Genomic DNA, 112,929 nt, shown 5'->3' with positions numbered 1-112,929 from the left:
CGAAAATGTCGATACGTCCTTGCCGAGCAGGAACACCACCTCGGGGTTGATCAGTTCGCCGGCGAGCATCGCGTTGGCGTTCTTGGCCATCCGCTGGCTCAGCATCGACAGCTGGTTGGCATAGTCGAGCTCGCGGATGTTGCCGCCGGTTTCGCCGAGCATCGACGTGAACTGCTGCGTCAGCTCGAGCAGCTTGGCGTCGTTGGTGTTGATGCCGTTGACGCTCTTGCCGATCGAGATCAGCGCGCTTTTCTGCTTGAGGATGGTGTCGACGCTCGGGTGGCTCGGGCTCGGCGCATAGCTCGCCGCCCAGGTCTTGCCGATGCGGTCGAGCACGTCGTCCGGGCCGGCGCCGAACAGACCGAAGAACGCCCCGCCGCGCTTGAGCACTTCCAGGTTGTCGCCGAACTTCTGGTACGAATCGCTCAGCACGACGAAGGCCTCGGCGTTGCCCTGTACCGCCTGCGTCGATGCCCGGGCAATCCGCTGCGACAGCATCTGCATCTCGGTTGCGGTCGAACGCCGTTCGGCGTTGTGGCTCGACGACTGGAATGACAGGAAGGCGACAATGGCGAACAGACCGACCGAGCCGATCAGCGCCAGCAGGAAGATCGCCATCTGCTGCCGGCTCGGCAGGTGGCCGACCAGCGGCACCGGCTTGAGCACGCGCGCCTCGTCGACGTCGGGCAGGCGGATTTTCTCGAGAATCCACGTCGTCTTCAGCGACTCGTATCCGGCCTGCGTTCCGGCCTTCTTGCCGAACAGGTCTTTCAGGCGATCCAGTTTCAGGGCCATGATGCGCGTCTCTTCCCGTATTTGATTTATTGCCCGGCCTGCAGGAAGCCGGGATCGCTGGCAAGGGCCGCAACGTCGAGTGTCAGCCAGCGCTGACCGGCGACGTCACGGTAAACCGTGGACGCGCGCGGGTGCGTCGCGTCGTCCACGCTCAGATCCGACAGGTGCTTGAGGCCGAGCATGCGCTCGACCAGCACCGCCGAATGCAGTATGTGCTTGGGGTGCAGCAGCATCAGCCGCGCCAGCGGCGACGGCGTCAGCGCCGGACCGCCGAAGAATGCCGACAGGTCGGACACGCTGACGAGGTTGCCGCGCAGATTGGCGACGCCCTTGAACCACGGCTGGCTCAGCGGCAGCGGCGACACCGGCGGCACCGGCATCACCTCGGCCACGTCGGAGAGATCGACCAGCCAGTTGTCCTGGCCGATGCGGATCCCGAGGCGTGTATTGACCTGGGCCGTGGCGGCGGCGCTCTTGAGCCGGGCCACCACCCCTTCCTGATATTCGCGCAGGCTGATCCGCTTGGCCATGGCCGGCTCCGCTTACAGCGCCGCGATCTTGCTGAGCAGTTCCTGCGGGTCGACCGGTTTGACCACGTACTCGGCCGCCCCCTGGCGCTTGCCCCAGACCTTGTCGGTTTCCTGGTTCTTCGACGTGCACATGATCACCGGAATGTGGCTGGTCTCGGTATCACGGGTAATCGTGCGCGTCGCCTGAAAGCCGTTCATGCCCGGCATCACCACGTCCATCAGGATCAGGTCGGGCATCAGTTCCTTGACCCGGGCCACTGCATCCTCGCCGGATTCGGCGGTGACAATGGTGAAACCGTTCTTGGTCAGCAGTTCGCCCAGGAAATGGCGTTCGGTCGGCGAATCATCGACGATCAGGATTTTCTTGATGGTCATGGCGGTAGTCTGTCGCTTGGAATGGGGTTCAATCAGCGCTGCTGCACGTGCTCGCCGACGGCGGCCAGCAGGCTGTCCTTGGTAAACGGCTTGGTGAGGTACTGGTCGGAGCCGACCATCCGGCCGCGCGCGCGGTCGAACAGGCCGTCCTTGCTCGAAAGCATGATCACCGGGGTGGCCTTGTAGCGCGGGTTCTTCTTGATCAGCGAGCAGGTCTGGTAGCCATCGAGCCGCGGCATCATCACGTCGACGAAGATCAGTTGCGGCTGGTGGTCGCTGATCTTGGCCAGCGCGTCGAAGCCGTCCTCGGCGAGAATGACCTCACACCCGGCCTGACCAAGGAAGATTTCGGCGCTGCGGCGGATGGTGTTGCTGTCGTCGATCACCATCACCTTGACCCCGGCGAGTCCAGACATGCTGCTCCTCCAGCGGGCCAGACGTACTCGGCGTCAGCCCCGTTCTTGTTCCGGCACGATAGCCGGAATTGTCGTTCGTCCGATCATACCGGCGGATTTTTGCCGGCGCCAAGCCCGCCGCCACAATCGCGCGAAGCCGATGTTTAAATAAGACAAATCTGATCGTGGCGCGCCGGAGGGAAGCAGAAAAAAAGAAACCCCGGCCCAAGGGGAGAATGACCGGGGTATACATACGCCCCGGCATGAAGCCGGGGCACCCGCTCAGGGAGGAAAAGCGGGAGGTGCAGGGGCGCACCTAGCTTTCAAGATAGAAAGGTGACCTTAAAGCGCAAGGCGATTCAGGCGCCGTCCGTCGATTCAATGCCGGCAGCATGGTCGTCATCGGCAGCAGCGGCCTGCTGCGCCGCAGCAAACCAGGCGCCGACGACCTGTTCGGTTCGCTCGACACCCTGTTTTTTCAGGCTGGAAAACAGCTGGACGGTCACGCGCGGGTCGCCGTTGAACTCGGCCTCGACCGTGCGCAAGGTCTTGATCTGCTCCTGCTTGCTCAGTTTGTCCGACTTGGTCAGCAGACAGTGCACCGGCTTGCCGGTCGGCAGGAACCAGTCGAGCATGCGCCGGTCGCGCTCGGTCAGTGGTCGGCGCGCATCCATGATCAGCACCAGGCCGATCAGGTTGTCGCGGTTGACGAGATAGTGGCCGAGCAGCTTTTCCCAGTGGGCACGCACGTTTGCCGGCACCTCTGCGTAACCGTAGCCGGGCAGGTCGACCAGACGCCGCTCGCTGCCGAAATCGAAATAATTGATATGCTGGGTCCGGCCCGGCGTCTTCGAAACGAAGGCCAGCCGGGTATGGTTGGCCAGCGTGTTGATCGCACTGGATTTGCCGGCGTTCGAGCGCCCGGCGAAGGCCACCTCGAGTCCTTCCTGCGGCAGCGCGGAAAGATCGTTGACGGTGGTGAGGAACTGCAAACCGCGAAACAGCGACATGGTATTTTGTTTGGTAAAAAGTCTTGTTATAGAATAGCAGGATTTGGTTGCAAACCGGCACCCAGAGCCGGGGCCGCTTGAGGGAGCAGAGCTATGCGCAGCGCGACTGTCGCAGCATTCGTTGCAATGTGGTTGGCCACGTCGGCGGCCTACGCCGACCAGCCCAAGGTCGATATCGCCGCGGGCAAGCAGAAAGCCGAGGCGGTCTGTGCCGCCTGTCACGGCGTCGACGGCAACGCCGTCGCCTCGACCTACCCGCGCCTGGCCGGCCAGCACGAGCAGTACCTGTACAAACAGCTGGTCGAGTTCAAGAACGGCACGCGCAACAACGCGGTGATGCTCGGCATGACCGCGACGCTGTCGGATGCCGACATGCGCAATGTCGCCGCCTATTTCGCCAGCCAGCAGCCGAAGGCGCTCGGCGCGTCGGACAAGACCCAGATCGAGGCCGGCAAGAAGATCTATCGCGGCGGCGTTGCCCAGACCGGCCTGCCGGCCTGTATGGCATGCCACGGCCCGGCCGGCACGGGCATCCCGGTGCAGTATCCGCGGGTCTCGAGCCAGCATGGCGCCTATATCGAGGCCCAGCTGAAGGCCTTCCGTTCGGGCGAGCGCAAGAACAACAGCGTGATGACCCAGGTCGCCAAGAAAATGAGCGACGACGAGATCAAGGCCGTCGCCCAGTACATGCAGGCACTGAACTGAGTGCGCAGCCGGTGAACCTTTGCCGGCATTCACTCACCAAGAGGGGCGGCCATCGCCCCTTTTTTTCTTTATGACTACGAAAAAACCTTCCCGTCACCATCCGGCTCCGTTCGGACGGGCGCTCTTCGAACTGTTCTCGTCGATGCGCTTTGCAATCAGCCTGCTGACCGTGCTGTCGATCGCCTCGGTGATCGGCACCGTGCTCAAGCAGAACGAGCCCTACGTCAATTACCGCTTCGAGTTCGGCGACTTCTGGTTCCGCATCTTCGAGCCGCTGGGCCTGTTCGACGTCTACCACGCCAGCTGGTTCCTGCTGCTGCTGGCCTTCCTGATGCTGTCGACCGCACTGTGCATCTGGCGCCATGTGCCGGGCATGCTGCGAGACATCCGCGGCTGGCGCGAGAAGGCCGGGCGCAATTCGCTGCGGCTGATGGCGCACCATGCCGAAACGGACGGCGAAGCCGACCGCGATGCGGTGCTGGCACACCTGACGCAGTCCGGCTTCCGCTTCAGGGCCCGCGAGCACGACGGCGTCTGGCAGGTCGCGGCCAAGCGCGGCGCGTGGCAGAAGCTCGGCTATCTGTTCGCGCACGCTGCAATCGTCGTGATCTGCGTCGGCGGCCTGCTCGACGGCAATCTGCCGCTCAAACTGATGGAGCTCGCCGGCTACAAGACACCGGAAACGCGCGACATGCCGCAGGGCCAGGTGCCGGCACAAAGCCGGTTGAGCGACGGCAACCTGTCGTTCCGCGGCAACGTGACCGTCCCCGAGCGCGCGGCGGCCGACGTGATCTTTCTCAACGCCGGCAACGGTTACTTCGTCCAGGAACTGCCGTTCGCGATCCGCCTCAAGGCCTTCCACGTCGACTATTACAGTACCGGCCAGCCCAAGCGCTTCGCGTCGGACATCGACATCCTTGATCGCCGGACCGGCAAGCTCCGGCAGAGCGGCACCATCGAGGTCAACAAGCCGATGACCGTCGACGGTGTCGCGATCTACCAGGCGAGTTTCGGCGACGGCGGCTCGCCGCTGAGCTTTGCCCGCTGGGACCTCGGCAACGGCAGCGCAACGCCACTCGAAGCGCGTTCGCAGGCCAGCAGCGCGCTGACGATCGCCGGCCGGCCGTACAAGCTCGAAACCGGCGACCTGCGCGTCTTCAACATCGAGAACATGGGCAAGCCCCCGGCCGACTCGACGCAGTCTGCGGTTTCGGTCAACCGTTTCGAGCAGGCGCTGTCGCAGGCGGCCAGCGTCAAGGGCGAGCACAATCTGCGCAACCTCGGCCCGTCGGTGCAGTTCAAGCTGCGCGACGCGACCGGCCAGGCCGTCGAGTACCTGAACTACCTGGCGCCGCAGCAATTCGACGACCACCTCTACCTCGTCACCGGCATGCGCCGCGAAGTCGCCCAGCCGTTCGCCTTCATCCGCATGCCGCTCGACTCCGAAGGCAAGGTCGACACGTTCATGCGCGTGCGCCGGACCCTGCTCGATCCGCAACAGCACCCGGCGATCGCCAAGGCCACCGCCGACGCGGCGTTCCGCGACGGCGCGTTCTCGGCCACCAGTCAGGCGCAGTTCGCCGAAGTGGCCCGCAGCGTGCTGGCGCAATTCGGCAACGGCGGCTTCCCGGCGCTCGAACGCTTCCTCGACGGCAAGGTGCCGGCCGATCAGCGCCAGACGGTCGCGCAGACCTATCTGAAGATACTCCAGGGTGCAGCGGTCGAGGCGTTCGCGCAGGCGCAGCGCCAGGCCGGACTCGCGCCGCTGCCGATGAACGAGGCCAACTACCGCTTCCTGATGGACAGCCTCGTCGCGACCAGCAACCTGTTCGACTACGGCCCGGCGGTCTACCTGCAGCCGACCGGCTTCACCCAGGTGCAGGCGAGCGGCTTCCAGCTGACGCGCTCGCCGGGCAAGACCGTCGTCTACATCGGCTCGATCCTGCTGGTGCTCGGCATTTTCTGCATGTTCTACATCCGCGAGGAACGGCTGTGGGTCCGGCTCGAGGCCGGCCGCACGCTGGTCGCGATGACCAGCAACCGCCGCAACGCCGACCTCGATCACGCCTTTGCCGCGCACCGCGCGGCACTGCTACCCAATTCCGCGCACAGCGCGGCGCCGCCCCAGCCCGCACAGCGCGGTGCGCAGCCGCACCAGCCGGAGCACGGAGAATCCGCATGACCACGTTACAAGCCAAACGCCCCATCGGCACCGTCGCCTTCGCCGCGCTGGTGCTGGTCGCCGCGATGATCAGCTTCGGCCGCTATCGCGGCGCGATGGACTACTACGAGCAGGGCATCCTGCTCGCCAGCGCGGCCGGACTGATCTGGTTCGGCCGCTTCTGGCCGGCGATGCGGCGCTTCCTGCCGCTGTGCGGCGCGATCGCGCTTGCGGCGATCGAGCTGTATGACCGCGACCTCGCCCGCGGCAGCAGCAACTTCTTCCTCAAGTACCTGCTTGCCAGCCAGTCACTGGTGATGTGGATGTGCGTGCTGTTCTTCCTCGCCACGCTGATGTACTGGGTCGGGCTGCTGCGCCGCAGCGAAAGCAGCCTGTCGATCGCCTCGGGGCTGACCTGGGCCGCCGCCGCCGCGTCGCTGAGCTCGAGCCTGGTGCGCTGGTACGAGGGCTACCTGATCGGCCCCGACGTCGGGCACATCCCGGTCTCGAACCTGTACGAAGTGTTCGTGCTGTTCTGCCTGATCACCGCGCTGATGTACCTGTACTACGAGGCGCGCTTCGCCGCGCGCAGCATGGGCGCCTTCGTGCTGCTGGTGATCAGCGCCGCGGTCGGCTTCATCCTCTGGTACTCGTTCGATCGCGGCGCGCATGAAATCCAGCCGCTGATCCCGGCGCTGCAGTCGTGGTGGATGAAGATCCACGTCCCGGCAAATTTCGTCGGCTACGGCGCGTTCGCCATTGCCGCCACGCTCGGCGTCGCGCAGTTGCTGGTCTCGCGCGGCATCCTGACCAGCAAGCTGCCGAGCTACGACACGCTGGGCGAAGTGTCCTACAAGGCCATCGCCGTCGGTTTCCTGTTCTTCACGATCGCGACCATCCTCGGCGCGATGTGGGCCGCCGACGCCTGGGGCGGCTACTGGAGCTGGGATCCGAAGGAAACCTGGGCGCTGATCGTCTGGCTCAACTACGCCGCCTGGCTGCACGTCCGGCTGGTCAAGGGCTGGCGTGGCAACGTGCTCGCCTGGTGGTCGGTGATCGGCCTCTTGGTGACCACCTTCGCCTTCCTCGGCGTCAACATGTTCCTCTCCGGCCTGCATTCGTACGGCGGCCTGTAAACCGCCCCGCCCGCCGAAAAAGCCCGCGCAATGCGCGGGCTTTGCGTTTGATACAACACTGGGCGAGCACGTTCACACGCATGTAGTCCGTAAGCCTATGCTACGAAAACGCACCGGCAGCGCCCGAACAGCCAGTGCGACTTTCACCGCGAAGCAGGCCGGGGGAGGACACATGGACACAACGATCTACCACAAGACCGCCAAAGCCCAGCAGGAATTGACGACGCGCAGCGACCTGCTCAGCTTCAAGGCCAGACAGCTCCTGATCATGATCGACGGCCGACGCGACGTGGCCGCGCTGCGCCAGTTCGCACCGGCGGCAACCGACGTCGACGCGACGCTGGCGCGCCTGCGCGAACTGGCACTGATCGCCGAACAGGCCGGCGCGCCGCTGACCGCCCCGCCCCGCACGGCCGGCGGCCTGCCCGAGCCGGCCAGGCTGGCCCGGATCAGAACGCTGGTCCAGGACAGCACCCGCACCTACCTTGGCGACGGCTGGCTCGGCCGCCTCGACGCCGCCTTCGACGCACTGACGGACGCCCCGGCATTCGAGCAGCTGCTCGACGACTGGCAAACGGCCTTGCGCCGCTCCGGCCACCGCGGCGTCGCCGACCGGGTTCAGCGCGAAATTCACGATGCACTGATCTGATTCTTTCAAAACAAGTCATTTTTCAGCGAGTGCGGCAGCGACTGCGGCCTCGCCCTGGCCTTGCCGCGCTGCGGGGCGGGTCCCGACGCTGTAATATATTCGTCAGATTGTTCGCATACAGCGAGGAAGGACCGGCATGCAAGGCGTGGTGTACCGCAAGACTCCGCAGGGTCTCGCCGAGATGGTCAACCGTTCGAGCGGCCTGGCGGCCAAATCCCGCCAGTTGCTGATCCAGATCGACGGCATCAAGACCACCGACCAGCTGATCACCACGCTCACCGGCCGCGAGCTGCTGCAGGCGCTGCTCGAACTCGAATGGGACGGCATGGTCGAGAAGATCGCCGGCCAGATCGGCCCCGTTCCGGCGCCCGCCGCTGCGGCAAGCCCCCCGCCCGAACCAGGCCCGGCGGCACTGGGCAGCAAGCAGCTCGCGCAGATCCGCCAGATCGTCTACATCAGCAACAACACCCACCTGCGCGGCGAACTCGACGACTGGATCGACCGCGTGCTCGGCCAGTGCACCGACCATGCCGGCCTGCAGCAATGCCTGCAGCACTGGCAGTCGCTGATGGACAGCCGCGGCCACGGCGCCGTCGCACAGAGCTACCGGCAGCAGATCAACGCGATTCTGCGCCGCTGAGCATTGCCGTTGCGAGCAGGGCCTCGACAGCGGCCCAGTCCGGCGGCGCGCCGGCGGCGACGATGAACTCGACGCGCGAATCGCGCCGGTAAGCCGACACCGCGGCGCCGCTCATGCCGTCGACCCAGTCGAACCGGTACCAGTCGCGCTCGGTGTTGAACACCCCCTTCGCCCGGGTCAAGCCCGGCAGCAGCAAGGGCGCGGCCTCGAACAGCTCGACCAGCAAGGCCGAATCGAACTGCGTCTCGGCCGGGAACAGCCAGCCGCAGCTCTCGGCGCCGAGGCTGGTCTGCAGATTGCGCGCCGGCCAGGGCTGTGCAGCCGCGCGTGCGGGCGCGGCGCGGCGCGGCGCCAGCGCGTGGGAGCCGGGCTGCGGTTTTTCGGGCCAGCGCCCGGTCTGCAGCGCCAGATCGAGCAGCGCGGCATCAAAAGCCCCCTGCCTGGCCGCGACGACGGCCTGTTTGGGCGGGTACAGCGCCTCGGCCAGGCGCATCGCCCGCGCCAGCTGATCGGCATCGGCCAGATCGACCTTGTTCAGCACCAGCACGTCGGCGAGTTCGATCTGGTCACGCCAGGTTTCGTGCGTGGTGTAGCGCGCATCGTCGAGATGGCGCGGATCGACCAGCGTGACGACCGCCTGGACCGCATAAGCCTTGGAGAGAAAGGGGTCGCGCAGCAGATCGACGATGCCGGCCGGATGCCCGAGCCCCGACGGCTCGATCAGCAGCCGGTCCGGCCGCCGGCCGCGCGCCAGCTTCGTCAGCGTCGTGCGCAGCATCGGGCTCGTGGTGCAGCAGATGCAGCCGCCGGGCACTTCGGCGACATTCAGCCCGTCGCCGCTCGCCGACAGCGTCGCGCCGTCGATGCCGACCTCGCCGAACTCGTTGACGATCACCGCCCAGTATTCGCCGGCGGGCTTGTCGGCCAGCAGCCGGGTCAGCGCGGTGGTCTTGCCGACCCCGAGGAAGCCGGTGATCAGGTTGACCGGTATCAGCGCATTCATAACCACTCCAGCAAAGGCTGCCACTGGCCGTAGTCACGCTCGAAACGCGGACGGGGCAGGTCGAACAGCGCCAGCCCGCGCGGTTGCAGCTGTACGTAGAGCTGGGTGTCACGAATCGTCGCCAGCAGCGGCAGGCCGGCGTCGTGGGTGAAGGCGGCGAAATCGCGCGCCGTCTGCGTGCGGGCATTGACGCGCATGCCGATCAGCGCGATCTCGACCTTGCCCTTGCGCACGCGCTTCTCCTCGCCCAGCCGGGCAAAGAAGTCGGCACTGGCCCAGCGGTCGAACGCCGCCGGCTGCATCGGCACGACGATGCGATCGGCGGCGTGCAGCGCCGCGTCGAAGGCCTTGCCGTGCAGGCCGGCCGGGCTGTCGAGCACCTGCACCGCATCGGCAGGCAGACGGTCGGCAATCTCGTCGCGGCCGCGGATCGGCGGAAAGCGTTCGGGCCGTTGCTGCAGCCAGCGCAACGACGACTGCTGCCGATCCAGATCGCCCAGCACCACCGGGCGACGTTGCCAGGCAAACCACGCCGCCAGCTGGGTGGCTACCGTGGTTTTGCCGCTACCGCCCTTGGGGTTGGCGACCAGAATCGTCTGCATGGATCAGTCCTTGGGCGCGGGCTTGTGCGCGCGGGTTTTGCTGTCGTCGGTATGCAGCTTCTGCATCGCCGCACCGGTATCGCCGGCAAGCAGCAAGGGCAGGATGTGGTGCGCCCGGATCAGCGCATCGTCGATCGCGGCCTGCTCTTCCTTGCGCGGCGGCTTGAGCACGAAATTGACGACCTCGTTGCGCTCGCCCGGATGGCCGATGCCGATCCGCAGCCGCCAGTAGTTCGGGGTCGACAAATGGGTGCCAATATCGCGCAGCCCATTGTGGCCGCCATGCCCGCCGCCCTGCTTGAGCTTGATTTCGCCCGCCGGCAGGTCGAGCTCGTCGTGGACCACGAGGATTTCGTTCGGCAGTATTTTGTAGAACTGCGCCAAGGCGACCACCGACAGGCCGCTCTTGTTCATGTACGTCTGCGGCTCCAGCAGCCAGACCTCGTGCCCGGTGAAACGGGCGCGCCCGGCCAGGCCGTGGAACTTGGCGTCGTGGCGCAGCGAAACGCCGGCATCGCGCGCCAGCTGGTCGACCCACCAGAAGCCGGCATTGTGGCGCGTTGCGGCATATTCGGCACCGGGGTTGCCCAGGCCGACGATCAGTTTGATTGGAGACATCGGGACTATTGCGGATGGCCCGCCCAAGGCAGGCAAGGCCACCATGATAACGCGAGTCGAAGCCCCTAGGCGCCCACGGCCTTGAGCTTGGCGCGGGCTTGCGCATTCGGCCACTGCCGGATCAGCCGCGGCGACCCGTCCGGCGCCAGATACAGCCGTGCCGCGTCGACCTTCGCCGACTGCAGTTCGACAACCCAGCCGCCAAACCATGCCCAGCGCGCCGAACCGGGCTTGAGCCGGTAGTCGCCGAGCCAGTTCTCGTTATTGGCGACCAACTGCCAGCGTACGCTGCCATCGGCATTGCGCAGCACCAGCCAGCTGTTGGCCTCGCCGTCGCGGCGCGCATACTGCTCGAGCTGCCATTCGGACCAGCCGGTGCTCACGACCGCATCCGGCGCCCGCTTCGGTGCCGTCGACTGGAAACGCGGCGACAGCAAGTCGGTAAAGTGCGGGTAGTAGTCGAGTCCGTCCTGGCGCGAATGGAACGGCGAAACGCCCCAGCGCGGCGCCACCCAGTAGACCAACAGCACGAGCGCAAGCACCAGCCACACCGCACGGACCTTGGCTCGATGCCGGGGTGGAATCACCGGCAGCCGGGCAAGCAATTCCAGCGGGCTCGGCACATGGCGACGATGGACATCCTGTCCTTCCGGCTGCTCATTCGAGTACATAAAAACCCCTACGTCCATCGTCGATGCTGCCAATGTAGTCGAATCGCCTGCGCGGCCCAAGGGCTTCCAATGCCGGATGCATGACTGCGCAACACAAGAAAAAACCCGCCGGGCTTGCGCCACGGCGGGTTTCGGACGGAGCGGGCTGGATCAGCCGGCCTTGGCGCCGTTCAGGCTGGCGACGGCAAGGTCTTCGCCGCGAGCCAGAGCCAGCAGCGTCACGCCTTCCGGCAGCACGATGTCGGCCAAGTGGGCGATGGTGTTGCCAACGGCCATCTTCGACAGGTCCACATTGAGGAATTCCGGGATCTTGTCGGCGAGGCAGCGAACCTTCACATCGTTCAGGATGTAACGGATCGAACCGCCTTGCAGCTTCACGCCTTCGCAGGTGTCGGCACCGATGAAGTGCAGCGGGACGCGCACTTCAACGGTGGTGCCGGCTTCAACGCGCTGGAAATCCACGTGCAGCACTTGCTGCTTGAACGGGTGGTAGTTCACCGAGCGCAGCAGCACCTGTTCGGTCTTGCCGTCCACCGCGAGCTTGATCAGCGCGGTGTGGAAGGCCTCTTCCTGCAGCGTGTAGTACATGCTGTTGTGATCGAGTTCGATCGCCAGCGGGGCAGCGCTGCCACCGTAGACGATGCCCGGCAGTTTGCCAGTCTTGCGCAGGCGGCGGCTCGCACCGGTACCCTGTGCAGCACGGGCTGCAGCTTGAATTTCGTAAGTCATGGTTTGCTCCATAGCATTAAAAGCAACAGCCTCCCGCGACCAGGAAGGCTGCCGATTCCGGGGAATCCTCCCCTGAATTAGTCAACGAACAGCGACGACACCGACTCTTCGTTGTTGATGCGGCGCATCGTTTCGGCCAGCAGGCCGGCGATCGACACGCAGCGGATGCGGCCCGACAGCTCGGCGGCGTCGGACAGCGGAATGGTGTCGGTGACGACGACTTCGTCGAGATCCGACTGCACGATGCGCTCGACCGCGGCACCCGAGAACACCGGGTGCGTCGCGTACGCCAGCACGCGCTTGGCGCCATGTGCCTTCAGCGCCGCAGCGGCCTTGCACAGGGTGTTGGCGGTGTCGATCATATCGTCGACGATCAGGCAGGTCCGGTCCTTCACATCACCGATGATGTGCATCACTTCGGCGACGTTGGCTTTCGGACGGCGTTTGTCGATGATCGCCATGTCGGTACCGAGCTGCTTGGCCATCGCGCGGGCGCGCAGCACGCCGCCGACGTCCGGCGACACGACCATCAGGTTCTCGTAGTTCTGCGCGCGGATGTCGGCGAACAGCACCGGTGTCGAATAGATGTTGTCGACCGGAATGTCGAAGAAGCCCTGAATCTGGTCGGCGTGGACATCGACGGTCAGCAAGCGGTCGACACCGGCGGCCTGCAGCATGTTGGCGACGACCTTGGCCGAAATCGGCACGCGCGCCGAACGCGGGCGGCGGTCCTGGCGGGCGTAGCCGAAGTAGGGAATGGCGGCGGTGATCCGGCCGGCCGAGGCGCGCTTGAGCGCGTCGACGATCAGGATCAGCTCCATGATGTTGTCGTTGGTCGGCACACAGGTCGACTGCAGGACGAAAACGTCGCGACCGCGGACGTTTTCCAGCAATTCGACGGTGACCTCACCATCGGAGAAACGGCCGACGGTTGCCCGGCCCAGCGAGATGTCGAGATGATTGACAACGCGATCGGCAAGCTTGGGGTTAGCGTTGCCGGTGAAGACCATGAGGCTGTCGTAAGCCATTTTCAAACCCTAGAAAAACGAAAAGCGTGTAACCCGGGTTACACGCTTCTCTTTTCGAATTTGGCAGGGGAAGAAGGATTCGAACCTTCGCATGTCGGAATCAAAATCCGATGCCTTAACCAACTTGGCGACTCCCCTAGCGGCACTTGCCGATCATCCGGCAAATTCTTTCAACGGATGCCGATCTGCTGCTTTCGCAACCCATCCGGTCATATCCCGAGGAAGCTGCGATATTACTTCATTCGCGCCGGCTTGTGAAGCGAAATGTGCAAACACACAGCTTCCGGAACCGGTCATCCTTGCCGGTGAAAACCGGCTCAGCCAGGCGACGTACTGCCCGACCAGAGGATGCTTCCTGACAGCCACCGCCTGCAAATCGTTGCGGGTAGTTGCTGTGTTGAGGTCGCGCATATTAAGCGTCTGCGTATCACGCGTCAAGCCGGGGTCGCAAAAAATTTCCGGCGTCGGCACATGGACCGGCGGCTGCAGGATGACGAAATGGCCTTCGGCGCCCGGTACTGCGGTCATTTTCTCGCCAATGCCCTCGACGAAGGCCGTTTCGCCGAACACGAAGAACGGCACGTCGGCGCCGAGCGACGCGCCGAGCCGCATCAGCCGTTCGCGGCCCAGATCGAGCGACCAGAGCCGGTTCAGCGCCAGCAACACCGTCGCAGCATCCGAGCTGCCGCCGCCGACACCGCCGCCCATCGGCAGGTGCTTGTCGATCGCGATGTCGACACCGAGACGGCAGCCGGTTTCGTGCTGCAGCAGCCGTGCGGCACGCACCGTCAGGTCGGCCTCGGCCGGCACGCCGGGCAAGGGGTCGACGCGGACGACCTCGCCGTCGTCGCGCACGCGCAACCGGATCGTGTCGGCCAGGTCGACCAGCTGGAACACCGACTGCAGCAGGTGGTAGCCGTCGCTGCGTCGGCCGATGACGTGCAGGAACAGGTTGAGCTTGGCCGGTGCCGGAAAGGCGCGCCAGCCGGCCGGGTCGGCCGGGAAGTCGTTCAGGGTTGCCATTCGGAGATCGCGATGCGCAGGTCAAGGTCGGGGCGGGTCAGATGGAGCCGGCGCGGCAGCGGCTGGCCGGCGCCGCGCGCGCGCCAGTCGGACAGCTCGATCCGCCAGCCGGCCTGTTCGATGGTCCGGACGCCGTCGGTGTTGCGGATGCTCGCCGGACTCGCCGGATCGGCCTCGCCCTTGAGCCAGTACGCCAGACCGTTGACCGGCACCGTCCACCCCAACCCGTCCTGCAGCAACTGGTCGGCGTCGGCGGCGCTCAGCGCCCGGCCGTCGGCGGCACGGTAGCGGGCGCCGTTCGGGCCCAGCGTCAGCTGCGCCAGCGTCTGCCCGAGTGGGTTGTTCAGGTCCAGCCTGCTTTCGGCGCCGTGCCAGGTCCAGACGAAATTGGCGTAGTCGTTGCCCTGCGGCCGCTTGATGCTGACGCGGCCGAGCGCGACGAGTTCGCCCGGCGCGGGCGGCGGCGTGGCGCAACCGGCAAGCAGCGCGCCGGCCGCGAGCAGCACGGCAATCCGGCGCATCACTTCGCGCCCAGCCGCTGGACCGTCTCGCGCAGGATTTCGCTCTTCGGATCAAGCCGCGCGGCGGTATCGAACAGCGCCTGCGCCGCGCTCTTGTCACCCTGTTGCCAGAGCACCTCGCCAAGATGCGTGCCGATTTCCGGATCGGGCATCCTCGCGTAGGCCTTCTCGAGCAGCGCGCGCGCCTCGGCAAGCTTGCCCTGGCGATAACGGAGCCAGCCCAGGCTGTCGAGGACGGTCGGGTTGTCGGGCTCCTTGGCGATCGCCGCGTCGAGCAGTTGCTGTGCCTCGGCGAGCCTTGCCGTATCCGCCGGCGTCGAGCGGTTGGCGAGCGAATAGCCGAGCGCATTCTGGCCGATTGCGCTGTCGGGCTCGAGCGCCAGATAACGGCGCAGTTCGGCCTCCGCCTCGGCGTAGTTGCCGAGCAGGTCGGCGAACAGCGACCGGTCGTAGATCAGGTCGGCGTTGCCCGGGAAGCGCTTGAGCCCGTCGCTCAGCACGTCGTAGCCCCGACGGTACTGGCCGGCCTCGCGCCAGATCGTCGCCTCCAGCTGGAGCTTTTCGACCTTCGCTTCGTCGGTCGGCGCCGGAATCGCCTTGAGCTGTGCCTGTGCGCCGTCGATATCGCCAAGCCGCGCCAGCACGCGCACCAGACGCTTGTCGGCCGACGGCTTGAATTCGCCGTCGACGCCGTCGTACCAGTCGCGCGCTTCGGCAAAACGGTAGCGTTCCTCGGCGATCTGGCCGAGGTAGTAACGCAGGTTGCCGGTCTGCTGCGGCGCGAGTTCGGTCGCCCGGCTCAGCCGCTTTTCGGCGGTGCCGAGATCGTGCAGTTGCAGCGCGACAAGGCCGCTGCCGGTCAGCGCCTCGAGGTTGTTCGGCTGCAGCGCGAGCATCTCGTCGTAGACCTTGAGCGCGCCGGCGAGCTGCCCGGCTTCGACGTATTCGCGCGCCAGCGCCGAGCGCAGCGCCATCGACTTGGGCAGCTTGCCCTCGGCCGATTTCAGGTAGTCGATGCGCGCCTGCGGCGTCGACGACTTGCCCATCAGCTGGGCGCGGTACAGGATCGCCGGCTCCCAGTCCGGCTTGATCCGGTTCGCCTCGCCAAGCTCCTTGAGCGCATCATCGATGCGGCCGACGTTGGCGAGCGCGACCGCGCGGGCGAAGCGCGCCTCGGCGAGCTGCGGGTACGGCGTGGTCAGTTCCTCGGTGAGCCTGAGCGCGGCCTCGCGGTCGGTGTTCTTGTCCCAGAGCATGTGCATCTGCAGGAAGAACGGCGCGATTTCCTGCGGCTGCGCCGCCAGCAACGCCTGGATGTGCGGCTTGGCCTCGTCGAGCCGGTTGGCGCGGATCAGCAGGCTGAGCATCACCTGCCGTGCTGCGATCGATTCGGGTACCGCGTCGATCCAGCGCTGCGCGTCGTCGCGCGCCATCGACAGCTGACCGCTGCCGATCGCGATTTCGGTCGCCCGGCGCGCGACGCGCGGATCGCGGGTCTTCTGCGCTAGGTCGTGCCAGGTCTGCGCAGCCAGTTGCGGCCGGTCGCGCTGCAATGCGATGTCGCCGACGAGAAAGCGCAGCAGCAGCTCGTCGGTCAGCGGCTGGCTCGGCAGCCTGTCGTCGGGAATGACGTCGTCGTCGAGACCGGCGTCGGCCGCCGGTTCGCTGGCGGTGGCACCGGGCGCCGGTGCGGAGCCCATCGACGCGCAGGCGGACAGGCCGAATGCCAGCAGGAGCGCCAGCAGCAAGCGCGTGGGACGGATGACGGGCGAATGGGTCATAACGACGGCTTGGCCTGTTTTGTGTTAGACAGCCTGATCTTAATGAATCGGCGTGACGGCGTCCAAACGCCGCCACGCTTTACCCAGTAAAGACCATGCCCGAACTTCCCGAAGTCGAAACGACACGACGCGGCGTCGCGCCCTACCTCGACGGCGCCGTCGTGCGCGAGCTGATCGTCCGCGACGCGCGGCTACGCTGGCCGGTCCCGCCCGAGATGCCCGCCCTGCTCGCCGGCCAGCCGGTCCGCGAGGTCCGGCGCCGGGCCAAGTACCTGCTGATCGGTTTCGATGCCGGCACGGTCATCATCCACCTCGGCATGAGCGGCAGCCTGCGGGTGCTGACCGAAGCCTTCCCGCCCGAAAAACACGACCACTTCGATCTGGTGCTCGAGTCGGGCGTGCGGCTGCGCTACCGCGACCCGCGCCGTTTCGGCGCGCTGCTGTGGGCCGACGGCGACGGCAGCGAGCACCCGCTGATCGCCGCGCTCGGCCCCGAGCCGCTGTCGGACGCATTCGATGCCGCCCACCTTGCCGCGGCGCTGGCGCGCACGCGTCGCGCGGTCAAGCTGGTGATCATGGACAACCACGTCGTCGTCGGTGTCGGCAACATCTACGCGTCCGAGTCGCTGTTTCGCGCCGGCGTCCATCCGGAGCGGCCAGCCGACGCGATCACGGCCGCCGAGACGGCAAAGCTGGCCGATGCGATCAGGGCGACGCTGGCCGACGCGATCACCGCCGGCGGCAGCACCCTGCGCGACTTCGTCGACTCCGAGGGCAAGCCCGGCTATTTCCAGCTCAATGCCTTCGTCTATGGCCGGAATGACACACCCTGCCGCGTTTGCGGCACGCTCATCCGGCAAATCCGTATCGGCCAGCGGACAACTTACTACTGCCCCCATTGCCAGCGTTGACAAGGGGACAGGCCCGGGTCATAACAGCGGCAATATTTACAATGCCGTGAGCGCCATGAGCACCGACTACCTGCATCGCGACGATATCGCCGTCAACGACCCGACCGACGCGGGCGACCGCCTCGTCGGCGATTTCCAGGCCTACAGTCAGTGGCGCGCGACGCTGACCCAGTCAGTCACCCGGCTGTCGCGCTGGCTCACCGAGCAGGATCTCGACGACGCGCAGACGCAGCTGCGCATCAACGCGCTGCAGACCAAGCTCAAGGACGACAAGCTCAACATCGCCTTCGTTGCCGAGTTCTCGCGCGGCAAGTCCGAGCTGATCAACGCGATCTTCTTCGCCCACTACGGCAAGCGCGTGCTGCCCTCGAGCGCCGGCCGGACGACGATGTGCCCGACCGAGCTGCTCTACGACGCCGGCGAGCTCCCGGCGATCAAGCTGCTGCCGATCGAGACCCGCGCGCAAAACGTCACCACCAGCGAATACCGCCGCTATCCGGAAGAATGGACGACGATCGCGCTCGATCTCGACAGTCCGGACCAGTTGCTGGCGGCATTCCGCCGCGTCGGCGAAACCCGCCGGGTGCCGCTTGCCGAGGCGCAACGCTACGGCCTCTACGACGCCAGCGATGCCGACCAGCAACTGATCGTCGGCAGCGACGGCACGATCGAGATCCCGTGCTGGCGCCACGCGGTCATCAACTTCCCGCATCCGCTGCTCGAACAGGGTCTGGTGATCCTCGACACGCCGGGGCTGAACGCGATCGGTACCGAACCGGAACTGACGCTGAACCTGCTGCCGAACGCGCATGCGATCCTGTTCATCCTCGCCGCCGAGACCGGCGTCACCAAGAGCGACATCGACGTCTGGCGCAACCACATCGGCAAGGGCAACGGCCGCGGCCGGCTGGTCGTGCTCAACAAGATCGACACCTTGTGGGACGAGCTGAAGTCACCGGCCGAGACCGATGCCGAACTCGCCCGCCAGGTCGACAGCACCGCGCAGCTGCTCGGCGTCTCGACGCGCCAGGTCTACCCGGTATCGGCGCAGAAGGCCCTGGTCGCCAAGGTGCAGGACAACGGCGCGCTGCTCGAACGCACGCGGCTGACCGCGCTGGAAACGGCGCTGTCCGAGGAGCTGCTGCCGGCCAAGCTCGACATCGTCCGCGACGCGACGGTGACCGAGGTCGAGGACATCGTGATGGCGACGCGCGGCATCCTGTCGGCGCGGCGTGACGGCGTGACCGAGCAGCTGTTCGAGCTGACCGGGCTGCGCGGCAAGAACCAGGACGTCGTCGCGCAGATGATGGACAAGGTCCAGGCCGACAAGAAGGAGTTCGAGCAGGGGCTGGTGCGCTTCCAGGCGCTGCGCTCGATCTTCTCGCAGCAGCAGAACCAGTTGCTGACGCTGCTCGGGATGGACGCGCTGAAGGCGCAGATCGCCGGCATCCGCGCCGAGATGGAACGCAGCCTGTTCTCGTTCGGCGAATCCGGCCTGCGTTCGATCATGGACCGCTTCTTCAAGGACGTGAACGACAACATCAGCAAGGCCGCCGAACAGGTCGCCGAGGTGCAGGCGATGATGGCGGCGATGTACAGGAAGTTCAGCGAGGAGCACGGCCTTGGCCAGGTCACGCCGCCGCCGTTCTCGACGCTGAAGTACCACAAGGAGCTGGCACGGCTGGAGAAGTCGTTCCGCGAACACTTCAACACCGTCGGCCGGCTGCTGACGACCAGCCAGGGCCGACTGACGCACAAGTTCTTCGAAACCGTCGCCAGCCGCGTCGTCTACGTGTTCGAGGTCGCCAACCGCGACGTCGAGCACTGGCTCAAGGCGGTGATGGCGCCGATGGAAACGCAGGTCAAGGAGCACCAGCTGCAGCTGCGCCGCCGGCTCGAGAGCATCAAGCGCATCCACAAGGCGACCGACACGCTCGAAGGCCGGATCGAGGAGCTCGAGGACATCGACCGCCAGCTCGCGCAGCAGCTCGCCGAACTGAACGAGCGCCAGCGTGCGGTGTTCGCCGTGCTCAACGCCGGCATGAGCCGCGAGGCCGCCTGAACCGGCGCCGGGCTTGATCCGCCACAAGAAGCCGCGCCGCCGCGCGGCTTTTTATTTGGGTCCGGCGGTCGGCAGCGCTAACATCACCGGCATTGCCCACGGAGGAAGCCCATGTCCGCACCCGATCAAATCCAGCTCGAAATCTGCGCCGGCTCGGTCTATTCGGCGCTGGCCGCGCAGGAAGGCGGCGCCGCGCGCGTCGAGTTCTGCGACAACCTGCTCGAAGGCGGCACCACGCCGTCGCACGGCGCGATCGCGGTCGCGCGCGACCGGCTGTGGATCACGCTCAACGTCATCATCCGCCCGCGCGGCGGCGACTTCCTCTACGACGAGATCGAATTCGAGGTGATGAAGCGCGACATCCTCGCGTGCAGGAAGATCGGCGTCGACGGCGTCGTGATCGGCCTGCTGACCGCCGACGGCGACGTCGATGTCGCCCGGACGCGCGAGCTGGTCGAGCTCGCCGCGCCGATGCAGGTGAGCTTCCACCGAGCCTTCGACGTCGCCCGCGACCCGCTCAAGGCGCTCGAGGACGTGATCGCCACCGGCTGCAACCGGCTGCTGACCAGCGGCCAGGCGCCAAGCGCGCTCGAAGGCGCGGCGATGCTCAAGCAGCTGAACGAGATCGCCGGCGACCGGCTGATCGTGATGCCCGGCGCCGGCGTACGCGGCCACAACATCGCCGAGCTGGTCCGGTCGACCGGCTGCCGCGAGTACCACAGCTCGGGCCGCGCGCCGCGCGACAGCGCGATGCGCTACCGCAACGCCGTGGTCAAGATGGGCGCACCGGGGCAGGACGAATACGCGATCGTCGACACCGACGCCGCACTGGTCCGCGAGCTGGTCGCCAACGCCCGCGGCGCACTTGCACCGTAAAAATCTGCCCGTGAGCTGTCACGAGCGCCCCTCAGCGGGGTGAGGCGCAGGAACCGGACCTGCATCCGGTAAACGAAGGCTCCGGTCACGGCAGTTCCTGGTGAGCAAGGCGAGCCCTGGAACGCCGCGATGCAGGGCTCGGTGCATGCGCCCCGGCCAGGAGCGCACGATCGTCGGCAGATTCTCACAGGCTGATGCGCTGGCCGGTCTTGCTGCTGGCGATGCCGGCCTCGATCACCCGCATCACCGCCACGGCGTCGGACGGCATCACCGGGTTCGGGCCGATGCCGAGCAGCGCATCGCGGATGCCGGCGTAGTAGGCGATGTATTCGCCGCGCGGCAGGTCGATATGCTGCTTGCGCGGCTCGCCGTCGGCCTCGGTATACAGCGTCATCTGCCGGGCATCGAAGGCCCAGGCCGGATGCCCCGGCCGCATGCCGGCCTTCAGCTGTTCGGCCTGGCTGTCGACGCCGTCGACGACCAGACTGCCGCCGCTGCCGTGCACCAGGAAACGGTGGCCGCCGCCGACGACCAGATTGCTCGCGCCGAGCACGACGCGCAGGTCGCGGTAGCCGAGCACGACGTGCACGTCGTCGTCGGACAGCGCGCCGTCGCGCCGCAGCGCCAGATCGGCCCAGACGGTCTGCGGCACGCCGAACAGCTGCAGCGCCTGATCGACGAGATGCGGGCCGAAGTCGTACCACAGCCCGGCACCGGGTTGCGCGGCCTCGCGCCAGCGCTGCCGGACTTCGGGACGGAAGCGGTCGACCCGGCTTTCGAACTGCCGGACCGCACCGATCCGCCCGGCGGCAATCGCCGCACGGATGGCAATGAAATCGGCGTGCCAGCGTGCATTGTGGAACACCGACAGCAGCCGGCCGCTCTGTGCGGCCAGTGCCGCCAGCGCCTCGGCCTCGGCGAACGTCAGCGTGAACGGCTTGTCGACGACGACATTGCGGCCCGCAAGCAGCGCCGCGCGGGCCAGCGCTGCGTGGCTGTCGTTCGGCGTCGCGATCACGACCAGATCGAGGTCGCGCCGGGCGATCAGCGCCTCGGCATCGGGCTCGACCTCGACATCGGGCCAGTCGGCGCCGACCGCCAGCGGCCGGCTCGAGCCGATCGCCGCGAGCTTCAATCCCGGCGTCGCGGCAATCAGCGGCGCATGGAAGGTCTTGCCGGCATTCCCGTAGCCGATCAGACCCACCTGTAGTTGTTTCTTCACCGTACTGCTCCCTTTCAACCGCCCCTTTCTACGCCGCCTTGCCGCCGCTGTCGCTCGGGCCTTACCCTAGCTGCAACGCCACGGAACGGTTCATGGACATCCAGCTTCATTCTCGTATCGCGTCGCTCGACGACGCACGCTGGAACACGCTGGCCGGCAGCCAGACGGTGCTGCAGCACGCCTTCCTCGACGCGCTCGAACAGAGCGGCTGCGTGAGCGCGCAGACCGGCTGGCAACCGTGCCATCTGGCGCTGGACGGCCTGACCGCGGCGGTGCCGCTCTACCTGAAGGCGCACTCGTACGGCGAGTACGTGTTCGACTGGTCGTGGGCACGCGCCTACGCGCAGCATGGCCTCGACTACTATCCGAAGCTCGTCGCCGCCGTACCGTTCACGCCGGTGCCGGGCACGAGGCTGCTGGCGGCGGACGACGCGCAGCGCTTGCAACTGGCGCACGGACTGCAGGCCGCGGCCGAATCGCTCGACGCCGGTTCGGCCCACGTGCTGTTCCACAGCGACGACGACGCGACGGCACTCGAGGCCGCCGGCTTCTTCCTGCGCCGGCAGATCCAGTTCCACTGGCAGCGGCAGCCGGACTGGCGCGATTTCGACGACTTCCTCGACGCGCTGCCGCGCGACAAGCGCAAGAAGATCCGCCAGGAGCGGCGCAAGGTCGCCGGCCTCGACATCGTCCGCAAGCGCGGCGCTGCGATCACCGCCGACGACTGGCGCTTCTTCGCCGCCTGCTACGCCAACACCTACGACGAACACCGCAGCAGCCCCTACCTGACCCTCGATTTCTTCATGCGGCTCTGGCACGCGCTGCCGGACGCCTGCCTGCTGGTGCTCGCCTGCCGCAACGGCCGGCCCATCGCCGCCGCGCTCGACCTTGTCGACGACGACCGGCTCTACGGCCGCTACTGGGGTGCGCAGTGGGACGACGCCGGCTTCGTCCCGGCGCTGCACTTCGAGCTGTGCTACTACCAGGGCATCGAGTTCGCGCTCGAATCCGGGCTCTCGGTCTTCGAAGGCGGCGCCCAGGGCGAACACAAGATCGCCCGCGGTTTCCGGCCGGTAATGACGCGATCGGCACACTGGTTGCGGCACCCTGGCTTCCACCAGGCGATCGCCCAAGCCGTCCGTCAGGAAGGCCGGCAGATCGACGGCATGATGCAGACACTGGCCGCTTCGCTTACACGACGCAATGCCGACGCCACGCCCGACTGAAACCCGCCAGATCGGCCGGATTTTTGCTGCCTAGCTTATCCATCAGTATTTTCCAGAAGTTCAGCCGCTTATCAGGATAAGGACATCCCTGCATGCCGGCCCGCTGGCTCACCGCTCATAACTGACCTACACAGAAAAACACAGGTCAGACTTGTGCGTTGAAATTCACCGGAGTTACGCCATGAAACTTCCTTTCCTTCTTCCAAAACGGCAACGCGGCGCCACGGCGATCGAATACGCGCTGCTGGCGGCACTGATCGCGCTGGTGCTGGCCGCCGGCGCAACGGCCTTGGGAACCGATCTCTCCGCGATGTTCACCTTCATCGGCACCAAACTGCCGGCAGCTTGAGGCACCGTCCCCATGCAGCGGCAGACAGGCAAGCGCATGGCCGGTGCTGCGGCGGTCGAATTCGCACTGACCTTGCCGCTGCTGCTGCTGCTCGCCTACGGGATGATCGCCTACGCGCTGCTTTTCCTGTTGCAGCAGCAGCTCTCGCTGGCCGCGGCCGAAGGCGCCCGGGTGGCGATGCGCTACTACCCGGACGAGCCCGCACGCGCAGCCGCCTCCAGAATGGCCGCCAGGCAGGCAGTGAGCCTCGTCAATTTGACCGACGACCAGATCGTCGTGGTCCGGCGCCAAGACAACAAATGCGTGCCATCTCGGCCGTCGATCAGTTGTTACGACGTCACAATCACCTACGGCTACGCGGCAAACCCGCTGCTGCCGGCGATCGCACTGCCTGGGCTGGCACTGTTGCCCTACCCGCCCAGCGTCGGCAGTCACGCATCCGCTCAAGTCGACCAATCAGCCCTTTGAAGAGGCCGCCATGTCGATCCGATTGAAACGCACGGCCTACGGCCTCGGTGCCGCCGGTATCGCCCTGCTCGCCTTCGCCCTTGGCGCACGCTGGGCCGCCGCCGTCCGGCCGGCGCCGGGTGCTGCACAGGCCCGGTACGCGGTCGTCAAGGCCACCGCCAACCTGGCGCCGGGACAACCGGTGGCCGCCGCGCAATTGCAGCCCGTCCAGCAGGCGGCTGCCGTTCCCGGCGCCATCGGCACCACCACCGCAGCGGTCGGGCGGTTGCCGGCACGACCGATTCCGGCCGGCAGCGTGCTGACCGAGGCCGACTTCAGCACTCCCGGTTTCTCCGAAATGCTGCACGCCGACGAACGCGCGGTGGCGCTGGCAATCGACGAGGTCAAGGCAGTCGGCAACCGGCTGCAGCCGGGAGACCGCGTCGACGTCTACCTGTCGCTGCGCCGCGATGACCAGGAGATCCTCCAGAGCGAAGCGGTCGCGCTGCTGCCGGACGTCCGCGTGCTCGCCTTCGGCAGCAGGAGCGTCGGCAGCAAGGAGGCACAACCGCTACCGGCCGGCGGCGACAATGCGGACAAGGCCCGCTCCGCCGTGCTCGCCGTTCCCGCCGGCCGCGTCGCCGATCTCGTGCTTGCCCAGCAGAGCGGCCAGCTCACGCTGGCGCTGCGCGCGCCCGGTGCGCAAGGCACTGCCGCAACCGGCCGCAGCGTTGCCGACCTCACCGGCAAGCCGGGCAGGCAGGTGATCGCGCACGCCGCTCCACCCGCCGCGCCGCAGGTCGCCACCGCGGCCGCTCGCACCACCTCGCCGCAGCCCGCGAGCGAACCCCGAGACTCAGCCGTGGAGGTGCTCCGTGGCAAAGGCAGCCAGTAAGCTCCTCCCGGCCTTGGCGCTTGCCGCTGCGCTGCTCTGTGCACCGGCCGGCGCCGAGACGCTCAGGGTCCAGGTCGGCGACATGCAGGTCGTCCCGGTCCGGAAGCTGGTCCGGGTCGCCGTGGCCGACCCGGCCATCGCCGACGTCCAGGTCCCCAAGCAGCGTGACGCGCTGCTGGTCGACGGGCGCAAACCGGGGTCGACGACCCTGCTGCTCTGGGTGCAGGGTCAGGCCGAACCCAAGCGGATCACCATCGAGGTCCGGCCGCGGCAGCATGCCGACACGGCCCCCGGCGTCGACTGGTCGAGCAGCGGCAGTCGGCAGATCCTCAACGGCGAGGTCGCCGACGTGGCCCGGCACGCACAGTACGTCGGAGGGCTCGGCAAGGACGTCGACGACCGCAGCGTGCTGTCGTCCGGCGGCGCCGTGCAGGTCGACATCCGCGTGGTCGAGTTCTCCCGCAGCACGATGGCCTCGGTCGGGCTGAACCTGAGCGTGTTCAAGCGCGACGGTTCGTTCTCGTTCGCGTCGCTGGTTCCCGGTGCAACCGACCTGTCCAACCCGATCGGCTCGGCGTTCAACCTGCTCGCCCGCCGGGTCACGTCGACCTGGGACATCGCCGGTGCGCTGAGCCTGCTCGAGTCGAACGGCTATGTGCAGGTGCTCGCCGAACCGAGCCTCGTGGCGCTGTCCGGGCAGACGGCCACCTTTCTGGCCGGCGGCGAGTTGCCGATCCCGGTCGCGCAGACGCTCGGCACCGTTTCGATCGAGTGGAAGAAGTTCGGCATCGGCCTGGCGATCTCGCCGACGATCATCAACAAGCAGCGCATTGCGCTCAAGGTGGCGCCGGAGGCGAGCGAGCTCGATTACAACCGCGCGATCCTGCTCAACGGCACCGCCGTGCCGTCGGTGGTCACCCGGCGCGCCGATACCACGGTCGAACTCGGCGATGGCGAGAGCTTCGTCATCGGCGGGCTCGTTTCGCGCAACCTGCGCAAGAACATCGACAAGGTGCCGGGCCTCGGCGACCTGCCGATTCTCGGCGCCTTCTTCAAGCGCATCGAAGACCAGCGCGAGGATCGCGAGCTGATGATCATCGTCACGCCGCACCTCGTCTCGCCGCTCGCGCGCAACGCCAGGACACCCGGCTTGCCCGGCGAAGGCAGCGGCATCAACGAATCGGCTTGGAAGCTCTGGCTGCTCGGCCTGGGCAAGGACAGCCAGATCACGGGGTTCTCGCAATGAACATCGCCGACAAATCCGTGCTGATGCAGGCGTCGAACGGCTCCCGCACCTTCCTGCTGCACTCCGCCGACGCGCTGCTGGCCGACCGGCTCGACCGGGCGCTGGCCTCGCTCGGCGTGGTGATCTCGCGCGCCGGCGACGTCGCCGACCTGATCCGCGAAGTCGGCCTGCTCGGTCCCGACGCGGTGCTGCTGGCCTTCGACACGCCCGATCAGCAGATCGCGCACCACGCCGCCAAGCAGCTGGCCGAGCTGTACCCGTCGCTGGCACTCATCGGCGTCGGCAACCCGACCGAATCGGCAATGCACGCGGCGCTCAAGGCCGGCGTTGCCGAGTTCATCGACATCGGCAACCTCGCCGAGGCCGCGACGATCGCCAGCGACACGCTGAACAACTACGACGGCCAGTCGCGCCAGACCGGCTGCCCGATGATCGCGCTGGTCGGAGCCCGCCAGGGCATGGGCACCAGCAGCATCAGCGCCGAACTGGCGCTGCGCATCAAGGCCCACCTCGGCGACCAGGAAGTGCTGCTGATGGATTGCGGCGCGCCGGTGCGCGACTGCAGCCTGTATCTCGGCGTCGAGCCCGATCTGGACATGCTCGGCGCGATCCAGAACATCGCGCGCTTCGACCAGGTGATGATGAAAACGGCGTTTGCCCGCCACGAGCGCAATCTGGCGATCCTGCCGCTGCCGGCACAGGCGCTGGACCGGGCCGACATTGCCACGACCGAAGCGCTGCGCCTGTTCCGCATCCTGCGCTCGTACTTCAAGGCGGTGGTCGTCGATCTCGGTTGCGCACCGGACCCGCAGCTCGCCCAGCACCTGATCCGCAACGCCAGCCTGGTGCTGCTGGTCTGCGAGCAGGGCATCAGCGGGCTCAAGACCAGCCTCGAATACCTCGGCCAGCTCGAATCCGGCGGCATCGGCACCGGCGGCTGGCGCGCGGTCATCAATCGCCACGTCGACGAACGCACGGTCAGCGCAGCCCACCTGGCGCACCGGCTCGGCCTGCCGATCGCCGCCACGCTGCCCTACGATGCGGTCGCGCTCAACGATGCCCAGAGCCTGGGCAAACCGTTGCCGGCGCAGAACCGCTGGGCGCGCGCGGTCGATGCGTTGGCGCTGAAGCTGCTCGACGAAATCGGCCTCAAGCCGGTCAACCCGCAGCCGGACAAGCTGGCCCATCGCCTGTCCCGGCTCTTCGTCCGCAGTGACGCATCATGAGCGGCGCGAGCGGCTTTGTCGGCAGCCCCGAGTTCGAGCGCATCCAGCGCGCGGCGCACGACTACCTGATCGACCGGATCACCGAACTCGGCGGCAACTTCAGCGAATGGCCGCGCGACCGGCTGGCCCGTGTCGTCCGGCACGAGGTCAGCGTGTTCGTCACCGCACGCCAGATCGCGATCAACGAACGCGAAATCGGCGCCATTGCCGACGCGCTGCTCAAGGAGCTGGTCGGCTACGGCCCGATCGAAGACCTGCTGAACGAGGAAGCCGTCGAGGACATCCTGATCAACGGGCCGCACCAGGTCATCGTCTCCCGCCGCGGCGTGCTGACGCACGAGCCCACGCGCTTTCGCGACAACGATCACCTGATCGGCTTTCTGCGCCGCCTGCTCGCCCCGCTCGGGCGCCGGCTCGACGAATCGAGCCCGATGGTCGACGCGCGGCTGCCCGACGGCGGCCGGCTCAACGCCATCATTCCGCCGCTGGCCGTCGACGGCGTCACCGTTTCGATCCGCAAGTTCCACAGCGGCTTCTATACCGGCGAGCGCATGCTGGCCATCGGCGCGCTGTCGCCGCAACTGCTCGATTTCCTCACCTTCGCCGTCCGCCAGCGCTGCAACCTGCTGGTGATCGGCGGCACCAGCAGCGGCAAGACGTCGATGCTCAATGTACTGTCGAACTACATTCCGGCCGGCGAGCGCGTGATCACGATCGAGGACACGGCCGAGCTCGACCTGCAGCATCCGCACGTCGTCAAGCTCGAGAGCCGCCCGGGCGGCTACGAGGGCGCGGGGCAGATCACCATCCGCGACCTTGTCCGCAACAGCCTGCGCATGCGTCCGGACCGCATCGTCGTCGGCGAGGTCCGCGGCGCCGAGGTGCTGGAAATGCTCCAGGCGATGAGCACCGGCCACGACGGCTCGATGGGAACGCTGCACGCCAGCTCGCCGCTCGATGCGCTGTACCGGCTGGAAATGCTGGCCGGTTTCGCCGGTTTTGCCGGCAGCGACCTGAGCCTGCGGCGCCAGGTGGCCAGCGCCGTCGACCTGATCGTCCAGGTCGGGCGGCTGAACGACGGCAGCCGGCGCGTGCTCGGCATCACCGAAGTGCTCGGCATGGACGACGACATGGTCGGCATGCAGGAGCTGTTCCGGTTCTGCCCGAATCCGGCGCCGCACTGGGAACGCACCGCAGCCCCGGTACGGAATGCCAAGCTCGCCGACTGGGTGCCGGAGCACGATCATGCTTAGCCTGCTGGTCCTGCTCGGGCTGGCATGCCTGATCGCCGCCGCCGGCTGTCTGGTCAGCCACCGCCGCCGGACCCGGCTCGCCGAACTGCGGCTCGCCCGGCAGGGCCATGCCGAGCCGAACTTCGAGCCGGAGGCCGGCAGGCAGCGGCGCTGGCAGATGTGGCTGCAGGCCAGACGTGCCGAACTCCCCGCCTACTGGGGGTACTGGCTGTTGCTGCCGTGCATGCTGGCGATGGCAGCCCAACTGAGCTGGAAGGGGGCAAGCGGCCTCGTCGTCCTGGTACTGGGGTTTGCCGTGCTCGTCGCTGCGCAGAACTTCCGCATTGACGCACAGCGGCAGCGCGCGCTGCGGCAACTGCCGTCCTTCCTCGAGGGGCTGGCAAGGCTGGCGTCGATCGGCCAGAGCCTGCCGCAGGCCTTCGGCAAGCTGGCCGCGGAAACGCCGTCCCCGCTCGGCGAAATGGTCGTACGGGCGCAGAACATGCATGCCTCGGGCATGGAGCTCGACGCCGCACTGCATCAGAACGCCACGCTCTACAAGATTCCCGAATTCAACCTGCTGGCCGCGGCGATGCGTGTCGCGCTGCGCTATGGCGGCCAGCCGGAGAAGCTGGTCAACCGGATCGCCCTCGTGCTGCAGGCCCGCCACGCCTCGCATCAGGAGCTGATGGCGCTGACGGCGGAGGTCCGGCTGTCCGCCTGGGTACTCGGCGGCCTGCCGGCGGTGCTCGGCATCGCGATGACCCTGCTCAACCGGCAGTACATGGCCGTGCTGTTCCGCGAACCGGTCGGCCAGAAGATGCTGATCGCCGTCATCGTCATGCAGCTCGTCGGCGGCTTCTTGCTGTACCGGCTGGCCAAGCGCGTCTAGGGGACGACATGATCAAGCTGCTGATGCTCATCGGGACGGGCCTGATGCTGACGGCCGGCAGCCTGGCCGCGCTCGCGCTGTTGCGCAACCGCCAGACCGAGCGGCAGCTGTTCCGGCGCCTGCCCGTCGTCGCGGCGCAGGCCGCCCCGGCAGCTCCGGGCTCGCGTCTGGCCGCGTTTGCGCAGCGGCTGATCCACGACCCGCAGGCCCTGCGCCACACCCACCCGACGCGCCGGCTGCTGGCGTCGGCCGGCTATGGCCACGAGCACCACCACTACCAGTACATGCTGCTGCGCATCGCCCTGCCGCTGTGCCTGGCGGTCGCCGCGCTGCTCCTGCCCGGCATCCCCGCCAGGCTCCGCTTGCTGTCGATGCTGATCGCGCTGATCGTCGGGCTGCTGCTGCCCGAGCGCGTGCTGCGCTGGCGGGCCGCGGCCCGGGCCGCATCGGCCGGCAAGGAGCTGCTGCTGTTCATCGACCTGCTGCGCATGCTGCAGGGGGCGGGGATGAGTGTCGGCCAGGCGCTGCTTGTCGCCGCCGAAGAGTTCGCCTCGGTCCTGCCGGTGCTGGCGCCGGAACTGGTGCTGGCCAACCAGCGCTACCAGGGCGGGCGGAACCGGCGCGAGTCGCTAGAGCCGCTGGCCGAACTGTTCAATTCGGCCGACTTCTCGGCGCTCGCGCAACTGATGGACAGGCTGGAACGCTATGGCGGTGCCGCCGAAGAGCCGCTGGCCAAGTTCGGCGAGCGCCTGCTCGAACAGCAGCGGCTGGGGCTGAAGACCGTCATCGGCCAGCTGTCGGTCAAGATGACCGGCGTGATGGTGCTGTTCATGCTGCCCGCGCTGTTCATCCTGCTGGCGGGCCCCGGCTTCATTTCGCTGCTCGCCACCCTGCAACACGCCGGAGGCCGATGATGAAACCCGTCCTGACCGCAATCGCCGTTCCGGCCCTGCTGTGCGCCTGTGCGCAGAACCCGGCCCAGATCGCCCAGGCGCAGCAGGACGCGCTCGCCGCCAGGGCCAGCATTGCCGAACCGCCGGCCAAGGCCGCCGACGCCCAGGGGGCCTACCAGGCGCTGATCGCGTCGATGCTCGATCAGGGCACCTACTATGCGGCACTGTCGCATCTGGACGCCTTCGAAGCCAGGTATGGCAGTTCGCCGCAGAGCCAGTTGATGCGCGCCCGGGCCGAACGCGCGACCGGCAAGCTGGAACCGGCCCGGCAACGCTATCTCGCACTGCTCGCCGGACCGCAGCGCGCGGCCGCCGAGCATGGGCTGGCGCTGGTCTACGCCAGCGAGCGCGATAGCGGCAGCGCCAGCCGCTACCTGCGCGACGCCACTCGCGATGCACCGACCAACCCGGCGGTGTGGAACGACCTCGGCTACCTGCTGCTGCTGCGTGGCGAATGGACCGAAGCCGGCCAGGCACTGGCGCGAGCCGTCGAGCTGGCGCCAAACGAGCCGCGCTTTCGCGCCAACCTCGCGCTGTACCGGCAGCTCAGCAGCGGCGCGGCCGACCCGGCGATTCCCGATGAAGTCGCACGGCGGATCAATGCCGACGCCCGGCAATGGCTGCAGCCGGCCGAACTGCAACTGGCGCAGACACTCGCCGGCACACCCGATCGCTGACCGTGGAGAAGCTCATGAAACCCTGGCTTTTGCTGCTCGCGCTCGCCGGACCGGCCCATGCCGCCGACACCGCCCCGGCCGGATCGCCGGACACGCCCGTCACGACAACCTACCGGGTCGGCGATGCCACCCGCGCGTGGTTCGCACTGCAGGTCAGCGGCGCCGCAGCGTCACCGCTGCCGGCGCGCTCGGAGCAGGCGGTACGCGCCTACCAGCGCTACCAGAAGAGCTTCGACACGCCGATGCCGACGGTGGACGTCAATTCGGTGCGGACCAGCGGGATGAAATGAGATGAAACGCCAGCACGGCGGGATGGCGCTGGCCGTCGGGGCGACGCTGCTGCTCGGCGTCGTGCTGCTCGGCGTGCTCGACGCGGGCCGGCTGTATGTCGAGCGGCGCGAGCTGCAGAAGATCGCCGACTTTGCCGCGCTGGCCGCCGCGCAATCGCTCTACTTCAACCCCAAGGCGGCGGCGGACCAGAGCGCCGCGGCCAACGGCGCGGGTACGGCAAGCGTCCAGTGCTTTACCGGCCACTGGCAGCCTGCATCGCCGAAAACGCTGTCGAACGAGGCCGCCTGCGGCACGGTGCCGGCCGGCAGCGGCGCCAATGCCGTCCGGATCCAGGTCGATCAGCCCACGTTCCAGCTGTTCTTCCTGCCGGGCAATCAGGCGGTCTCGGCGCAGGCGATCGCGATGCCGACACAGAGCTACGCGTCGTTTTCGCTCGGCAGTGCGCTGCTCGAAGTCGATACCGGCAACGCGGCGCTGGCCGACCTGAACAACGTGCTCAAGGGGCTTGGCGTCAACGTGCCGCTGACCTTGGCCGACAACAGTGCGCTGCTCGCATCGCGGATCACCGTCGGCGAACTGATGGCCCAGCTCGGCGCGGCCAGCATGGATGCGCTGCTCGATACCACGGTCACCTACGAGCAGTACCGCGTTGCCACCGTCAATGCGCTGCAGGCGCGGGGCGACAGCGCCGCCGCCGTTGCGGCCGGGAAGCTGCTGTCGACGACGGTCGCCAACGCACCGGTCCGGATCGGCGAGAACGGCGCCTTCGCCGGCATCCTGAAGCTGGCACTCGTCGATGCACCGAGCGGCCTTGCCACCGAGCTGTCGGCCGGCGACCTGCTGATGTCGGGCCTGCAGCTCGCCAACAAGAACAGCGCCGTCAACCTGGGGCTGAACCTCGGCCTTGGTGCACTCGGGCTGGCCGAAATCAGCGCCACGCTGGTCAAACCGGCGGTGTACGCCGCCGGGCGACCGGGGAAGAAGGCCGACAACACGTGGTATACCGAGGCTCACGGCAATCAGTCGTCGATCCACCTGGCGGCGGTGCAACTGCCGCTTTTGCCGCCGGCACTCACGGTCGGCGTACAGGTAGCACCGGCCCGGGCGGCGCTTTCCAAGGTCAGTTGCGATGGTGATCAGACCAAGGTCGAGATCGAGGTATCAAAGGCCGCGGCCTGCATCAGCACCTCGCTGCTGGGGATTCCGTTGATACCCTGCCTCCCGGTCGCCCCCGGGGTGCAGCCCATTGCATTCACCGTCGACGCGGACGGCTCGGTCCAGGCCCCCAACCCGGTCAAGGTCGGCAGCAGCCAGACGCTGCTGGGGATTCCGCTCTTGGGCATCGACACGCTGGTGCTCGGCCTGCTGAAAGGCCTCGGCGTCAACGTCGGCACCGCGCAGGTCAAGCTGATTTCCGCCCGCTGCCAGAGCGCCGGCGCGGCGCTGGCGTACTGACTCAGGCCTCGTGCATCAGCGCCTTGCGCATCCGCCGCAGGCCAAGTGCAACCAGCAGCGCGACGACCGGAATCGCGATCCCGGTCGCCAGCTCCGGGTTGACGTAGACGCCGGCGGACTTGAGCCCCTTGGCCGCGTAGCCGACCAGGCCGACCGTGTAATAGGTGATCGCCGCAACCGACAGCCCCTCGACGGTTTCCTGCAGCCGCAGTTGCAGATGGGCACGCTTGTCCATCGACTCGAGCAGCGCCTGGTTCTGCTTTTCGTGGGTGATGTCGACGCGGGTACGCAGCAACGACGACGCCCGCGCGACCCGCGCCGCCAGTACGCGCTGGCGCCGGGCGACCGATTCGCACGTTTCCATCGCCGGGCCGAGCCGGCGCTCGACGAATTCGTGGAAGGGCTGGACGCCCTGGATGCGCAGCTCGCGCAGTTCGCCGACGCGGCGGCGCACCAGCTCGTGGTAGGCATGCGCGGCCGAGAAGCGGTAGTCGGTCAGCGACAGCGCGCTTTCGATCCGTGCGGCGAGCTTGGTCAGCCGGTCGAGCAGCGCCGGCTCGTCGTCCTGCCGCGCGCTCGACATCGCCGTGGTCAGCTCGGCGAGTTCGCGGTCGGCGTCGGTCAGTTCGGGCGAAATGCTCTTGGCCACCGGCAGCGCCAGGAAGGCGAGCATCCGGTAGGTGTCGATCTCGAGCAGCCGCTGCAGCATCCGCCCGGCCTGACGCCGGCCCATGCTGTGGTCGATGACGAGGTAGCGCGAAAAGCCGTCGGCGTGGATGCGGAAATCGGTGCACGCGGTGCCGCTGCCTTCGCCGATCCGCGCGCCGATCAGGTCGTTGCCGTCGAAGTAACGCGCACCGATCTCCTCGAGCGGCACCGGCAGTTCGGCCTCGGCGAGCAGTACCGCGTGCGTCGCCAGCAGCACATTGCCCGGCAATTGCGCCAGCCAGTCCGGCGGCAATCGTTCGAGCACGTTGCCGGCGAACGGCACCATGCTTTCACCATGACGCGAGAAGGTGAACGACGAGAATTCGCTGTGCCGTGCCCACTTGAAGCGCAGCGGCCCGAGGTTGACCGAAAAATGCACCTGCCCGGGCTCGGGCGGGGCCGCCCTGAACCAGGCGCACAGCTCGCCGACCAGCCAGCGCTCCTGCTCGGCGCTCACGTTCCGGTTCAGGTAGGCGATGTAGCTGACCTGCCCCGGCGTCGTCGCCGGTTCGAACGGCCGGGCATGGGCCTCGTCATTCAGCAGCCGGCGTTGCGGATATTCGTTGAGCTTGATCTCGGTCGCCGTGGTCATCGTCCGTCTCCGTTCGGTCTACGCGACGATCATAGCGCCGGCTGCGGTCGCCTGGTGCATTGCAGCAAACAGAGATTCCCCTATTGCGCTCGCGGCGCGGCGGCATTCCGCCGCCGCAATGCCAGCCCGAAGTCAGCTCTGGCAAACCGGTCGACAGCCTGACTCAAGCGCCGCCATGGCTTTGGCAACCGCCGGTCAACCGGCGCTGCACAGGCCGCAGCGGCGGCACCGCCGGCCGGTTTCGCTGCTTAGACTGAGACCAGGCACGCGCTCCCTCCCCCATCAGCAGGCCCACACGTGCCCCGGTGCAATGCAAGGCCGGCACCGCCAAGTCAATATCGCTGCCTGACCGTCTGTCGCCTTGCAACAGGGTCGCAGCCGCGGCACAGCCGCACTGGGGGTCGAGATGCATTTACTGCTGATGCTGTGCCTGGCGCTTGCGGGCGCGGCCGATCCGGCCTGGACGGCCCACCATCGCGGCGACGGTCGCGACGCCGCACGCCAGTACCAGGCCGGCGCCGGAACCGGCGATGTTGCAGCGCAGGCGATGCTGCAGCTCAACGGCGAAGGGCTGGCCGGCGACGACACGGCCGTACTGCACTGGCTGCGCTTTGCCGCCGAATCCGGCTCGCCGCCGGCGCAGTGCATGCTCGGCCGGCTGTACGAGCAGGGGCATGGCGTGCCGCGCTCGCAGACCGAGGCGACACGCTGGTTCGAACTCGCCGCACGCCAGGGCCACACCGGTGCGCAGGTCGATCTGGCAACCCAGTATTTCCTCGGCCGCGGTGCGCCGCAGGACATGCGCCGCGCCGCGCGCTGGTACGAACGGGCGGCCGAAGGCGGCGACATCGGCGCGCAGTACATCGTCGCGACGCTGTACGAACGCGGCGACGGCGTCCCGCGCGATCTGGCGCAAGCCTGGCACTGGTACCGGGCCGCGGCGCTGCAGGGCGACCCGGCCGCGGCCATCCGCGCCCGCGACGTCGGCCAGCGCATCGTCAACCGGGCGCAGCATTAGAGCGGCTCGCCAAACCGGCGTTGTTGTGCCCGCTTGCCGTACTCCTTGGTTGCGACCACAAGGCGTCCCCGTGGGGCGTTTCGTATGCCTTGCCGGCACCGTTGCACTGCGCCCAGGAAATGCCGGGCATTGGCCGCACTTAGCCGTTCATCCAGCACTCGCGCTGCCGGTAGGCGCCGGGCGTCAGGCCGGTGATCGTCCGGAAGGTCCGGCTGAAATGGCTGGGGTTGTCGTAACCGACCCTGGCCATCACGTCGCCGACCGGGATCAGCGTGTCGCGCAGCAGTTGCGACGCCGCGCGCATGCGCAGCGTGACGACGTAGGCCCGCACGCTGTGACCGGTGTGCGCGCGGAAACCGTCGTTCAGCGTCGTGCGGTTGCAGCCGGCAAGGCGCGCCAGTGCGTCGACGGTGAACGATTCGGCATAGTGGTCGTGCACCCACTGCAGCGCCGTGGCGATGCGTGCATCGCCAGGCATCGGCAGCGCCGGGTCGCTCGCCTCCCACGCGGCACGCAGGCCGAACAGCAGGGCAATCCACGCCGCCCGGGTCCGGCACGGCCAGCGCGGGTCGTCCTGGTTCGAAAGCAGTGTGCGCATCTGCGCCAGCGTCGCCGCCGTCTGCGCTGCGAGTGCCGGCGACAGCGCAAGGCAGCGGCGCAGCGGCGACGCGCTGATGAAGGGATCGAGCACGTCGGCATCCTGCATCGCCGTGCCGACATAGCTGCCGGCGCGCAAGGCGGCCGGTTCGAGCGCGTCGTTGACGATGCCCGGGTGGAACACGACGCTGTCGCAGCGCAGGCCGCGCGCAGCGTCGAACGCCGGCCGCAGCGTCTCGTCGAGCAGCAACACCGCCGGCGCGGCGACAAGCTGGCTGGCTCCGCCGATGCTCACCGCCGCCGAGCCTGCCGCGACGAAGCAGAAGGCGAAGCGGTCGACATCGCCGGGTGGCGGCGGCGGGCCGTCGTGCATGGCCAGCGGCATGAAGCGCAGACCGACAAAGTGCCGGAAGCCGGCAGTCCAGAGCGGGGAATCATTCATGCCGACAGCATAAGCCGCCGGCCACCCCACGACGACCGCATCCGTCGGCGCTTTACCTGCAGCGCAACACGGGCAAAGCCGCACTGGATGCCGGACAACACCGACTCATCTCCCGACCCAAGCGTGCACCCGTCACCGCGACCACTTGAGCAAAGAAAAACCGCCGCCGGGCAAGCCGGGCAGCGGTTTTGTATTCAACGCAAAATCCGCGCAAGGCGGCGAGCGAGCCCAAGCAGGTCACGTTCGCCCGAAGCACAGAAACCGGAATGGACGTCGTGTCCATGAGGATTTCGAGCATCGGATGGGCGTGAGATGCGCAGGCGCAGCCGCAGATTCAGTACCAAATCCGCGCAGGTCGGCGAGCGAGCCCAAGCAGGTCACGTTCGCCCGAAGCACAGAAACCGGAATGGACGTCGTGTCCATGAGGATTTCGAGCATCGGACGGGCGTGAGATGCGCAGGCGCAGCCGCCGAATTGCGTGGATTTTTTAGCGGCCGATTGCGAGGCGCAAGGCCAGCGCAATGCCTTCGGCCGCCTGGGTGATTTCCTTCAGCGACGGGAAGCTCGGCGCGATGCGGATATGTGCGTCCTTCGGGTCCTTGCCGTACGGGAACGCGGCACCGGCCGGGGTCAGCGTGATGCCGGCGGCCTTGGCGAGTTCAACGGTCTGCCTGGCGAAGCCGTTCGGCGTCACCAGATCGATGAAGTAACCGCCCTTCGGGTAGGTCCAGCTCACGCCTTCGATGCCGCCGAGCACGGCTTCGAACTGCGCCAGCGCGGCGTCGAACTTCGGCGCGAGGATTTCGCGGTGCTTGACCATCAGCGCTTCCAGACCGGCACGGTCCTTGAGGAAACGCACGTGGCGCAGCTGGTTGACCTTGTCCGGACCGATGCTGCGGATGCCCGACTTCTTGGTCCACCAGGCGATGTTCTCAGGCGAGCTGGCCACGGCGGCCAGGCCGGCACCGGCGAAGGTGACCTTCGACGTCGACGCGAACACCCAGGCGCGGTTGGCGTTGCCGGCAGCGGCGCAGGCATCGATCACGTTGGCGTTGACGATGTTCTCTTCGGTGAGGTGGTGGAAGCGGTACGCGTCGTCCCACATCAGGATGAAGTCCGGCGCAGCGGTCTTCATCGCGGCCAGGCGGCGGACGGTTTCGTCCGAATACACCACGCCCCCCGGGTTGCTGTACTTCGGCACGTTCCACATGCCCTTGATGCTGGCGTCCGACGCGACAAGGCGCTCGACTTCGTCCATGTCCGGGCCATTTTCCGTCATCGGCACATTGATCATGCGGATGCCGAGCGCTTCGCAGATCGCGAAGTGACGGTCGTACCCCGGCACCGGGCAGATGAAGGCCGGGTTCTGGCCCGCCCACGGCGCATGGCCGGGCTGGCCGTAGACCACGCTGTAGATCAGCACATCGTGCATCAGCGACAGGCTGGCACTGCCGTCGACGACGATCTGGCCGGCCGGCACCTCGAGCAGGCTGGCGAACAGCGTGCGCGCTTCGGCGACGGTGCCGCCGTAGTTGCGGGTGTCGGTGCCGTCGGCGGTCTTGAAGCCGTCGAGCGCGTCGAGCAGCGGCAGCGACAGATCGAGCTGCTCCGGCGCCGGCTTGCCGCGCGACATGTCGAGTTTGAGACCGAGTTCCTTGAACGCCTGATACTTCGCCTGCACATCCGCCAGATTCATTGCTTGCCCCACGGGTTGAGATACCGGACAACCGTCGTCCGTGAAAAAACACGATTTTATGCCCATTTCCGGGGAACCGCACCCGCCGCCCGGCTCCCCGAGCGCCCTTTTCTCGCCGATTCGTTTGCGCTGCACTAAACTGTTGCGCCTTTTTCCCTTTTCCCCCACACGGAACCGCCATGGCGCTCAAGGCCACGATCTACAAAGCCGAACTCAATATCGCCGACATGGATCGCGGTTATTACGAAACCCATGCGCTCACCGTCGCCCAGCACCCGTCGGAAACGCCGGAGCGGCTGATGCTGCGTCTGGTTGCCTTTGCCCGCCACGCCAGCGAGACGCTGGCCTTCGGCAAGGGCATCAGCGACGACGAAGAGCCGGCGCTGTGGCAGAAGAACCTCGTCGACGAGATCGAGGTGATGATCGAGCTGGGCCAGCCCGACGAAAAACGCATCCGCCGCGCCGCACAGCGCGCCGGTGAGGCGTGGATCTACGCCTACGGCGGCCCGCGCTTTGCCGACACCTGGTGGGCGCCGATGGCCGGCGGCTTTGCGCGCTTCGACAATCTGCACGTGCTGGCGATCGACAACGACACGCTGGGCGCGCTCGGCGCCATGCTCGAGCGCTCGATGCGGCTGCAGGTGACGATCCAGGACGGCCAGCTCTGGCTCAACGACGAGAAGACCACGCTGCTCGTCGAGTTCGACACGCTCAAGTAGCCCGACGGCCGCTGCGCGCAAGCGCCTTCTGCCCGGCGGCGACTTCTTCACGCCGGAAGCTGAAGTGCATCCAGACGAGGCTGACGCAGACGGTGCCGTAGAGCAGCATGAAGCAGCTCGAACGCACGCCGGTCAGGTCGAGCGCGGCGCCGAAGAGGATGGGCAGCAGGAAGCCGCCCAGACCGCCGGCCAGACCGACGATGCCCGATACCGCGCCGATGTTGTCGCCGAAGTCGTCCGAAATGAACTTGAACACCGACGCCTTGCCGATCGCCGTGGCGATGCCGACGACGAACAGCAGCACCGTGAACAGCCACGGGTCGAGGCCGACATGGAAGGTGCGCGGGCCGTTGACGGTCTGGATGGTGAAGTCGGTCTGCGGGTAGCTGAGGATGAAGAACGCCACCCAGCACACCCACATCACCAGCCAGGTCGTCCTGTAGGCACCGTGGCGGTCCGAAATCCAGCCGCCGAGCGCACGCAGCACGCCGCCGGGCAGCGAGAAGCACGCCGCCAGCAGCGCGGCAAGGCGGATGTCGAAACCGTATTCGCCGATGTAGTACTTGGTCATCCACAGCGCCAGCGCCACGTAGCCGCCGAACACCACCGAGTAGTACTGGCAGTAGCGCCAGACCCGCGGGTCTTTCAGCAGCGCGAACTGGGCGCGGACGCTGGTCGCCGACGCGACCCGGTGCGCCGGATCGGACGCCGAGCCGAACCAGAACAGCACGGCGGTGACGAGCATCGCCACCGCGTAGACCTGCGGCACGATCATCCACGCACCGCCCGCAGCCACGATCAGCGCCGGCGCGACGAACTTGGTCAGCGCCGAGCCCGAATTGCCGGCCCCGAACACCCCCATCGCCAGCCCCTTGCGGTGCGGCGGAAACCAGCGCGCCACGTACGGCGTGCCGACCGAGAACGAGCCGCCGGCAATGCCGACAAAGAGCGCCAGCACCAGGAACTGCCAGTACTCGGTCGCGTAGCTCATCAGCCAGATCGGGATCACCGTGCTCAGCAGCAGTACGAACATGACGATGCGGCCGCCGAAACGGTCGGTCCAGATCCCCAGCGGCACGCGCACCAGCGAGCCGGTCAGCACCGGCATGGCCGCGAGCAGGCCGAACTGGGTTTCGCTGAGGCCGAGCTGCGCCTTGATCGGGATGCCGATGACGGCAAACATCATCCAGACCGCAAAACTGATGGTGAACGCGAAGGTACTGGACACCAGTACCGGGATGGCCTTGCCAGATGTTGTTGCCATGACCGTAGCTCCGACGGGCGATGACACCAGCCTATGCAGCCGCGATGGCCGCGGCCATTCACCGTCGGAGCTAGACGATGGGTGGCGAACGGACTAGTCCTTCCGGCAGTGGCCTGCGGAACCGTCCTGAAAGAACACCGCCAGCCACACCGTCGGCGTCCCGGTATGCGTCACCCGGTGGCGGCGGTGCGGCGCGATCAGCACGTGGTCGCCGACGCCGAGTTCGGTGTCGGCCGCTTCGTCCTCGAAGCGCAGCCGCGCGCTGCCCTGCAGCACGATCACCCATTCGGATTCGCTCTGGTCGTACCAGAAGCCGTCCGGCGACACCTGGCCGTGCGAGACGATGCGTTCGATCCGCACATGCTTGCCGCGCGCCAGCGTCTCGAACAGCTCGCCGGGCAGCCCGACGGGCAGGTTTTCAAACAGGTTGGCCATGCGCTTTCCTTCCCTTGTCATTCCGGAAACTGTTTCGGCAGACGAGCCAGCCAAGTGTCGAGCGCACGGCCAAAGGCCTGCCGGTCGCCCTGGTTCAGCGCCGAGTGCCCGCCGGTCTCGACGCCCGAGTCGCGCAGCCCCTGCATGAAATCGCGCATCGACAGCCGCTCGCGGATGTTCTCCGCCGTCATCCTCTCGCCGCGCGGATCGAGCACCTGCGCGCCGCGGGCGATCACGTCGGCGGCCAGCGGAATGTCGGCGGTGATGACGAGATCGCCGGCGACGACGCGCGCGACGATCTCGTTGTCGGCGACGTCAAAGCCCTTGGGCACCTGCAGCGCGGCGATCCATTTCGACGGCGGCACGCTCAAGAGCTGGTTGGCGACGAAGACGGTACGGATCTGCGCACGCTCGGCGGCGCGGCAGAGGATTTCGCGGATCACCTTGGGGCAGGCATCGGCGTCGACCCAGATTTGCATGTGGACTTCCTTGGTTCGGGTCGGTCATTTTACCCCGCCGACCGTCGCTATCCCGATGAAAAACAAGAAAAATTCCGGATTCACCGCCGTGAAATCTGCGAAAATGGCCGATTAGCCAGATTGCCGGTCATCATGAATTCCGTTCCAACGCCGATTTTCGATTACGCCCCGCAACGCCGCGCCAAGCCGGCGCCGTTCCTGCCGATGAGCCGGTCCGAGATGGACGCGCTCGGCTGGGACGAGTGCGACGTGATCCTGGTGACCGGCGACTGCTACATCGACCACCCGAGCTTCGGCATGGCGCTGGTCGGCCGGCTGCTCGAATCGCAGGGCTACAGGGTCGGCATCATCAGCCAGCCCGAGTGGGACAGTGCCGAACCGTACAAGGCATTGGGCAAGCCGAAGCTGTTCTTCGGCATCACCGCCGGCAATATGGATTCGATGATCAACCGCTACACCGCCGACAAGCGCCCGCGCTCGGACGACGCGTACACGCCCGACGCGGCCGCCGGCCGCCGGCCCGACCGCGCGGTGACGGTGTATTCGCAGCGCTGCCGCGAGGCGTTTCCGGGCGTGCAGATCATGGTCGGCAGCATCGAGGCCAGCCTGCGGCGGATCGCCCAGTACGACTACTGGAGCGACAAGGTGCGCCAGTCGGCGATCGTCTACGCCAAGGCCGACATCCTGCTGTTCGGCAACGCCGAGCGCGCGCTGGTCGAGGTGACCCACCGCGCCGCGGCCGGCGAAAAGCTCAGGGACATCCGCGACGTGCGCGGCACGGCCTTCATGACCAGCCACGGCTGGATGCCGGCGCGCGACTGGCTGGTACTCGACTCGTCCACCGTCGACACCCCGGGTCGCGTCGATCCGCACCCGGACCCGTACGCGATGGAGGAAGACAAACAGGGCGCGGCCTGTGAAACCGGCGGCGCCGCCGACGCGCCGAAACCGATCCGCCTCGTCAGCAAGGCCGAACGCATCGCCGCCAGGCAGGCAGAGCGGCAGAAAACCGTGGTGCGGATTCCGGCGTACGAAGCCGTCGCGCACGACCCGGTGCTGTACGCGCACGCCAGCCGCACGCTGCATCTGGAATCCAACCCCGGCAACGCCCGCGCGCTGGTGCAGGCGCACGGCGAGCGCGACGTCTGGCTCAACCCGCCGCCGGTGCCGCTGACCACGCCGGAGATGGACTACGTCTACGGCCTGCCGTACGCACGCAATCCGCACCCGAGCTACGGCAAGGCGCACATTCCGGCGTGGGAGATGATCCGCTTCTCGATCAACATCATGCGCGGCTGTTTCGGCGGCTGTACCTTCTGCTCGATCACCGAGCACGAGGGCCGCATCATCCAGAGCCGCTCGGAGCAGTCGATCCTGAGCGAGATCGAGGAAATCCGCGACAAGACCGACGGCTTCAAGGGCCACATCAGCGACCTCGGCGGCCCGACCGCGAACATGTACCGGCTGGCGTGCAAGGACGAAAAGATCGAGCACAGCTGCCGCCGTTTGAGCTGCGTCTACCCGGGCATCTGCGAGAACCTCAACACCGACCACTCGCACCTGATCCAGCTGTACCGCAAGGCACGGGCGATTCCGGGGGTGAAGAAGATCACCATCGGCTCGGGCCTGCGCTACGACATCGCGGTCGAGTCGCCCGAGTACATCAAGGAGCTGGTCACCCACCACGTCAGCGGCTACCTGAAGATCGCCCCCGAGCACACCGAGGACGCGCCGCTGTCCAAGATGATGAAGCCGGGCATCGGCGCGTTCGAGAACTTCAAGCGCCTGTTCGAGAAGTACAGCAAGGAAGCCGGCAAGCAGCAGTACCTGATCCCCTACTTCATCGCCGCCCACCCGGGCACCGCCGACGAGGACATGCTGAATCTGGCGCTGTGGCTGAAGAAGAACAACTTCAAGCCCGACCAGGTGCAAGCGTTCACGCCGACACCGATGGCACTGGCGACGACGATGTGGCACACCCGCCGCAATCCGCTGAAGAAGCTCGGCCGCAGCTCGGAAAAGGTCGACGTGATCCGCGACGGCTATCGCCGCAAGCTGCACAAGGCCTTCCTGCGTTTCCACGATCCGGACAACTGGCCGTTGCTGCGCGAAGCGCTGATCAATATGGGCCGCGCCGACCTGATCGGCAATGCACCGCACCACCTGATCCCGCGCGAGGCCGCCGGGGAAAAACGCAGCCACGCAGCACCAAGGGCGCAAGCACCGCACGGTGCGCAGCCGGCCTCGCAGGCCGTCAAGCCGCGCGTTCCGGCCGGCTCACGCAAGGTCGTGCTGCCGGGTCAGGGCAAGGGCAAGAAGACCCACGGCAAGGCGCGCAGCGGGCGCTGACGTGGCGCGCTGATCCTCCAACACGAACGCGAACCCACCCATTGAAAGCGCCATCGTCAGGCGGTCTGGTCTACTCGACCGAACACGGCAGCATGTGCCCGGCCTGCCGCCAGCCACTGGCGGCCTGCAGCTGCAAGGCCGCCGTGCCGACGGGCTTTGCCGACGGCGCATTGCGGGTATCGCGGGAAACGCGCAAAGGCAAAGGCGTCACGCTGGTCAAGGGCCTGACGCTGGATGCGGCCGCGCTCGCACTGCTGGCCAAACAGTTGCGGACCCGGTGCGGATCGGGCGGCACGGTCAAGGACGGCGTGATCGAAATCCAGGGCGATCACTGCGAGCCGGTGATGGACCTGCTCAGGCAGCTGGGCCACACGGTGAAGCGCGCCGGCGGCTGAGGTGCCGGCGGATCAGGCGGTCTGCGGCGCAGCCCGCCAGCGCGGGCCGAACACGTTGACCAGCAGCCCGAGCATCACCACCAGCCCGCCCGCCCACTGGACCGGTGTCAGCTGTTCGCCCAGCAACAGCCGCGCCGAAACCAGTCCGACCACCGGCACCAGCAAGGTCAGCGGCGCAATCTGCCGCACCGGATGGTGGGCCAGCAGACGGCCCCACAGCCCGTAGCCCAGGCAGGTGGCGACGTAGGCCAGATAGAGCACCGCCAGTACGCTGTCGACGCCGGGGCTGGCGAGGCTGGCCGTGATGCGCGGCGTGCCTTCCAGCCAGAACGACAGCGCCAGAAACGGCAAGGGCGGCACCAGCGCCCCCCAGACCACCAGGCCCAGCGGGTCGACCTTGCCGATGCCCTTGATCACCAGATTGCCGCCCGCCCAGCACAGCGCGGCGCACAGCGTCAGCCCGAAGCCGAGCGCGGAGACGCGTCCGGCACCGCCGCTCAGCCCGATCATCGCCAGCCCGGCCGCCGCCACGGCCAGCCCGGCCAGGCTGTACCAGTGCATGCGCTCGCCGAACAGCGCTGCGGCCAGCAGCACGGTGAAGAAGGCCTGGGCCTGCAGCACCAGCGAAGCCAGACCGGCCGGCATGCCGGCATCGATGGCGGAAAACAGGAAGACGAACTGGCCAAGGCTGATCGTCGCGCCATAGGCCAGCAGCCGCGTCCACGGCACTTGCGGGCGGGGCACGAACAGCACCGCGGGAAACGCGACCAGCATGAAACGCAAGGCGCCGAGCAGCATCGGCGGCACGCCGTGCAGGCTGACCTTGATGACGACGAAATTGACACCCCAGGCCACGATCACCAGCAGTGCGGCCAGCCAGTCTTTCAACGCCATGGCGACGCTCCGGAAAAGGAGCATCCAGTATGCGCCGTCCGCGATCCCGGCAAAGGCACAGTGGCCACGGCCGGCGCCCGTAACAGCGCCCTGATGACGGCCGACCGCCGGCACGGCACCGCGGTGATGCTGCTTGTATCTTGAAAGCAGCACCTCCGCTGGAGCAAGCCGATGAAGCCGTGGATCCTGCTGCTCGCGCTACCGCTGGCCAACGCCGACTCCACCCTCGGCGCGGCGACCATGCCGTTCGGACTCGCGCCCCTGCCTGGCTACGCGTCGACCTTTCCACCCTTCGTGCGCGCCGGCGTCGAGCTCGACGTACCGGTATCGGGCTGGATCCGCGACAAGCGCGGCGTACCCGAGCGCTGGGACGAATACACGGTGCCGGTGGTGGGCGACGGCTGGTACGCCGAATACCGCTATCGCGACGGCAGCGTCACCGCCGCCGCGGTCCGCAAGCATTACGAGTGCGCGCTGGCCGGCCGCGGCTTTACCCGGGTCGAGGTGCAGCAGTGCGACGAGCGCTGCCTGCGCGACACCGACGGCGTCGAGCTGCGCCGCATCGCCGGCAACGCGATGCGCAATGTCCGGCCGCGCCCCGAACCGGGCTATACGGTCGATTACACCGTCTACACCAGCCCGCGCAAGGGCGTCGTGCTGCTCGGCACCGGCCGTTCGGACACCGACCCGTCGCTCGTCGACGTGACACTGGCGATCGCCCAGGGGGCGATCCGCGACGTGAAGCCGATCGCACGCAAGCTCAAGGCCAGCCCGACCGCGCCGGGGCTGGGTCACGCCGACTGCCCGGCCGGCGACAGGGCCGGACCGGAAACCGTATGGCCGGTGCGCGAAACGCCGGTGCCGCTGAACCGCGCGCCGTTCGACCTCGACATCCTGCCCGGCAACCCGCCGTTCGAGCAGGGCAAGTACCTCGAGCACGTCCGCGTCGACGTGCCGGTCTCGACACCGTACTTCAAGCCCGGCGGCGGGCTGCGCGTCGACCACCGGGTGCCGGTGGCCGGCAACACGTGGTTCTACGGCTACACGCTCGACGACACTGCCCAGTGGGCCAACGACTATTACGGCGACATCCTGAAGCGCAACGGCTACAAGCTCGTCCACGCCTACCGCTGCGACGCCGGCTGCCAGCGCAACGACGGCCCGGGGCCACGGCGGCTGCGCGCCTACTTCGGGCTGATGCAGAGCAATCTGCACAGCGAGCTGCGGGTCAACCTGGTCGGCCCGCGCACCGAATACCGGATCTACTCGGACCGCAAGACCGGCGTCGTCATCGTCGGCACCGAACAGCGTGCCGGCCAGCCGCGCACCGACGTCGAGCTGTACATCGCCCACGGCATCGTGCTCGACACCGCAGCTTTTACTGCCAGGGCGGCCAGCACGGCCGTGGCGCACGAAGCCCGGCAGGCAGGCAGCGACGAGCCACGCTGACTGCCAGGCAGCACCGGCCAGTCAACCGGGCATGCGTCTGGCCAGCGGGCTCATGCGCTCAGTACACCGGAGGGTAAGCCGCCCAGTCGGGTAACAGCATCCGCCCGCTGGGCACGTAGAACAGGCTCTGGTAACCGTTACCGAAGTTGCTGGGTTTGGTTACGGTGAAACCCCATTCCCGCACGCTCAACCCCGACAGCAGTGCCCGGGCCGCACTGTCGCTCGGGTAGGCAAGGTAGCGCGGCTGATTGCCAACGGCGCGCAAATAGTACTCCAGCGCGCCGGTGTTTTTGTCGCTGGTGTCATTGTTCAGGCCCCCGACGGTGATGTACGCGGTATGGATCTGCCCCGGGTAGCGCTGCTTGAGCTCGCTGGCGGTATTGCGGGCAACCAGCGCCGGTGTAGCGTCAACACCGTGGAATGCAGCGGTAAAGATCACCGCCTTCTTGTCCTTGAATGGCCCCTCCAGGAACCAGGCAATGTTGGCCGCTGCCGCAACATCACGCGGCACGTAATCGACGTCGCCCGGCTTGTTCCACAGATAGCCGCTGGCGGCCACCCAGTTGCGTACCGTACGGCACCAGAATCCATCCGAATCAATCGCGTAGCGGACGTTATCGGCGCCAGTGCACAACTCCTGATCGAGCACCGCACTGACGCGGTTGAACGGACCGAGATCCTTCGGCGCCGGCGTCCGCTCGGGCAGCTCGGCGACTCGTTGTGCCAGCACCTTGAACTGTGGCCAATCGACGGACTGCAGCGTTGGCGATTTTTTGCCGGTCAGGTACGCCTCCAGCCGCGCGACGCCTTCACTGGTCGATGCGAGCCCGCCCATCATCATCTCCAGCCCGGCAAACCGCAGCGGCCGTGCCGTTGCCTGCGTCTGGTCGACGTAAGTGGTGATCTGGCGCCCCTCGGGCGTGCGCGAATCCATGTAGAAAATCCGGCCCGCCGACGACTGCGTGTACGACATACCGCGCTGCTCGTACATTTCCTTCATCCGGGCGATATCGAACATGCCGCTTTCCAGCAGCAGCACGTCGAAGTTCTTGTGCTGATGCAGATACTTGATCAGCCGCGTCGCCAGCGTCAGCGTGCTGGCTTCACCATGCGCGGGCTCGGTGACGAAGACGATGCGCGCGTCGCCCACCGCCTTGCCGAAGGCCTCCAGATCGGCCGATTCGGCACTACCGGGTTCGATCGTCGCTAGGGCGTTGCCGTTGGCGGGCAGCATGGCCTTGATCGCCTCGCCCTGTTCGCCGCCGCCAGTCGAACCGTCCTCACCGCCACCACCGCAGCCAGCCAAAGCAATGCTTGCAACAACAGGAAGTAAAAAACGCAGTTTCATATCAACTCCCGATTTTATTTTTGTCGAGAGCGAAATTTAATTGAAACAATAAAGAAAGCTGCAAATGGCTACAGCACTGTCTCTTTCCACACCAAGCCCATACGCGTGCTGCTCCGGCCACTCAATGCCGCGAAACGGGCCGCCCCAACAGCGCCGCCTGCTCGGGCCGGGCGAACCACTCGAGCAGGAAGTCGATCAGCACCCTCACCTTGGCCGGCTGCGGCAGGCGCTGCGGGTAGACCAGGTAGTACGGCATCTCCGGCAATTGATAGTCGGGTAGCAGCCGGAGCAAGCGGCCGCTGTCGACATCGGTGCCAACGAGGTAGCCGGGCAGCCGGGCGATGCCGCCGCCGGCGAGCACGAGGTTGCGCAGCAGGTTGTAGTCGTTGGCCTGCAGCACCGGTGCGATGTCGATCGCGTACAGCACTTGGCCACGGCTGAACACCCAGTGCGTCGCGTCACGGAAGAAATGGTTGGCGAGACAAGGCCAGTCGCCCAGTTCGGCCGGCGAGGCGGGCTGCGTGCCGTCGAACAGCGCAGGGCTGGCGACCAGCCAGTCGCGCACCAGACTCAGCGGCCGCGATACCAGCCGGTCCGGGCTGGCGATGTTCGAGCGGATCGCCAGATCGTAGCCGCCGGCCTCGAGGTCGCGCGGATCGCGGCTCAGGTCGAGTTCGACCCTGAGTTGCGGGTGGCGCGCCCGCAGCGCCAGCAGCGCCCGTGCCATGAACACACCGCCGAAACTCGTCGGCACCGTGATCCTTACCGTGCCGGCCACCTCGTCGCGCAGCTCGCGCACCGCCAGCGCGGCGGCGCCGACCCATTGCGGCCAGTCGCGGCAGTGTTCGAGATACACCCGGCCGGCCTCGGTCAGGTTGAGCCGCCGCGTGGTGCGGAACAGCAGCGGCGTGCCCAGCAGCGTTTCGAGCTGGCTCAGCTGCCGGCTCGCCAGCGCGGTCGAGATGCCGAGCGCCGCGGCCGCACGGGTGAAGCTGCCGTGCTCGACCACGGCAATGAAGGTGATCGCCCATTGCAGCTGCTGGTTGACCGGATGGCCTGCGTCGATTTCGTTCATGGATGCAATAGTGAATTGAGTTTTAGCCGGATTATCGCCGATGCTGGCTTGGATATGATGGATTCCGTCAACAATCCATCAACAAGGAGTCCTGCCATGAAAGTCCTCGTCATCGGTGCCAGCGGCACCATCGGCCGCGCGGTTGTATCCGAACTCGCCCCGCGCCACGACATTCTCACCGCCGGCCGCAACAGCGGCGACTTCCGCGTCGACGTCACCGACCTGGCCAGCGTCGAGCAACTGTTCCGCGATACCGGCAAGGTCGACGCCGTCGTCGCCGCGACCGGCAACCTGCACTTCGGCCCGCTGGCCGAATTCACGCCGGCGCAGTACGCGATCGGCCTGAACGACAAGCTGATGGGCCAGGTCAACCTGGTGCTCGCCGGCCAGCACGTGCTGAACGACGGCGGCAGCTTTACGCTGATCAGCGGCATCCTCAGCGACGACCCGATCGTCTACGGCAGCAGCGCCAGCATGGTCAATTCGGCAATCGAGGGCTTCGTCCGCGGTGCGGCGATCGAGCTGCCGCGCGGTCTGCGCATCAACGTCGTCAGCCCGAACGTGCTGGTCGAATCGCTGGCCGGCTACGGTCCCTACTTCCGCGGTTTCGAGGCGGTACCGGCCGCACGCGTTGCGCTGGCGTACAGCAAGAGCGTCGAAGGTGCGCAGACCGGGCAGGTTTACGCGGTGCACTGAGAACCTGCCCCATTCGGCGGCTGCGCCTTTCGCCGCCGTCCGATGCGCCGGAACCCCGCAAGCGGGCTGGCTTCGGGGCGCCTCATGGACGGCATGTCCATGCCGGTTTCTTCCGGTGGCGCGCCCTCGCTTCGGGCGGCAACGAGCTGCCGTGGCTCGCTCGCCGACCGGGACAGGTTCCGAGCCTCGCTGATCAAGTCATGGCGGGCAGGACCCGCCGCGGCAGCGTCGCCCACAGGCTGGCACCGACGATCAGCGCCGCGCCGCACCACGCAAGCGGTGTCAGCCGCTCGCCCAGCCAGGCCGCTGCGAACAGCGCGCCGAAGACCGGTTCGCTGCCCATCAGCAACGATACCCGCGTCGGGCTGCCGCGGCGGATCGCCCAGTTCTGCGCGAAGAACGCGAAGATCGTGCAGCCGAGCACCAGATACAGCGCCGCCGCCCAGAACGCCGGCGCGCGGGGCAGGGCCGGCAGGCCGGCATCGGACACCAGCAAGGCGACGGCAACGCTGCCGGCGCAGACGACACCGGCCTGGACCGCGGTCAGCGTCAGCATCGCCACCGGCCGGTCTTCGGTCAGTTTCTTGATCAGGCAGACGTTGACCGCCCGCAGCACCGCGGCGGCCAGCATCAGCGCGTCGCCGAGATTGAAGCGCAGGCTGGCATTGCCGGCGAGCATCGCCGCACCGGCGAGCGACACCAGCGCCGCGACGACCGCCTTGGCCTCGGGGCGGCGCTTCAGCATCGCCCACTCGGCAAACGGCGTGAACACCACGCACAGGCTGATCAGCAGCGCGGCGTTGGCGGCGCTGGTCAGCGCCACGCCGAACATCTCGCAGATGAAGATCGCCAGCAGCACCGCACCGAGCGGCAGGCCGGCGTTCAGCGCGCCGCGCCCGGCCGGGCGCGCCAGTTGCCGCAGCGACGGCAGCAGCAGCACGAAGGTCAGGCCGAAACGCACCGCCAGAAAACCGAGCACCGGATACCAGGCAAGCGCGCCCTTGGCCACGCCGTAGCTCGTGCCCCAGAGCAGCGCGACCAGCAGCAGCATGGCGTCGGCCAGCCAGGGACGGAGGATGAGTGCGTTCATGGGGTGTTCCGGCAGATGACAATGGCGACAGCTTATGCCTTGCATCCCGACGCGATAATCATCAAGAATTGCACAATACTTGTGCCTCAATGGAACAAATAAACACATGAAGCGAGAGCGTGCTGCAGCCGGCGACTACCTCGGCCTGCTCGACGACATGGCGGTGTTCGTCCGTGTCGTCGATGCCGGCAGCTTCTCGGCGGCGGCGCGCCAGCTCGGCAGCACGCCGTCGGCGGTGAGCCGGCAGATTGCCCGGCTCGAGGCCGCGCTCGGCACGCGGCTGCTCGAGCGCACCACGCGCAAGCTGCGGCTGAGCGAACCGGGCCGGGCCGTCCATGTACGGGCGCAGGACATGGTCGCCGCGGCCAGGGCGGTGATGGCGGTCTCGAACGAATTCATGGATGCGCCGCGCGGGCTGGTCCGCGTCAGCATGCCGGTGGCGCTGGGCCGGCAGGTCGTCCACCCGCTGATGGCGGATTTCCTCGCCCGCTACCCGGAGGTCGACGTCCAGCTGATCCTCAGCGATCGCGACGTCGATCCGTACGACGACGACGTCGACCTGATGTTGCGCATCACCGATACGCCACCGCCGGGGCTGGCGGCGCGCCCGCTGCTGCGCATCGAGCACGTGCTCGCAGCGGCACCGGCGTATCTGGCCGCGCACGGCCTGCCGTCGCATCCGCGCGACCTCGCCGGCCACAGCTGCCTTTATCTCGGCGAAACACCCGACGACGCGCGCTGGCAGTTCCGCCGTGACAAGGACGCCGCCAGCATCACCGTCCGTGGCCGCTACGTCGCCAACCACAGTGCGATCCGGCTCGAGGGCGCGCTGGCCGGTCTCGGCATCGCCTGCCTGCCGCACTTCACCGCACGCGCCGCGCTCGCCGACGGCCGGCTGGTGCAGGTGCTGCCGGACTGGGCCTTCCGCGCGCCGGCCTATCACGGCACCGCGTGGCTGCTGTATCCGCCGAAACGCCATCTCGCACCCAAGGTCCGCGTGCTGATCGACTACCTGGCCAGGCACATCGTGCCGGCATGAAAAAACCGGCCCGCGGGCCGGTTTGCGTCGGGCAGGCCAGATGCGTCACGCCGCGTTGGCCACGCGCCTTGCCTGCCGCGTGCTGGCAACCGCCGCATGCTCGCCCCCGGCCGGCACGGCTGCCCCGGCCTGTTTCTGCGCCAGCCAGTAGCCGTAGTCGACCTGGATGTTGTCCATCAGCTCGAACAGGCTGGTGAACTGGTTGCCGACGAGCTCGCCGAACTGCGCGTACAGGTTGTATTCCTGCTCGAAGAACTTGCTCATCGTATTGGCCCGGCGCAGTTCGCCGCTTTCGTGGTGGATCGCGGTCAGGCCTGACCACCATTGCTCGCCCTGCTTCTGCAAACGCTGCCACACCGCCTGCTGCAACGCCCAGGCCTCGAACCAGGTTTCCGGGTTGGCAAGCGCCGGCAGGGTGGCCGCCGCGGTAAGGCCGTTGTGCCATTGGCGATTGGCCGATTGCGCATAGAGCCGGCCGAGGCCGTGCAGGCGCTGCGTGGCCGGGCCCTGCAGCGCGGGCGGGATGGCTGCGGTGATCGATTCGTAGAAGGACATCGTCTTTTCTCCTGACTCAGCCGCCGAGGCGCTTGAGCATGTCATGGATCGCGCGGATCTGGATCGCGTTGCGCGAGTAGTAGTCCGGCCGCTGCGCGCTGGCGCTCGAGTAGCCCCACCAGTCCCAGCAGCCTTCCGGATTCTGCGTATAGCCGTTGTCGGTGCCTTCGGCCTGCGGGTACAGGATGATGAAGTTGTTGCTGTCGGCCAGCTCGTTGTAGCCGGTCGTCGTCACGTAGCGGTTGCCGTACGGCGGCGAGTTCTGCGTGTTGCGGCGGCCATTGGTGTATTCGACGTAGTTGTAGCCCTGCTTGCAGCCGTGCAGCGCGATATGCACCCGCGCCGGTTCACCGTCCTCGACCGCTTTCGGAATGTAGGCGTAGCCGTAGTCGCTCATGCTGTCGCGCCGGGCCTGCTGGTCGTCGTCGCCGAGGAAGCTCAGGAACTCGCGCTGATCGAAGCGCACCAGCCTGCCGCTCGGGCGCTCGGACGGCGGGTTGAGCTTGCCGTGGATGTGGCCAAGGACGCGGTGCGACTGGATGAAGTCGCCCTGGTTGATATAGGGCGGCTGGTTGGTGCCGAGCGGCGAATCCTCGGGGTTCTGCGTGATGATCGAATGCCCCGCCGGTACGGTGTCGTCGTAGTCGATGTGCTCGGGCCTGACGCCGAGCAGCTCGTAGAAGCGCTTGGTACGGGCGACGGTATCGGAAAACACCACCTCGTCCTTGCTGCCGGTGAAGATGTAGACCTTGTCGTCGGCCAGATGCTCGACCGGGTCGATCTCGCCGGCGGCGGCGGTCTGGCGGGCGAGCTTTGCCAGGTGCTCGGCGTTCGGCGCCGTCTGCGGCACCAGCGGGTTCAGGCAGATGTAGAGCGAGTTCTGGATGAACGCGTCCTCGGCCACCGGCGCGGCGCCGGGAAAGGTCTCGGCGCAGCGGAACGGCCCGCCGGCAATGATGCCGGCGCCGACGAAGCTGGCCGAGTGCGCCAGGTGCAGCTGCACGGTCATGAAGGCGCCGGACGACAGCCCGGACACCGAGCTCTGGCCCTGCTGCACGTTGTAACGTCCGAGCTGGACGACCTTGGAATCGGTAGCAAGCACTTCCCATCCTCCTGATACGTTCAAAAGAAAACGGCCCGAACAGCGTCGGACCGAAAAATATGTCAAACAACGTAAGAGACTGGATAGCACATCGTCATTGTTTTTGCAGTGCAACATAAAAATGATGCTCCTGCAGACGGGCGGCAGGCACGAAAAAAAACCGGCCAGCGGCCGGTCGTGTCGGGTTCGGAGGCGCTCAGGCGCTGTAGAAGCGCTCGCGCATCTCCTCCAGCCCCAGCTCGGTCAGCACCGCATCGAGCCGCTCTGCCGGTTTGCGGCGCGGCAGGTTCTTGTAGCTGGCGACGATCAGCTCGTTCTTCATCGAATGCTCCCAGCCGACCAGCTCGGTCACCGTCACGTGGTAGCCGTGCGCCTCGAGCTGCAGGCAGCGCAGCACATTGGTGATCTGGCTGCCGAACTCGCGCGTGTGGATCGGGTGGCGCCAGATCTCGGCCAGCGGGCGCTTCAGCGCCTGCTGCTTGTTCTTGCGCAGCACCGCGGCAACCTCGGCCTGGCAGCAGGGCACCAGCACGATGTGGCTGGCCTTTTTCTCCAGCGCGAAGCGGATCGCATCGTCGGTTGCGGTATTGCACGCGTGCAATGCGGTGACGATGTCGACCTGCCCGGGCAGCGCGTCCGAGGCAACCGAATCGGCCACCGACAGGTTCAGGAAGCGCATGCCGGGAAAGCCGCAGCGCGCCGCCAGCTCGGTCGAGCGCTCGACCAGTTCCTGGCGGGTTTCGATGCCGTAGATCGTGCCTTCCGGCGCATTCGCCTTGAAGAACAGGTCGTAGAGGATGAAGCCCAGGTACGACTTGCCGGCGCCGTGGTCGACCAGCGACACGTTCGGATGATCGGCGACCACGTCGCGGAGCAGGGGTTCGATGAAGTTGAACAGGTGGTAGACCTGCTTGAGCTTGCGGCGGCTGTCCTGGTTGAGCTTGCCGTCGCGCGTCAGGATGTGCAGCTCCTTGAGCAGCTCGACCGACTGGTCGGGGCGAATCTCGTACTTGTCGCCACCCTGTGCCGCGGCGGCACCGGCCTTGGCGGCCGTCATGCCGTCACTCCGGCGCAGGTGATCCGCGTCACCTCGCCCCCGGCCAGCCGGAAGAACGCGTCCTGCGGCATCTCGCCGCTGAACAGCGCGTCGCCGCTCAAGCCAAGATAGCGCGCACGCAGCAGCCGGCCGAACAGGCCGTGCGAAACGACGATCAGCCGCTGCGGCAGCGCCGGATCGGCAAGGAAGGCGTCGATGCGCGCAAGCACATCGGCGAGTTGTTCGCCGTTCGGCGAGTGGAAATGCCAGTCCGGCGCGGTCTCGAGTTCGGGCCGTTGCGTGACCAGGTCTTCGCGCAGCTGCTGCTCCCAGTCACCGAAGCCGACTTCGATGATGCGCTCGTCGGTCGTCATTGCCGCCGCCGGCAGCCCGAGCGCCGCAGCGACGAGTGCGGCACTTGCCTGCGCCCGCGCCAGCGGACTGACCCGCATCGCCCAGCCGTCGATGCTGCCGATCTCGTCCTTCAGCGCCTCGCCCATCGCTTGCGCCTGCTCGCGGCCGAGCGCCGTCAGCGGCGAATCGCAGCGGCCTTGCAGCCGGCGCACCGTGTTGAATTCGGTCTGGCCGTGACGGAGCAGGTAGATCGTGCGGGACATGGGCAAATCTCGTAGGCAAATCCAGCCGGCGATTATAACCGCCGCCCCGGCCTGCCCGCGCGGCATTGCTGCCATGCGCATCGGGATTCAGGGCCTGCCCCGATGGACGAACGAGCCGGTTTGGCGCCGCCCGAAGCGAGGACGCCCACCGGCAGTCCCCCCTGGGAGAAAGCGGAATGGACACAGGGTCCATGAGGATGGCCCGATAGGCCGACCCCTTGCGGGGTTCGGCGCACCGGACGAGGCCGCGCAGCCGCCCGACGGGACAGGCACTCAGCCGTAGCGCTGCTGTGCCACCACTGCCAGCCCGGCGCCGACGCTGCCATACGCATCGCCTTCGACCACGCGCGCGGCCGGGAACAGCCCCGCCATCGCCGCACGCAACGCCGGCACCGCCGATGCACCGCCGGTAAAGAACAGCGTATCGACATCGGCCACCGCGACACCGGCCTGGCTCAGCGTCTGCATCGCCGCGGCGCCGACGCGTTCGATCTCGTCGGCAATCGCATCGGCGAAGGTCTGCCGCGACACCTCGCGCACCAGCGCCGCATCGACCTCCTCCAGCTGCATCTGCACCGTCTCAAGCTCGGACAGCGCGATCTTGCTGTCCTCGACCCGCATCGCCAGATGGTGCGCCGACTGCTGGTTGATCACGTGGAACAGCCGGTCGTAACGCGTCATGTCGCTCACGTCCGGCCCCAGCGCGTGCAACGTCTGGCGCATCTTGCGCGTATAGGCGAAGTTGATCGTGTGCCACGTCGCCAGATGGAAGAACACGCTGCTCGGAAACGCCGCGCCTTTTTTGAGCAGGCTGCCCAGCCCCAGTTCGGGCATCACCGTTGCCAGCGACAGCCGCTTGTCGAAATCGGTGCCGCCGATGTGCACACCGCCGCTGCCCAGCAGGTCGGCACTGCGGTCGTCCCTGCCGCGCCGCTCGGGCGAGAGCCGGATCAGCGAGAAGTCCGACGTACCGCCGCCGATGTCGACCACCAGCACCAGCTCCTCGCGTTCGATGCGCTGCTCGTAGTCGTGGGCGGCGGCAATCGGCTCGAACTGGAAGCTGACGTCCCTGAAGCCGAGATCGCGGGCGATCTGCGCCAGCGTCGTCTCGGCCTGCGCATCGGCCTTGTCGTTGTCGTCGACGAAACGCACCGGCCGGCCGAGCACCACGGCGTCGAACTCGCGGCCGGCCTCGCGCTGCGCCCGCGCTTTCACCTCGCCGATGAAGCCGCCGATCAACTCGCGGAACGCCAGCGTGCGGCCGCCGACCTCGGTGCCGGCGTCGATCAGGCTCGAGCCGAGCAGGCTCTTCATCGCCCGCATCAAGCGCCCGTCGTAGCCTTCCAGATACTCGGCCAGCGCCGCACGGCCGTAGGCCAGCGTGTCGTCCTCAAGGTTGAAGAACACCGCCGACGGCAGCGTGACCTTGCCGTCTTCGAGCGCCAGCAGCCGCGCGCCCGCGTCGGTATGAATCGCCGCGGTGGAATTGGACGTACCGAAGTCGATGCCACAGGAGTGATTCATGGGAGTGGCTCGCGAAAAAAGGCCCGCGACGTTACGCCGGCCAGGCCCCGACGTCAAACAGACCGGTCGAACGGCAGCGATCCCCGGCGCAGAACGCGCTATGCTGACGGCCGATCAACCGGACACCGCCCCATGGAAGACCGCCTCACCGAACTCGAAATCCGCCTCGCGCTGCAGGACGAACTGCTCGACGAACTCAACCGCGTCGTCGCCCGCCAGCAGCAGGATCTGGAACTCCTGGCGCAGGCGCTGCGGCAGGTGCAGGAACAGCAGCGCAGCGGCCCGGGTGCACCGCGCAGCCTGTTCGACGAAATCCCGCCGCACTACTGAACGCCGTCTGCCCGGCCTGCGGCACCGGCATCGCACCGGTTTGACCGCCGACAAGGGCCGCGGCCGGCACCGGCCTAGACTGGGCTTTTGCGCGCAGGAGCCCCCATGGCCCGCTACCACATCGTCACGCTGATCGGCTCGACCAGCCTCGAAGGCCACGACGTCCGCGGCGACGACCTGCTGAGTACACTCAAACAGCTGCGCAGCGACCTGTTCGGCGGCGACCGGCCGCTGCTCGACTTCCACGGCGACCGCTACGTCGTGCTGTTCGAGACCGACGACGAACTCGAAGCCCTCGCCTGGGCCGAAGGCCACGGCGTCGCCCTGCACGGCAAACTCGCCGACCGCGCCGAAATCTACTCGCTCTACCTCGGCTGGACCGGGCTGATCGACCGGCAGCTCAACGCCCAGCCGGATCCGGGGTGGCGAGTGCCGCAGCGCTGAAACAACCCCAACCTATCGGGCCAGCCCCGATCACAAGCACCAAGGGCAGGCGCGGCACGTAGCCCATCGGTCTACTCCTCCCAGCCGGGATGATGTTGGTCCACGGAGCCAACGAGGACTTTATCAACGCCAGCAATTCACCGCTGATTCATTGCACCATTGATTCAGTCCTTGCATACAGGTCAGTCTTCGATGGCGACGAGGGACTTGGCTTAAGCCGCCAACACGCCGAATCGCCACCATAGTACAGGATGCCCCCGGCTCACTGACCAGCAGGCTGGGTAAATAGCCGTCGCAGACCTCGGTTCCTAACCCCAGCCGGGCTTTGCCGCCGCTGCTGCACTAGCTCCGAATCATTCAGGAATTTTCATGAAACTGTAGGCGTTCTGCCAAAAAAATTTGTCGATATAATGTCGATATTCATTTCTGTTCATTATATTTAAAAGCACTTCAAAATACCTTCTGGTGTTATCAACCATGTCAGGCATATGCCAGTCAGTACCATATGCCAACTTGTCCATTAATTCAAACGGGCGCCCTTCACTCAAAGCTGCAGTCCTAGCTCGCTCTAAGTTAGCGACAAAAGTCGTCACGTTATCTGGATTTAGCAGGGGTGACATGTTGGCAACTTCGCAGTAAACATTTGGATAGGAGGTGCAAAGCTCGGTAACAATCCGAGCAAAATTGTCTTGCAACCTCCACTCCTCGTCGGAATTTGACATCCAGCCGGGCGAATTAATTCCATTATTTTCAATGCGTGCTCCCCCAGCGTGTCCAAGGCATAGCCTTAATTTATTCCACCTGCGGTCTTCCAAAACGGCCCTCCAATATTTCGGATGCGCGTTACCACCCTCTTTCAAACGAGTTTGAAATCCCTTCGGCGTGCAGTGTGCAAACACAGGGATATCACCATCGACGCAGAAATCAAAAAATTCGTCAATAACTGACTGTAGCACCTTATCTTTGTTACCTGAAGGTTTGTAGCCCAGGGGTGGATAAAATTTAAATCCAATGAATCCTCTTGCGAGTGCGTCTTCGGCGCGAGTCTTCCAACTTCCTGGCCGTCGCGGATCGAAGGCACAAAAACCGAATATTTGTGTTGGATGGTTACGATGCAGCTGCTCCATTTTCTCGACTTGATTCGGAAAAAATGGATAACGGGGGGATTTATGATCAGGATAAGCCATTTGCATATCCATCATAAAATGGACAACCTGAAGCGACGGCAAGCCAGGTCCATATCCATCAATTAATTTGGCGAACATATCCTCTTCCGACTTGAGCATAGTAAGGAAGAATTCCAAGTAATTTTCTGGTGCTCCCCAAGCCGTTGAATCCATCAGGGCAATCACTGCACGCAAGGATTTTCTTACTGCCTGTTCTTCACGATCAAGAACATTACCAAATGTCCCGTCGCGACTAAATTTTTGCATTTCATAAATTGGCACCTTTGAGGCCGGTGTCTCTTCTACATAATTTTCGGCAACGAAGTCGATGTCAGAGAGATTATCAACGACACTCGAAATATTGCTTTTACGCAGCAGATTGAAGGTTGGCGCGCTGAACTGTATATCACTTAAGGCACTAGCTCCTTTTGTGACGGCACTTCTTGAACCTGATGCCGAAAGCAGTTCATATTTAGCAATCTCCCAGATCTGATCGATGCGATATTCGCTTTTTGCTTCTTCGTTCAAAAAATGCACATCCTCAAACAACAGTCCATTTTCCTTATAAGACGATCCCGTAATGGCTTCCAAAAACTCCGCAACGCGGTTTGCAAGGGCGCTTTCTTTCTTATTCATCGCATCAGTGATGATGCTAGCCAGAGGCATATAGCGCGCATTAAATAGGTGGGTGTGCATATCCACGATTCGGCGAGGAAATTCCATAGGATGCTTCCTTTTTTCATATTTGATGCAATGACGTGATGCTTTTCATCACTACCGGCCGCCTAAGCTAAGCGGTCGATTGCATTAGGCAAAGGCATAGTTAGTTCTAACTCGTTTCTCGAAAAAGTGTCTGAATATTTATGTACCGGCTTATAAGCGGCACTGTCGCTCCAGACCGGAGGCACCATGTAGTTGTTGGGTTTCGTCTGATTGGCTTCCAAAGCGCAGCTGGCCACTCTTCCAGGCACGCGCGCTTTTGCGTACCTTGATCACTCAGTCTGTCAATGCGAGCCAGCCATGAGCCACCGCCTGCACAGCAATGCCCGCACCACACCGCTCACCCGCGAGGAAATCCGCCACTCCAGCCTCTCGCAGCGCGAGCTGATGCTGCGCTACAGCGTCGGCAAGGACACCATCCGCAAATGGCAAACGCGCGACGAATTCACCGATCGGTCGCACCGCCCGCATACCCTGCACACTACCTTGTCCCAGACGCAGGAAGCGCTGGTGCTGATTCTGCGCACCACCTTGCTGCTGCCGCTCGATGACCTGGCCGCGGTGGCCCAGCGTTTCATCAACCCGAACGCCACCCGATCCGGCATCAACCGGCTGCTGGTGCGCGAAGGCGTCGGCAACCTCAAGACACTGCAGGCGCAACTGCAGCCGGAAGAACCCGCCGCGCCCTCCAAGGGCTTCAAGGACTACGCACCGGGCTACTTCCATTTGGACATCAAGTACTTGCCGCAGATGCCCGACGAAACCTCGCGCAGCTACCTGTTCGTCGCGATCGACCGGGCCACCCGCTGGGTGTTCCTGCACATCTACCCGGATCAGTCCGAAGCCAGCAGCGTCGACTTCCTGCAGCGCCTGTACAAGGCGGCGCCGATGAAAATCGAGAAACTGCTGACCGACAATGGCAGCCAATTCACCGATCGCTTCACCAGCAAAGCCAAGACCCCGAGCGGACGGCACGTGTTTGATCGCCGTTGTGCAGCCTTGGGGATCGAGCATCGGCTGATCCCGCCGCGCACGCCGCAAATGAATGGCATGGTCGAGCGTTTCAACGGCCGGATCAGCGAGCTGGTGAAGCAGACCCGCTTTGCCAGTGCAGCGGAATTGGCGCAGACGTTGGACGATTACCGGAACGCCTACAACCATCACATCCCGCAAAAAGCGCTGGGCTTCCGGTCACCGATCGAGTCGCTGAAAATGTGGCAAACAGAGCGACCGGAATTGTTCAAGAAAAAAATCTACAAACAAGCGGAACCCGACATGTAGTGGTCGACTCATCGAACAAGCCGATCACGTCCCACGCACGTAGAACCTGCTCCACACCAACCCCCGTCGCCCAGCGCAGATTCTTCAAGAGCGTACATTTTCATCTGTGCGGGTTTCCGGCGAACGGAGGCGGAAGACCTCCAACCCTGATCTCGACTTCAGGCTAGTGCATCGTTCACACGCCGAAACGCTCAGCCTTCATCCTCGATGTCATACCTCGCCCCGCCTTCCGGCCCGCAGGCAATCACCCCAGCCACATAAGCCGCGACCGATTCCGGCGTACGCAGCTTGCCGTCCTGCTTGCGGGCGATGAAGCGAGCGACGTCAGGAAAGTCGTCGACACTCGTGCCGCGGATTTCGGTCTGCATCTGCGTGTCCATCACGTCCGGGTCGATGCTGATGCAGGTGACCGGATGCACAGCGCCGGCCTGTTCGACCGCGACGGCGCGCAGCAGGTGGTCGACCGCGGCCTTGCCGGCGCAGTACAGCGACCAGCTGCCGTAGCCGCGCAGCGCGGCGCCCGACGAGATCTGCGCCACGGTCTTCACCGCCGCCACATCCTGAAAGCGCCGCAGGAAGGCTGCGATCACCCGCACCGCGGTCATCACGTTGACGTTAAGGCTGGCGGTGATCTGCGCGTCGTGCTGCTGCGCCAGCGGCAGCAGCGGTGTCAGCGTCCCGGCATTGTTGATCAGCACGATCTCGTCCCACGGCCGGCTGGCGAATTCGGCAAAGCGCGCGGCTAGCGTCGCGACGGCCGCGTCCGGATCGGCGAAGTCGGCCTGCACGTGCGCAGCGCCCAGGCCGGAGCGGGAGAACTCGTGCACGGTCCAGCCGGCGGCCAGATAGTGGTCGACCAGCGCGGCGCCAAGGCCGTGCGAGCCGCCGGTGATCAGTGCGAGTTTGTTCATTCCTTATCTCCCAGAATCGACTGCCCGGCGCTGCGGTGCCGGCAAGGCGGACGACCGCGTCCCGCAGGGGCTGGTTGCAACAGTACGGGTGGCAAGTGAGTACAACGCAGCCGGCAGTCAGCCGCTTTGCGCGGCCAGCCAGTCGACGGCGCCCAAGCCCGCGGCGCGGCCGGTGGCGAAGCACGCGGTCAGCAGATAACCGCCGGTCGGCGCCTCCCAGTCGAGCATTTCGCCGGCGCAGAACACGCCCGGTTTCGCCGTGAGCATCAGCCGCGTGTCGAGCGATTCGAAGCGCACGCCGCCGGCGCTGCTGATCGCCTCGTCGAGCGGCCTTGCCGCCAGCAGCCGGACCGGCAGCGCCTTGATCTTGCCCGCCAGCCTGCCTGGGTCGGCGAAGTCGTCCTTGCTGGTGCATTCGCGCAGCAGCGATGCCTTGGCGCCCTTCAGGTTCAGCCGGCTCTGCAGATGGCTGGCCATCGAGCGCGAGCCGCGCGGGTGCGCGACCTCGGCGATGACCTTGTCGATCGTGAATTCGGGCAACAGGTCGAGATGGATGAGCGCTTCGCCGTGATCGGCGATCGCATCGCGGATGCGCGCCGAGAACGCGTAGACGAGGTTGCCTTCGATCCCGGTCTGCGTCAGCACGAATTCGCCGCGGCGCGTTTCGGTGTTTCCGCTCGCATCGGTGAACGTCAGCGAGACGTTCTTGATCGGCGCACCGGCAAATTTCTCCGCCAGCACTGCGCTCCAGCCGGCGTCGAAGCCGCAGTTGCTCGGCCGCAGCGGCGCCACGTCGGCCCCGGCATCGCGCAGCCACGGCGCCCACGCGCCATCCGACCCCAGCCGCGCCCAGCTGCCGCCGCCGAGCGCCAGTACGGTCGCATCGGCATCGACCTGAATCGCGCCGTGCGGCGTGTCGAAGCACAGCGCGCCGGACTCGTTCCAGCCGGTCCAGCGGTGGCGGGTGTGGAAGACGACGCCGGCGGCGCGCAGACGTGCCAGCCAGGCGCGCAGCAACGGCGCGGCCTTCATCTCGGTCGGAAACACCTTGCCGCTCGAGCCGACGAAGGTGTCGATGCCCAGACCGGCAATCCATGCGCGCAGTGCGTCGGGGCCGAAGGCTCCGATCAGCGGCGCGAGCGCGTCGCGGCGCTCGAAGTAACGGCCCAGCAAGGCCGGCAGCGGTTCCGAATGGGTGATGTTCATGCCGCCGATGCCGGCAAGCAGGAACTTGCGGCCGAGCGACGGCATCGCGTCGTACACCGCGACGCGGTGGCCGTTTGCTGCCAGTTGTTCGGCGGCCATCAGCCCGGCCGGGCCGCCGCCGATCACGGCAACGTTCGCTGCAGACGCCATCGCGCCCTCCATGACTTCAATCAGTCCTTTCGATCATTCCATTCTACCTGCCGCGTCAAGCGGCCCGCCCGGGCGCCCCAGACATGTCATGCACATATTCACACTCTAATCTGATTTGAAATTTCCTAAATTCGAGCGTAAATTACGTAGTAACACTACATAAACAAGGAGCAGTCATCATGATCGTATCCAGCCTCTTCGCCTTCTTTGCCGGCAAGAACAGCGACATCGTCGTCAACGGCCGTGTAAACCGGATGGCCGATCTGGCCGGTGTCGAACGCATCGACGGCCGCGTGCTGAAGATCAGCGGCGACCGCGCCAGCGTGTGCTGGCCCAAGGGCGTGAAGACCGAGGAAAACCTCAGCAGCCTGATCGCCATCGTCGAGTAAACCCGCCCCCTCCGGCGGCTGCGCCTGCCGGCCCCGGCCGGATCCTCACGGACCACTGTCCATGCCGGCCCCGCCGCTTCGGGCGAGCACGAACCGGCGCGGCCGCCGACTGACGCAGGTTCCGCGTGGTCATTCGCCCGAGATCGCCGGGCCGCAAAGCCGGGTTCGCCCCGGCTTTTTCATGCCCGCCGGAAACGCACGCCACAGGGTTGGCCCTGATCACGCAGCCGCAGCGCCGGCGCTATCGTCGCAAAGTGGCTGCTGCACCGCCACAAAGTGCCGCAGCGCAGCGCCGCTGGCGGTAAAGTGAAGAGTGCTCCCGACGAGTGTGCCGCCATGTCCGCCAGCAATGCCGCCCACCTGCAGGCCGTCGATCTGCCGACGCCCGACGATCCGGCCCCGGATTTCCGCCAGATCGCCGAGCTGGCCCGCGCGATCCTCGCCGGCTTCAACGCCCACTACGCGCGCTTCCGCGCCGCCAGCCGTTCGGCGCAACCGTGTTTCGAGGCCGGCGACGCCCGGGCGCTGCGCGACGCGGTGCGCGACCGGATCGCCTTCTACGACAGCCGCGTGGTCGAAACGTCCGAGCAACTGAAGCGCGAGTTCGACGCCGAACGCCTGCCCGACGACGTCTGGGCCAGCGTCAAGTCGTACTTCATCGGCCTTCTGGTCAACCACAAGCAGCCCGAGCTGGCCGAGACCTTCTTCAACTCGGTCAGTTGCCGCATCCTGCACCGGACGTACTTCCACAACGACTTCATCTTCTACCGTCCGGCGGTATCGACCGAGTACATCGAGACCACCGCGGCGCCGACGTACCGGACCTACTACCCGAAGCACGCCGACCTGTTCGCGACGCTGGCGAGCATCGTCACCGATTTCGGCTGGGCGCAGCCCTTCGTCGACCTCGACCGCGACATCCGCCGCATCGTCCGCGCGCTGTACCGCCACCTCGGCCGCTGGCCGGCACTCGGCTACAACGCGCAGATCCAGGTGCTCGCATCGCCGTTCTTCCGCAACAAGGCCGCCTACCTGATCGGCCGCTTCATCCACGACGACGTCGAGACGCCGTTCGCGCTGCCGCTGTGCCGGACCCACGACGGCAGGCTGTTCGTCGATGCGGCGCTGTTCGCGCACGACCAGATCCGCTCGCTGTTCTCGCTGTCGCGCGCCTACTTCCTTGTCGATATGGAAGTCCCGTCGGCCTATGTCGCCTTCCTGCACGAGCTGATTCCGGACAAGAGCCGCGCCGAGCTGTACACGATGGTCGGGCTGGGCAAGCAGGGCAAGACAATGTTCTACCGCGAGCTCTTCCACCACCTGCGCCACACCAGCGACCGCTTCGAGATCGCCCCGGGGATCAAGGGCATGGTGATGGTCGTGTTCACGCTGCCGTCCTTCCCCTTCGTGTTCAAGGTGATCCGCGACGTGATCCCGCCGCCAAAGGAAGTGAACCGCGACATCGTCCGCGCCAAGTACCTGATGGTGAAGCGCCACGACCGGGTCGGTCGGATGGCCGACTCGCTCGAGTTCTCCGACGTCGCGCTGCCGCGCGACCGCTTCGACCCGGTGCTGGTCGACGAGCTGAAGGCGCTGGCGCCGACGATGATCGAGGAGGACGGCGACACCGTGGTGATCCGCCACCTGTACATCGAGTGCCGGATGACGCCGCTGAATGTCTGGCTCGACAGCCACGGCGGCCCCGATCTCGAGGCCAAGGTGCGCGACTACGGCAACGCGCTGCGCGAACTGGCGATTGCCAACATCTTCCCCGGCGACATGCTGTTCAAGAACTTCGGCGTCACCCGCATGGGCCGGGTCGTGTTCTACGACTACGACGAAATCGAGTACATGACCGACTGCGACTTCCGCCGGATACCGCCGCCGCCGTCGCCCGAGTTCGAGATGAGCGGCGAGGCCTGGTACACCGGCCACAAGGGCGAGGTCTACCCCGAGGAGTTCGGCACCTTCCTCCTGAACCAGAAACCGGTGCGCGACGCCTTCCTCAAGTACCACGCCGACCTGCTGCAGCCGGCGTTCTGGCAACAGACCAAGGCGCGCATCCAGCAGGGGATACTCGAGGACTTCTTCCCCTACCCGTACGAGCTGCGGTTCTCGCAGCGCTACCGCAAAGCCTGAGCTCAGTTGACGAATCGCGGCAGCGACCAGAGCAGCGCCAGATTCGCGATGGCAGCACAGACGAACACCGCGCGGAAACTGGCCTTGCTGCTCTTGTGACGCAACAAATGCTGTGCGGCCCACGCACCGGGCCAGCCACCAGCCAGCGCCAACAGTTGCAGCGTCGACTCCGGTGTACGCCAACCACCGCTTCGGGCTTGTGATTTATCGTGCTGGTACATGGCAAACGCCAAGGCGCTGGCCACCAGAACCAGCCCTGTGACCTGTAAGGACAAGCCGCTGTGCCACACCGCGACCGGCAAGACCAGCAACAGCGGAATCAGCGCGTAATCAAAGACATCAAACCCGCCGCCACCACGACGCTCAGGCAGCTTCTGCCTGGCCTGCGCCCTGCCACTGCCAGCCCCGACCGTCGCGGTCAGCGCCTGCAAGCGCCCGTTGGCGTCGCAGCCCGGCTCGAACACGACAAGATCGCCGTTCTTCGGCCTGCCAGCCACCGTGCGCTTGATCGCCTTGATATGCAGAAAATAGCGCTCGTTCTGTGCGGTTTCGACAAAGCCGAAGCCCTTGTCATCATTCCAACTTACCAGCACGCCTTCCTTGACCACGATGTATCCCCCCGCTCCGAACGGGACAAATTCTAGCCCGGCCCGTCCACCTGCGTGAATCTGCGCCGCAGCCACCGGTACCAAGCCTGTTACCATTGCCGGCAATCACGCACCCAACTCCGGATTCCCCCATGTCATCGTCCCTGACCGACCTGCTCGCCGCCGCGCTCGACGCCCGCGGCGACCTGATTGCCAAGCTCCACGCCGAAAAAACCGACGCCTACCGGCTGTTCCACGGCAGCGTCGAAGGCGAGCCGGGACTGACCGTCGACCGTTACGGCGACCTGATCCTGGTGCAGAGCTTCCACGAAGCGCTCGAAGCCGACGAACTCGCGGCAATCGAAACGTTCTACGATCGCCGCTACCCGGGCCTGCCGCTGATCTGGAACGACCGCAGCCAGCCCAATTCGCGCATTGCCAACAAGCTCTCGACCGAGCAGCTCGAGATCGCGACCGAACCGCGCGTTGCGCAGGAAATCGGCGTCAACTACCGCTTCCAGGCACGCCACGCCGGCCAGGACCCGTGGCTGTTCCTCGACCTGCGCGCCGGCCGCCGCCGGGTGCTGCAGGAAGCCAAGGGCAAGAACGTGCTCAACCTGTTCGCCTACACCTGCGGCGTCGGCATCGCCGCGGCCAAGGCCGGCGCATCGCTCGTCACCAACGTCGATTTCGCCGAATCGAGCCTCTTGGTCGGCAAGGAGAACTCGCGCCTCAACGGCCTCGGCCACACCCTGCGCTATGTGCAGTGCGACGCGTTCGCCGCGCTGCGCCAGTATTCGGGCCTCGGCCAGCCGCGCGTCGTGCGCGGCAAGCGCCTGCCGCCGTTCCCGAAGCTGGAAAAGACCGCGTTCGATCTGGTCTTTCTCGACCCGCCGCGTTACTCGAAGGGCATTTTCGGCGTCGTCGACCTCGTCAACGACTACTCGGCACTGTTCAAGCCGGCGCTGCTGTCGACCGCCGAGGGCGGCACGCTGGTCTGCTGCAACAACGTCGCCTCGGTCGACCGCGACGCCTGGCTCGACCAGATGCAGCGCAGCGCGAAGAAGGTCGACCGGACGATCCGTGACGTCGAATGGATCGCGCCCGAGGCCGACTTCCCGAGCCCGGACGGCAAGCCGCCGCTGAAGATCGCGCTGCTGCGCGTCTGACCCGCGGCTGGCCTACTGGCTGTACTTGCACGCCTTGCCCCGCTACGCTTTGCCAGCCGCTTCAATAGAGAAAGGCCGCCCCGCGGCCTTTTCTGTGTGGCGGTAACGCGGCGTTTACTTTGCCGGCGGCACGTTGGTCTCGAGGAAAACAACGACCTGCTGCCGGATCGCCGCGCCATCGGCGCTGCCGAAGATGTCGACACCATGGCCACCGCCTTTCGACACGATCAGCGTGTCGGCAACGCCGGCGGCTGCGGCCATGCGTTCGGAATCGGCGTGCGAGCTGTCGTACCTGGCACTGACGAACAGCCTGGGCACCGCCAGCGCCTTCAAGGCGTCGTCACTGACCGCCAGACTGCCGTAGGCCGGCGCGATCGACAGCAGCACCACCGCCTGCGGCGAGGCCTCGAGTGCCGCCGGCACCGTCGCCATGGCGCCCATGCTCGCGCCGACCAGGCCGAGGCGCTGCGCGCCCTGCGCACGCGCATAGGCCAGCGCAGCGTTCAGGTCCTGGCCGGCCTGCGCCGGTGCCTGCCTGCCCTGCGACTGGCCGTAGCCGCGGAAGTCGTAACTGAGCACCGTGTAGCCGTCTTTGGCGAGCGCGGCTGCGAAGTCTTCCCAGCTTGCCTGATCGCGGTTGGCCTGATGCGAGAGGATGATCCACGCATCGCCCTTGCCGTAACGCCGGCCAGCGAGCCGGATGCCGTCGTCGGTCGTGAACGACACGACGGTATACGGTTTCGGCGCCTCGGCCTGCGCCGGTGCTTTCTGCTTGGGCGCCTTCGCCGCGACCGCGCTACCGCTCGCGGTGGCGATCACCAGCGCCACCATCCACCTGTTCCATGCCATCGTCGTCTCCTTGTCGTTGGAATGCGCCAACGATAAGCAGCCACATCACACCCGGGTAGAACCGATCCGCAGCGCGACTGTGCGCAATGACAATCGCAGGTGGCAATCAGCCGAGCATTTCACCGGTGACGCTGAACATGCCGCCGGCCTCGAAGAACGCGCCGCCGGCAACGTGGTGGATGCTGCCCGGCTGCTCCGGCGCATCCAGCCAGCGGCCGTCGCGGTACACCTCCGGGTTGGCCCACGCGGCGACGACTTCGACGATGAACAGGTCGTAGGTCTGCTGGTTGTGCGGTTCCGGGATCACCCGGCACTCGAGCCACGCATGGCAGCCTTCGAGCAGCGGCGCGGCAACCTTGCTGCCGGCAAAGGTGGTGATGCCGTGGCGGGCAAACTTGTCGCCGTCGCGGCCCGATTCGTTGCCGAGCGCATAGGCCAGCGCCGCCTGGTCGCGCGTCGGCACCTGCACCGCCAGCTCGCCGCTGGCTTCGATCAGCCCGCGGCTGTACGTGTGCTTGTCGATGACGATGACGAGCTTGGGCGGATCGAAATCGAGCACGGTGTTCCACGCCGCGGTCATCACGTTGCGCGCGTCGCCATGCGCGCTGCTGACCAGCACCGTCGGGCCGTGGGTGAGCAGTTTGTAAGCGTCCCCCAGCGGAACGGGCTGCGGCACTACGGCTGCGGCGTTCATCGCTGTGCTCCGGTCATTGCCAGCGCGACCGCTTCTGCGACCTCGATACCGTCGACGCCGGCCGAGAGGATGCCGCCGGCGTAACCGGCGCCTTCGCCGGCGGGGAACAGACCGCGCACGTTCAGGCTCTGATAGTTCTCTTTGCCGCGGGTGATGCGCAGCGGCGCGCTGGTGCGCGTTTCGACACCGGTCAGTACCGCGTCGGCCATCGAGTAACCCTTGATCTGCCGCTCGAACGCCGGGATCGCCTCGCGCATCGCCTCGATCGCGTACGCCGGCAGCGTCTGCGCCAGATCGGTCCACGTCACGCCCGGCGTGTACGACGGCGCCACCGAGCCGGCCTCGGTCGATGCGCGACCTTCAAGGAAGTCACCGACCAGCTGCGCCGGGGCGTTGTAGTTGCTGCCGCCGACGACGAAGGCCCTGGCTTCGAGCTGGCGCTGGAACTCGATCCCGGCCAGCACGTCGCCCGGATAGTCGCGCGGGTCGATGCCGACGACGAAGCCCGAGTTGGCGTTGCGCTCGTTGCGCGAATACTGGCTCATGCCGTTGGTGACGACGCGGCCTTCCTCGCTCGTTGCGGCGACGACGGTGCCGCCGGGGCACATGCAGAAGCTGTAGACGGTACGGCCGTTGCTGGCGTGATGCACCAGCTTGTAATCGGCGGCGCCGAGAATCGGGTTGCCGGCGTTCGGACCGAAGCGCGCGGCGTCGATCACCGATTGCGGGTGTTCGATCCGGAAGCCGACCGAGAAGGGCTTGGCTTCCATGAACACGCCGTGGCCGTGCAGCATCTCGAAGGTGTCGCGCGCACTGTGACCGAGCGCCAGCACCACGTGATCCGACTCGATCGTCGAGCCGTCGGCAAGCACGACGCCGCGGATCTGCCGCTGGTCGTCCCCCGCCGGTTCGAGGATCAGATCCTGAACCCGGCTGTTGAAGCGGATCTCGCCGCCGAGCGCGATGATCTTCTCGCGCATCTGCTCGATCATGCTCACCAGCCGGAACGTGCCAATGTGCGGCTTGCTGACGTAGCTGATCTCCTCGGGTGCGCCGGCCTCGACGAACTCCTTGATCACCTTGCGGCCGAGGAAGCGCGGATCGCGGATCTGGCTGTAGAGCTTGCCGTCCGAGAACGTGCCGGCGCCACCTTCGCCGAACTGCACGTTCGAATCGGGGTTCAGCTCGCGCTTGCGCCACAGTCCCCAGGTGTCCTTGGTGCGCTCGCGCACCGCCTTGCCGCGCTCGAGCACGACGGGCCGGAAACCCATCTGCGCCAGCACCAGCGCCGCGAACAAGCCGCAGGGGCCGAAGCCGACGACCAGCGGCCGCTTCGGGATGTTCGCCGGTGCCTGCGCGACAAAGCGGTAGGCCATATCCGGCGTCGGCTGCACATTGCGGTCGCTGGCAAAGCGCTTGAGCAGTGCCGCCTCGTTGCGGAGCTCGCAATCGAGCGAGTAGACCAGCAGGATGTTCGCCTTCTTGCGCGCGTCGTACGCCCGCTGGAACACGGTGAAACCGACGAGATCGGCCGGCTTGATCCCCAGCTTGGCGAGCACGGCGGCGCGCAGCTCGTCCTCGGCGTGGTTCAGGGGCAGCTTGATTTCGGTGAGTCGCAACATGGCAGGCGCAGGGACGGCGTAAAACCCGTCATTGTACCGGATGCCCTGCAAGGGCTGGCGGGCCGCCACCGGCCCGGGCAAGGATTCACGCCGGATGGCCGGTCTGCCGCTCGAACCGGCACCGGCGGGCAGCAGGTAGAATCGGCGGATGGACTTCCCTTTCCTCGCCGGCTATCCCGCGCATCTGGTCGACCAGGTCGGCGCCCTGCTCGACTCGGGCGAACTCGGCATCAGGCTCGAGCGAAAGTACCCGCAACGCAACCCGGTCCAGACCGACCGCGCGCTGTACGACTACGTGAACGAGCGCAAGCAGCGCTACCTGAAGAACGCCCCGCCGCTCGCCAAAATCCAGTACGACAACGCGCTCGGCCTCTTGGCCGGCACGCTCGGCACCAACACCTTCGCCAGCCGGGTGCAGGGCGGCAAGCTCAAGCGCAAGAACGAAATCCGCATCGCCACGCTGTTTCGCGACGCACCGGGCGAATTCCTGTCGATGATCGTCGCGCACGAACTGGCGCACCTGAAGGAGAAGGACCACAACAAGGCCTTCTACCAGCTGTGCTGCCATATGGAGCCGGATTACCACCAACTGGAATTCGACCTGCGGGTCTGGCTGACGTGGCAGGAGGCGCTCTAGGGCCTGTCGTCACGCGTTTCGCGACCGCGCTGTGCCGAAGGCCGGCCACAAGGCGCGCGATGCCGGGCCCTAGCGCCCGTCCCCCCGCTCGCGCGCTTCGCGCTCGAAGCGGTTGTCGAGGTAAGGGCACCGGCCGCGCAGCCATGCATGCAGACTGGCGAGCGGGTACGCAAGCAGCAACAGCGCGCCCCAGCGCTCGTACTGGCCGACATGGACCCGTTCGTGCGCGCGCAGCCGGCACAGCGTCGGGCGGTCGATGCCGACGACCACATGACCCAGCGTGATCGCGACAAAGGGCAGCCGCGTCGGTCGCGAGTCGCGCCGCAAGGCAACCTCGAGCACGCCGGCCCGGCGCGCCAACGTTCCGCCGGCGAGCAGCACCGCGACCGCCAGCACCAGCCCGAGGCAGGAACACGGCGCCGCCCAGACATAGCCCCAAATCCGCCTCACCGGACGCACGAGCGCTCCGGTTGCCCATTCGCGGCCATGACATCCCGGCCGGCTTTGTCGACTGGCACTATGCTTTACTCACGCTTACAATTTTCAATTCACCCCCTCCCCACTCAAGGATGTCCAGCATGTTCAAGAAACTTGCCGCCGAAGCACTCGGCCTGTCCGATATCGGCGTCATCGTCGCCGCCGCCGATTACGACAAGGTCGATGCCGACGACTACCTGTTCGATGAGGACGGCGAAAAGATCTTTTTCCTGATCAAGTCGAAGAAGGACGAGTACTGCTTCACCAATCTCGGCCTGATCCATGTCGACGGTGATTCCGCGGTGTCGTCCAAGCGCACGATCCATCGCTACGATTATGCGCACGCGCGAATCGACGCGGTGTCGATCGAGACGGCCGGCACCATCGATCTGGACATCGAGCTCAAGTTCACCATCGGCGAGACGGTGTTCAGCATCGACGTGAAAAAGGGCTATCTGGAAGCGCTCAAGGACATCTACAAGGCGCTGATCGGCATCAGCCACCAGCAGCGCAAGGACGAGCAGGCGCGCGGACACGCGCTGCACGCGCTCGACGCGCTCGCCGGCATGTACAAGATCGGCGACGGCGACGAGGTGGCCGTCGCCAAGCAGTACAACGCCCTGCTCAACAACCTGAACCAGGCGGTCCAGGTGCATCACACCCAGCGCGACTTCAGCGCCGTGTTCGAGCGTTACATCCACAACTGATCCGGCCCCCCGGGCGGGCGGCTCACCACGCCCAGCGGACGCCGGCATTGCCGGCGAGCTGCCGCTGGTGCTCGCCGCCGAGGTTGGCCAGCCAGCTCACCGACACGAACGCGCTGGCCGACGCGCCGAGCTTCGCCACGACGCCGGCGCCGAGCTGGCCGGTGGTCTGGCCGACCTGCGTCTCGATGTCGGTACCGCCGGAGAAAGCCGCCGTATCGTCGCTGCCGAAGGTGCGCAGCACGTTGAGCCGCAGATACGGCTGCCATTGTGCGCCCCGCGCGTCGAAGCGCCCGTGCACGCGCGCGCCAACCCGGCCGACGAAGGTATTGCCGTCGTTGAAACCGACCGTGGAAATGCCGTCGTTCAGGTCGTTGAGCGACAGGTACTGCCAGATCAGTTGCGCCTGCGGCTCGACGGCCCAGCCTTCGCCGCCGCCGACCGGCAGCCCGGCTTCGATCGAGCCGGTCACCATCCTGCCGCGTGTCGATGCCGTCACGCCGTCGCGCGACCGGGGTTCGACGTTCAGCGAGCTGCCCATCAGCAGCGCATCGACATAGCGGCCGCCCGGGCCGGCATGAGTCCAGTACACGCCGCCGCTGTAGGCGTTGACCGCCAGCCGGCCGACGTCCAGTTCTGGCGTGCCGAGCGCAAAGCCGTCGACATCACCGCTGGCGCGCGCGAAGCCGAGAAACACGCCGTAGCGGTGGCCGTCGGTGCCGGCATACAGGTCCTGGCCAAGCTGCGTGCCGTAGATCGAGCCGTCGAACGCCGGGTCGACCGTACCCTGCCGGTTCAGCTCGCTCTGCGCCCCCCAGGCGCGCGCCCAGGCGGCCGGCAGACTGCCGACCTCGGTAAGCAGCGATTGCTCGCCCTGGCGGTCGTGAAAGTTGTCGGTCTGCATGATGCCGATCACGCGGGCGACGCCCGGCGCGGCCGCATACAGCGGCACCTCGGCACGATAGAGCGGAATGGGGTCGGCGCCGACCGGCGGCGGCGCGGGCAGCGGCGGCGAAGTCGCCGGCGCCGCGACCGGCGGCTCGGCGGGCAGCGGTTCCGCAGCGACACTGTTGCGCAGATACCAGTTGCCGGCCGTGCCGTCGCTCACGCCGCCCTTGGCCAGGTAGTACTCGAATGCACCCGCCTTGACCGGCGCGGCAAGCCGGAACGCACCCGCGTCGCTGGTCGCGCCGTTGACCGCCTGGACCAGCTGGATGCCGTCGCCGACGGTCTGGGCGCCGGCACCGCCGACATTGGTGACGGCGAGCGTCGTCGCCCCGCTCGCCCGCCCGCCGTCGACAACGAGGCGGTCGGACGCCGCGCCGTCGCCGGCCACGTGGGTGTTCAGCGCGATCCTGCCGTCCCGCCCGACATAGTCGCCGACGATATGGAGCCGGTTGCCCACGCCCTGGCCGCCGATCTGGACGACGCCGGCATTGTCCAGGCCGCCGCTGATCGTGAACGCGCCGTTGCCGCCCGAGGAGAACAGCGCATTCGCGACCGCGATCGTCCCGTTGTTGTTCACCGCACCGCCGACACGGCCATAACCGCCGAGCGTCGCGCCCGCAGCCACGGTGGTGGCGCCGCCGATCGCCGCGTTCGTGTGCGCGGCATCGCCGACGGCCAGCGTACCGGCCGCCACCGTCGTCGGCCCCGCGTAACTGCTGACGCCGTTGAGCAGCAGGCTGCCGCTGCCGGCCTTGGTCAGCGCACCGCTGCCGGTGATCCCCTGTGCCAGGGTCGACGAATAACCCTGCGTATCGATGGTGCCGCCACCGCCATCCAGCGTGATCGCGCGCGTGCCGGCAAGGTCGAGCGACTGGTTCAGCTGCAGCGTGCCGCCGTTGAAGTCCAGCTTCCCGCTGGCTGCGCCGAGCGCGCTGTCCGCGCCGATTGCCAGCGTGCCCTGGCCAAGTATCGTTCCGCCCGAATAACTGTTGCCGCCGGCCAGCGTCAGCGTGCCAGCGCCGGTCTTTTCGACGACTCCCGCACCCGAAATCCGCCCGCCATAGCTGCCGGCGACATCCTGCGCAAAACGGACCAGGCCGTCGTTGCTCACATTCGCAGGCAGGTTCCCCGCATTGGCCTGCAGCGTTGCGCCGGCGTCGACGATGGCCGAGGCCGACTCGCCGAGCTTTCCGGTCAGGTCCAGCGTGCCGGTTTGCACGTGTGCCAGCGTGAACGTGCCGCTGCCCTGCCACTGCCAGTCCGAACCCTGCATCAGCAGGGTCTGGAAGTTGCTGAAGGCATTGGCCGCGGTACCGCTGCCCTGCAGGATCACTTCATTGTTGTTGGCGCCGCCGTCGGCGGTGCCGACGATCTGCGAACCGGTCTGCAGGATCAGCGTGTTGTTGCCCGCCCCCATTGCAATGGCGTTGCCGATGTCGCTTTGCACCAGCCCCGCGTTGACGATGGTGGTATTGCCGTTGAGCGTGCGGATGCCGATGCCTTTCTGGCTGACGATCCGGCCGCCGGTGCCATTCTCGATTCTGGCGGTGAAGCTCGACCCCACCGTGTTCGAGAACACCGCCTCGGCGCCGGCGCCGGACGCGGTGATGGTGCCGGTATTGATCAGCGTGTCATTGTTGCCCTGCATGTAGACGGTCGTGCTGGATGCGCCGGACGTCGACAGCATGCCGCTGTTGCGCACCGTACCGTTGCCGCCGAGGATCGACATGGCCCGTGCATTGCTGCCCGACGTCGACACCGTGCCGGTGTTGACCAGCGTATTGCCCGACTGGCCGGCATTGGTCTGCCCCCACGCCGCCGTCATGCCGTAGGCGTTCGGGCCGGTCGTGGTGATCGAACCGTTGTTGGTCAGCGTATTGCCGCTGCCGTTGGCGGCCATGCCGTCGTTGTACGCGCCGGTCGTCCCCACCGTGCCGGTATTGCTCAGGCGATTGCCATTGCCGCTACCGAGCAGCACCGCACCGCGATTGCCGCCGCTGCCACCGCCACCGGTGAGCGAAACACTGCCGTCGTTGCGGATCGTGCTGTCGGTGTCGACGCTGAATGCCACCGGGCTGCCGGAGCGGGAAAGGCTGCCGGTCGCGGTCGAATCGAGATCGATCGTCACGCCGGTGCTGCCGGCACGTGCAGCGACCGACGACACGTCGTTGCCGCTGCAGTTGACCGTGGCGCCGCTGGCCGGTGCCGTGGCGCTGCAGGCAGCCTGCGCGGACGAAGCCGCGACGCCGGAAAACAGCACCACGCCGCCAACGCCCAAGCCAAGTAACTGTTTCACGGCATAGCCCCCTCAGTGCAACCACGATCGGAAGGCCATCATACTCAATGATCATTCATGCAGATTACAATCAACACCATTCATTCGTCAGAAACAACAGAATTCAAATCCCGGATCAGCCTCTGCAAGGCGCAATGCCCCGCATCACCCACCGGGTGACGCACGCCTGTCCCCCCTACCGCCGACGCCTCGACTTTTCATCTGCCTGCAACACGGCGGCAACACAATCGCGCTCACCGGGCGCACCGCGCCTAGAACAATAGACATTCAGGAGATGTGCCCATGAAGACCGCTCTTACCCTAGTCCTTGCCGCCGCACTCGGCCTGTCGCTCGCCGCCTGCAGCACCGCGCCGGAAAAGACCACCGCGCCGGCCGTCGCCGCCAAGCCGGCCGAACTGAAGGACGCCGCACTCGCCACCGCGGTCAAGACCGCACTCGACGCCGATCCGTCGCTGAAGGGCTTCGACATCAAGGTCAGCGGCAAGGGCCAGGACGTGAAGCTCGACGGCAGCGTCGCCACCGGTCAGGACATGGCGCAGGCAGGCATGATCGCCGAGAAGGTCAAGGGCGTCCGTTACGTCGACAACAACCTGATGCCGAAGAACTGATACCTCGGGCTCAGCGAATGCAAAAACGGCGTGCCCGCAGGCACGCCGTTTGTTTTCCGGAGCGAATCGTTCAGTCGGGCTGTTCGCTGCCGGCGACGACATGGATCAGCACCGCATCGTCGACCTGCACCTGCATGCCCGGGCGGATCTTGTTGGTCTTCCTCAGCTCCTGCACGCCGTTCACCATCACCGCGCCGCTGGCGACCAGCGCCTTGCCGGCCGCGCCGCTGTCGACGACGCCACACAGTTTCAACAGGTCGTTCAGTGCGATGTATTCGTCGTAGATTTCGACTTCCAGCGTTTGCATGGCAGGCCCGATGGCAGGAGTTAAACCGCGATTCTAACGCGCCGGCCAACTCGCCGCCGCAAGGCACTGGCGACGCCAGGCCGATCGCGCATAATACGCATCCCGACCGCATGCCCCTCACCCGAACAGGAATACCGCAATGGCAGGAACCAGCCTACTGGCCTTGATCGACGATATTGCCTCCGTCCTCGACGACGTCGCCGTGATGACCAAGGTCGCCGCGAAGAAGACCGCCGGCGTGCTCGGCGACGATCTGGCGCTGAACGCCGAGCAGGTGTCGGGCGTGCGCGCCGACCGCGAACTGCCGGTCGTCTGGGCCGTCGCCAAGGGCTCGGTGCGCAACAAGCTGATCCTGGTGCCGGCGGCACTGGCGATCAGCGCGTTCGCGCCGTGGGCGGTGATTCCGCTCTTGATGATCGGCGGCGCCTACCTGTGCTTCGAGGGCGTCGAGAAACTCGCGCACAAGCTGCTGCACCGCAACCACGCGGCCGAGCACGCCGAGCACCTCGAAGCGCTCGCCGACCCGGCCATCGACCTCGTCGCGTTTGAAAAGGACAAGATCAAGGGCGCGGTCCGCACCGATTTCGTGCTGTCGGCCGAGATCATCGTCATCGCGCTCGGCACCGTCGCCGGCGCCAGCTTCGGCACCCAGGTCGCCGTACTCGCCGGCATTGCCACGATCATGACCGTCGGCGTCTACGGTTTCGTCGCCGCCATCGTCAAGCTCGACGATGCCGGCCTCTACCTCGAGCGGACCGGCCGGAGCGGCATCGTCCGCGCCTTTGGCCGCGGTCTGCTCGGCTTTGCGCCGTGGCTGATGAAATCGCTGACCGTCATCGGCACCGCCGCGATGTTCCTCGTCGGCGGCGGCATCCTCGCCCACGGCCTGCCGGCGGTCCACCACGCAATCGAAGCCGCCGCCGCTGCCAGCGGCCCGCTCGGTTTCATCGTCCCGACGCTGCTCAACGGCCTGTTCGGCATCGTCGCCGGCGCAGTGGTGCTCGGCGCGGTGTCGCTGTTCGGCAAGCTTGCCGGCGCGTTCAAGCCCAAGGCGGCCTGACCAACGTCAATGCAAGTGCAGGCGCAACCGTGCCGACCCGCAACGGCGAATCCACCGGCGGCCTGTTGATGATGGCGCTCGCCGAGATTGGCTGGATCGTTGTCCTGATCGCTGCCGCGGCCCAGCTGTCGCCCGCCGCTGGACTCGCCATCTGGTTCGGCATTACCGTTTCGATGCTGCTAAGCCAGCGATGGTACGGCACGGTATCGTTGCGCTTCATGCAGGCCCAGTTTTTCTGGACGATCGGATTGGCGCTCGGCGTGACCGATGCAATGCCCGGCCTGATTTCCGGCGTTGCGGCCGGCTTCGGCGTTTTCGTCGCAGGCCTGTTTGCGCAGATGTGGATCGAACGCCGATTCAAGCTGCGCACCAGCAAATCGCTGACCGCGGAGCAGAGCCCGGACATGCCGAACCTGCCCAAAGGCGGTAGTGCCTGGGGTGGCGACGAACCATACCGAACGCCGGAAGGCGTACCGCTGCGCGTCCTCGACCACGGCGAAATTGCGATGGGCGGGCCGCAAGTCCTCACCTACCTGCTCGATTACTGCGTCCTCGAAGGCGCGTCGCCGTCGGCGCGCTTTTCCAGCGACGGCCGCTATTTCGTTTCACCGATGCCGAGCCGTGGCGCATGGCAGTTGCTGGCCTTCGATCGCGCCGAACGCCGGCTCTACCACTGCCGCGACGAGCGCTTCTGGGAACTGGACCACGTCAGCAACACCACGCTCTACGGCCGCTGCAGCCCCCTGACCGACGACCGCGCGTTTCAGGTCGACATCGCCACGCTGCTTGCCGGCACCCAGGCCATTCCGCTGGTCCAGATCCGCGATCTGTGGGTCCCTGAGGATGCGCTAGACGGCATCGACCTCGAGCCGCGAACTCTGAAGAGCCACGGCGCCCGGCTGAGCACACACCTCTGGCTGCCGGAATCGCTGGCCGCGCTCGACGAGCCGCTGGAACCGTTGCGGCGCCCCAGAGACGAGCTCCGGATCGACGGCCAAGCCAGTGGCCTGCTGCTTGCCCATACCGACCCCGAGCTGGTCTGGAGCAGCGACGGCCAGGCCTTTGTCTGCCGCACGGCCTGGGCCAGAACGGCAGAATGCACGTACTGGCTCTGGGAGTCCGGCAAGGCGCTACGGCAACTGGCCGAGCCATGGCAATCACTCAACCGGGAACCCCACGGGGGGATCGCAGGCGTCGTCGCGCTCGAACACGACGTAGCGCGCTTCCGGCTGTCGCTCTCCACTCCCGAGCTGAGCCGCGGCGACCACGGCCGTTTGTCCGGCTACCCTTGGTCGCTGCCGCTGACGCTCGGCTTCGGCGACGACGGCCGGGTGATCACCGCGGAGGTCGGCGCGTGCGAGCTGGACATTCTGTTGCCGCTCGATGGCCCTGGAGGACGCGATGCCTGCGCCCTCGAAAGCCAGCCGCTACCGGACGGCCGTCGGGTCGGCTGGCGCTGGCTGCGGGACAGTGGCGACGGCACACTGGGCGCTTATCGCTGCCGCATCGGCGAATGGGCGCTCGAAGGCGAATGGCTGATCGACCACCGCGTCTCCGATTGCGGCCGCTACGTCGCGCTGGTCGCGTTCGCCGATGCGCCGGCCGTTCCGTCCCGGCTCGTGATTGCCGACGTGACGACCAAGGAACTGCACTGGGTCGCCCAACCCTTGCCCGGGGTCCAGCTGCAAGGCTTCATCCAGCAGCAACTGCACGTGTTTCACCTGCTCGGCCGGCACGACGCACCGGAGATCACCGGACCGGGCCAGGGCGACCCCGGCCTGTTGCGGCGCTTTGACGAAGCGCTGCCGCCCGCCGAGCTCGCCCACGCCTTCCTTCAGCCCCGCAAGGCATCCCGGCTGTATTACGAACAGGAATGCCTCTTGCGCGGTGACGACGGCTGGACCTGCCGGCCCCGGCTGCGTCCCATCCAGTCGCCGCCGGACTCGCTCACCCAAGGCCACTTTGCCTACTCGGCACCGGCACCCGCCGATTCCGCGGCGGCTTTCGGGTTCGATGAAACAACGATTTTTCCAGCGGACGACGAGCGGATCACGGTCAATATCGACGGCTACCTGCTCACCGCCTCGGGCTGCGGTCTTGCGAATATCGGGCCGGCGATGATCTGGTCCGACGACGGCCGCTACCTGGCACTGACGCGCTACGTGAGCCGCCACGCCGAAGCCGGACTGGCGGAGGACGAATGGCGGCTGATGCTGCTGGACACCCAAGCCAAAACGCTGCGGCGCTACAAAGAGGGCCTCGGCTGCTTGCCGCGCTTCGAACGGTTTTCCGGGCGGCTCGACTTTGCCGTGGGAAGTGAAACCGCCCCGGAACAACTGCAGCGCTTTTCACTCAGCTTGGCGGACATGCTGCAAGCACCGGCAGAAACGCTGCACGAATGCCACGGCCGCTGGCTGCCGCAAAGCGAGCTGCACCGGAAGCACTACTGGCAGCGCCTCAGTTTCGATAACTGAAGGCTTATCGGCTTTTCAGCCGCGCGACCAGCGCCTTCATCGTCGCCTGCGTCTCGTCGGACCACCAGCGCGCCTGCACGTCGGCCAGCGGCATCGGCCCGGCGTAGGCGGCGTGCAGGTCGGCGCGGGCGATCGCGCGGGTCGCCAACATTGCCTGCCGCGGCAGCGCCAGCCTTTGCCGCAGCCAGCCGATGGCTTGCGGCACGACGTCGTCCGTCGCCGCCAGTTCGTCGACCATGCCGATCTCCACCGCGCGCTGTGCCGGGATCATCGCGCCGGCGACCATCAACTGCTCGGCGTGGCGCGGGCCCACCAGCCGGCGCAGCGCCAGTTGCAGACACTCGGGCACGACCAGCCCCACCTGCACCTCGTTGAGGCCGATGCGGAAGTCGCCGGCCGCCATCACCCGGTAGTCGCAATGGATCGCCATCACCGCGCCGCCGGCCGGGCTGTGGCCGGTGATCGCGGCGACCACCGGAATCGGCGAGCGGGCGATTGCAGCGAAAATGCCGAAGAAGTCGGCCCAGACCGGCATCAGTGCTTCCCGGTCGAGCGCGAGCAGGCTCGGCACGTCGAGTCCGGCGCTGAACATCCCCGGTGCGCCCGATAGCACCAGCCCGGCGACACCGTCGGCCGGCGCGGCCTCGACCGCATGGCGGATCGCGCGGATCAGCGCCGGGTCGAGCGCGTTGACCGGCGCGCGCGCCAGCCTGATTTCACGAATGGCATCGGGATGGTCGATCAACTGCAGCATGACGGGCTCGCTCGGTCGGAGGACAAGCCATTATTCCGGCCCGCGGCCGATCTCACGCGGCGTCCTTCCCGGACAGTGACGTTTGACACGTAAGCACTCGCGTCGCATGTCAGTAAACATGCATCGCCAGTACGGCGTATGGCGGCATTTTCGCCACATTACTTACCACCGTAGTCATAAAGAAGAATGACTGCGCGTACCATCCTGGGCTCGCGCGCCGCGCAGCGGCGCAATTTCGAACCCTCCTGCGATTCCGCCCATGCCACTCAAATCCCTGACCCTGATTCCTGCCCTTGCCGTGTTGCTGCTGCTCGGCGGCTGCGCCACCAGCCGCAGCGTCGTCACCGTACCCGCCGCCCCGGCCAGCGCCGCCGCGACACCGAACGGCAAAACGGTCTACATCAACGCGGTCAACGACAAGCGCGTTTTCGAGGCCACCCCGAAGGCGCCCAACGTCCCGTCGCTCGATCCATCCGAGGCCATGGGCGACGACATCAAGGCACGCGCCGTCGCGCGCAAGCGCAACAGCTACGGCAAGGCGCTCGGCGACGTGTTGCTGGCGCCGGGGCAGACCGCGACCCTGCTGGTGCGGCAGACGCTGGAAAAGGCGCTGATCGAGAGCGGCTACACCCTCGTCGGCGACAAGGACAAGGTCACCCGCGACACCTATATCGTCGACGTCAATGTCGACAAGCTCTGGGCCTGGTTCAACCCGGGCTTCCTCGCGATCACGCTGAGCGCCGAGGTGGCGACCGACATCGAGATCACCCGGCCGGGCGACGCCCGCCTCGAAGTCATCTCGATCAAGGCCGACGACGACTACCAGACGGCGGCGGACGGCAACTGGGTCGAGATCATCCAGAAGGCGCTCGCCGACTACGGCAAGGCCACGAAGCAGAAACTCGGCAGCTGACCGGCAGTCCGGAAAGAAAAAAGGGGGACAGCGTCCCCCTTTTTTTTTGCATCCTCGTTCCGTCTTGGCGGTCAGCGGGCCGCCGCGCGACGCTGCTTGATCACGTAGCCGCCCCACATGAACAGCAGCCACACCGGCATCAGCCAGACCGAGACGTTCATGCCCGGCGTCATCGCGAGGATGACGATGATCATCGCCATGAAGGCGAGGCAGATCCAGTTGGACAGCGGGAACCAGAACGACCTGAACACCAGCTTCTCGCCCTTGGCGTTCATCGCCTTGCGGAATTTCAGGTGGGTCAGGCTGATCAGCCCCCAGTTGAGCACCAGCGCGGCGACGACCAGCGCCATCAGCACGCCGAGCGCCTCGGCCGGGATCAGGTAGTTGATCACCACACAGGAGAACGTTGCCAGCCCCGACAGCGCGATCGCCAGCACCGGCACGCCGCGCGGGTCGACGCGGGCGAGCGACTTCGGCGCGTTGCCCTGCTTCGCCAGGCCGTAGAGCATGCGGCTGTTGGCGTAGACGCCGCTGTTGTAGACCGACAGCGCGGCGGTCAGCACCACGACGTTGAGCACCGTGGCCACCCAGCCCGAGCCGATCTGCTCGAAGATCATCACGAAGGGGCTGCCGCCCTGGGCGACCTGGTTCCACGGGAACAGCGACAGCAGGATGGTCAGCGCGCCGATGTAGAAGATCAGGATCCGGTAAATGACCTGATTGACCGCCTTCGGGATGCTCTTCTGCGGATCGTCGGCCTCGGCCGCGGTGATGCCGATCAGCTCGAGCCCGCCGAACGAGAACATGATGATCGCAAGCATCCAGAACAGGCCCGAGAAGCCGTGCGGGAAGAAGCCGCCGTCGTTCCACAGGTTGGTGACCGACGCCTGCGGCCCGCCGTTGCCCGACGCGAGCAGATAGCCGCCGAAGACGATCATGCCGACGATGGCGGCAACCTTGATGATCGCGAACCAGAACTCGGCCTCGCCGTAGAGCTTGACGTTGGCGAGGTTGATCGCATTGATGATGGCGAAGAACACCAGCGCCGACAGCCAGGTCGGCACCCCGGGCCACCAGTACTGGACATAGACGCCGACCGCGGTCAGCTCGGCCATGCTCACCAGCACGTACAGCACCCAGTAGTTCCAGCCCGACAGGAAGCCGGGGAAGTCGCCCCAGTACTTGTAGGCGAAGTGGCTGAACGAACCGGCAACCGGCTCCTGCGCGACCATCTCGCCGAGCTGGCGCATGATCATGAAGGCGATGATGCCGCCGATGCCGTAACCGAGGATCATCGACGGGCCGGCAGCCTTGAGTACGCTGGCCGAACCGAGGAAAAGCCCGGTGCCGATGGCGCCGCCGAGCGCGATCAGCTGGATGTGGCGGTTCTTCAGCCCGCGCTTCAGGCCGTCGTGTTGGGTTGTGTCATCCAAGATAGGTGTCCCACAGGTTGAAAGGAGGTACGGAACCGGCGAGTGTACTGCGCCGGGCGGGCCGGGTTCACTGAGGAAACTCAGTATTAATCGCCGTGCAACACCCTGAATTTATGCCCGGATTGCCCGATTGACGAACATTTCATCCGCCCCCCGGTCAGATACAAGTTGGGCTGCAAGCCCGGCCATGGTTTCGCGTAACCTATGGCCAGCCAACAGGCTCTCGCAATAGACGGGTCGCCCCGGCCACAAGCCGGCGGCGACTCCTGCCTTGATCCAAGGAGCACGCTTGTTCAACTGGTTTGAAAAACGGGTTCAACCGTACCCCGACGCCCCGCCGGCACAGCCGCCCAGGGGCTTCTTCGCCTTCGTCTGGGCCGGCACCGCCGGCATGCGCGGGCTGATTGCGCTGGTGATCGGGCTCACCGCGGCGATCGGCGCGTTCGAGGCGCTGCTGTTCTCGATGATGGGCTCGGTCGTCGACTGGCTCGGCAAGGTGCCGCCCGCCGAGCTGTGGACGCAGCACGGCGGCAAGCTGTGGCTGCTCGGCGCCATCCTGCTCGCCAGCCCGCTGCTGATCGCGCTGCAGGCGCTGTGCAAGTACCAGGCGCTGGCGGGCAACTTCCCGATGCGCCTGCGCTGGAACTTCCACCGCCACCTGCTCGGCCAGAGCATGAGCTTCTACCAGGACGAGTTCGCCGGCCGCGTCGCCGCCAAGGTGATGCAGACGGCGCTGGCGGTGCGCGAGACGGTGATGATCGTCACCGACATCCTCGTCTTCGTGGTGATCTACTTCATTACCATGCTCGCCGTCGTCGGCACCTTCGACTGGCTGCTGGTGCTGCCCTTCCTCGGCTGGCTGGCGCTGTACATGCTGGCGGTCTGGTACTTCGTGCCGCGGCTGGGCAAAGCCGCCAGCGCCCAGGCCGACGCGCGCAGCCTGATGACCGGCCGCGTCACCGACGCCTACACCAATATCGCCACGGTCAAGCTGTTCAGCCATGCGCAGCGCGAGGCCGGCTTCGTCAAGAGTGCGATGCAGGAGTTCATGCAGACCGCGTACCGGCAGATGCGGCTCGTCAGCGGCTTCGAGATCATCAACCACATGCTGAACATGCTGCTGATCGCCGCGACCGCCGGCATGACGCTGTGGCTGTGGACGAAGGGTCAGGTCGGCATCGGCGCGGTCGCCGCGGCGACGGCGATGGCGCTGCGGCTCAACGGCATCGCCCACTGGATCATGTGGGAAATGGCCAGCCTGTTCGAGCAGATCGGCACGGTGCAGGACGGCATCACCACGCTGTCGCGCCCGGTTGCGATTACCGACGCCACCGACGCCAGGCCGCTGAGCGTGCCGCACGGCGAAGTCCGCTTCGACGATGTCGGCTTTGCCTACGGCGGCAAGAACCGGGTCGTCGACGGGCTGAACCTGACGATCAAGCCCGGCGAGAAGGTCGGCCTCGTCGGCCGATCGGGCGCCGGCAAGAGCACGCTGGTCAACCTGTTGCTGCGCTTCTACGACCTCGAGCACGGGCGCATCCTGATCGACGGCCAGGACATCAGCAAGGTGACGCAGGACAGCCTGCGCGCGCAGATCGGCATGGTGACCCAGGACACCTCGCTGCTGCACCGCTCGGTGCGCGACAACCTGCTGTACGGCCGGCCCGACGCCGACGACGCCGACATGATCGCCGCCGCGCGCCGCGCCGAAGCGCACGAGTTCATCCAGACGCTGTCCGACCCGAAGGGCCGGCAGGGCTATGACGCCCACGTCGGCGAACGCGGCGTCAAGCTCTCGGGCGGCCAGCGCCAGCGCGTCGCGATCGCGCGGGTGATGCTCAAGGACGCGCCGATCCTGCTGCTCGACGAGGCGACCAGCGCGCTCGATTCCGAGGTCGAAGCGGCGATCCAGTCCAGCCTGTACCGGCTGATGGAAGGCAAGACGGTCGTCGCCATCGCCCACCGCCTGTCGACGATCGCGGCGATGGACCGGCTGATCGTGCTCGACAAGGGCCGGGTGGTCGAGGAAGGCACACACGCCGAACTGCTGGCGCAGCGCGGCCTGTACGCACGGCTGTGGGCGCACCAAAGCGGCGGCTTCCTCGGCGAGGAAGCCGAAGACGAAGCGCTCGCCCAGTAGGCGTCCGCCTCAGACGAAAAAAACGGCGCGTTCCACACGCGCCGTTTTTTTTGCGGCCTTACTGTGCCGCCGCCTGCTGCTCCGCATCCTTCGGCGCCGCTTCTTCCTTGATCTGGTACGACGGGTCGCGTACCCAGCGCCCCAGATCCTTGCCGATCGCAGCGGCGCTGCGGTCGAGAATCGAGCACGTGCCCTTGAAAGCGCCGAACACGCCGCCGATCGACCAGCGATTGACCTTCGTCTGCCGCACCACCTTGCCGCCTTCGAGCAGCTCGGCATTCACCGTGATCGCCTTCGGCCCGCTGAAGGCCCCGCCGCCGACGCCGAGCACATGGGTGATCTGCAGCCGCAGCACCGATGCATCGCCCGCCTCGGCGGCCGACGCCACCGTGCCGCTGCCTTCGCGGTTCAGTTTCTTCATCACCTCGCCGACACGCGTCGCCAGTTGCTCGTCGGGCTTGCACTCGTCCTTCACCTTGGCCACCACGCCCGCATCGGCGTGATAGGTAACCGGCACTTCGAGCAGGACGGCCTTGTCGGCGGCAAACGCATTCGTCGCGGCGGCCAGCAGGCCGGATACCAGCAGTGTCTTCATCGGGATGTCCATGGTCGGCGACTTGCGCCCTGAGTAAGGCGCGCATTTTACCCGAGGACGACATCCCGATGACATTGCGGTACGACCGTCGCGGCCATCCGGCCACACGCCGGACACCGCGCGTCAGGACAAACCGCTCGTCCGGCCCAGTTGCGCGGCCCGATCGACGATCGCCGCGCGCAGGCAGTCCGGACACAGGCAATCGTCCGCCGGCGGCCACGGCATCGCCGGTGGCAGGTCGGCGCACCAGCAGCCGCCGTTGGCGCCGCCGGTGCCGCAGCCGAAACCGGCACCGCAGCGCGAACAGGTCTTGGCGCGCGCGGCCGGCGCCTGCAGCCCGCGCAGCCGCGCCCATACCGCCGCCTTACCGGCGTCGTCGAGCGTCGTCCACGCGGTGATTTCGTCTATCGTGCGGCGGCAGCCGGTGCAGTGCCGGCCGCTCGCATCGAGCGCGCAGCGGCCGACGCACGGTGAGGGCAGGCCCGGCGGCTGGGGGTATTCGGTCATAACGGACGGTAGCGGATCGGCAAGTGCCGATTGTACCGCCGGCGCGTCAGCCAGCGTCGCCGCCGGCAATCTGCCGCAAGGCCCTGGCAAACACCTCGGGCGGCTGGCCGCCGGAGATCAGGTACTGTTCGTTGACGATCACCGCCGGTACCGCGGTAATGCCCTGCTGCTGGTAGAACGCCTCTTCGCTGCGCACCGCGTCGGCGTAGCGGTCGCCGGCGAGGATGTCGCGCGCCTCGTCGGCGTCGAGCCCGGCCGATTGCGCCAGCTGCACCAGCGTTCCGGCATCGGACGGATTGCGGCCGTCGGTGAAGTACGCGGCGAACAGCGCCCGCTTCAGCGCCAGTTGCTGCGCCGTGCCCTGTTCGCCGGCCCAGTGCAGCAGCCGGTGCGCGTCGAAGGTGTTGTAGATGCGCCGCCCGCCCATATTGAAGGTGAAGCCGAGCTCGGCGCCGCGGGCGCGGATCGCCTCCTGGTTCTGCGCCAGCTGTTCCGGCCCCATGCCGTACTTGTGCATCAGGTGCTCGGCCACGTCCTGGCCGTCGGCGCCGAGCTGCGGGTTCAGCTCGAACGGATGAAAGCGCAGGTCCAGCGCCACGGCGTCGCGGACCTGGCCGGCAGCCTCGAGCAGCGACGCCAGCCCGACCGCGCACCACGGGCACGAGACATCGGAAACGAAATCGATTTTCAGCGTGGTGATCATGGTCTGTGTCCTGCCGGGCCGGGGTCTCTGATCCGAACAAGGTGCGGCCGGCCGGCGCGGAATCAAGCAAGCCCGCGTCCGTGGCCTTACACTGGGCGGCTGTCCGAGCACCCCCATCATGTCCCGACGAATCGCCCCCCTGCCGCTGCGCGACGGCATCGCGCCAAGCTTCCTCGAACTGCCCGCGGGCGACTGGCCCGACCTGCTGTCGTTCCTGATCGCGCGCTTTCCGCATGTTCCCGAGGCGCAATGGCTGGACCGGCTGCAGCGCGGTGCGCTGGTCGACGCCGCCGGCACGCCGTTCACGCTCGCCAGCGCGTACCGGCCGTACACGCGCATCTGGTACTACCGCGAAGTGCCGGCGGAGACGCCGGTGCCGTTCGACGCGCCGGTGCTCTACCGCGACGAGCACCTCGTCGTCGCCGACAAGCCGCACTTTCTCGCCTGCATTCCGGCCGGCCGGCACCTGACGGAAACGCTGCTGACGCGCCTGCGCGCCAGCCTCGACCTGCCCGATCTCGCGCCGGTGCACCGGCTCGACCGCGAAACCGCCGGCGTGATGCTGTTCTGCGCCTCGCCCGCGCACCGCGGCAGCTACCAGAAGCTGTTTGCCGAGCGCCGGATTTGCAAGATCTACGAGGCTATCGCCCCGCACCGCGCCGATCTGGCCCTGCCGCGCATCCACCGCAGCCGGCTGGCCGAGCGCCCGGAAAACTTCACCATGCACGAGGTCGACGGCGAGCCGAACAGCGAAACGCGGATCGTGCTGCTCGAGCATAGCGGCGGCTGGGGCCGCTACCGGCTCGAGCCGGCCACCGGCAAGAAGCACCAGCTGCGCGCGCACCTGAACGCGCTGGGCATCCCGATCCGCGACGACCCGTGGTATCCGCAGCCCCTGCCCGACAAGGGCGACGACTTCAGCCGGCCGCTGCAGCTGCTGGCACGCTCGATCGCCTTCACCGACCCGGTCAGCGGCGAGGCGCGCCGCTTCGAAAGCCGGCGCAAGCTTGCGCTCGTCTCTGGCTGAATACCGCCTGTCGGCACACCAGGAACTTACTGTCAATGCCATGATTTGCTGCTTTGTCGCCTGCAAGCCCCTGCTCTAACTTGATGGTGGGATGCGCAGATCGACGCGCCGGCACCCGCATCCATGTCCCGGGCGATTTCCAATCAAAAGGCGCGGCGGAGATGACAGCATGTTCAATCAAGCGATCAAGCGGCAACTGGCCGAACAGCAGCAAACCATTACCACGCAACGCTCGGTGCTCGAAGCACTCGGCAAGTCGATGGCGACGATCGAATTCCGCCCAGACGGCACCATCGTCGACGCCAACGCCAACTTTCTCGCCACCGTCGGCTACCGGCTCGACGAGATCGTCGGCAAGCACCACCGGATCTTCTGTTCGGCGCAACTTGCCGGCAGCGCCGAATACGCGGCGTTCTGGCAGAAGCTGCAGCGCGGCGAGTTCGTCTCCGGCCAGTTCCGGCGTGTCCGCAACGGCGGCCAGCCGGTCTGGCTCGAGGCGTCGTACAACCCGGTCTTCGGCCCGGACGGGCGACTGGTCAAGGTGATCAAGTTCGCCCAGGACATCAGCGAACGGATCAGGCTGGCGCAGGAGCAGGAGAACGAGGTCAATGCGCTCAACCGCTCGATGGCGGTGATCGAATTCACGCCGGAAGGCATCATCGTCGATGCCAACGAGAACCTCGTGCGCACCGTCGGCTATCCGCTCGACTGGCTCCGCGGCAAGCACCACCGGGTGCTGTGCGAAGAGAGCTACGCCAACAGCGGCGAGTACATGCAGTTCTGGCGCCGGCTCAACCAGGGCGAGTTCATCGCCGGCCATTTCGAGCGCCGCGGCGCGCAGGGCAAGGTGATCTGGCTCGAAGCGTCGTACAACCCGATGTTCGACGCCGACGGCAAGCTCTACAAGGTGATCAAGTTCGCCACCGACGTCACCGAGCGCGAACTGGGCATCCGCAGCGATATCGAGCACATCAAGGAGGCTTACCGGCTGTCCGAGCAGACCGACCAGGTCTCGCAACAGGGGGCCGGCGTGATCGAGACCGCCGCGGCGGAAATGCGCCACATCGCCGACAGCGCCCGCAACTCGGCCCAGCTGATCGAGAACCTCGGCACCCAGTCGGCCAGCATCTCGTCGATCGTCAACACGATCAAGGAAATCGCCGACCAGACCAATCTGCTGGCGCTGAACGCGGCGATCGAGGCCGCGCGTGCCGGCGAGCAGGGGCGCGGCTTTGCCGTCGTCGCCGACGAGGTGCGCAAGCTGGCCGAGCGCACCTCGGCGTCAACGGCGGAAATCTCGGCGATGATCGAGGTGATCCGCGGCGGCACCACCTCGGCGATCACCGGCGTCAACCAGATGCTCAGGCAGGCCGAACAGGGCGTCGAGCATGCGAACAACGCCGGCGTGGCGATCGACCGCATCCGCGACAGCAGCCGGCAGGTCGCCGACGTGATCAACACCTTCTCGGCCGTGGCCGCGTTCAAGCAGGCCCGGGGCTGACATCGGGCCGGCAGCGACACGCCCCGCCCGGGGCGTTGGCTGCCGGCACGCTCAGCCGACGCGACGCCAGATTTCGAGCTCGGCGCGCACGCCGTTCTCCCAGCGCTCGTTGCGCCACTCGTCGCCGTCGACCCGATGGCGGAACACGTAGTCGCGCACCTGCCCGTTCACATAGCTGCCGATATCGGGCGTTTCGGTATACAGATCGCCTTCGACCCGGTAGGCGCCGCTGCCCGCCGCCCAGAAGGCGCCGTTCTGGCTGCTGATGAACGAAAAATGCGTCGCGTTGATGACCTTGCGCGAGGTCAGCCCGGCGTCGTAGACGTGCAGCTTGTCGCCTTCCATGCACTCGCCCGACACCAGCTCCCACGTTCCGATCAATGTGCTCATTGTGTTCTCCTTTGGTAGAGCCCGGATCGTCGCACCGCGGCGCCGGGCACGCTTTGCCGGCTTTGCCCTGCCGGGCAGGCTGGGCAAGCGTGGCAAAGGCCGCGGCCCCTTGCGTGCCCCGGCAGGCCACCGGCGCCTGCATCCGTCGCGGCGACACAACGCCTTCGCATAAGTAAAAACCCTAAGCAACATTGTCGGCCAGCTGACTTGCCCGCCATTGCCGTCAGCATCGCGCCCCGCAAGACCGGCACAGAACGCCAAGCTGACGGCGGCCCCGGCGCAGGCTGCGATGCCATCAAAGCGGAAATATGCAAAATGCATCGCGCAATCAAGGCAATGAATGCACCGGCAGCGCCGCATTGCCTACTGCATGCGTAACGACAAGGGAACGAAGTAGCTGTATCTTTTTATGTTCACATTACAAAAATCTGTCTTTTGATCTTGCATCACGCCACCCTCGACGTTGCCACCACGCTGCTGTTCGCCGGCTTCTGCCACGCCATGATGGCCGGCGTACTGCTGCTGTTCTGGCGCAACCGCCGCACCGGGCCCGGCTTCGGCTGGTGGGTCGCGTGCGAAGCGCTGGTCGCCACCGGCCAGCTCGCCGCCATCGCCCGCGCCTGGGTGCCCGGCTTCGGCATGCTGTTCATTGCCAACACCTGCCTGATCTTCAGCGTGCCGATGATCGAAACCGGGCTGCGCACCTTTCTCGGCCACCAGACCCGCCGCGCGCTGCTCCGCAGCTGGGGGCTCGCCGCCGTCGTCTATCTGGGCTGGCTGGCCGGACTGATGGCCGGATGGGGGACCGCCGACCGCGCCATGTGGTTCTCCGGCGGGCTGCTGCTGCAGGTGTCCTTTGCGCTGCATTACGTCGTGCGCATGCCGCGCGCCGGCGCGATGCGGCTGCCGATCGACCTGATGCTCGCCAGCGTGCTGCTGGTGGCCGTCGCGCTGCTCGCCCGGCTGATCGTGCTCGCCCCGCAGCTCGGCGGCAATTTCGACATCCAGCACGACACCGCGCTGGCGCTGCTGAACATCACCTCGATCTTTGCCGGTTTCTGCCGCACCTGCGCGGCGCTGATGCTGGTGCACACCCGGATCGAAACCGAGCTGCTCGCCACCCAGGCCAGGCTGGAGGAACGCGCCAACACCGACTGGCTGACCGGCGTGGCCAGCCGCGACCACTTCGAATCCAGCGTGCCGCTGCTGCAGGCCAATGCCGCCCGCGCCGGCAGCCCGATCACGCTGCTGCTGTTCGACATCGACCATTTCAAGCAGATCAACGACAACCACGGCCACCAGGCCGGCGACGCGCTGCTCCGGCAGATCGGCCAGCTCACCCACGCCGCCGTGCGCGACGGCGACCTCGTCGGCCGGCTCGGCGGCGACGAATTCGCCGTGCTGTTCTACAACTGCGACCTGCCCGCCGCCGAGCTCGTCGCCAACCGGCTGCGCGAGCAGGTCAAGCAGCTTCCCACCCCCGGCAGCGCCATCGGCCTGAGCGGCGGACTGACGCCGCTGCACGCGGGCGAAGGCTTCACCCAGGCGTACCACCGCGCGGACATGGCGCTGTACTCGGCAAAAGGCGCCGGGCGGAACCAGTTGAAGGCACTGCCGCTGCCGGCCTGACTCCGGCAGGCAGCGCCCCGCTCCCGGCGGTACTCAGTCGCGGATTTCGTCGTTGATCGCCCCGAGCAGTTCGCGCTGCGGATCATGCGCGTATTCCCACACCGTCAGCCCGCCGAGCCGTTGCGCCTTCAGATAGCGCACCTTCTCGCGCAGGCTGTGCGGATCCTCGTAGCTGACGACGGTATCGCCGTTGTACAGCCACGGCGAGCGGGCAACGTTGTCCCAGTAGCGCACGTAGCCGTCCCTGTTCAGGTAATGGGCCTTGATGTCGCTCCATGACGCATCGGGCGCGGCGGCCTTGGCCTTCTGGAACAGGCCGTTCTGCGCGCTGCCGACGCCGGTCCAGACCGGGCCGTAGAACGGCACGCCCATCAAGAGCTTGGCCGGCGCGATGCCGGCGTCGGTGTAGACGCGCATTGCCTGATCCGAACTCCAGCCGCCGTGGCCCGGATCGTCGGGGCGCTGGAACAGGTTGGAGAAGTGGCCGGTGGTCGCGGTCCAGCTGCCGTACGCACCGTAGGCGGTGACGGTGAAGTAATCGACGCTGCGCGCAACGCGGGTCAGGTCGTTCTTCTGCACGAACCACGGGCCGGCCGGCACGGCGCTGGTCAGCTGGTAACGCCGGTGCGTTTTCGCTGACAGCGCGTCGAGCGCGGCGCGGGTTTCCTCGATCAGCAGCGGGTAGTTGTCGCGGTCCTTCGGATCGCTGCCGATCGGCTGGCCCCAGTCCGGCCCGACCGGATACTGCCACTCGATGCCGAGCCCCGACAGCCTGTGCCGCTCGACCAGCGCCACGGCGCTGTCGACAAAACGCTTGCGCCCCTCGGCCGTCATCGCCATCTGCGAAAAGCCGTCGGCGCCGTAGCCGCCGATCGACAGGTTGACCTTCAGCCGCGGGTGGCGCCGTTGCAGCTTGGCGACTTCCTGCCACAGGTGCTTGAACACCGGCAGCGGCTTGCCGTCGGCGCCGGTGCCCGGCTCGGTGGCGGGCACATAGACCTCACCGCCGTTGCGCAGCGCGCCGAAGGCGATGTTGAGCTGGGTGATCGCCTTGCCGTCGATGTCGTCGGCGCGCCAGTGGCGGCCGTCGGGCATCGGCCAGGTACGGATGTAGGCGGCGACCTCCAGCCGCGACCGGTCGCGCTCGTCGTCGTCGCGATCGTGCGCGCCCGCCAGCGCGGGAAGGACTGCGGTGGCGCCGAGCAGCCAGCCGAGCACCAGTTTGCGAATCTGCATTGTTTTTGACTCCTCCGGAATGATGGAGACGGACGACGTCCGCCGTCACGGCCGCAGCCTTGTGCAAGGCCGGCGACAATGACGAAGTCATTATTCATCGGCCGGTGGCAACGGGGCCGCGACAGGGCAAGCCGGGAAACACCCCGGCCAATTCCGGACAATTTCGGCCAAGTATCGCCATTTATCGGCGATCAGTGGCGATTAACGGAGTATTGGCCGCGCACTGCCAGCCCATCGCCGGCCCGCAGCCCGGCAAGCCGCACCCTGCCGGTTGCGCCGGCGCGGCCGCGCGGAACTGCGGCGCGCCGCCGCACTCTGATGCAGGCGAAGCGGCGATCAGCACCACCCCGCCCCGCCACTGCCGGACCGCCGGCCCTCACCCATCCACGCAGGAGTAGTCCATGTTTCGTAGTCTGTTAGCCGCTGCCGGCATCGGCGGCGCCCAGGTCGATACCCGCATCGTCCGGTCCCGGCTCGTACCGGGCGGCATGCTGCTCGGCGAAGTTGTGCTCAAGGGCGGCGCGGTCGACCAGATCATCGAAGGACTGCAGCTGGTGCTGTGCACCGAAGCCGAGGTCGAGACCGACAACGGCGAATACACCACCGCGCACGTGCTGGCGCACTGGCCGCTGAACGAGCGCTTCGTGCTGCGCGCCGGCGAGACGATGACGATCCCGCTCAACAGCAAGCTGCCCGACGAAACCCCGGTGACTGCACTACCGTGCCGCGACAACCGCACCAAGGTGTGGATCGAAACCCGGCTGGCCATCGCCAGCGCCATCGACGCCTCCGACCGCGACCCGCTGCAGGTCGAACCGACCGAGGCCATGCAGTGCGTGATTGCCGCCATGGGCGCGCTCGGCTACGCGCTGGTACGCGCCGACGTCGAAGCCGGCTACCTGCGCACCCACGTCGCCAACAGCCAGAGCGGCTGCTATCAGGAACTCGAATTCCGCCCGCAGAGCTACGGCGGCATCGCCGAGGTCGAAATCTCCTTCCTCTACGACGCCCACGCCACCCACCTCGTCATCGAAGTCGACCGCCGCCATCGCGGCGACAGCTACCGCGTGGTCAGCGTGCCGCATGCGGGGTTGAGTACGGCGAGTGTGCAGCGGCAGTTGGCGGAGCTGTTCTCGTAGACGTCGGGCGGGCGGCGTGGCTTTGGGCCATTCGGCGCAAAGCGACAGTCCGCCATTTCGGTAACGTTGATCCGGCGCGCCGTGCCCGGACGCATCGCCCGTGGCAGAAGCCGCCGTCAATCCAGCGCGGCTTCCTTGATGCAGCGGGCAAACACCTGCTGCATTGGCCCGTAGTCGGCGTGGACGCCGGCGATGTTCGCGTGCAACCACCGTTCCCGATCGGTACCGCGCCAGTCGACGACGTGGCCGGTATTGATGATCAGGTGTTCGAACAGAATGCGCTGGGCGCGGCCGTTCCCCTCGCGGAAGGGGTGCAACATATTGAGTTCAACATACAGCTCGGCGCTGGCCGCGATCAGCTCGGGCAACGCCAAGCCGACAAAATGATCCTGCTGCGCCAGTTGCGCAAACAGCCGGCCTGCTTCCGCGACGATGCGGTGCGCATTGCAGAAACGCGTTTCCGCTTTGGCAATATCGACCCGGCGGATTTCGCCCGCCCAATCGTAAACGTCGCCGAACAGTCGGTAATGGATGCGCTGCCAATAGGGCAGGTCGTAAGGAGGTTCGGCAAAGCCGATTTCGGCGGCGCCAAGGTCGCTCAGATCGCGCTCGGCGGCGGCCAGCAGGCTTGCTTCGCGCAAACCCAGCCGGTTGATCAGGACATCACTGCCGGGGTAGCACTAGACATCCTGACCCACGCCGTATTTATCCATGCTTTTGCCGGGCCAGACTGCTGTAGCTGGCGATGAGCTGCTCGCGCGTCAGCGCCTTGCCGGTCACCGGCGCCGCAATACCTTCCAGCTCAAGGCTCGCCCGGTAGTTCCGGACTTTGGTGCGCTCGGCCAGCGCCTGTTTGGCGGCAAGACTCGGCTTTTTCATCGGCGGCTCCTGACTTGATACGTGCCTGTATTCTACGCCGCAAAGCCCGGATTCGGCGCCCGAACACATCCCGCCAACCCTGCACCACTCCGGGTATTCCTCCGCCCGATCCCTGCTCGCCACACCCCCGGCAAAGTCCCGCGACTGCATGGCACTGGCGTAGTCGCAAACCATCGCCGGCGGCAAGGTCCGGATGCAGGTGATCGGACAGCACCACCCACGCGACGACCTCGAACAGATACAGCCGCTGCGCCTGCCGCACAGCCTCGCGCAGCGAATTCGCCTCCCGCACCAGCAAGTCTCCGGCACGTTCGAGCAACGTCACGGTGAAGAAATACGAACCACCTTCAATAAAACTGAGTCCATATTTGGACATAACCGACGCATTACTGACACACTCAATCAGCAACGGTAGTATGCAGATGGACATGACACAGCCCGATCGACCACCGCGCCACGGTGGATTGGCTTCGCCGAATCCACCCTACGTAAGGCGGATTCGGAGCGAAGCGACAATCTGCCATTTCAGCAGTGTTGATCCGGCATACCGCAGTACAACCAACCATTCACCAAATAACAACTATGAATATTTTCTATTTCAACGAATCCAAAGCTAAAGAATTGCTTGTCTCCAACTATAGGCACTCTCAGCTTATTCCGTTCTTTGGGACGGGATTGACGAAAGGAGAAAAAGCTAAGCGTGGCACTGTCCCAGACGGAAAAATGCTCCTGGACGAATTGAGAAGGGAGATTAAAAAATCAAAGAACATTAGCGAGTCAGACAAGGATTCAATCCTAAGTAACACTAGGAGCTTGAAGGGTATATTTGATTTTTTTGAGGACGACGATGTTATTGACGGGTGCGCACGCAGAAATTACCTGATCAATACATTTTGTGGCGTTAAAATCAACTCAGTAAAACGCCAACTGCTAAATCTCGACTGGCCTAGCATTGTATCCTTGAATATCGATGATGCAATTGAGTCTGCGACTGATGGATACCATTTGATAACGCCAAACAAGAAAATATCTCTGGAGAGAGTAAAAAGTTCGAAGTGCATAATCAAGTTACATGGCTGCGCAAACGAATACGCACATTATGAAGACACAAAAATAATATTCACCTGGCGCTCTTATGCTGACAGCATTCATACGAATAAATCGCTTCTTCATTATATTCAAGCCATAGCAGAGTCAACCGCGTTTGTTTTTATCGGCTGCAGCCTGGATGAAGAACTGGATTTAATGCAAATACCGCAACCTATGGTGTTTTCTAAATCCATATTCATCAAGAAGGGTAAACCAGATTTTGCAGAAAAAAAAATCTAAAGAACTATGGCGTTGGCAACGTAATATACTTCGATGAGTATGATCAAATATATGATTGGCTGCTTGGCACTTTAAAAGATGTTTCTGTGGAAAGCAAATTTGAAGACCTGGAAGTTATTAGAAGCCCGGCCGGTGGTGCGACCCTTGATATCATTGAATATATAATCAACGGCGGCCCCGTAATTCAGAAAAACCCCAAGACCAATTCCGAGGAGGCTAGGTGGCCTGAGTTTTGCTCCGTGCGGACGGTGGTAGATTCCATTGAAAGACAAATAACAAACAATCAATTTGTGATTCTGTGTGGACGACGATTTTCCGGAAAAACAACGGCATTGATTCAATGCCTAGAAAGAATTAAAAATTACCAGAGTCACTATTTTTCGTCTCAGCAGCCATTAAATTCACGCCCAATTGACTTGGTACGTGGGGTTTCAAATTCATTGTTCATATTTGACTCAAACTATCTTCGGGCTAACATTATTGGTGACTTAATTAAGTACGGCGGAAGCAATAAGTTTATTATTGCTAGAAATTCTTACGAGAGTGCAATCTACAACGAGTTTGCAATGTCGTCTGACGTTCAGTGGGTTGAATTAGAAATCGAGCCTCGGTTGAACGACAGGGAGTACCGTTCCGTAACGGAATCGCTAAATATGGCTGGGGTTGCTTTGCCAGAAAAAGGCGACACCTTTCTTAATTACGCGTACAAAACTTATCAGGCACACAGAGCGCAATTTAGTTCGAGAACTTTTGATCTCCATTTGACACCATCACACTATAAGGCATTAACTATACTCGGCGCTTTCTCTAAAGCTGAAAATATCCATATCAAATCCATATTTGACCATGGGTTTAACTTGCATAGCTTTGTAGAAAACAGCTCCAAACTATTTGATATGGAGAGGCATAATGGCGAAAGTGTTTTGGTTTGCAATTCTAATCAATGGCTGGTTCGTGTATTGAGTGATTACGCTCAAGAAAAGCATGATGAAGCGGCAAAAATTGTCGCAGATGTTGTTCGGCAACTACATCAAGCACATATCTATGATGCAGCTGATGAACTGATCAATTTTGATTTACTAAACAACTTATTTTCTTGGGACAAAAAAGGGCGAGCCAGTTTCTTTCGTGAGGTTTATAAGAATTTGGCTGATATATATGGCTCCCGAAGTCACTACTGGCTTCAAATGGCAAAATCTGAGCTAATGATTAGCCGTGGGGCGAACGGCTTAAGGAACGGCGTTGCTTATGCGGTAAAGGTGAAAAATGACAACGCTAAAAAGCGAAACAAGACTTACTTTAGCGCTACTTTGACCTTGGCCCAGCTTTATAGTCGACTATACGTTGAACAACCCAGCGAAGACGTATTGTTTGAGATGTTGGATATGTACATAGAGTCAATTAATAATTTCGACAACAACTCAGCACACGTCAGAGATATTGTAAAGCGTTACAAAAGGAAGGATAACGCCATACATGAATCAATCAATGCGCTTGCAATTTCACAAAAGGCACTTGAAAAACGACGGGATGACGTTGCGATGCTAATTACCTTTATGAATAATTAATTGTCATGAATGGAGCTTTCCACTTCGGATCCCCGCTGCATGCTTGAAGTGTCTTAAAGTCACTTCCTGCAAAAAATACAGGGGCATCCTTCCGATGCCCCTGTATTTTTTCGGCTATGCCGCATACCCCAACACAGGCGCCAAATCCCGCTCCGCCTGCTCAACACTCACCCCGCGCCGCTGCGCATATTCCTCGACCTGATCCTTGTTCACCTTGCCGACGGCAAAGTACTGCGATTGCGGGTGGCTGAGGTAGAAGCCGCTCACCGCTGCGGTCGGCAGCATGGCGTAGCCTTCGGTCAGCGTCATGCCGATACCGGGGGCGTTCAGCAGTTCGAACAGCCCGGTCTTGGCGGTGTGGTCCGGGCAGGCCGGGTAGCCGGGGGCCGGGCGGATGCCGGTGTAGACTTCGTCGGTCAGCTCGTCCACCGTTAGCGCCTCATCGGCAGCGTAGCCCCACAGCTCCTTGCGCACCTTTTCGTGCATGTATTCGGCAAAGCCTTCGGCGAAGCGGTCGGCCAGTGCTTTCACCATGATGGCGCTGTAGTCGTCGTTGGCGTCTTCGAATGCCTTCACGTGCGGGTCGATGCCGATGCCGCCGGTGACGGCGAACGCGCCGATGTAGTCGTGGTAGGGGGCCGCCGGCTCTTCGGCACAACGTTTCGCCCCCGCCCCTGGCCCCTCCCCCCCGAGGGGAGGGGAAGGTTGTTTCGGAGCAATGAAGTCGGCCAGGCACCAGTTCGGCTTGCCGGCGGCCTTGATGTTCTGCTGACGCAGGTTGTGCCAGGTCATCAGCGTCGCGCCGGTTTCGGGTGAATAGATTTCGATGTCTTCATCGATGCTGTTGGCCGGGAAAAGGCCGACGACGCCGTTGGCGGAAATCCACTTCTGCGCGACCAGATCCTTGAGCATGGCCTGCGCGTCGGCAAACAGCGCGCGCGCCGATTCGCCGACGACTTCGTCCTGCAGAATCTTCGGGTATTTGCCGAACAGCTCCCACGCGTTGAAGAACGGGCTCCAGTCGATGTAGGGCTCGATGTCTTCCAGCGGCACGTTTTCGAACTTCAGCACGCCGAGCTTCTTCGGTTTCGGCGGCGTGTAGCCGGCCCAGTCGAAGCCGGTCGCCGGGGCGAAGCCGTTGGCGCGCGCGTCGTCGATCTTGAGGAACTTGGTGCGGTCCTTGTTGGCGTGGATGGTACGGATGTTCTCGTACTCGGCGTTCACCTTGGCGACGAAGTCGGGCTTCAGCTCATCGCTCAGCAAGCTGGAGCACACGCCGACAGCGCGGCTCGCATCCGGTACGTAGATGACCTGCCCGGCCTGATAGCCCGGCTCGATCTTCACCGCGGTGTGCACCTTGGACGTGGTCGCGCCGCCGATCAGCAGCGGCAGATCGAAGCCCTGGCGCTGCATTTCCTTGGCGACGTGGGCCATTTCCTCCAGCGACGGCGTGATCAGGCCTGAGAGGCCGATGATGTCGGCGCCGACTTCCTTCGCGGTATCGAGGATCTTCTGTGCCGGCACCATCACGCCGAGGTCGGTGACCTGATAGTTGTTGCAGCGCAGCACCACGCCGACGATGTTCTTGCCGATGTCGTGAACGTCGCCCTTCACCGTCGCCATGACGATCTTGCCCTTGGCCGGCGCGTCGGCGAGGCCCATGCGGATTTTTTCTTCCTCGATGAACGGCTCGAGGTGGGCGACGGCGGCCTTCATCACCCGGGCGGACTTCACCACCTGCGGCAGGAACATCTTGCCGGCACCGAACAGGTCGCCAACGACGTTCATGCCGTTCATTAGGTGGCCTTCGATCACGTGGATCGGCCGCTCGACCGAGAGGCGCGCTTCCTCGGCGTCCTCGACGATGTAGGTGGTGATGCCCTTCACCAGCGAATGGGTGATGCGCTCCTGCAGCGGCAGCGTCCGCCAGCTGAGGTCTTCGCCGGACTTCTGCGTCGCATCGCCCTTGAACGCTTCGGCCAGCGCGATCAGCGCCTCGGTCGTCGCCAAGCTATCTTCGCCACGGTCGAGCACCACGTCCTCGATCGCATCGCGCAGCGCGGCCGGGACTTCGTCGTAGTTTTCCAGCGCGCCGGCGTTGACGATGCCCATCGTCATGCCCTGCTTGATGGCGTGGTAGAGGAAGACCGCGTGGATCGCCTCGCGCACCTTGTTGTTGCCGCGGAAGCTGAACGACACGTTGGACACGCCGCCGGAAATCTTGGCGTGCGGCAGGTTCTGGCGAATCCAGCCGGTTGCTTCGATGAAGTCGAGGCCGTAGCGCGCGTGTTCCTCGATGCCGGTGGCAACGGCGAAGATGTTCGGGTCGAAGATGATGTCGGCCGGATCGAAGCCGACCTCGTCGACGAGGATGCGGTAGCTCTTCTCGCAGATCTCGACCTTGCGGGCGTAGGTATCGGCCTGGCCGACTTCGTCGAACGCCATCACGATCACGGCCGCGCCGTACATCTTCAAGAGCTTCGCCTGCTCGATGAACTTGGCTACGCCTTCCTTCATCGAGATCGAGTTGACGATGCACTTGCCCTGCACGCATTTGAGGCCGGCTTCGATCACGTCCCACTTCGACGAGTCGATCATGATCGGCACGCGCGAAATGTCCGGCTCGGCAGCGATCAGGTTCAGGAAAGTGACCATGGCCTTGTGGGCATCGAGCATGCCCTCGTCCATGTTGATGTCGATGACCTGCGCGCCGTTCTCGACCTGCTGGCGCGCGACTTCAAGCGCCGCCGGATAGTCACCGTTGAGGATCAGCCGCGCGAACGCCTTCGAACCGGTGACGTTGGTGCGCTCGCCGACGTTCACGAACAGGTCGGCATCGCCGATGTTGAACGGCTCGAGCCCCGAGAGCCGGCACTTCGGCGTGATCTCGGGCAGCTTGCGCGGCGGCAGGTCTTTCACTGCGTCGTAGATCGCCCTGATGTGCGCCGGCGTGGTGCCGCAGCAGCCGCCGATGATGTTGACGAGGCCCGATTCGGCCCATTCGCGCACCTGCGGCGCCATGTCTTCGGGCAGCAGGTCGTAGCCGGTCGGCGCCAGCGGGTTCGGCAGGCCAGCATTGGCGTGCACCGAGACGAAAGTGTCCGAAATCCGGCTCATCTCCTCGACGTACGGGCGCAGCAGGTCCGGGCCGAGCGCGCAGTTCAGGCCGAACGAAATCGCGTCGGCATGGTGCAGCGAGTTGTAGAACGCCTCGGTCGTCTGGCCGGTCAGCGTGCGGCCGCTCTGGTCGGTGATGGTGCCGGAGATCATCACCGGCAGTTCCTCGATATCGGGCCGGTCGGCAAAGTACTTCTTGATCGCGAACACCGCCGCCTTGGCGTTCAGCGTGTCGAAGATCGTTTCGACCATCAGGATGTCGGCGCCGCCGGTGACCAGCCCGTCGATCGACTCCAGATACGCGTCGACCAGCTCGTCGAAGGTCACGTTGCGGAAGCCCGGGTCGTTGACGTCCGGGCTGATCGACGCGGTGCGGCTGGTCGGGCCGAGGATGCCGGCGCAGAAGCGCGGCTTGGCCGGGTTCTTCGCCGTTTCGGCCACGCACAGCTCTTTGACGAGCTTGGCGGCGGCGTGGTTCAGCTCCCACACCAGGCTTTGCATCTCGTAATCGGCCATCGCCATCGACGTGGCGTTGAAGCTGTTGGTCTCGATGATGTCGGCGCCGGCATCGAGGTACTGCTGGTGGATTTCCGCAATGATCTGCGGCTGCGTCAGCACCAGCAGGTCGTTGTTGCCCTTCAGGTCGGACGGCCAGTCGGCAAAGCGCTCGCCACGGTAAGCGACCTCGTCGAGCCGGTACTGCTGGATCATCGTCCCCATGCCGCCATCGAGCATCAGGATGCGCTCGCGCAACAAGGCTTGCAGGGTCTGGGTGCGGGTGGCGGCGATGCTCATGGCTTATCCGGTTGATTCGACGGCGAAAACCGGCAATTTTACCACATCGCCTCCGGCCCTTTCCGCACAAGGCGCTACCCGGATGTCACATTGCAGTGCAACAATCCGCCTTGCAGCTCGAGAAAGGGCTTGCCATAACGGTATTTGCGACCAAGGAGACACAACGAATGATGAGTTCTTCCGAGCGCCTCGCCACCGCCACCACGCTGCCCGTCCGCCTCGGACTGATCTGGCAGCGCCGCCTGCGCGACGCACTGACCCGCTTTGCCCACGCCCAGACGCTGCCGCAACTACCGTTCACGGCCAACCCGTTCTTCGCCGCGGTCGACTACCTGACCGACACGTTCGAGCGCCAGACGCTGTTCTGGGACACGCTGCGCCAGCGCGGCGACAACTATCTCGAGCACGCCAAGGCCGGCAAGCCGCCGCTGCTGCATTTCGACTACGAGATCGTCGTCGACGGCCGGGAGTTCAAGCGCCCGGTCAACTACGCGCTGGCGGCGATCACCCCGCCGGCAGGCATCGAGATCAACCCGGCAGCCCGCCCCTACGTGATCATCGACCCGCGCGCCGGCCACGGCCCCGGCATCGGCGGCTTCAAGGACGACTCCGAAGTCGGCATGGCCATGCGTGCCGGCAGCCCGGTGTACTTCTGCCTGTTCTTCCCCGAACCGCAGCCCGGCCAGACGCTGGACGACGTCACCGCGGCCGAGGCCGACTTCCTGCGCGAAGTGATCCGCCGTCATCCGGATTCACCCAAGCCGGCGCTGGTCGGCAACTGCCAGGGCGGCTGGGCCGCGATGCTCGTCGCCGCGCAGAACCCCGAACTCGTCGGCGCGCTGGTGATGAACGGCGCGCCGGTGTCGTACTGGGCCGGCAACGACGGCGGCAACCCGATGCGCTACGCCGGCGGCAACCTCGGCGGCGCGTGGACCGCGCTGCTGGCGTCCGACCTCGGCGGCGGCAAGTTCGACGGCGCCTACCTCGTCGACAATTTCGAGAATCTCGATCCGGCCAATACGCTGGTGACGAAGAACTACCACCTGTACGACCAGATCGATACCGAGCCGCCGCGCTTCCTCGAGTTCGAGCGCTGGTGGGGCGGCTACTTCCTGATGAACGAGGAAGAAATCCGCTGGATCGTCGAAAACCTCTTCGTCGGCAACAACCTCACCGAAGGCAAGGCCCTCGGCCAGAAGGGCGCGTTCGACCTGCGCCAGCTGCGCGCGCCGGTCGTCGTGTTCGCGTCGATGGGCGACAACATCACGCCACCGCAGCAGGCGTTCAACTGGGTTCTCGACCTCTATCCGAGCACCGCGGCGCTGAAAGCGTCGGGCCAGGTCATCGTCGGCCTCGAGCACAAGACCACCGGCCACCTCGGCATCTTCGTCTCGGCCAAGATCGCCCAGAAGGAGCACGCCAAGATCGTCGAGCTCCTGCACGTGATCGAGACGCTGTCGCCAGGCCTGTACCAACTGAAGATCGACACGCTGACCGGCGACGACGGCAAGCCGCGCTACGAGGCCGAGCTGATCGAGCGCGAAGTCGAAGAGCTTCGCGGCCTGCAGAAGTTCGAGCGCCATGACGAGGCACCGTTTGCCGCGGTCGAAGCCGTCTCGGCGCTCGGCACGTCGATCTACTCGACGCTGGTCCGGCCGTGGCTCGCGCCGCTGGTGACCGAGGACGCCGCCGAAATCGGCCGCCAGTTGCATCCGCTGCGCGTCCAGCACTGGGGCTGGTCGAGCTACAACCCGCTCGCCAGGCTCAACGCCGGCGTCGCCGAAATGGTGCGCGAACACCGTACGCCGCGCGATCCGGCGCTGCGGCCGCTCGAGCGCTGGGCCTCGCAGCAGCTGGCAACGTCGCTCGACCTGTACCGCGACCTGCGCGACGCGACCAGCGAGCTGAGCTTCTTCAACACCTACGGGCTGCTCGGCCTCGCCGGCATCGGCGTCGAGAACATCCCCGACTACCTGAGGAAGGACGGCCAGTCCGAACCCGAATTCGACGACGCGGCGCTGCTCGCCAGACTGCCCGTGGGAGACAACGCCGACGGCATGATCCGGCTGGCGATCCTGATCACCCAAGGTCTGTCGTCGGTCAAGGTCGAACGCCGCAGCGCCGCGTATGAATGGCTGGTGCAGGAGCGCACGCTGGCCGCGCTGGACCCGGCCGAACGTCACGCGCGGATCCGCGAGCAGTCGCTGCTGGTCTGGCGCTTCCCGGCCGAGGCACGCAAGACGCTGCCGCGGCTGTTCGACAGCCACCAGGCGCTGGTCACCGCGTTCGAGCATTTCGATGCGCTGATCCACGTGATTCCGGGGGCAGACGAAGCGCTGGGCAATCTGGCCGAACTGCGCGCCGAGGTCCTGCCGGAGCGCCCGAAGGCCGAATGGCCGTCGGCAGCGCCCACGGCCGTAGCCGTAGCCGCGGCCGAAGCCGCCGAGGCAAGCGCATCGGCGGCGACAGCGGCAACCAAACCCGCCCGGACCGTGACCCGCCGCGCTCCGGCCAAGCCGGCCACCACCACGCCGGCCGCCGAGACCACCGCCAAACCGGCCCGCCGCCGCCCGGCCGCCAAGACGGCCACCACCGACAAGGACAAGGAATGAAGACGCTTGAAGGCCGCATTGCCCTGATCACCGGCATCGCCAACGAAAACTCGATCGCCTATGGCGTCGCACGCTCGCTGAAGGCGCGCGGTGCCGAACTGGTGGTCACCTATGTCAACGACCGGACGCTCGACTTCGTCAAGCCGCTGCTGCCGGACCTCGATCCGGCGCTGGTGCTCAAGTGCGACGTCAGCGACGATGCGTCGCTCGATGCGACGTTCGCGGCGATCGGCGACAAGTTCGGCAAGCTCGACATCGCGCTGCATTCGATCGCGTTCGCGCAGAAGGACGATCTGCACGGCCGCGTCGTCGACACCAGCCGAGAAGGCTTCATGCAGGCGATGGACATCTCCTGCCATTCCTTCGTGCGGATCGCCCACCGCGCCGAGCCGCTGATGAAGGACGGCGGCACGCTGATCACGATGAGCTACTACGGCGCCGAGAAGGTCGTGCCGAACTACGGCGTGATGGGGCCGGTGAAGGCCGCGCTCGAAAGCACCGCGCGCTACCTCGCCAACGAACTCGGTCCGAAGAAGATCCGCGTCCACGCGGTCTCGCCGGGGCCGGTGCAGACGCGCGCCGCCAGCGGCATCCGCGAGTTCGGCCTGCTGATCGAGAACTCGATCCAGCACGCGCCGCTGCGCGAGCTGATCGACATCGACGACGTCGGCGAAGCCACGGCCTTCCTGTGCGAGGACGGCGCCAAACGCATCACCGGTTCGGTGTTCTACGTCGACGGCGGGATCAACATCGTCTCTTAGGCGCTGTCGTCATGCGTTTTCCCACCGCGCCGGTGCGCCTCGGTCCGTCCGGCAGCCTGTCGGTCGATCGGCCGCCCCGCCGAGTGCGCAAAGCGATATAAAAAGAGCGACAGGGTAACCCTGCCGCTCTTTTTTACTGGAGCACCGTCATGGTCTACATGCCCCCCGAACGCCCGAGGCCGCCGAAACCGTCGCCGTCTCCGTCGCCCAAGCCCACCATGACCAAGTATTTCGGTCTGGTGATCCAGCGGCACCCGCATCAGGCGCTGGCCCGGCACAAATAGCCCGGGCTTGCGCGTCAGGCGGCGAGGAAGAGCTTGTACGCCTCGTTGTCGGTCTCGATCCAGTACGGGTAGCCGAGCTTGTCGAGGAAGGCGGCGAATTCGGTGTCGTCCTCCTGCGGCACCTGGATGCCGACGAGGATGCGGCCGTAGTCGGCGCCGTGGTTGCGGTAGTGGAACAGGCTGATGTTCCAGCCGACGCTCATGCTCTCGAGGAAGCCCAGCAGCGCACCCGGGCGCTCGGGGAATTCGAAGCGCAGCAGCCGCTCGTTCTTCACCTGCGGCGCATGGCCGCCGACCAGATGGCGGACGTGCAGCTTGGCGAGTTCGTTGTCGGTCAGGTCGGTCGCCGGCAGGCCGTTCGCGACGAGCTTCTCGATCAGCTCGGTGACCTCGGAGCGGTTCTGGATCGACAGGCCGACGAACACGTGCGCCTGCGTGTCGTCGCCGTAGCGGTAGTTGAACTCGGTGACGTTGCGCGCGCCGATCAGGCTGCAGAACTGCCGGAACGCGCCCGGCTTTTCGGGCACGGTGACGGCGATCACCGCTTCGCGGCCTTCGCCGAGTTCGGCCTGTTCGGCGACGTAACGCAGCCGGTCGAAATTCATGTTCGCGCCCGACGCGATCGCGACCAGGGTCTTGCCTTCGACCTTTTCGCGCGCCGCCCATGCCTTGGCGCCGGCAACCGCCAGCGCGCCGGCCGGCTCGAGGATCGAACGCGTGTCCTCGAACACGTCCTTGATCGCCGCGCACATCGCGTCGGTATCGACGAGGATCACGTCGTCGACGAACTCCCGGCACAGCCGGAAGGTTTCCTCGCCGACCTGCTTGACCGCAACGCCGTCGGCGAAGATACCGACCTGCGGCAGGTTGACGCGTTCGCCGAGCTTGAGCGACAGGTACATCGCATTGGCATCGGTCGGTTCGACGCCGATGATCTTCACTTCGGGCCGCAGCCGCTTGATGTAGGCCGCCACCCCGGCGATCAGCCCGCCGCCGCCGACCGGAATGAACACCGCGTCGAGCGGATCCGGGTGCTGCATCATGATTTCCATGCCGCAGGTGCCCTGCCCGGCGATGACGTCCGGATCGTCGAAGGGGTGGATGAAGGTCGCGCCGCTCTCCTCGACCAGCTTCATCGCGTGGATGTAGCAGTCCGAGTACGAATCGCCGACCAGCACCGCCTCGGCGCCGCGCCGCGTTACCGCGTCGACCTTGATCCGCGGCGTTGTCGCCGGCATGACGATGGTTGCGCGACAGCCGAGCTTCTGCGCCGACAGCGCAACGCCCTGCGCGTGGTTGCCGGCCGACGCGGCGATCACGCCGCGGTCGAGCTCGCTGCGCGAGAGCCGCACCATCTTGTTGTATGCGCCGCGAATCTTGAAGCTGAACACCGGCTGCATGTCCTCGCGCTTGAGCAGCACCTGGTTGCCGATGCGGCGGGACAGGTTGGGCGCGAGTTCCAGCGGGGTTTCAATCGCCGCGTCATACACACGGGCGGTGAGGATGCGTTCAAGGTACTGATTCTGCGGCTGGGTCATGGCGGGTTCTTTGCGGGCAAGTACGGGAAACTACTGTAGCGGGGATGGCCGGTTCAGGCCAGCGTCAATCGCACTGCAACATCAGTGTTTGCGGCTGGCCAGCATCAGCAATACCACGCCCGCCAGCACCACCCCCATGCCGACCAGCATGACACTGGAGACGAGTTCGCCGGCGATCAGCCAGCCGAGCAGCACGGCGACCGGCGGATTGACATAGGCATAGCTCGACGCCAGCACCGGCTTGGCGTGCGTCAGCACGTAGACGAAGGCGTTGAACGCGACCAGCGAGCCGAACACGGTCAGGTAAGCGAGCGCCGTCCAGCTCTGCCAGCCGACGTGATCGGGCATGGCCTCGCCGCGCAGCTGCGACACCACCGCGAGCACGCAGCCGGCGGTCAGCATCTGGATGCCGGCCGACATCGGCCCCGGCGGCAGCGGCAGGTGGCGCTGCCACACCGCGGCGAACGACCAGACCAGCGCCACCGCCAGCAGCAGCGCGAAGCCCCAGGGTGCGCCGCCGAAATGCGTGTCCTGCTGCAGCAGCACCACGCCGCCCAGGCCGAGCGCGACACCGAGCCATTCGAGCCGGTGCGGCCGGTTGCCCCAGGCCCAGTCGAACAGCACCGCGAACAGCGGCGCCACCGCCAGCAGCAGCGCCGCCAGCCCCGACGGCACTTCGGTTTCGACGACACAGACCGCGCCGTTGCCGAAGGCGAGCATCATCGTGCCGATCATCATCGCCGAACGCGCCTGCGGCCAGCTCGGCCACGGCGCGCCGCGCCACTTCAGCCACGCCAGCATCAGGCCGCCGGCGGTGGCAAAACGCATCGAAGCCATCATCAGGGGCGGCAGGTCCTCGACCGCGTAGCGGATGCCGAGGTAGGTCGAGCCCCAGACGATGTACATCAGAAGGAGCGAAACGATCAGGCGCGAGTCGAATGATTTCATTTTCAACAGCGTACCGGGCGCCGTGGTAATCCACACGTCACAGCGCGGCTTTAAATATGCCGTCACAGCCCCATTTGCACATCATTGTTCCGTCAGGATTGCGCCATGAGCCAGATGACCCCGCACGAAATCGTCCACGAACTCGACAAGCACATCGTCGGCCAGGCCGCCGCCAAGAAGGCCGTGGCGATCGCGATGCGCAACCGCTGGCGCCGCCAGCAGGTGGCCGAGCCGCTGCGGCACGAGATCACGCCGAAGAACATCCTGATGATCGGCCCGACCGGCGTCGGCAAGACCGAAATCGCCCGCCGGCTCGCCAAGCTCGCCGACGCGCCGTTCATCAAGGTCGAGGCGACCAAGTTCACCGAGGTCGGCTACGTCGGCAAGGACGTCGACAGCATCATCCGCGACCTGATGGAGATCGCCTTCAAGCAGGTGCGCGACACCGCGATTAAGCGCAACCGCGTCCGCGCCGAGGACAACGCCGAGGAGCGCATCCTCGACGTGCTGCTGCCGCCGCCGGCCAAGACCGGCTACGCCAGCGCCAGCGACGACACGCAGGGCAAGGAGACGCGGCAGAAATTCCGCAAGATGCTGCGCGAGGGCAAGTTCGACGACAAGGAGATCGAGATCGACGTCGCCCAGACGGTGCCCGAGATGAACGTGTTCGCCCCGGGCATGCCGGGCATGGACGACCTCTCCGGCCAGCTGTCGCAGATGTTCAAGGGCGCGTTCGGCGACAAGAAGAAGCCGCAGAAACTCAAGGTGATCGACGCGATGAAGCTGATCACCGACGAGGAGGCCGCCAAGCTCGTCAACGACGACGACATCAAGGCCGAGGCGCTCAAGGCCGTCGAGCAGAACGGCATCGTGTTCATCGACGAAATCGACAAGGTCACCAGCCGCGCCGAGACCGGCGGCGGCGAAGTCAGCCGCCAGGGCGTGCAGCGCGACCTGCTGCCGCTGGTCGAAGGCACGACGGTGAGCACCAAGTACGGCATGGTCAACACCGACCACATCCTCTTCGTCGCCTCGGGCGCATTCGCGCTGACCAAGCCGTCCGACCTGATCCCCGAGCTGCAGGGGCGCTTTCCGATCCGCGTCGAACTGACCTCGCTGTCGGTCGACGACTTCAGCCGCATCCTCACCGAAACCGACGCCTGCCTGACCAAGCAGTACCAGGCGCTGCTGGCGACCGAAGGCGTCGAGGTGACCTTCACCGACGACGGCGTGCGGCGCCTGTCGGAGATCGCCTGGCAGGTGAACGAGCGCACCGAGAACATCGGCGCCCGCCGCCTTTATACGGTGATGGAAAAGCTGCTCGAGGAAATCTCCTTCGACGCCAAAACCGGCAAGGTGGTGATGGACGCCGCCGCGGTCGAGGCCAAGCTCGGCGAAGTCGCCGGCAACGAGGATCTGGCGCGCTTCGTGCTCTGAGCCGCGGGGTCCTAGACTGGAAGTCCGGTGCAGCCGCACCGGCTTCCAGGAGCTGCACCATGCTGCTCGAATCGCTCGACCATCTCGTCCTGACCGTCAGGGACATCGACGCCAGCTGCGATTTCTATGCCCGCGTGCTCGGCATGGACGTCGTCGGCTTCGGCGCCGGCCGCAAGGCGCTGAAGTTCGGCCAGCAGAAAATCAACCTGCACCAGCACGGCCGCGAGTTCGAACCCAAGGCCGGCGCGCCGGCGCCGGGCTCGGCCGACCTGTGCTTCCTGACCGCCACGCCGCTCGATCAGGTCATCGCGCACCTGCACGCCTGCGGCATTGCCGTGCTCGAGGGCCCGGTGTCGCGCACCGGCGCGACCGGCCCCATCGTCTCGGTCTACATCCGCGACCCGGACGCCAACCTGCTGGAAATCGCCAACCGCGCGCCGGCATAGCGTGGCTCCGGGTCGCCCGCCGTCACCCGGCCCGCAACGCTCCGTCCGGCCGGGCACGGCCGTGGCCGATCGACCCGGGACGATCGCCGTTTCCCCCGGTGGATGACGCAGGTCATGAGCATGCCTTTCCGGCTCACCGCCGCTGCGCCGGCCCATCCCCTGCGGGAACACCATCCGGACCGACGATCGGTGCTACAGGACCTTGCGCAGATACAGCTTGCCTTCCAGCTCCGGACCGTAGTGGTCGGGCACCAGCCCGCAGGGCATGAAGCCGTTCTTGCCGTAAAACGCGATCACGTCGAAATCGGCCGGATAGGTATGCAGGTTCAGGCTGTATACCCGATGCGTTTTCAGCTCCGCGCAAACATGCTGGAGCAGCCGGGAGCCGTACCCCTGCTTTCTCAGGCCGTCCGCAACGGCCATCTGCATCAGCTCGGCGCTTTGCCAGTGGCCGCCCAGCTCGATCGGACGCTCGTCGATCAGTACGCAGGCAATGCCGCAGCACGGGTTGCTCCCGGTCTGGATGGCGAAGTACCGGGCACCACAGTACAAGAGCCGGTCGATCTTCTGCCGCAGCCAGCCCCGATGCGACGGGTTCTGCAGATCAAGGGCGCTGTATTCGGCGTGGCCGAGCATGGGAAAGAACGGCTCGATTTCGGCCAGCGTATTCAGTTCGCGGATGACGGCATTCATTCCGATACCAGGCGGGGTATATGAAGCCCGCATTGAACCACCGATACCGGGGCTTGCATACAGCGCGACCGGAGCTGCTACGCGGAAACGACAGCGCAGCAGCCCGGTGCGGCATGCCGGCCGGGGCTGCGGCGGAGGCCCGCCGCAGCGTCAGCGCAGACCGCGTGGCCGCACGAGCGGCCAAGTGCGGCTACCACCACGCATGGAAATGATGCACCGGGCCGATGCCCTTGCCGATCTGCAAGGCGTCCGCCTCGCCGATCGCGGCGCGCAAATAGGCACGGGCGGCGGCAACCGTCGTGGTCCAGTCATTGTTGCGCGGCCGCAGCGCGGCCAGTGCCGCCGACAGCGTGCAGCCGGTGCCGTGGGTGTTTTTCGTCCGGATGCGCGGATCGGCAAAGCGGTGTTCGCCGTCCGGGGTGATCAGCCAGTCCGGGCAGAGGTCGCCGTCGAGGTGGCCGCCCTTCATCAGCACCGCGCGGGCACCGGCCTCGCACAACGCCCGCCCCTGCCGGCGCATCTCGGCTTCGTCCGTTGCCACGTCGCAGTCGAGCAGCGCGGCGGCTTCGGGCAGGTTCGGCGTGATCAGCGAGGCCAGCGGCAGCAGCTGCGTGCGGATCGCCTCGACCGCATCGAGCGCCAGCAGCGGGTGGCCGCCCTTGGCGATCATCACCGTGTCGAGCACGACGTGGGGAATGGCGTGGCGGCGCAGGCCGTCGGCGACGGCGTGAACGATGTCGGCATTGGCGAGCATGCCGAGCTTGGCGGCATCGACGCGGATGTCGGCGAGCACCGCGTCGAGCTGCGCGGCGACGAAATCCGGCGGCACCGGGTGCACGGCGAATACGCCCTGGGTGCTTTGCGCGGTCAGCGCGGTCAGCACGCTCATGCCGTAGGCGCCGAGCGCCGAGAAGGTTTTCAGGTCGGCCTGGATGCCGGCGCCGCCGCCCGAATCCGAGCCGGCGATCGTCAATGCGTGGACCTGGCTCATGCGCGGGCCTCCGTGATTTCGTTGAACAGCGCCCGCGTGGCCTTGGCCACATCGGGCTGGCCGCAGATCGCCGACACCACGGCGACGCCGTCGGCACCGGCGCGGATCAGCGGCGCGGCCTTGCCGAGCGCGATGCCGCCGATCGCGACCGCCGGGCAGCGCTTCGCGGCCATCATCGCGGCAAAGTCGGCCGGCGCGATCACCGGCGACGCATCCGATTTGGTGCCGGTCGGGTAGACCGGGCCGACGCCGATGTAATCGATCAGGCCCAGCGGCACCGCCGCCAGCTGCGCGGCATTGCTGGTCGACAGCCCGACGGTTTTGTCCGGGCCGACCAGGCGGCGAACCTCGGCCACCGGCAGGTCGGACTGGCCGACATGGACGCCGTCGGCGTCGACGGCGAGCACGATGTCGACATGGTCGTTGATGATCAGCGGCACGCCGGTGCCGGCCAGCGCGGCCTTCAGCGCGAGCGCGGCATCGAACCACTGACGCTTCTTCCACTGCGGCGCACGCAGCTGCACCACGGTCGCGCCGTTCGCGGCCGCGGTCCGCGCCGTCGCGACCATGCCGTCGAGGCCGCCGCACAGCCCGGGGTCGAGCACGAGATAGAGCCCCAGGTCGATCCGCTTATTGATCGCGTTCATGCGTTGACGGTCCCCGCCAGTTGCCCGGGCTGGATCAGGTACAGCGCATCGAGGAAGGCCGGCGTGAACGAGCCCGGGCCGTGCGATTCGCCGGTGGCGACCTCGCCGCAGATCGCCATCACCGCACACGCGGCGGCCACGGCGTCGAGCCGGTTGCTCGCGCCGGCGCAGAACGCAGCGACGACGGCCGACAGCGCGCAGCCGGTGCCGACGACGCGGGTCATCAGCGCATCGCCCCACGGTACCGCCCAGGTTTTTTCGCCGTCGGTGATGTAGTCGGTCTCGCCGGTGACGGCGACGATGGCGCCGGTGTCGCGCGCCAGCTGTTCGGCGGCCTCGCGCGCGGCGTCGGCACTGGCGGTGCTGTCGACGCCCTTGCCGCCGCCGGTGAAACCGGCCAGCGCGAGGATTTCCGACGCATTGCCGCGAATCGCCGCCGGCGCAAACGCCAGCAGCTCGCGCGCGGCGCCGGTGCGGTAGTCGAGCACGCCGACGGCAACCGGGTCGAGCACCCACGGCGTGCCGGCCTGTTGCGCGGCCTGCGCGGCGCGGCGCATCGCGGCAAAGCGTTCCGGATACAGCGTGCCGACGTTGATCAGCACCGCACCGGCGATCCCGGCAAAGGCAGTGACTTCTTCCTCGGCGACGATCATCGCCGGGCTGGCGCCGAGCGCGAGCAGCACGTTGGCGGTGATGCCCTGCACCACTTCATTGGTCAGGCAGTGCGTCAGCGGCGCGGTAGCGCGCAGGCGGGCGAGTTCGCTGCCGACCAGCGACAGCGGAACCGGCGTGACCGTACCGGCGGACGACGGGGTGGTCTTGGCGGATGACTTGCGCGGCGTTGGGGATTTGCTAGGCGTTTTGCTTGGCATTGGGGGCTCCCGGCCGGACGGGGGGAAGCCGGACGACTTCCCTACGCCGGCATGATCCGGATCAGGTGGTACGGGTTCGTCTCAGCCGGCTGCAATGCAGGCGGCGCCCCGAGTCAGGCTTCGATTGTCCGGCGCGAGGTGCAGCGCGGTCAATGATGCAAGGCAAGGCTTCGCCGACGGCTCCGGCACTTGCATCGGCAATTATCACACCTGTGACAAGGTCGGGGCAGTCAGCCACAATGGCCGGCCGAGCGTTCAATGCATCACGTACCCGAAGGAAAGCCGATGTCCAGCCTGCGCAAATTCGTCGACGGCTTCCTGCTGTCGCTGCTGATCGCCATCGTGCTCGCCAACCTAGCGCCGTCGCTCGGCGCCAGCGGCGGCGTACTGCACATGGACTGGATCACCGCGGTCGGCATCAGCGTGGTGTTCTTCCTCAACGGCGCCTCGCTCGCACCCGAGCGGCTCCGGGCCGGCGCCGCCAACTGGCGGCTGCACCTGCTGGTGACGACCAGCACCTTCGTGATCTTTCCGCTGATCGGCACGGCGCTGTATTTCGGCCTCGGCCACTGGCTGCCGGCGGCGCTGCTGCTCGGCGTGTTCTACCTGTGCGCACTGCCATCGACGGTGTCGTCGTCGGTGGCGATGACGTCGATGGCCCGCGGCAATGTCGCCGGCGCGGTGTTCAACGCCACGCTGTCCAGCCTGCTGGGGATGCTGGTCACGCCGCTGCTCGTCGGCCTGCTGTTCAGCCACAGCGGCGAGGGCCTCTCCTTGCTCGCGCAGTTGCGCGCGATCGCGATCCAGCTCTTCCTGCCCTTCGTGCTCGGCCAGCTGGCCCGGCCGTGGCTCAAGGACGTGCTGCTCAGGCACCGCCAGCTGGTCAGCTACGTCGACCGCGGCGTGATCGTCGCCATCGTCTACAACTCGTTCTGCGATTCGGCGATGGCGCACATCTGGTCGGACTACAGCGCCGGCATGCTGCTCGGCGTTGCGGTCATCGTCAGTGCCGTCCTCTTCGTCGCGCTGCAGGCGACGCGCTTCGCCGCGCGCCGTTTCGGCTTCAACACCGAGGACGAGATCGCCGCGGTGTTCTGCGGCTCGAAGAAAAGCCTCGCCGCCGGCATCCCGATGGCCAAGCTGATCTTCGGCGCCCACCCGGCGCTGGGACTGATCGTGCTGCCGATCATGTTCTATCACCAGATCCAGCTTTTCGTCTGCTCGATCATCGCCAGGCGCTACGCCGCACGGCCGGACTGAGCCCTAGCCCATCGGACGGCTGCGCCTGTGCATTTTTCCGCCGTCCGATGCGCCTCACACCCCTAGGTGTGCTTCTCCCGGTCGTCCTCACGGACCCCATGTCCATTCCGGCGCCTGTGCTTCGGGCGCAGTAAAACTGCTTTGGCTCGCTCGCCCACTGGGGCA

Annotated in this window: 107 protein-coding genes, 1 tRNA gene and 1 riboswitch (1 of these 109 running past the window's edge); of the genes, 51 read left to right on the top strand and 57 right to left on the bottom strand. The window is 66.0% G+C overall.

The features are described 5' to 3' along the window. From BJP62_RS12720 to yihA, 5 genes are all read right to left on the bottom strand, one after another. Positions 1–795 carry the 5' end (the start) of a methyl-accepting chemotaxis protein gene (locus tag BJP62_RS12720; RefSeq protein ID WP_070530114.1) on the bottom strand. Its footprint begins 1,368 nt before the window's first position, so only the first 795 of its 2,163 coding nucleotides appear in the window; the start codon lies at positions 793–795; the stop codon falls past the left edge of the window. 26 nt (positions 796–821) lie between these two features. Next, positions 822–1,325, bottom strand: a complete 504-nt coding sequence (locus BJP62_RS12715) for a chemotaxis protein CheW (protein WP_070530112.1) — start codon at positions 1,323–1,325, stop codon at positions 822–824. 12 nt (positions 1,326–1,337) lie between these two features. Further along, positions 1,338–1,694 (bottom strand): response regulator, encoded by a 357-nt coding sequence (locus BJP62_RS12710; protein WP_203538122.1) that lies wholly within the window; start codon positions 1,692–1,694, stop codon positions 1,338–1,340. A gap of 38 nt (positions 1,695–1,732) precedes the next feature. Further along, the gene (pilG, locus tag BJP62_RS12705) at positions 1,733–2,116 is read right to left on the bottom strand and encodes a twitching motility response regulator PilG (RefSeq protein WP_070530109.1); all 384 of its coding nucleotides are present in this window, start codon (positions 2,114–2,116) and stop codon (positions 1,733–1,735) included. A 338-nt stretch (positions 2,117–2,454) separates the two neighbouring features. Further along, positions 2,455–3,105, bottom strand: coding sequence for a ribosome biogenesis GTP-binding protein YihA/YsxC (gene yihA / locus BJP62_RS12700; RefSeq protein ID WP_070530107.1), 651 nt, complete (start codon positions 3,103–3,105; stop codon positions 2,455–2,457). A gap of 93 nt (positions 3,106–3,198) precedes the next feature. Between yihA and BJP62_RS12695 the strand changes: the two genes are divergently transcribed. The 5 genes from BJP62_RS12695 (at position 3,199) to BJP62_RS12675 (ending at position 8,396) form a co-directional block, all read left to right on the top strand. Further along, positions 3,199–3,810, top strand: a complete 612-nt coding sequence (locus BJP62_RS12695) for a cytochrome c (protein WP_070530106.1) — start codon at positions 3,199–3,201, stop codon at positions 3,808–3,810. A gap of 70 nt (positions 3,811–3,880) precedes the next feature. Beyond that, positions 3,881–5,992 carry a cytochrome c biogenesis protein ResB gene (locus BJP62_RS12690; protein WP_083300908.1) on the top strand — a complete coding sequence of 704 codons (2,112 nt, stop codon included), beginning with the start codon at positions 3,881–3,883 and terminating at the stop codon, positions 5,990–5,992. Beyond that, positions 5,989–7,107 (top strand): c-type cytochrome biogenesis protein CcsB, encoded by a 1,119-nt coding sequence (gene ccsB / locus BJP62_RS12685; protein ID WP_070530102.1) that lies wholly within the window; start codon positions 5,989–5,991, stop codon positions 7,105–7,107. The genes BJP62_RS12690 and ccsB overlap by 4 nt, the downstream gene beginning before the upstream one ends. Before the next feature lie 172 nt (positions 7,108–7,279). Continuing rightward, entirely contained in the window at positions 7,280–7,756 is a 477-nt protein-coding gene (locus tag BJP62_RS12680; RefSeq protein ID WP_070530101.1) for a hypothetical protein, read from the top strand. Positions 7,757–7,892: 136 nt separating this feature from the next. Then, a complete protein-coding gene (locus BJP62_RS12675) occupies positions 7,893–8,396 on the top strand; it encodes a hypothetical protein (protein WP_070530099.1) in 504 nt (167 codons plus the stop codon). Here the strand turns inward: BJP62_RS12675 and BJP62_RS12670 are convergent. From BJP62_RS12670 to BJP62_RS12625, 10 genes are all read right to left on the bottom strand, one after another. Next, positions 8,374–9,399, bottom strand: coding sequence for a GTP-binding protein (locus tag BJP62_RS12670; protein ID WP_070530097.1), 1,026 nt, complete (start codon positions 9,397–9,399; stop codon positions 8,374–8,376). The two genes, BJP62_RS12675 and BJP62_RS12670, sit on opposite strands and share 23 nt — an antisense overlap. Continuing rightward, entirely contained in the window at positions 9,396–10,001 is a 606-nt protein-coding gene (locus BJP62_RS12665) for a ParA family protein (RefSeq protein WP_070530096.1), read from the bottom strand. Before BJP62_RS12665 ends, BJP62_RS12670 begins: the two co-directional genes overlap by 4 nt. 3 nt (positions 10,002–10,004) lie before the next feature. After that, complete coding sequence (gene pth, locus BJP62_RS12660; RefSeq protein WP_070530094.1) at positions 10,005–10,619, bottom strand: aminoacyl-tRNA hydrolase; 615 nt, start codon at positions 10,617–10,619, stop codon at positions 10,005–10,007. Positions 10,620–10,684: 65 nt separating this feature from the next. After that, positions 10,685–11,290, bottom strand: coding sequence for a hypothetical protein (locus BJP62_RS12655; RefSeq protein ID WP_145927201.1), 606 nt, complete (start codon positions 11,288–11,290; stop codon positions 10,685–10,687). A 150-nt stretch (positions 11,291–11,440) separates the two neighbouring features. After that, positions 11,441–12,019 (bottom strand): 50S ribosomal protein L25/general stress protein Ctc, encoded by a 579-nt coding sequence (locus BJP62_RS12650; protein WP_070530091.1) that lies wholly within the window; start codon positions 12,017–12,019, stop codon positions 11,441–11,443. A 77-nt stretch (positions 12,020–12,096) separates the two neighbouring features. After that, on the bottom strand, positions 12,097–13,047 hold the full coding sequence (locus BJP62_RS12645) for a ribose-phosphate pyrophosphokinase (protein ID WP_070530089.1): 951 nt from the start codon (positions 13,045–13,047) through the stop codon (positions 12,097–12,099). A 61-nt stretch (positions 13,048–13,108) separates the two neighbouring features. Beyond that, positions 13,109–13,185: transfer RNA gene (locus tag BJP62_RS12640), tRNA-Gln, on the bottom strand. A gap of 15 nt (positions 13,186–13,200) precedes the next feature. Then, on the bottom strand, positions 13,201–14,070 hold the full coding sequence (ispE, locus tag BJP62_RS12635; RefSeq protein ID WP_070530088.1) for a 4-(cytidine 5'-diphospho)-2-C-methyl-D-erythritol kinase: 870 nt from the start codon (positions 14,068–14,070) through the stop codon (positions 13,201–13,203). Then, positions 14,058–14,591: a lipoprotein insertase outer membrane protein LolB gene (gene lolB / locus BJP62_RS12630; protein WP_070530086.1), complete on the bottom strand. Its 534-nt coding sequence runs from the start codon at positions 14,589–14,591 to the stop codon at positions 14,058–14,060. The genes ispE and lolB overlap by 13 nt, the downstream gene beginning before the upstream one ends. Then, positions 14,591–16,372 carry a tetratricopeptide repeat protein gene (locus BJP62_RS12625; RefSeq protein ID WP_070530084.1) on the bottom strand — a complete coding sequence of 594 codons (1,782 nt, stop codon included), beginning with the start codon at positions 16,370–16,372 and terminating at the stop codon, positions 14,591–14,593. The genes lolB and BJP62_RS12625 overlap by 1 nt, the downstream gene beginning before the upstream one ends. A 95-nt stretch (positions 16,373–16,467) precedes the next feature. Between BJP62_RS12625 and mutM the strand changes: the two genes are divergently transcribed. The 3 genes from mutM (at position 16,468) to BJP62_RS12610 (ending at position 20,221) form a co-directional block, all read left to right on the top strand. Next, a complete protein-coding gene (gene mutM / locus BJP62_RS12620; protein ID WP_070530083.1) occupies positions 16,468–17,283 on the top strand; it encodes a bifunctional DNA-formamidopyrimidine glycosylase/DNA-(apurinic or apyrimidinic site) lyase in 816 nt (271 codons plus the stop codon). Positions 17,284–17,338: 55 nt separating this feature from the next. Then, positions 17,339–19,345 carry a dynamin family protein gene (locus BJP62_RS12615; protein WP_083300907.1) on the top strand — a complete coding sequence of 669 codons (2,007 nt, stop codon included), beginning with the start codon at positions 17,339–17,341 and terminating at the stop codon, positions 19,343–19,345. 111 nt (positions 19,346–19,456) lie between these two features. Continuing rightward, entirely contained in the window at positions 19,457–20,221 is a 765-nt protein-coding gene (locus BJP62_RS12610) for a copper homeostasis protein CutC (RefSeq protein WP_070530081.1), read from the top strand. 184 nt (positions 20,222–20,405) lie between these two features. Here the strand turns inward: BJP62_RS12610 and BJP62_RS12605 are convergent, their stop codons facing one another. Next, complete coding sequence (locus BJP62_RS12605; RefSeq protein ID WP_070530079.1) at positions 20,406–21,443, bottom strand: oxidoreductase; 1,038 nt, start codon at positions 21,441–21,443, stop codon at positions 20,406–20,408. A gap of 92 nt (positions 21,444–21,535) precedes the next feature. Between BJP62_RS12605 and BJP62_RS12600 the strand changes: the two genes are divergently transcribed. From BJP62_RS12600 to BJP62_RS12550, 12 genes are all read left to right on the top strand, one after another. Beyond that, positions 21,536–22,669, top strand: coding sequence for a GNAT family N-acetyltransferase (locus tag BJP62_RS12600; RefSeq protein ID WP_070530077.1), 1,134 nt, complete (start codon positions 21,536–21,538; stop codon positions 22,667–22,669). A 181-nt stretch (positions 22,670–22,850) separates the two neighbouring features. Beyond that, positions 22,851–23,018, top strand: coding sequence for a Flp family type IVb pilin (locus tag BJP62_RS18115; protein ID WP_083300906.1), 168 nt, complete (start codon positions 22,851–22,853; stop codon positions 23,016–23,018). Positions 23,019–23,030: 12 nt separating this feature from the next. After that, positions 23,031–23,486, top strand: coding sequence for a TadE/TadG family type IV pilus assembly protein (locus BJP62_RS12595; protein WP_070530076.1), 456 nt, complete (start codon positions 23,031–23,033; stop codon positions 23,484–23,486). 10 nt (positions 23,487–23,496) lie between these two features. After that, the gene (gene cpaB / locus BJP62_RS12590; protein WP_070530074.1) at positions 23,497–24,360 is read left to right on the top strand and encodes a Flp pilus assembly protein CpaB; all 864 of its coding nucleotides are present in this window, start codon (positions 23,497–23,499) and stop codon (positions 24,358–24,360) included. 13 nt (positions 24,361–24,373) lie between these two features. Beyond that, complete coding sequence (locus BJP62_RS12585) at positions 24,374–25,606, top strand: type II and III secretion system protein family protein (RefSeq protein WP_083300905.1); 1,233 nt, start codon at positions 24,374–24,376, stop codon at positions 25,604–25,606. Continuing rightward, positions 25,603–26,832: a hypothetical protein gene (locus tag BJP62_RS12580; RefSeq protein ID WP_070530071.1), complete on the top strand. Its 1,230-nt coding sequence runs from the start codon at positions 25,603–25,605 to the stop codon at positions 26,830–26,832. Before BJP62_RS12585 ends, BJP62_RS12580 begins: the two co-directional genes overlap by 4 nt. Then, positions 26,829–28,085, top strand: coding sequence for a CpaF family protein (locus BJP62_RS12575; RefSeq protein WP_070530069.1), 1,257 nt, complete (start codon positions 26,829–26,831; stop codon positions 28,083–28,085). The genes BJP62_RS12580 and BJP62_RS12575 overlap by 4 nt, the downstream gene beginning before the upstream one ends. Beyond that, on the top strand, positions 28,078–28,956 hold the full coding sequence (locus tag BJP62_RS12570; RefSeq protein WP_070530068.1) for a type II secretion system F family protein: 879 nt from the start codon (positions 28,078–28,080) through the stop codon (positions 28,954–28,956). The genes BJP62_RS12575 and BJP62_RS12570 overlap by 8 nt, the downstream gene beginning before the upstream one ends. Before the next feature lie 8 nt (positions 28,957–28,964). Next, entirely contained in the window at positions 28,965–29,870 is a 906-nt protein-coding gene (locus tag BJP62_RS12565; protein ID WP_070530066.1) for a type II secretion system F family protein, read from the top strand. Continuing rightward, on the top strand, positions 29,870–30,586 hold the full coding sequence (locus tag BJP62_RS12560) for a tetratricopeptide repeat protein (protein ID WP_070530065.1): 717 nt from the start codon (positions 29,870–29,872) through the stop codon (positions 30,584–30,586). Before BJP62_RS12565 ends, BJP62_RS12560 begins: the two co-directional genes overlap by 1 nt. Positions 30,587–30,600: 14 nt before the next feature. Beyond that, positions 30,601–30,876 carry a DUF3613 domain-containing protein gene (locus tag BJP62_RS12555; RefSeq protein ID WP_070530063.1) on the top strand — a complete coding sequence of 92 codons (276 nt, stop codon included), beginning with the start codon at positions 30,601–30,603 and terminating at the stop codon, positions 30,874–30,876. Between the two features lies 1 nt (position 30,877). Continuing rightward, positions 30,878–32,332 (top strand): pilus assembly protein TadG-related protein, encoded by a 1,455-nt coding sequence (locus tag BJP62_RS12550; protein WP_070530061.1) that lies wholly within the window; start codon positions 30,878–30,880, stop codon positions 32,330–32,332. 1 nt (position 32,333) lies between these two features. On the opposite strand, the gene BJP62_RS12545 is transcribed toward BJP62_RS12550, so the two are convergent. After that, on the bottom strand, positions 32,334–33,632 hold the full coding sequence (locus BJP62_RS12545) for a DUF3422 family protein (protein WP_070530059.1): 1,299 nt from the start codon (positions 33,630–33,632) through the stop codon (positions 32,334–32,336). A 406-nt stretch (positions 33,633–34,038) separates the two neighbouring features. Here BJP62_RS12545 and BJP62_RS12540 point away from each other — a divergent pair, with 406 nt between their 5' ends. Continuing rightward, positions 34,039–34,650, top strand: a complete 612-nt coding sequence (locus BJP62_RS12540; RefSeq protein WP_070530058.1) for a tetratricopeptide repeat protein — start codon at positions 34,039–34,041, stop codon at positions 34,648–34,650. A gap of 139 nt (positions 34,651–34,789) precedes the next feature. Here the strand turns inward: BJP62_RS12540 and BJP62_RS12535 are convergent, their stop codons facing one another. Continuing rightward, positions 34,790–35,689 (bottom strand): helix-turn-helix domain-containing protein, encoded by a 900-nt coding sequence (locus BJP62_RS12535; RefSeq protein WP_070530056.1) that lies wholly within the window; start codon positions 35,687–35,689, stop codon positions 34,790–34,792. 487 nt (positions 35,690–36,176) lie between these two features. Further along, positions 36,177–37,385: an aminotransferase class I/II-fold pyridoxal phosphate-dependent enzyme gene (locus BJP62_RS12530; RefSeq protein ID WP_070530054.1), complete on the bottom strand. Its 1,209-nt coding sequence runs from the start codon at positions 37,383–37,385 to the stop codon at positions 36,177–36,179. A gap of 179 nt (positions 37,386–37,564) precedes the next feature. On the opposite strand from BJP62_RS12530, the gene BJP62_RS12525 reads away from it, so the two are divergent. Beyond that, entirely contained in the window at positions 37,565–38,104 is a 540-nt protein-coding gene (locus BJP62_RS12525; RefSeq protein ID WP_070530052.1) for a YaeQ family protein, read from the top strand. Here the strand turns inward: BJP62_RS12525 and BJP62_RS12520 are convergent. The 3 genes from BJP62_RS12520 to BJP62_RS12510 all read right to left on the bottom strand — a co-directional run bounded on the left by BJP62_RS12520 (position 38,097) and on the right by BJP62_RS12510 (position 40,282). Next, positions 38,097–39,368, bottom strand: a complete 1,272-nt coding sequence (locus BJP62_RS12520) for a nitrate/nitrite transporter (protein ID WP_070530051.1) — start codon at positions 39,366–39,368, stop codon at positions 38,097–38,099. The two genes, BJP62_RS12525 and BJP62_RS12520, sit on opposite strands and share 8 nt — an antisense overlap. A 93-nt stretch (positions 39,369–39,461) precedes the next feature. Then, the gene (locus tag BJP62_RS12515) at positions 39,462–39,803 is read right to left on the bottom strand and encodes a cupin domain-containing protein (RefSeq protein WP_070530049.1); all 342 of its coding nucleotides are present in this window, start codon (positions 39,801–39,803) and stop codon (positions 39,462–39,464) included. Between the two features lie 17 nt (positions 39,804–39,820). Further along, positions 39,821–40,282 (bottom strand): YaiI/YqxD family protein, encoded by a 462-nt coding sequence (locus BJP62_RS12510; protein ID WP_070530047.1) that lies wholly within the window; start codon positions 40,280–40,282, stop codon positions 39,821–39,823. Positions 40,283–40,414: 132 nt separating this feature from the next. On the opposite strand from BJP62_RS12510, the gene BJP62_RS12505 reads away from it, so the two are divergent. Further along, positions 40,415–42,631: a YgiQ family radical SAM protein gene (locus tag BJP62_RS12505; protein ID WP_070532706.1), complete on the top strand. Its 2,217-nt coding sequence runs from the start codon at positions 40,415–40,417 to the stop codon at positions 42,629–42,631. 92 nt (positions 42,632–42,723) lie between these two features. After that, a complete protein-coding gene (locus BJP62_RS12500) occupies positions 42,724–43,026 on the top strand; it encodes a stress response translation initiation inhibitor YciH (RefSeq protein ID WP_205701027.1) in 303 nt (100 codons plus the stop codon). 12 nt (positions 43,027–43,038) lie between these two features. Here the strand turns inward: BJP62_RS12500 and BJP62_RS12495 are convergent, their stop codons facing one another. Next, entirely contained in the window at positions 43,039–43,920 is an 882-nt protein-coding gene (locus BJP62_RS12495; RefSeq protein ID WP_070530044.1) for an EamA family transporter, read from the bottom strand. Positions 43,921–44,091: 171 nt separating this feature from the next. Between BJP62_RS12495 and BJP62_RS12490 the strand changes: the two genes are divergently transcribed. After that, positions 44,092–45,369, top strand: a complete 1,278-nt coding sequence (locus tag BJP62_RS12490; RefSeq protein ID WP_070530042.1) for a hypothetical protein — start codon at positions 44,092–44,094, stop codon at positions 45,367–45,369. A gap of 58 nt (positions 45,370–45,427) precedes the next feature. On the opposite strand, the gene BJP62_RS12485 is transcribed toward BJP62_RS12490, so the two are convergent. Further along, entirely contained in the window at positions 45,428–46,717 is a 1,290-nt protein-coding gene (locus BJP62_RS12485; RefSeq protein ID WP_145927199.1) for an erythromycin esterase family protein, read from the bottom strand. Positions 46,718–46,838: 121 nt separating this feature from the next. Beyond that, complete coding sequence (locus BJP62_RS12480; protein ID WP_083300901.1) at positions 46,839–47,792, bottom strand: LysR family transcriptional regulator; 954 nt, start codon at positions 47,790–47,792, stop codon at positions 46,839–46,841. 96 nt (positions 47,793–47,888) lie between these two features. On the opposite strand from BJP62_RS12480, the gene BJP62_RS12475 reads away from it, so the two are divergent. Then, complete coding sequence (locus BJP62_RS12475; protein WP_070530039.1) at positions 47,889–48,488, top strand: short chain dehydrogenase; 600 nt, start codon at positions 47,889–47,891, stop codon at positions 48,486–48,488. 193 nt (positions 48,489–48,681) lie between these two features. Here BJP62_RS12475 and BJP62_RS12470 read toward each other — a convergent pair whose 3' ends face one another. Next, positions 48,682–49,578 (bottom strand): DMT family transporter, encoded by an 897-nt coding sequence (locus tag BJP62_RS12470; RefSeq protein ID WP_070530037.1) that lies wholly within the window; start codon positions 49,576–49,578, stop codon positions 48,682–48,684. A gap of 106 nt (positions 49,579–49,684) precedes the next feature. Here BJP62_RS12470 and BJP62_RS12465 point away from each other — a divergent pair, with 106 nt between their 5' ends. Continuing rightward, positions 49,685–50,617: a LysR family transcriptional regulator gene (locus BJP62_RS12465; RefSeq protein WP_070530035.1), complete on the top strand. Its 933-nt coding sequence runs from the start codon at positions 49,685–49,687 to the stop codon at positions 50,615–50,617. Between the two features lie 45 nt (positions 50,618–50,662). On the opposite strand, the gene BJP62_RS12460 is transcribed toward BJP62_RS12465, so the two are convergent. The 5 genes from BJP62_RS12460 to BJP62_RS12440 all read right to left on the bottom strand — a co-directional run bounded on the left by BJP62_RS12460 (position 50,663) and on the right by BJP62_RS12440 (position 55,451). After that, a complete protein-coding gene (locus BJP62_RS12460; RefSeq protein ID WP_070530033.1) occupies positions 50,663–51,172 on the bottom strand; it encodes a hypothetical protein in 510 nt (169 codons plus the stop codon). A 16-nt stretch (positions 51,173–51,188) separates the two neighbouring features. Beyond that, a complete protein-coding gene (locus BJP62_RS12455) occupies positions 51,189–52,274 on the bottom strand; it encodes a poly(3-hydroxybutyrate) depolymerase (protein ID WP_205700899.1) in 1,086 nt (361 codons plus the stop codon). A 196-nt stretch (positions 52,275–52,470) separates the two neighbouring features. Further along, positions 52,471–53,331, bottom strand: coding sequence for an SAM-dependent methyltransferase (locus BJP62_RS12450; RefSeq protein WP_070530030.1), 861 nt, complete (start codon positions 53,329–53,331; stop codon positions 52,471–52,473). Continuing rightward, the gene (locus BJP62_RS12445; protein ID WP_070530028.1) at positions 53,328–53,927 is read right to left on the bottom strand and encodes a histidine phosphatase family protein; all 600 of its coding nucleotides are present in this window, start codon (positions 53,925–53,927) and stop codon (positions 53,328–53,330) included. The genes BJP62_RS12450 and BJP62_RS12445 overlap by 4 nt, the downstream gene beginning before the upstream one ends. A 273-nt stretch (positions 53,928–54,200) precedes the next feature. After that, positions 54,201–55,451 carry an Hsp70 family protein gene (locus BJP62_RS12440; protein ID WP_070530026.1) on the bottom strand — a complete coding sequence of 417 codons (1,251 nt, stop codon included), beginning with the start codon at positions 55,449–55,451 and terminating at the stop codon, positions 54,201–54,203. A 132-nt stretch (positions 55,452–55,583) separates the two neighbouring features. Between BJP62_RS12440 and BJP62_RS12435 the strand changes: the two genes are divergently transcribed. Together BJP62_RS12435 and BJP62_RS12430 are read left to right on the top strand one after the other, a co-directional pair. Continuing rightward, complete coding sequence (locus BJP62_RS12435) at positions 55,584–55,781, top strand: SlyX family protein (RefSeq protein ID WP_070530024.1); 198 nt, start codon at positions 55,584–55,586, stop codon at positions 55,779–55,781. A gap of 105 nt (positions 55,782–55,886) precedes the next feature. After that, a complete protein-coding gene (locus BJP62_RS12430; RefSeq protein WP_070530022.1) occupies positions 55,887–56,225 on the top strand; it encodes a hypothetical protein in 339 nt (112 codons plus the stop codon). A 353-nt stretch (positions 56,226–56,578) separates the two neighbouring features. Here BJP62_RS12430 and BJP62_RS18110 read toward each other — a convergent pair whose 3' ends face one another. Then, positions 56,579–58,114, bottom strand: a complete 1,536-nt coding sequence (locus BJP62_RS18110; protein ID WP_083300900.1) for an amidohydrolase family protein — start codon at positions 58,112–58,114, stop codon at positions 56,579–56,581. 297 nt (positions 58,115–58,411) lie between these two features. On the opposite strand from BJP62_RS18110, the gene BJP62_RS12425 reads away from it, so the two are divergent. Next, positions 58,412–59,392: an IS481 family transposase gene (locus BJP62_RS12425; RefSeq protein WP_070530020.1), complete on the top strand. Its 981-nt coding sequence runs from the start codon at positions 58,412–58,414 to the stop codon at positions 59,390–59,392. A 191-nt stretch (positions 59,393–59,583) separates the two neighbouring features. Here BJP62_RS12425 and BJP62_RS12420 read toward each other — a convergent pair whose 3' ends face one another. After that, on the bottom strand, positions 59,584–60,303 hold the full coding sequence (locus BJP62_RS12420) for an SDR family NAD(P)-dependent oxidoreductase (RefSeq protein WP_070530018.1): 720 nt from the start codon (positions 60,301–60,303) through the stop codon (positions 59,584–59,586). Positions 60,304–60,420: 117 nt separating this feature from the next. Then, positions 60,421–61,659, bottom strand: a complete 1,239-nt coding sequence (locus BJP62_RS12415; RefSeq protein ID WP_070532703.1) for a TIGR03862 family flavoprotein — start codon at positions 61,657–61,659, stop codon at positions 60,421–60,423. 179 nt (positions 61,660–61,838) lie between these two features. Between BJP62_RS12415 and BJP62_RS12410 the strand changes: the two genes are divergently transcribed. Further along, positions 61,839–62,048 carry a hypothetical protein gene (locus BJP62_RS12410; protein ID WP_070530016.1) on the top strand — a complete coding sequence of 70 codons (210 nt, stop codon included), beginning with the start codon at positions 61,839–61,841 and terminating at the stop codon, positions 62,046–62,048. Positions 62,049–62,384: 336 nt separating this feature from the next. Next, a complete protein-coding gene (aceK, locus tag BJP62_RS12405) occupies positions 62,385–64,187 on the top strand; it encodes a bifunctional isocitrate dehydrogenase kinase/phosphatase (RefSeq protein ID WP_070530015.1) in 1,803 nt (600 codons plus the stop codon). 2 nt (positions 64,188–64,189) lie between these two features. Here the strand turns inward: aceK and BJP62_RS12400 are convergent, their stop codons facing one another. Further along, the gene (locus BJP62_RS12400) at positions 64,190–64,795 is read right to left on the bottom strand and encodes a DUF1294 domain-containing protein (RefSeq protein WP_070530013.1); all 606 of its coding nucleotides are present in this window, start codon (positions 64,793–64,795) and stop codon (positions 64,190–64,192) included. 131 nt (positions 64,796–64,926) lie between these two features. On the opposite strand from BJP62_RS12400, the gene BJP62_RS12395 reads away from it, so the two are divergent. Continuing rightward, entirely contained in the window at positions 64,927–65,943 is a 1,017-nt protein-coding gene (locus BJP62_RS12395) for a class I SAM-dependent rRNA methyltransferase (protein WP_070530011.1), read from the top strand. Positions 65,944–66,057: 114 nt separating this feature from the next. Here BJP62_RS12395 and BJP62_RS12390 read toward each other — a convergent pair whose 3' ends face one another. From BJP62_RS12390 to BJP62_RS12380, 3 genes are all read right to left on the bottom strand, one after another. Next, positions 66,058–66,792: an alpha/beta hydrolase gene (locus BJP62_RS12390; RefSeq protein ID WP_083300898.1), complete on the bottom strand. Its 735-nt coding sequence runs from the start codon at positions 66,790–66,792 to the stop codon at positions 66,058–66,060. Positions 66,793–66,898: 106 nt separating this feature from the next. Then, positions 66,899–67,486 carry a flavin reductase family protein gene (locus BJP62_RS12385; RefSeq protein ID WP_070530008.1) on the bottom strand — a complete coding sequence of 196 codons (588 nt, stop codon included), beginning with the start codon at positions 67,484–67,486 and terminating at the stop codon, positions 66,899–66,901. After that, positions 67,483–69,108: an NAD(P)/FAD-dependent oxidoreductase gene (locus tag BJP62_RS12380; RefSeq protein ID WP_070530006.1), complete on the bottom strand. Its 1,626-nt coding sequence runs from the start codon at positions 69,106–69,108 to the stop codon at positions 67,483–67,485. The genes BJP62_RS12385 and BJP62_RS12380 overlap by 4 nt, the downstream gene beginning before the upstream one ends. Before the next feature lie 148 nt (positions 69,109–69,256). Here BJP62_RS12380 and BJP62_RS12375 point away from each other — a divergent pair, with 148 nt between their 5' ends. Next, on the top strand, positions 69,257–69,745 hold the full coding sequence (locus BJP62_RS12375; protein ID WP_070530005.1) for a M48 family metallopeptidase: 489 nt from the start codon (positions 69,257–69,259) through the stop codon (positions 69,743–69,745). A 69-nt stretch (positions 69,746–69,814) separates the two neighbouring features. Here the strand turns inward: BJP62_RS12375 and BJP62_RS12370 are convergent, their stop codons facing one another. Then, complete coding sequence (locus BJP62_RS12370) at positions 69,815–70,204, bottom strand: hypothetical protein (protein WP_205700897.1); 390 nt, start codon at positions 70,202–70,204, stop codon at positions 69,815–69,817. 119 nt (positions 70,205–70,323) lie between these two features. Here BJP62_RS12370 and BJP62_RS12365 point away from each other — a divergent pair, with 119 nt between their 5' ends. Continuing rightward, positions 70,324–70,929 (top strand): PH domain-containing protein, encoded by a 606-nt coding sequence (locus tag BJP62_RS12365; RefSeq protein WP_070530003.1) that lies wholly within the window; start codon positions 70,324–70,326, stop codon positions 70,927–70,929. A 22-nt stretch (positions 70,930–70,951) separates the two neighbouring features. Here BJP62_RS12365 and BJP62_RS12360 read toward each other — a convergent pair whose 3' ends face one another. After that, positions 70,952–74,170 (bottom strand): autotransporter outer membrane beta-barrel domain-containing protein, encoded by a 3,219-nt coding sequence (locus tag BJP62_RS12360; protein WP_205700896.1) that lies wholly within the window; start codon positions 74,168–74,170, stop codon positions 70,952–70,954. 282 nt (positions 74,171–74,452) lie between these two features. Between BJP62_RS12360 and BJP62_RS12355 the strand changes: the two genes are divergently transcribed. After that, positions 74,453–74,779: a BON domain-containing protein gene (locus tag BJP62_RS12355; protein WP_070530002.1), complete on the top strand. Its 327-nt coding sequence runs from the start codon at positions 74,453–74,455 to the stop codon at positions 74,777–74,779. A gap of 70 nt (positions 74,780–74,849) precedes the next feature. On the opposite strand, the gene BJP62_RS12350 is transcribed toward BJP62_RS12355, so the two are convergent. Then, entirely contained in the window at positions 74,850–75,077 is a 228-nt protein-coding gene (locus BJP62_RS12350; RefSeq protein ID WP_374749753.1) for an RNA-binding S4 domain-containing protein, read from the bottom strand. Positions 75,078–75,225: 148 nt separating this feature from the next. Between BJP62_RS12350 and BJP62_RS12345 the strand changes: the two genes are divergently transcribed. Beyond that, a complete protein-coding gene (locus BJP62_RS12345) occupies positions 75,226–76,146 on the top strand; it encodes a DUF808 domain-containing protein (protein ID WP_070529998.1) in 921 nt (306 codons plus the stop codon). Between the two features lie 29 nt (positions 76,147–76,175). Continuing rightward, positions 76,176–78,620: a hypothetical protein gene (locus tag BJP62_RS12340; protein WP_083300897.1), complete on the top strand. Its 2,445-nt coding sequence runs from the start codon at positions 76,176–76,178 to the stop codon at positions 78,618–78,620. A gap of 4 nt (positions 78,621–78,624) precedes the next feature. On the opposite strand, the gene BJP62_RS12335 is transcribed toward BJP62_RS12340, so the two are convergent. Next, positions 78,625–79,374: an enoyl-CoA hydratase/isomerase family protein gene (locus BJP62_RS12335; RefSeq protein ID WP_070529996.1), complete on the bottom strand. Its 750-nt coding sequence runs from the start codon at positions 79,372–79,374 to the stop codon at positions 78,625–78,627. 259 nt (positions 79,375–79,633) lie between these two features. On the opposite strand from BJP62_RS12335, the gene BJP62_RS12330 reads away from it, so the two are divergent. Further along, positions 79,634–80,287 (top strand): hypothetical protein, encoded by a 654-nt coding sequence (locus BJP62_RS12330; protein ID WP_083300896.1) that lies wholly within the window; start codon positions 79,634–79,636, stop codon positions 80,285–80,287. 71 nt (positions 80,288–80,358) lie between these two features. Here BJP62_RS12330 and BJP62_RS12325 read toward each other — a convergent pair whose 3' ends face one another. After that, the gene (locus BJP62_RS12325) at positions 80,359–81,720 is read right to left on the bottom strand and encodes an amino acid permease (protein WP_070529994.1); all 1,362 of its coding nucleotides are present in this window, start codon (positions 81,718–81,720) and stop codon (positions 80,359–80,361) included. 289 nt (positions 81,721–82,009) lie between these two features. Here BJP62_RS12325 and BJP62_RS12320 point away from each other — a divergent pair, with 289 nt between their 5' ends. After that, on the top strand, positions 82,010–83,860 hold the full coding sequence (locus tag BJP62_RS12320; RefSeq protein WP_070529992.1) for an ABC transporter ATP-binding protein: 1,851 nt from the start codon (positions 82,010–82,012) through the stop codon (positions 83,858–83,860). 58 nt (positions 83,861–83,918) lie between these two features. Here BJP62_RS12320 and BJP62_RS12315 read toward each other — a convergent pair whose 3' ends face one another. The 3 genes from BJP62_RS12315 to BJP62_RS12305 all read right to left on the bottom strand — a co-directional run bounded on the left by BJP62_RS12315 (position 83,919) and on the right by BJP62_RS12305 (position 85,665). After that, entirely contained in the window at positions 83,919–84,467 is a 549-nt protein-coding gene (locus tag BJP62_RS12315; RefSeq protein WP_205700895.1) for a hypothetical protein, read from the bottom strand. A gap of 111 nt (positions 84,468–84,578) precedes the next feature. After that, positions 84,579–84,962 carry a DUF1289 domain-containing protein gene (locus BJP62_RS12310; RefSeq protein ID WP_070532687.1) on the bottom strand — a complete coding sequence of 128 codons (384 nt, stop codon included), beginning with the start codon at positions 84,960–84,962 and terminating at the stop codon, positions 84,579–84,581. Between the two features lie 46 nt (positions 84,963–85,008). Next, positions 85,009–85,665: a DsbA family oxidoreductase gene (locus BJP62_RS12305; protein WP_070529988.1), complete on the bottom strand. Its 657-nt coding sequence runs from the start codon at positions 85,663–85,665 to the stop codon at positions 85,009–85,011. A 118-nt stretch (positions 85,666–85,783) separates the two neighbouring features. On the opposite strand from BJP62_RS12305, the gene BJP62_RS12300 reads away from it, so the two are divergent. Together BJP62_RS12300 and BJP62_RS19250 are read left to right on the top strand one after the other, a co-directional pair. Then, on the top strand, positions 85,784–86,692 hold the full coding sequence (locus tag BJP62_RS12300; protein ID WP_070529986.1) for a pseudouridine synthase: 909 nt from the start codon (positions 85,784–85,786) through the stop codon (positions 86,690–86,692). A 169-nt stretch (positions 86,693–86,861) separates the two neighbouring features. Then, positions 86,862–88,193, top strand: a complete 1,332-nt coding sequence (locus BJP62_RS19250) for a PAS domain-containing methyl-accepting chemotaxis protein (protein ID WP_070529984.1) — start codon at positions 86,862–86,864, stop codon at positions 88,191–88,193. A 51-nt stretch (positions 88,194–88,244) separates the two neighbouring features. Here the strand turns inward: BJP62_RS19250 and BJP62_RS12290 are convergent, their stop codons facing one another. Next, positions 88,245–88,583: a hypothetical protein gene (locus BJP62_RS12290; RefSeq protein ID WP_070529982.1), complete on the bottom strand. Its 339-nt coding sequence runs from the start codon at positions 88,581–88,583 to the stop codon at positions 88,245–88,247. A 441-nt stretch (positions 88,584–89,024) separates the two neighbouring features. Here BJP62_RS12290 and BJP62_RS12285 point away from each other — a divergent pair, with 441 nt between their 5' ends. After that, positions 89,025–90,212, top strand: coding sequence for a GGDEF domain-containing protein (locus BJP62_RS12285; RefSeq protein WP_070529980.1), 1,188 nt, complete (start codon positions 89,025–89,027; stop codon positions 90,210–90,212). 33 nt (positions 90,213–90,245) lie between these two features. Here the strand turns inward: BJP62_RS12285 and BJP62_RS12280 are convergent, their stop codons facing one another. Then, on the bottom strand, positions 90,246–91,448 hold the full coding sequence (locus tag BJP62_RS12280; RefSeq protein WP_070529979.1) for a glycoside hydrolase family 18 protein: 1,203 nt from the start codon (positions 91,446–91,448) through the stop codon (positions 90,246–90,248). A gap of 401 nt (positions 91,449–91,849) precedes the next feature. Here BJP62_RS12280 and BJP62_RS12275 point away from each other — a divergent pair, with 401 nt between their 5' ends. Further along, positions 91,850–92,587: a sporulation protein gene (locus BJP62_RS12275; protein WP_070529977.1), complete on the top strand. Its 738-nt coding sequence runs from the start codon at positions 91,850–91,852 to the stop codon at positions 92,585–92,587. 116 nt (positions 92,588–92,703) lie between these two features. On the opposite strand, the gene BJP62_RS12270 is transcribed toward BJP62_RS12275, so the two are convergent. Together BJP62_RS12270 and BJP62_RS18490 are read right to left on the bottom strand one after the other, a co-directional pair. Continuing rightward, entirely contained in the window at positions 92,704–93,228 is a 525-nt protein-coding gene (locus tag BJP62_RS12270) for a Fic family protein (protein ID WP_205700894.1), read from the bottom strand. Positions 93,229–93,292: 64 nt separating this feature from the next. Next, a complete protein-coding gene (locus BJP62_RS18490) occupies positions 93,293–93,466 on the bottom strand; it encodes a YhfG family protein (RefSeq protein ID WP_145927198.1) in 174 nt (57 codons plus the stop codon). A gap of 582 nt (positions 93,467–94,048) precedes the next feature. Here BJP62_RS18490 and BJP62_RS18105 point away from each other — a divergent pair. After that, positions 94,049–94,795 (top strand): SIR2 family protein, encoded by a 747-nt coding sequence (locus BJP62_RS18105; protein WP_083300895.1) that lies wholly within the window; start codon positions 94,049–94,051, stop codon positions 94,793–94,795. A gap of 86 nt (positions 94,796–94,881) precedes the next feature. After that, a complete protein-coding gene (locus BJP62_RS18485) occupies positions 94,882–96,363 on the top strand; it encodes a hypothetical protein (RefSeq protein WP_145927197.1) in 1,482 nt (493 codons plus the stop codon). Positions 96,364–96,477: 114 nt separating this feature from the next. Here the strand turns inward: BJP62_RS18485 and metH are convergent, their stop codons facing one another. Beyond that, entirely contained in the window at positions 96,478–100,275 is a 3,798-nt protein-coding gene (gene metH, locus BJP62_RS12265; RefSeq protein ID WP_070529975.1) for a methionine synthase, read from the bottom strand. Positions 100,276–100,442: 167 nt separating this feature from the next. Between metH and BJP62_RS12260 the strand changes: the two genes are divergently transcribed. Further along, positions 100,443–102,887 (top strand): DUF3141 domain-containing protein, encoded by a 2,445-nt coding sequence (locus BJP62_RS12260; RefSeq protein ID WP_070529973.1) that lies wholly within the window; start codon positions 100,443–100,445, stop codon positions 102,885–102,887. Continuing rightward, positions 102,884–103,648: an enoyl-ACP reductase FabI gene (fabI, locus tag BJP62_RS12255; RefSeq protein WP_070529971.1), complete on the top strand. Its 765-nt coding sequence runs from the start codon at positions 102,884–102,886 to the stop codon at positions 103,646–103,648. Before BJP62_RS12260 ends, fabI begins: the two co-directional genes overlap by 4 nt. Before the next feature lie 298 nt (positions 103,649–103,946). Here the strand turns inward: fabI and ilvA are convergent, their stop codons facing one another. Both ilvA and yedA read right to left on the bottom strand, forming a co-directional pair. After that, entirely contained in the window at positions 103,947–105,470 is a 1,524-nt protein-coding gene (gene ilvA / locus BJP62_RS12250) for a threonine ammonia-lyase, biosynthetic (protein WP_070529969.1), read from the bottom strand. A gap of 81 nt (positions 105,471–105,551) precedes the next feature. Beyond that, entirely contained in the window at positions 105,552–106,418 is an 867-nt protein-coding gene (gene yedA, locus BJP62_RS12245; RefSeq protein WP_070529967.1) for a drug/metabolite exporter YedA, read from the bottom strand. 105 nt (positions 106,419–106,523) lie between these two features. On the opposite strand from yedA, the gene hslU reads away from it, so the two are divergent. Both hslU and BJP62_RS12235 read left to right on the top strand, forming a co-directional pair. Further along, entirely contained in the window at positions 106,524–107,855 is a 1,332-nt protein-coding gene (gene hslU / locus BJP62_RS12240; protein ID WP_070529966.1) for an ATP-dependent protease ATPase subunit HslU, read from the top strand. Positions 107,856–107,914: 59 nt separating this feature from the next. Further along, positions 107,915–108,301 (top strand): VOC family protein, encoded by a 387-nt coding sequence (locus BJP62_RS12235; protein ID WP_070529964.1) that lies wholly within the window; start codon positions 107,915–107,917, stop codon positions 108,299–108,301. 192 nt (positions 108,302–108,493) lie between these two features. On the opposite strand, the gene BJP62_RS12230 is transcribed toward BJP62_RS12235, so the two are convergent. From BJP62_RS12230 to thiM, 4 genes are all read right to left on the bottom strand, one after another. Next, a complete protein-coding gene (locus BJP62_RS12230; protein ID WP_070529962.1) occupies positions 108,494–108,994 on the bottom strand; it encodes an N-acetyltransferase in 501 nt (166 codons plus the stop codon). A 190-nt stretch (positions 108,995–109,184) separates the two neighbouring features. Continuing rightward, on the bottom strand, positions 109,185–109,985 hold the full coding sequence (thiD, locus tag BJP62_RS12225; RefSeq protein WP_070529960.1) for a bifunctional hydroxymethylpyrimidine kinase/phosphomethylpyrimidine kinase: 801 nt from the start codon (positions 109,983–109,985) through the stop codon (positions 109,185–109,187). Then, positions 109,982–110,632, bottom strand: coding sequence for a thiamine phosphate synthase (gene thiE / locus BJP62_RS12220; protein WP_070529958.1), 651 nt, complete (start codon positions 110,630–110,632; stop codon positions 109,982–109,984). The genes thiD and thiE overlap by 4 nt, the downstream gene beginning before the upstream one ends. Beyond that, complete coding sequence (gene thiM / locus BJP62_RS12215) at positions 110,629–111,504, bottom strand: hydroxyethylthiazole kinase (RefSeq protein ID WP_083300893.1); 876 nt, start codon at positions 111,502–111,504, stop codon at positions 110,629–110,631. Before thiM ends, thiE begins: the two co-directional genes overlap by 4 nt. Before the next feature lie 21 nt (positions 111,505–111,525). After that, positions 111,526–111,625, bottom strand: a riboswitch (TPP riboswitch). A 164-nt stretch (positions 111,626–111,789) separates the two neighbouring features. Here thiM and BJP62_RS12210 point away from each other — a divergent pair. Further along, positions 111,790–112,764 (top strand): bile acid:sodium symporter family protein, encoded by a 975-nt coding sequence (locus BJP62_RS12210; RefSeq protein WP_145927196.1) that lies wholly within the window; start codon positions 111,790–111,792, stop codon positions 112,762–112,764. The last annotated feature ends 165 nt before the right edge of the window (positions 112,765–112,929 follow it).

This window comes from Jeongeupia sp. USM3, assembly GCF_001808185.1.
Taxonomy (GTDB): Bacteria; Pseudomonadota; Gammaproteobacteria; order Burkholderiales; family Chitinibacteraceae; genus Jeongeupia.
This window is presented reverse-complemented; position numbering and strand designations above follow the sequence as displayed.

Bases quoted from the DNA above. Each gene is read 5' to 3' on its own strand.
- BJP62_RS12715 (WP_070530112.1), bottom strand. From the start codon at position 1,325: ATGGCCAAGCGGATCAGCCTGCGCGAATATCAGGAAGGGGTGGTGGCC.
- pilG (WP_070530109.1), bottom strand. From the start codon at position 2,116: ATGTCTGGACTCGCCGGGGTCAAGGTGATGGTGATCGACGACAGCAAC.
- yihA (WP_070530107.1), bottom strand. From the start codon at position 3,105: ATGTCGCTGTTTCGCGGTTTGCAGTTCCTCACCACCGTCAACGATCTT.
- BJP62_RS12695 (WP_070530106.1), top strand. From the start codon at position 3,199: ATGCGCAGCGCGACTGTCGCAGCATTCGTTGCAATGTGGTTGGCCACG.
- BJP62_RS12690 (WP_083300908.1), top strand. From the start codon at position 3,881: ATGACTACGAAAAAACCTTCCCGTCACCATCCGGCTCCGTTCGGACGG.
- ccsB (WP_070530102.1), top strand. From the start codon at position 5,989: ATGACCACGTTACAAGCCAAACGCCCCATCGGCACCGTCGCCTTCGCC.
- BJP62_RS12680 (WP_070530101.1), top strand. From the start codon at position 7,280: ATGGACACAACGATCTACCACAAGACCGCCAAAGCCCAGCAGGAATTG.
- BJP62_RS12675 (WP_070530099.1), top strand. From the start codon at position 7,893: ATGCAAGGCGTGGTGTACCGCAAGACTCCGCAGGGTCTCGCCGAGATG.
- BJP62_RS12670 (WP_070530097.1), bottom strand. From the start codon at position 9,399: ATGAATGCGCTGATACCGGTCAACCTGATCACCGGCTTCCTCGGGGTC.
- BJP62_RS12665 (WP_070530096.1), bottom strand. From the start codon at position 10,001: ATGCAGACGATTCTGGTCGCCAACCCCAAGGGCGGTAGCGGCAAAACC.
- pth (WP_070530094.1), bottom strand. From the start codon at position 10,619: ATGTCTCCAATCAAACTGATCGTCGGCCTGGGCAACCCCGGTGCCGAA.
- BJP62_RS12655 (WP_145927201.1), bottom strand. From the start codon at position 11,290: ATGTACTCGAATGAGCAGCCGGAAGGACAGGATGTCCATCGTCGCCAT.
- BJP62_RS12650 (WP_070530091.1), bottom strand. From the start codon at position 12,019: ATGACTTACGAAATTCAAGCTGCAGCCCGTGCTGCACAGGGTACCGGT.
- BJP62_RS12645 (WP_070530089.1), bottom strand. From the start codon at position 13,047: ATGGCTTACGACAGCCTCATGGTCTTCACCGGCAACGCTAACCCCAAG.
- ispE (WP_070530088.1), bottom strand. From the start codon at position 14,070: ATGGCAACCCTGAACGACTTCCCGGCCGACCCGGCCGGCTGGCGCGCC.
- lolB (WP_070530086.1), bottom strand. From the start codon at position 14,591: ATGCGCCGGATTGCCGTGCTGCTCGCGGCCGGCGCGCTGCTTGCCGGT.
- BJP62_RS12625 (WP_070530084.1), bottom strand. From the start codon at position 16,372: ATGACCCATTCGCCCGTCATCCGTCCCACGCGCTTGCTGCTGGCGCTC.
- mutM (WP_070530083.1), top strand. From the start codon at position 16,468: ATGCCCGAACTTCCCGAAGTCGAAACGACACGACGCGGCGTCGCGCCC.
- BJP62_RS12615 (WP_083300907.1), top strand. From the start codon at position 17,339: ATGAGCACCGACTACCTGCATCGCGACGATATCGCCGTCAACGACCCG.
- BJP62_RS12610 (WP_070530081.1), top strand. From the start codon at position 19,457: ATGTCCGCACCCGATCAAATCCAGCTCGAAATCTGCGCCGGCTCGGTC.
- BJP62_RS12600 (WP_070530077.1), top strand. From the start codon at position 21,536: ATGGACATCCAGCTTCATTCTCGTATCGCGTCGCTCGACGACGCACGC.
- BJP62_RS18115 (WP_083300906.1), top strand. From the start codon at position 22,851: ATGAAACTTCCTTTCCTTCTTCCAAAACGGCAACGCGGCGCCACGGCG.
- BJP62_RS12595 (WP_070530076.1), top strand. From the start codon at position 23,031: ATGCAGCGGCAGACAGGCAAGCGCATGGCCGGTGCTGCGGCGGTCGAA.
- cpaB (WP_070530074.1), top strand. From the start codon at position 23,497: ATGTCGATCCGATTGAAACGCACGGCCTACGGCCTCGGTGCCGCCGGT.
- BJP62_RS12580 (WP_070530071.1), top strand. From the start codon at position 25,603: ATGAACATCGCCGACAAATCCGTGCTGATGCAGGCGTCGAACGGCTCC.
- BJP62_RS12575 (WP_070530069.1), top strand. From the start codon at position 26,829: ATGAGCGGCGCGAGCGGCTTTGTCGGCAGCCCCGAGTTCGAGCGCATC.
- BJP62_RS12570 (WP_070530068.1), top strand. From the start codon at position 28,078: ATGCTTAGCCTGCTGGTCCTGCTCGGGCTGGCATGCCTGATCGCCGCC.
- BJP62_RS12565 (WP_070530066.1), top strand. From the start codon at position 28,965: ATGATCAAGCTGCTGATGCTCATCGGGACGGGCCTGATGCTGACGGCC.
- BJP62_RS12560 (WP_070530065.1), top strand. From the start codon at position 29,870: ATGAAACCCGTCCTGACCGCAATCGCCGTTCCGGCCCTGCTGTGCGCC.
- BJP62_RS12555 (WP_070530063.1), top strand. From the start codon at position 30,601: ATGAAACCCTGGCTTTTGCTGCTCGCGCTCGCCGGACCGGCCCATGCC.
- BJP62_RS12550 (WP_070530061.1), top strand. From the start codon at position 30,878: ATGAAACGCCAGCACGGCGGGATGGCGCTGGCCGTCGGGGCGACGCTG.
- BJP62_RS12545 (WP_070530059.1), bottom strand. From the start codon at position 33,632: ATGACCACGGCGACCGAGATCAAGCTCAACGAATATCCGCAACGCCGG.
- BJP62_RS12540 (WP_070530058.1), top strand. From the start codon at position 34,039: ATGCATTTACTGCTGATGCTGTGCCTGGCGCTTGCGGGCGCGGCCGAT.
- BJP62_RS12535 (WP_070530056.1), bottom strand. From the start codon at position 35,689: ATGAATGATTCCCCGCTCTGGACTGCCGGCTTCCGGCACTTTGTCGGT.
- BJP62_RS12530 (WP_070530054.1), bottom strand. From the start codon at position 37,385: ATGAATCTGGCGGATGTGCAGGCGAAGTATCAGGCGTTCAAGGAACTC.
- BJP62_RS12525 (WP_070530052.1), top strand. From the start codon at position 37,565: ATGGCGCTCAAGGCCACGATCTACAAAGCCGAACTCAATATCGCCGAC.
- BJP62_RS12520 (WP_070530051.1), bottom strand. From the start codon at position 39,368: ATGGCAACAACATCTGGCAAGGCCATCCCGGTACTGGTGTCCAGTACC.
- BJP62_RS12515 (WP_070530049.1), bottom strand. From the start codon at position 39,803: ATGGCCAACCTGTTTGAAAACCTGCCCGTCGGGCTGCCCGGCGAGCTG.
- BJP62_RS12510 (WP_070530047.1), bottom strand. From the start codon at position 40,282: ATGCAAATCTGGGTCGACGCCGATGCCTGCCCCAAGGTGATCCGCGAA.
- BJP62_RS12505 (WP_070532706.1), top strand. From the start codon at position 40,415: ATGAATTCCGTTCCAACGCCGATTTTCGATTACGCCCCGCAACGCCGC.
- BJP62_RS12500 (WP_205701027.1), top strand. From the start codon at position 42,724: ATGTGCCCGGCCTGCCGCCAGCCACTGGCGGCCTGCAGCTGCAAGGCC.
- BJP62_RS12495 (WP_070530044.1), bottom strand. From the start codon at position 43,920: ATGGCGTTGAAAGACTGGCTGGCCGCACTGCTGGTGATCGTGGCCTGG.
- BJP62_RS12490 (WP_070530042.1), top strand. From the start codon at position 44,092: ATGAAGCCGTGGATCCTGCTGCTCGCGCTACCGCTGGCCAACGCCGAC.
- BJP62_RS12485 (WP_145927199.1), bottom strand. From the start codon at position 46,717: ATGAAACTGCGTTTTTTACTTCCTGTTGTTGCAAGCATTGCTTTGGCT.
- BJP62_RS12480 (WP_083300901.1), bottom strand. From the start codon at position 47,792: ATGAACGAAATCGACGCAGGCCATCCGGTCAACCAGCAGCTGCAATGG.
- BJP62_RS12475 (WP_070530039.1), top strand. From the start codon at position 47,889: ATGAAAGTCCTCGTCATCGGTGCCAGCGGCACCATCGGCCGCGCGGTT.
- BJP62_RS12470 (WP_070530037.1), bottom strand. From the start codon at position 49,578: ATGAACGCACTCATCCTCCGTCCCTGGCTGGCCGACGCCATGCTGCTG.
- BJP62_RS12465 (WP_070530035.1), top strand. From the start codon at position 49,685: ATGAAGCGAGAGCGTGCTGCAGCCGGCGACTACCTCGGCCTGCTCGAC.
- BJP62_RS12460 (WP_070530033.1), bottom strand. From the start codon at position 51,172: ATGTCCTTCTACGAATCGATCACCGCAGCCATCCCGCCCGCGCTGCAG.
- BJP62_RS12450 (WP_070530030.1), bottom strand. From the start codon at position 53,331: ATGACGGCCGCCAAGGCCGGTGCCGCCGCGGCACAGGGTGGCGACAAG.
- BJP62_RS12445 (WP_070530028.1), bottom strand. From the start codon at position 53,927: ATGTCCCGCACGATCTACCTGCTCCGTCACGGCCAGACCGAATTCAAC.
- BJP62_RS12440 (WP_070530026.1), bottom strand. From the start codon at position 55,451: ATGAATCACTCCTGTGGCATCGACTTCGGTACGTCCAATTCCACCGCG.
- BJP62_RS12435 (WP_070530024.1), top strand. From the start codon at position 55,584: ATGGAAGACCGCCTCACCGAACTCGAAATCCGCCTCGCGCTGCAGGAC.
- BJP62_RS12430 (WP_070530022.1), top strand. From the start codon at position 55,887: ATGGCCCGCTACCACATCGTCACGCTGATCGGCTCGACCAGCCTCGAA.
- BJP62_RS18110 (WP_083300900.1), bottom strand. From the start codon at position 58,114: ATGGAATTTCCTCGCCGAATCGTGGATATGCACACCCACCTATTTAAT.
- BJP62_RS12425 (WP_070530020.1), top strand. From the start codon at position 58,412: ATGAGCCACCGCCTGCACAGCAATGCCCGCACCACACCGCTCACCCGC.
- BJP62_RS12420 (WP_070530018.1), bottom strand. From the start codon at position 60,303: ATGAACAAACTCGCACTGATCACCGGCGGCTCGCACGGCCTTGGCGCC.
- BJP62_RS12415 (WP_070532703.1), bottom strand. From the start codon at position 61,659: ATGGCGTCTGCAGCGAACGTTGCCGTGATCGGCGGCGGCCCGGCCGGG.
- BJP62_RS12410 (WP_070530016.1), top strand. From the start codon at position 61,839: ATGATCGTATCCAGCCTCTTCGCCTTCTTTGCCGGCAAGAACAGCGAC.
- aceK (WP_070530015.1), top strand. From the start codon at position 62,385: ATGTCCGCCAGCAATGCCGCCCACCTGCAGGCCGTCGATCTGCCGACG.
- BJP62_RS12395 (WP_070530011.1), top strand. From the start codon at position 64,927: ATGTCATCGTCCCTGACCGACCTGCTCGCCGCCGCGCTCGACGCCCGC.
- BJP62_RS12390 (WP_083300898.1), bottom strand. From the start codon at position 66,792: ATGGCATGGAACAGGTGGATGGTGGCGCTGGTGATCGCCACCGCGAGC.
- BJP62_RS12385 (WP_070530008.1), bottom strand. From the start codon at position 67,486: ATGAACGCCGCAGCCGTAGTGCCGCAGCCCGTTCCGCTGGGGGACGCT.
- BJP62_RS12380 (WP_070530006.1), bottom strand. From the start codon at position 69,108: ATGTTGCGACTCACCGAAATCAAGCTGCCCCTGAACCACGCCGAGGAC.
- BJP62_RS12375 (WP_070530005.1), top strand. From the start codon at position 69,257: ATGGACTTCCCTTTCCTCGCCGGCTATCCCGCGCATCTGGTCGACCAG.
- BJP62_RS12365 (WP_070530003.1), top strand. From the start codon at position 70,324: ATGTTCAAGAAACTTGCCGCCGAAGCACTCGGCCTGTCCGATATCGGC.
- BJP62_RS12355 (WP_070530002.1), top strand. From the start codon at position 74,453: ATGAAGACCGCTCTTACCCTAGTCCTTGCCGCCGCACTCGGCCTGTCG.
- BJP62_RS12345 (WP_070529998.1), top strand. From the start codon at position 75,226: ATGGCAGGAACCAGCCTACTGGCCTTGATCGACGATATTGCCTCCGTC.
- BJP62_RS12335 (WP_070529996.1), bottom strand. From the start codon at position 79,374: ATGCTGCAGTTGATCGACCATCCCGATGCCATTCGTGAAATCAGGCTG.
- BJP62_RS12330 (WP_083300896.1), top strand. From the start codon at position 79,634: ATGCCACTCAAATCCCTGACCCTGATTCCTGCCCTTGCCGTGTTGCTG.
- BJP62_RS12315 (WP_205700895.1), bottom strand. From the start codon at position 84,467: ATGGACATCCCGATGAAGACACTGCTGGTATCCGGCCTGCTGGCCGCC.
- BJP62_RS12310 (WP_070532687.1), bottom strand. From the start codon at position 84,962: ATGACCGAATACCCCCAGCCGCCGGGCCTGCCCTCACCGTGCGTCGGC.
- BJP62_RS12305 (WP_070529988.1), bottom strand. From the start codon at position 85,665: ATGATCACCACGCTGAAAATCGATTTCGTTTCCGATGTCTCGTGCCCG.
- BJP62_RS12300 (WP_070529986.1), top strand. From the start codon at position 85,784: ATGTCCCGACGAATCGCCCCCCTGCCGCTGCGCGACGGCATCGCGCCA.
- BJP62_RS19250 (WP_070529984.1), top strand. From the start codon at position 86,862: ATGTTCAATCAAGCGATCAAGCGGCAACTGGCCGAACAGCAGCAAACC.
- BJP62_RS12290 (WP_070529982.1), bottom strand. From the start codon at position 88,583: ATGAGCACATTGATCGGAACGTGGGAGCTGGTGTCGGGCGAGTGCATG.
- BJP62_RS12280 (WP_070529979.1), bottom strand. From the start codon at position 91,448: ATGCAGATTCGCAAACTGGTGCTCGGCTGGCTGCTCGGCGCCACCGCA.
- BJP62_RS12275 (WP_070529977.1), top strand. From the start codon at position 91,850: ATGTTTCGTAGTCTGTTAGCCGCTGCCGGCATCGGCGGCGCCCAGGTC.
- BJP62_RS18490 (WP_145927198.1), bottom strand. From the start codon at position 93,466: ATGAAAAAGCCGAGTCTTGCCGCCAAACAGGCGCTGGCCGAGCGCACC.
- BJP62_RS18105 (WP_083300895.1), top strand. From the start codon at position 94,049: ATGAATATTTTCTATTTCAACGAATCCAAAGCTAAAGAATTGCTTGTC.
- metH (WP_070529975.1), bottom strand. From the start codon at position 100,275: ATGAGCATCGCCGCCACCCGCACCCAGACCCTGCAAGCCTTGTTGCGC.
- BJP62_RS12260 (WP_070529973.1), top strand. From the start codon at position 100,443: ATGATGAGTTCTTCCGAGCGCCTCGCCACCGCCACCACGCTGCCCGTC.
- fabI (WP_070529971.1), top strand. From the start codon at position 102,884: ATGAAGACGCTTGAAGGCCGCATTGCCCTGATCACCGGCATCGCCAAC.
- ilvA (WP_070529969.1), bottom strand. From the start codon at position 105,470: ATGACCCAGCCGCAGAATCAGTACCTTGAACGCATCCTCACCGCCCGT.
- yedA (WP_070529967.1), bottom strand. From the start codon at position 106,418: ATGAAATCATTCGACTCGCGCCTGATCGTTTCGCTCCTTCTGATGTAC.
- hslU (WP_070529966.1), top strand. From the start codon at position 106,524: ATGAGCCAGATGACCCCGCACGAAATCGTCCACGAACTCGACAAGCAC.
- BJP62_RS12235 (WP_070529964.1), top strand. From the start codon at position 107,915: ATGCTGCTCGAATCGCTCGACCATCTCGTCCTGACCGTCAGGGACATC.
- BJP62_RS12230 (WP_070529962.1), bottom strand. From the start codon at position 108,994: ATGAATGCCGTCATCCGCGAACTGAATACGCTGGCCGAAATCGAGCCG.
- thiD (WP_070529960.1), bottom strand. From the start codon at position 109,985: ATGAGCCAGGTCCACGCATTGACGATCGCCGGCTCGGATTCGGGCGGC.
- thiE (WP_070529958.1), bottom strand. From the start codon at position 110,632: ATGAACGCGATCAATAAGCGGATCGACCTGGGGCTCTATCTCGTGCTC.
- thiM (WP_083300893.1), bottom strand. From the start codon at position 111,504: ATGCCAAGCAAAACGCCTAGCAAATCCCCAACGCCGCGCAAGTCATCC.
- BJP62_RS12210 (WP_145927196.1), top strand. From the start codon at position 111,790: ATGTCCAGCCTGCGCAAATTCGTCGACGGCTTCCTGCTGTCGCTGCTG.